The 91,436-nt window shown below is 57.4% G+C and carries 85 protein-coding genes and 7 pseudogenes (1 of these 92 only partly in view); 66 read left to right on the top strand and 26 right to left on the bottom strand.

Annotated elements, in window-relative coordinates:
* On the top strand, positions 1-596 hold the end of the coding sequence (locus K6N12_RS27335) for a HAMP domain-containing methyl-accepting chemotaxis protein (RefSeq protein ID WP_004673275.1). Its footprint begins 1,414 nt before the window's first position; only the last 596 of its 2,010 coding nucleotides appear in the window; its start codon lies off the left edge, out of view; its stop codon occupies positions 594-596.
* Between the two features lie 521 nt (positions 597-1,117).
* Positions 1,118-1,303 carry a hypothetical protein gene (locus tag K6N12_RS27340; protein WP_004673279.1) on the top strand — a complete coding sequence of 62 codons (186 nt, stop codon included), beginning with the start codon at positions 1,118-1,120 and terminating at the stop codon, positions 1,301-1,303.
* A gap of 70 nt (positions 1,304-1,373) precedes the next feature.
* Here K6N12_RS27340 and K6N12_RS27345 read toward each other — a convergent pair whose 3' ends face one another.
* Positions 1,374-2,369, bottom strand: a complete 996-nt coding sequence (locus K6N12_RS27345) for an AraC family transcriptional regulator (protein ID WP_004673281.1) — start codon at positions 2,367-2,369, stop codon at positions 1,374-1,376.
* Between the two features lie 1,195 nt (positions 2,370-3,564).
* Between K6N12_RS27345 and K6N12_RS27350 the strand changes: the two genes are divergently transcribed.
* From K6N12_RS27350 to K6N12_RS27395, 10 genes and pseudogenes are all read left to right on the top strand, one after another.
* The gene (locus K6N12_RS27350; RefSeq protein ID WP_011053351.1) at positions 3,565-4,314 is read left to right on the top strand and encodes an SDR family oxidoreductase; all 750 of its coding nucleotides are present in this window, start codon (positions 3,565-3,567) and stop codon (positions 4,312-4,314) included.
* A gap of 211 nt (positions 4,315-4,525) precedes the next feature.
* The gene (locus tag K6N12_RS27355; RefSeq protein WP_008534365.1) at positions 4,526-7,039 is read left to right on the top strand and encodes a methyl-accepting chemotaxis protein; all 2,514 of its coding nucleotides are present in this window, start codon (positions 4,526-4,528) and stop codon (positions 7,037-7,039) included.
* A 184-nt stretch (positions 7,040-7,223) separates the two neighbouring features.
* Positions 7,224-8,423, top strand: a complete 1,200-nt coding sequence (locus tag K6N12_RS27360) for an ABC transporter substrate-binding protein (RefSeq protein WP_018247148.1) — start codon at positions 7,224-7,226, stop codon at positions 8,421-8,423.
* 431 nt (positions 8,424-8,854) lie between these two features.
* Positions 8,855-11,413, top strand: a complete 2,559-nt coding sequence (locus tag K6N12_RS27365; protein ID WP_004673285.1) for a sensor domain-containing protein — start codon at positions 8,855-8,857, stop codon at positions 11,411-11,413.
* Positions 11,414-11,765: 352 nt separating this feature from the next.
* Positions 11,766-12,650: an MBL fold metallo-hydrolase gene (locus tag K6N12_RS27370; RefSeq protein WP_011053353.1), complete on the top strand. Its 885-nt coding sequence runs from the start codon at positions 11,766-11,768 to the stop codon at positions 12,648-12,650.
* Positions 12,651-12,662: 12 nt separating this feature from the next.
* The gene (locus K6N12_RS27375) at positions 12,663-13,790 is read left to right on the top strand and encodes a zinc-dependent alcohol dehydrogenase family protein (protein ID WP_004673287.1); all 1,128 of its coding nucleotides are present in this window, start codon (positions 12,663-12,665) and stop codon (positions 13,788-13,790) included.
* A complete protein-coding gene (locus tag K6N12_RS27380; protein WP_018247149.1) occupies positions 13,790-14,584 on the top strand; it encodes an N-acyl homoserine lactonase family protein in 795 nt (264 codons plus the stop codon). The genes K6N12_RS27375 and K6N12_RS27380 overlap by 1 nt, the downstream gene beginning before the upstream one ends.
* A gap of 120 nt (positions 14,585-14,704) precedes the next feature.
* Positions 14,705-15,394, top strand: coding sequence for a GntR family transcriptional regulator (locus K6N12_RS27385; RefSeq protein WP_004673291.1), 690 nt, complete (start codon positions 14,705-14,707; stop codon positions 15,392-15,394).
* A 129-nt stretch (positions 15,395-15,523) separates the two neighbouring features.
* A complete protein-coding gene (locus tag K6N12_RS27390) occupies positions 15,524-16,753 on the top strand; it encodes an alpha/beta fold hydrolase (RefSeq protein WP_004673293.1) in 1,230 nt (409 codons plus the stop codon).
* A gap of 189 nt (positions 16,754-16,942) precedes the next feature.
* Positions 16,943-17,980, top strand: a pseudogene (locus tag K6N12_RS27395) (IS256 family transposase); the annotation flags it as partial.
* 489 nt (positions 17,981-18,469) lie between these two features.
* Here the strand turns inward: K6N12_RS27395 and K6N12_RS27400 are convergent.
* Positions 18,470-19,237 (bottom strand): SDR family oxidoreductase, encoded by a 768-nt coding sequence (locus tag K6N12_RS27400; RefSeq protein WP_004671535.1) that lies wholly within the window; start codon positions 19,235-19,237, stop codon positions 18,470-18,472.
* 134 nt (positions 19,238-19,371) lie between these two features.
* Between K6N12_RS27400 and K6N12_RS27405 the strand changes: the two genes are divergently transcribed.
* The 8 genes from K6N12_RS27405 to K6N12_RS27440 all read left to right on the top strand — a co-directional run bounded on the left by K6N12_RS27405 (position 19,372) and on the right by K6N12_RS27440 (position 26,717).
* Positions 19,372-19,881, top strand: a complete 510-nt coding sequence (locus K6N12_RS27405; RefSeq protein WP_004671533.1) for a flavin reductase family protein — start codon at positions 19,372-19,374, stop codon at positions 19,879-19,881.
* 72 nt (positions 19,882-19,953) lie between these two features.
* A complete protein-coding gene (locus K6N12_RS27410; RefSeq protein WP_004671531.1) occupies positions 19,954-20,361 on the top strand; it encodes a carboxymuconolactone decarboxylase family protein in 408 nt (135 codons plus the stop codon).
* A 60-nt stretch (positions 20,362-20,421) separates the two neighbouring features.
* Positions 20,422-21,543, top strand: coding sequence for an LLM class flavin-dependent oxidoreductase (locus K6N12_RS27415; protein WP_011053356.1), 1,122 nt, complete (start codon positions 20,422-20,424; stop codon positions 21,541-21,543).
* 123 nt (positions 21,544-21,666) lie between these two features.
* Positions 21,667-22,836: an ABC transporter substrate-binding protein gene (locus K6N12_RS27420; protein ID WP_004671529.1), complete on the top strand. Its 1,170-nt coding sequence runs from the start codon at positions 21,667-21,669 to the stop codon at positions 22,834-22,836.
* Complete coding sequence (locus K6N12_RS27425; protein WP_011053357.1) at positions 22,836-24,131, top strand: LL-diaminopimelate aminotransferase; 1,296 nt, start codon at positions 22,836-22,838, stop codon at positions 24,129-24,131. Before K6N12_RS27420 ends, K6N12_RS27425 begins: the two co-directional genes overlap by 1 nt.
* 11 nt (positions 24,132-24,142) lie before the next feature.
* Positions 24,143-24,541 carry a GFA family protein gene (locus K6N12_RS27430; RefSeq protein WP_010029274.1) on the top strand — a complete coding sequence of 133 codons (399 nt, stop codon included), beginning with the start codon at positions 24,143-24,145 and terminating at the stop codon, positions 24,539-24,541.
* Positions 24,542-24,901: 360 nt separating this feature from the next.
* Positions 24,902-25,420 carry an NAD(P)H-dependent oxidoreductase gene (locus K6N12_RS27435; protein ID WP_004671524.1) on the top strand — a complete coding sequence of 173 codons (519 nt, stop codon included), beginning with the start codon at positions 24,902-24,904 and terminating at the stop codon, positions 25,418-25,420.
* 16 nt (positions 25,421-25,436) lie between these two features.
* Positions 25,437-26,717: a bifunctional 3,4-dihydroxy-2-butanone-4-phosphate synthase/GTP cyclohydrolase II gene (locus tag K6N12_RS27440; RefSeq protein WP_004671523.1), complete on the top strand. Its 1,281-nt coding sequence runs from the start codon at positions 25,437-25,439 to the stop codon at positions 26,715-26,717.
* Positions 26,718-26,953: 236 nt separating this feature from the next.
* On the opposite strand, the gene K6N12_RS27445 is transcribed toward K6N12_RS27440, so the two are convergent.
* Together K6N12_RS27445 and K6N12_RS27450 are read right to left on the bottom strand one after the other, a co-directional pair.
* Positions 26,954-28,060, bottom strand: a complete 1,107-nt coding sequence (locus K6N12_RS27445; protein WP_004671520.1) for an NAD(P)-dependent alcohol dehydrogenase — start codon at positions 28,058-28,060, stop codon at positions 26,954-26,956.
* A gap of 364 nt (positions 28,061-28,424) precedes the next feature.
* A complete protein-coding gene (locus K6N12_RS27450) occupies positions 28,425-29,054 on the bottom strand; it encodes a 2,3-bisphosphoglycerate-dependent phosphoglycerate mutase (protein WP_004671516.1) in 630 nt (209 codons plus the stop codon).
* Between the two features lie 255 nt (positions 29,055-29,309).
* Between K6N12_RS27450 and K6N12_RS27455 the strand changes: the two genes are divergently transcribed.
* The 13 genes from K6N12_RS27455 to tnpC all read left to right on the top strand — a co-directional run bounded on the left by K6N12_RS27455 (position 29,310) and on the right by tnpC (position 46,784).
* The gene (locus tag K6N12_RS27455) at positions 29,310-30,398 is read left to right on the top strand and encodes a substrate-binding domain-containing protein (protein ID WP_004671515.1); all 1,089 of its coding nucleotides are present in this window, start codon (positions 29,310-29,312) and stop codon (positions 30,396-30,398) included.
* Between the two features lie 55 nt (positions 30,399-30,453).
* On the top strand, positions 30,454-31,983 hold the full coding sequence (locus K6N12_RS27460; RefSeq protein WP_004671513.1) for a sugar ABC transporter ATP-binding protein: 1,530 nt from the start codon (positions 30,454-30,456) through the stop codon (positions 31,981-31,983).
* Positions 31,984-31,995: 12 nt separating this feature from the next.
* Positions 31,996-32,937 carry an ABC transporter permease gene (locus tag K6N12_RS27465; RefSeq protein WP_004671512.1) on the top strand — a complete coding sequence of 314 codons (942 nt, stop codon included), beginning with the start codon at positions 31,996-31,998 and terminating at the stop codon, positions 32,935-32,937.
* A 5-nt stretch (positions 32,938-32,942) separates the two neighbouring features.
* Complete coding sequence (locus tag K6N12_RS27470; protein WP_026188838.1) at positions 32,943-33,941, top strand: ABC transporter permease; 999 nt, start codon at positions 32,943-32,945, stop codon at positions 33,939-33,941.
* A gap of 58 nt (positions 33,942-33,999) precedes the next feature.
* A complete protein-coding gene (locus K6N12_RS27475; RefSeq protein WP_004671507.1) occupies positions 34,000-35,103 on the top strand; it encodes an NAD(P)-dependent alcohol dehydrogenase in 1,104 nt (367 codons plus the stop codon).
* 12 nt (positions 35,104-35,115) lie between these two features.
* A complete protein-coding gene (locus K6N12_RS27480; protein ID WP_004671505.1) occupies positions 35,116-35,427 on the top strand; it encodes a putative quinol monooxygenase in 312 nt (103 codons plus the stop codon).
* A gap of 63 nt (positions 35,428-35,490) precedes the next feature.
* Positions 35,491-36,756: an NAD(P)/FAD-dependent oxidoreductase gene (locus tag K6N12_RS27485; RefSeq protein WP_004671504.1), complete on the top strand. Its 1,266-nt coding sequence runs from the start codon at positions 35,491-35,493 to the stop codon at positions 36,754-36,756.
* Between the two features lie 296 nt (positions 36,757-37,052).
* Positions 37,053-38,018, top strand: a complete 966-nt coding sequence (locus tag K6N12_RS27490) for a helix-turn-helix transcriptional regulator (RefSeq protein WP_008534397.1) — start codon at positions 37,053-37,055, stop codon at positions 38,016-38,018.
* A 292-nt stretch (positions 38,019-38,310) separates the two neighbouring features.
* A complete protein-coding gene (locus K6N12_RS27495) occupies positions 38,311-40,572 on the top strand; it encodes a methyl-accepting chemotaxis protein (protein WP_008534399.1) in 2,262 nt (753 codons plus the stop codon).
* Between the two features lie 175 nt (positions 40,573-40,747).
* A complete protein-coding gene (locus K6N12_RS27500; RefSeq protein WP_004671498.1) occupies positions 40,748-43,546 on the top strand; it encodes a sensor domain-containing protein in 2,799 nt (932 codons plus the stop codon).
* A gap of 785 nt (positions 43,547-44,331) precedes the next feature.
* Positions 44,332-44,739, top strand: a complete 408-nt coding sequence (gene tnpA, locus K6N12_RS27505; protein ID WP_004675073.1) for an IS66-like element accessory protein TnpA — start codon at positions 44,332-44,334, stop codon at positions 44,737-44,739.
* On the top strand, positions 44,736-45,083 hold the full coding sequence (gene tnpB, locus K6N12_RS27510; protein WP_008536653.1) for an IS66 family insertion sequence element accessory protein TnpB: 348 nt from the start codon (positions 44,736-44,738) through the stop codon (positions 45,081-45,083). The genes tnpA and tnpB overlap by 4 nt, the downstream gene beginning before the upstream one ends.
* A gap of 45 nt (positions 45,084-45,128) precedes the next feature.
* Positions 45,129-46,784, top strand: a complete 1,656-nt coding sequence (gene tnpC / locus K6N12_RS27515; RefSeq protein ID WP_018247155.1) for an IS66 family transposase — start codon at positions 45,129-45,131, stop codon at positions 46,782-46,784.
* 73 nt (positions 46,785-46,857) lie between these two features.
* Here the strand turns inward: tnpC and groEL are convergent.
* Positions 46,858-47,080 (bottom strand): annotated as a pseudogene (gene groEL, locus K6N12_RS34340) (chaperonin GroEL); the annotation flags it as partial.
* Between the two features lie 294 nt (positions 47,081-47,374).
* Here groEL and K6N12_RS27525 point away from each other — a divergent pair.
* Complete coding sequence (locus K6N12_RS27525; RefSeq protein WP_004673402.1) at positions 47,375-48,295, top strand: ArdC family protein; 921 nt, start codon at positions 47,375-47,377, stop codon at positions 48,293-48,295.
* Positions 48,296-48,405: 110 nt separating this feature from the next.
* Here the strand turns inward: K6N12_RS27525 and K6N12_RS27530 are convergent, their stop codons facing one another.
* Both K6N12_RS27530 and K6N12_RS27535 read right to left on the bottom strand, forming a co-directional pair.
* A complete protein-coding gene (locus K6N12_RS27530) occupies positions 48,406-48,588 on the bottom strand; it encodes a hypothetical protein (protein ID WP_016737443.1) in 183 nt (60 codons plus the stop codon).
* Positions 48,589-49,356: 768 nt separating this feature from the next.
* Positions 49,357-49,728 carry a hypothetical protein gene (locus K6N12_RS27535; RefSeq protein WP_004673403.1) on the bottom strand — a complete coding sequence of 124 codons (372 nt, stop codon included), beginning with the start codon at positions 49,726-49,728 and terminating at the stop codon, positions 49,357-49,359.
* Between the two features lie 98 nt (positions 49,729-49,826).
* On the opposite strand from K6N12_RS27535, the gene K6N12_RS27540 reads away from it, so the two are divergent.
* From K6N12_RS27540 to virB11, 13 genes are read left to right on the top strand one after another with little or no spacing between them, the layout of a single operon-like run.
* Positions 49,827-50,363 carry a hypothetical protein gene (locus K6N12_RS27540; protein WP_018446357.1) on the top strand — a complete coding sequence of 179 codons (537 nt, stop codon included), beginning with the start codon at positions 49,827-49,829 and terminating at the stop codon, positions 50,361-50,363.
* Between the two features lie 3 nt (positions 50,364-50,366).
* Positions 50,367-51,008, top strand: coding sequence for a lysozyme family protein (locus tag K6N12_RS27545; RefSeq protein WP_004673406.1), 642 nt, complete (start codon positions 50,367-50,369; stop codon positions 51,006-51,008).
* A 14-nt stretch (positions 51,009-51,022) separates the two neighbouring features.
* Entirely contained in the window at positions 51,023-51,322 is a 300-nt protein-coding gene (locus K6N12_RS27550) for a TrbC/VirB2 family protein (protein WP_004673407.1), read from the top strand.
* Between the two features lie 5 nt (positions 51,323-51,327).
* On the top strand, positions 51,328-51,666 hold the full coding sequence (locus K6N12_RS27555) for a VirB3 family type IV secretion system protein (RefSeq protein ID WP_018247156.1): 339 nt from the start codon (positions 51,328-51,330) through the stop codon (positions 51,664-51,666).
* Entirely contained in the window at positions 51,659-54,025 is a 2,367-nt protein-coding gene (locus K6N12_RS27560) for a VirB4 family type IV secretion/conjugal transfer ATPase (protein ID WP_004673411.1), read from the top strand. The genes K6N12_RS27555 and K6N12_RS27560 overlap by 8 nt, the downstream gene beginning before the upstream one ends.
* Positions 54,022-54,723 (top strand): P-type DNA transfer protein VirB5, encoded by a 702-nt coding sequence (gene virB5 / locus K6N12_RS27565; protein ID WP_004673414.1) that lies wholly within the window; start codon positions 54,022-54,024, stop codon positions 54,721-54,723. The genes K6N12_RS27560 and virB5 overlap by 4 nt, the downstream gene beginning before the upstream one ends.
* Positions 54,720-54,953, top strand: coding sequence for an EexN family lipoprotein (locus K6N12_RS27570; RefSeq protein WP_004673415.1), 234 nt, complete (start codon positions 54,720-54,722; stop codon positions 54,951-54,953). Before virB5 ends, K6N12_RS27570 begins: the two co-directional genes overlap by 4 nt.
* 2 nt (positions 54,954-54,955) lie before the next feature.
* Entirely contained in the window at positions 54,956-55,888 is a 933-nt protein-coding gene (locus K6N12_RS27575; RefSeq protein WP_004673418.1) for a TrbL/VirB6 family protein, read from the top strand.
* A gap of 39 nt (positions 55,889-55,927) precedes the next feature.
* A complete protein-coding gene (locus K6N12_RS27580) occupies positions 55,928-56,209 on the top strand; it encodes a hypothetical protein (RefSeq protein WP_004673420.1) in 282 nt (93 codons plus the stop codon).
* A 1-nt stretch (position 56,210) separates the two neighbouring features.
* The gene (locus K6N12_RS27585; protein WP_004673422.1) at positions 56,211-56,882 is read left to right on the top strand and encodes a VirB8 family type IV secretion system protein; all 672 of its coding nucleotides are present in this window, start codon (positions 56,211-56,213) and stop codon (positions 56,880-56,882) included.
* Positions 56,879-57,736 carry a P-type conjugative transfer protein VirB9 gene (gene virB9, locus K6N12_RS27590; RefSeq protein ID WP_004673424.1) on the top strand — a complete coding sequence of 286 codons (858 nt, stop codon included), beginning with the start codon at positions 56,879-56,881 and terminating at the stop codon, positions 57,734-57,736. Before K6N12_RS27585 ends, virB9 begins: the two co-directional genes overlap by 4 nt.
* An 8-nt stretch (positions 57,737-57,744) precedes the next feature.
* Complete coding sequence (gene virB10 / locus K6N12_RS27595; RefSeq protein ID WP_004673426.1) at positions 57,745-58,917, top strand: type IV secretion system protein VirB10; 1,173 nt, start codon at positions 57,745-57,747, stop codon at positions 58,915-58,917.
* 8 nt (positions 58,918-58,925) lie between these two features.
* Positions 58,926-59,954 carry a P-type DNA transfer ATPase VirB11 gene (gene virB11, locus K6N12_RS27600; RefSeq protein ID WP_004673428.1) on the top strand — a complete coding sequence of 343 codons (1,029 nt, stop codon included), beginning with the start codon at positions 58,926-58,928 and terminating at the stop codon, positions 59,952-59,954.
* A 326-nt stretch (positions 59,955-60,280) separates the two neighbouring features.
* Here the strand turns inward: virB11 and K6N12_RS34345 are convergent, their stop codons facing one another.
* The 4 genes from K6N12_RS34345 to K6N12_RS27620 all read right to left on the bottom strand — a co-directional run bounded on the left by K6N12_RS34345 (position 60,281) and on the right by K6N12_RS27620 (position 63,120).
* Positions 60,281-60,574: a hypothetical protein gene (locus K6N12_RS34345; RefSeq protein ID WP_004673430.1), complete on the bottom strand. Its 294-nt coding sequence runs from the start codon at positions 60,572-60,574 to the stop codon at positions 60,281-60,283.
* Entirely contained in the window at positions 60,564-61,085 is a 522-nt protein-coding gene (locus tag K6N12_RS27610) for a MerR family transcriptional regulator (protein WP_018247157.1), read from the bottom strand. The genes K6N12_RS34345 and K6N12_RS27610 overlap by 11 nt, the downstream gene beginning before the upstream one ends.
* Before the next feature lie 437 nt (positions 61,086-61,522).
* Complete coding sequence (locus K6N12_RS27615; RefSeq protein WP_026188839.1) at positions 61,523-62,713, bottom strand: DUF1173 domain-containing protein; 1,191 nt, start codon at positions 62,711-62,713, stop codon at positions 61,523-61,525.
* Positions 62,714-62,982: 269 nt separating this feature from the next.
* The gene (locus K6N12_RS27620) at positions 62,983-63,120 is read right to left on the bottom strand and encodes a hypothetical protein (RefSeq protein WP_018247159.1); all 138 of its coding nucleotides are present in this window, start codon (positions 63,118-63,120) and stop codon (positions 62,983-62,985) included.
* A 488-nt stretch (positions 63,121-63,608) separates the two neighbouring features.
* Between K6N12_RS27620 and K6N12_RS27625 the strand changes: the two are divergent.
* The 3 genes and pseudogenes from K6N12_RS27625 to K6N12_RS27635 all read left to right on the top strand — a co-directional run bounded on the left by K6N12_RS27625 (position 63,609) and on the right by K6N12_RS27635 (position 65,295).
* Positions 63,609-64,549, top strand: a pseudogene (locus K6N12_RS27625) (DUF2493 domain-containing protein).
* A gap of 84 nt (positions 64,550-64,633) precedes the next feature.
* Positions 64,634-64,900, top strand: coding sequence for a type II toxin-antitoxin system Phd/YefM family antitoxin (locus K6N12_RS27630; protein ID WP_004676093.1), 267 nt, complete (start codon positions 64,634-64,636; stop codon positions 64,898-64,900).
* Positions 64,897-65,295, top strand: a complete 399-nt coding sequence (locus tag K6N12_RS27635) for a type II toxin-antitoxin system VapC family toxin (protein WP_008536014.1) — start codon at positions 64,897-64,899, stop codon at positions 65,293-65,295. The genes K6N12_RS27630 and K6N12_RS27635 overlap by 4 nt, the downstream gene beginning before the upstream one ends.
* Positions 65,296-65,422: 127 nt before the next feature.
* On the opposite strand, the gene K6N12_RS27640 is transcribed toward K6N12_RS27635, so the two are convergent.
* On the bottom strand, positions 65,423-65,863 hold the full coding sequence (locus K6N12_RS27640) for a hypothetical protein (RefSeq protein ID WP_004676094.1): 441 nt from the start codon (positions 65,861-65,863) through the stop codon (positions 65,423-65,425).
* Positions 65,864-65,900: 37 nt separating this feature from the next.
* Between K6N12_RS27640 and K6N12_RS27645 the strand changes: the two genes are divergently transcribed.
* Positions 65,901-66,224, top strand: a complete 324-nt coding sequence (locus tag K6N12_RS27645) for a DUF736 domain-containing protein (RefSeq protein WP_004676095.1) — start codon at positions 65,901-65,903, stop codon at positions 66,222-66,224.
* A 345-nt stretch (positions 66,225-66,569) separates the two neighbouring features.
* Positions 66,570-66,737 carry a hypothetical protein gene (locus tag K6N12_RS27650; RefSeq protein ID WP_004676096.1) on the top strand — a complete coding sequence of 56 codons (168 nt, stop codon included), beginning with the start codon at positions 66,570-66,572 and terminating at the stop codon, positions 66,735-66,737.
* An 80-nt stretch (positions 66,738-66,817) separates the two neighbouring features.
* On the opposite strand, the gene K6N12_RS27655 is transcribed toward K6N12_RS27650, so the two are convergent.
* Positions 66,818-67,123, bottom strand: a complete 306-nt coding sequence (locus K6N12_RS27655; protein WP_004676097.1) for a WGR domain-containing protein — start codon at positions 67,121-67,123, stop codon at positions 66,818-66,820.
* Positions 67,124-67,625: 502 nt separating this feature from the next.
* Between K6N12_RS27655 and K6N12_RS27660 the strand changes: the two genes are divergently transcribed.
* Both K6N12_RS27660 and K6N12_RS27665 read left to right on the top strand, forming a co-directional pair.
* Positions 67,626-68,108 (top strand): hypothetical protein, encoded by a 483-nt coding sequence (locus K6N12_RS27660; RefSeq protein ID WP_004676098.1) that lies wholly within the window; start codon positions 67,626-67,628, stop codon positions 68,106-68,108.
* Between the two features lie 154 nt (positions 68,109-68,262).
* Positions 68,263-68,529 carry a type II toxin-antitoxin system prevent-host-death family antitoxin gene (locus K6N12_RS27665; RefSeq protein ID WP_004676099.1) on the top strand — a complete coding sequence of 89 codons (267 nt, stop codon included), beginning with the start codon at positions 68,263-68,265 and terminating at the stop codon, positions 68,527-68,529.
* Between the two features lie 11 nt (positions 68,530-68,540).
* Here K6N12_RS27665 and traG read toward each other — a convergent pair whose 3' ends face one another.
* Genes traG through K6N12_RS27680 form a run of 3 tightly spaced genes read right to left on the bottom strand, consistent with a single transcriptional unit; the run spans position 68,541 to position 70,967 of the window.
* On the bottom strand, positions 68,541-70,460 hold the full coding sequence (traG, locus tag K6N12_RS27670; RefSeq protein ID WP_004676100.1) for a Ti-type conjugative transfer system protein TraG: 1,920 nt from the start codon (positions 70,458-70,460) through the stop codon (positions 68,541-68,543).
* The gene (locus tag K6N12_RS27675; RefSeq protein ID WP_004676101.1) at positions 70,451-70,690 is read right to left on the bottom strand and encodes a conjugal transfer protein TraD; all 240 of its coding nucleotides are present in this window, start codon (positions 70,688-70,690) and stop codon (positions 70,451-70,453) included. The genes traG and K6N12_RS27675 overlap by 10 nt, the downstream gene beginning before the upstream one ends.
* A complete protein-coding gene (locus K6N12_RS27680; RefSeq protein ID WP_004676102.1) occupies positions 70,680-70,967 on the bottom strand; it encodes a TraC family protein in 288 nt (95 codons plus the stop codon). Before K6N12_RS27680 ends, K6N12_RS27675 begins: the two co-directional genes overlap by 11 nt.
* 173 nt (positions 70,968-71,140) lie before the next feature.
* On the opposite strand from K6N12_RS27680, the gene traA reads away from it, so the two are divergent.
* Complete coding sequence (gene traA / locus K6N12_RS27685) at positions 71,141-75,799, top strand: Ti-type conjugative transfer relaxase TraA (protein WP_018247162.1); 4,659 nt, start codon at positions 71,141-71,143, stop codon at positions 75,797-75,799.
* Positions 75,800-75,903: 104 nt separating this feature from the next.
* On the opposite strand, the gene rctB is transcribed toward traA, so the two are convergent.
* On the bottom strand, positions 75,904-76,374 hold the full coding sequence (rctB, locus tag K6N12_RS27690) for an SMa0974 family conjugal transfer regulator (protein ID WP_004676103.1): 471 nt from the start codon (positions 76,372-76,374) through the stop codon (positions 75,904-75,906).
* 163 nt (positions 76,375-76,537) lie between these two features.
* Entirely contained in the window at positions 76,538-77,551 is a 1,014-nt protein-coding gene (locus K6N12_RS27695) for a class I SAM-dependent methyltransferase (RefSeq protein ID WP_004676105.1), read from the bottom strand.
* Between K6N12_RS27695 and K6N12_RS27700 the strand changes: the two genes are divergently transcribed.
* The 5 genes from K6N12_RS27700 (at position 77,550) to K6N12_RS27720 (ending at position 82,289) form a co-directional block, all read left to right on the top strand.
* On the top strand, positions 77,550-77,843 hold the full coding sequence (locus K6N12_RS27700) for a hypothetical protein (RefSeq protein WP_018247163.1): 294 nt from the start codon (positions 77,550-77,552) through the stop codon (positions 77,841-77,843). The genes K6N12_RS27695 and K6N12_RS27700 overlap by 2 nt on opposite strands.
* Positions 77,840-78,691 (top strand): helix-turn-helix domain-containing protein, encoded by an 852-nt coding sequence (locus K6N12_RS27705; protein WP_157214064.1) that lies wholly within the window; start codon positions 77,840-77,842, stop codon positions 78,689-78,691. The genes K6N12_RS27700 and K6N12_RS27705 overlap by 4 nt, the downstream gene beginning before the upstream one ends.
* 70 nt (positions 78,692-78,761) lie before the next feature.
* Positions 78,762-80,018, top strand: coding sequence for an MFS transporter (locus K6N12_RS27710; RefSeq protein WP_004676106.1), 1,257 nt, complete (start codon positions 78,762-78,764; stop codon positions 80,016-80,018).
* Positions 80,019-80,020: 2 nt separating this feature from the next.
* The gene (locus K6N12_RS27715) at positions 80,021-81,427 is read left to right on the top strand and encodes a hypothetical protein (RefSeq protein WP_018247164.1); all 1,407 of its coding nucleotides are present in this window, start codon (positions 80,021-80,023) and stop codon (positions 81,425-81,427) included.
* Between the two features lie 376 nt (positions 81,428-81,803).
* Positions 81,804-82,289: a helix-turn-helix domain-containing protein gene (locus K6N12_RS27720; protein WP_222149020.1), complete on the top strand. Its 486-nt coding sequence runs from the start codon at positions 81,804-81,806 to the stop codon at positions 82,287-82,289.
* A 71-nt stretch (positions 82,290-82,360) separates the two neighbouring features.
* On the opposite strand, the gene K6N12_RS27725 is transcribed toward K6N12_RS27720, so the two are convergent.
* The 4 genes from K6N12_RS27725 to K6N12_RS27740 form a co-directional block, all read right to left on the bottom strand.
* Positions 82,361-83,596, bottom strand: a complete 1,236-nt coding sequence (locus K6N12_RS27725) for a CapA family protein (RefSeq protein ID WP_004668595.1) — start codon at positions 83,594-83,596, stop codon at positions 82,361-82,363.
* An 81-nt stretch (positions 83,597-83,677) separates the two neighbouring features.
* Positions 83,678-84,520, bottom strand: coding sequence for a transporter substrate-binding domain-containing protein (locus tag K6N12_RS27730; protein WP_011053397.1), 843 nt, complete (start codon positions 84,518-84,520; stop codon positions 83,678-83,680).
* A 57-nt stretch (positions 84,521-84,577) separates the two neighbouring features.
* Entirely contained in the window at positions 84,578-85,327 is a 750-nt protein-coding gene (locus K6N12_RS27735; protein ID WP_016737468.1) for an ABC transporter permease, read from the bottom strand.
* A gap of 4 nt (positions 85,328-85,331) precedes the next feature.
* On the bottom strand, positions 85,332-85,997 hold the full coding sequence (locus tag K6N12_RS27740; RefSeq protein WP_018247166.1) for an ABC transporter permease subunit: 666 nt from the start codon (positions 85,995-85,997) through the stop codon (positions 85,332-85,334).
* Between the two features lie 241 nt (positions 85,998-86,238).
* On the opposite strand from K6N12_RS27740, the gene K6N12_RS27745 reads away from it, so the two are divergent.
* Both K6N12_RS27745 and K6N12_RS34350 read left to right on the top strand, forming a co-directional pair.
* A complete protein-coding gene (locus K6N12_RS27745; protein WP_004668587.1) occupies positions 86,239-87,150 on the top strand; it encodes a LysR family transcriptional regulator in 912 nt (303 codons plus the stop codon).
* Positions 87,151-87,323: 173 nt separating this feature from the next.
* A pseudogene (locus K6N12_RS34350) lies at positions 87,324-87,501 on the top strand (IS630 family transposase); the annotation flags it as partial.
* Positions 87,502-87,710: 209 nt separating this feature from the next.
* On the opposite strand, the pseudogene K6N12_RS27750 reads toward K6N12_RS34350, so the two are convergent.
* Together K6N12_RS27750 and K6N12_RS27755 are read right to left on the bottom strand one after the other, a co-directional pair.
* A pseudogene (locus K6N12_RS27750) lies at positions 87,711-87,821 on the bottom strand (IS630 family transposase); the annotation flags it as partial.
* Positions 87,822-87,879: 58 nt separating this feature from the next.
* Positions 87,880-88,074 (bottom strand): hypothetical protein, encoded by a 195-nt coding sequence (locus tag K6N12_RS27755; RefSeq protein WP_004668585.1) that lies wholly within the window; start codon positions 88,072-88,074, stop codon positions 87,880-87,882.
* Between the two features lie 474 nt (positions 88,075-88,548).
* Here K6N12_RS27755 and K6N12_RS27760 point away from each other — a divergent pair, with 474 nt between their 5' ends.
* A complete protein-coding gene (locus K6N12_RS27760) occupies positions 88,549-88,725 on the top strand; it encodes a DUF3606 domain-containing protein (RefSeq protein WP_004668584.1) in 177 nt (58 codons plus the stop codon).
* A gap of 789 nt (positions 88,726-89,514) precedes the next feature.
* Here the strand turns inward: K6N12_RS27760 and K6N12_RS34355 are convergent.
* Positions 89,515-89,781, bottom strand: a complete 267-nt coding sequence (locus K6N12_RS34355) for a hypothetical protein (RefSeq protein WP_237358605.1) — start codon at positions 89,779-89,781, stop codon at positions 89,515-89,517.
* Here K6N12_RS34355 and K6N12_RS34360 point away from each other — a divergent pair.
* The 3 genes and pseudogenes from K6N12_RS34360 to K6N12_RS27775 all read left to right on the top strand — a co-directional run.
* Positions 89,746-89,820: pseudogene (locus K6N12_RS34360) on the top strand (DUF5372 family protein); the annotation flags it as partial. The gene K6N12_RS34355 and the pseudogene K6N12_RS34360 sit on opposite strands and share 36 nt — an antisense overlap.
* 136 nt (positions 89,821-89,956) lie before the next feature.
* Positions 89,957-90,415, top strand: a complete 459-nt coding sequence (locus tag K6N12_RS27770; RefSeq protein ID WP_011053402.1) for a hypothetical protein — start codon at positions 89,957-89,959, stop codon at positions 90,413-90,415.
* A gap of 98 nt (positions 90,416-90,513) precedes the next feature.
* A complete protein-coding gene (locus tag K6N12_RS27775) occupies positions 90,514-91,014 on the top strand; it encodes a helix-turn-helix domain-containing protein (RefSeq protein ID WP_010011748.1) in 501 nt (166 codons plus the stop codon).
* Positions 91,015-91,042: 28 nt separating this feature from the next.
* Here K6N12_RS27775 and K6N12_RS35040 read toward each other — a convergent pair.
* Positions 91,043-91,214: pseudogene (locus K6N12_RS35040) on the bottom strand (IS66 family transposase); the annotation flags it as partial.
* Positions 91,215-91,436 lie beyond the last annotated feature (222 nt).

A 91,436-nucleotide genomic window follows, 5' to 3' on the forward strand; every position in this document is an offset into this window, starting at 1 on the left:
TTGACGAGATCGCCTTCCAGACCAATCTTTTGGCCCTTAACGCCGGCGTCGAGGCGGCGCGTGCGGGTGACGCTGGAAAGGGTTTCGCCGTTGTGGCTCAGGAGGTGCGTGAACTGGCACAGCGCTCCGCCACTGCCGCCAAGGATATCAAGGCGCTGATCAACCGGTCCGGCGACGAGGTCAAAACTGGGGTCAGGCTGGTAACGGCCACAGGCGATGCCCTTGGTCTAATCCGAGGCCACGTGATCAAGGTGAACGAGCACGTTCATACGATCTCGACGGCGGCACGAGAGCAATCGACCGGGCTGGCGGAAGTCAGCACTGCGGTCAACCAGATGGATCAGACGACCCAGCAGAATGCGGCGATGGTGGAAGAATCGACGGCGGCCACCAACCGGTTGGCGGATGAGGCTTCCAATCTGGCGCGGCTTATTGCGCGCTTCAGGCTCGACGGTTCGACTTTTGTACGGCGTGTTGCCCACCAGAACGGTAAGCCGGCCGCCTCGCCAGCGCGTGCCCTCTCCCAGAAGCTTGCCGGCGCCTTCGGCGGACGTACTACAGCCGCTGTCGCGACTAAGGAATGGGAAGAGTTTTAATGAATCATGTCATAATTCACCGCAGGATATTATCGGTTTCCATCTGGCAGCCAGCAGTTCTGCATGAAGACGACGTTGATCCCGGAAATCCGGGGGTTAGCAGAGGCGACGCCGCTGCCCCTAACGCATGTTCTCGGTTCAGGGATCTGCCGGTTCTGTCATTCCGGTGATAGAGCTTGCTGCCGAGATAACCAATCCCATCGGTCTAGCCACAGCGCCATTGTCGTCGTTGAGGTAGCAGATGGTATCATCGGCCCGGTCGTCGATCAGGTCTCTGGCATTCTATCGATCAACGGCGATCGGATCCAACCGGTTCGGACTTAGGCGCGACTTCGACCCAACCTTCAGCTACGGAATCACTCCGCTTGAACAAGGGATGGAATGCTCCCTTAGTTTTGAGCAAAGGTTTGGCACCAATCAGGACGCATCGCAGCTGCCTAGCAGACTTTTGCTTTTTCACCTTCCGCGACTGTCTTCCTTCAAGACGCGGAGTATTAACGAAATTCAACGAGAGTTCGAAGATGTCCAAAGTTATCGCAATCAATTTCGGGCAACAGGCTAAGACAGATACCCACTTAGAAAGCCACGAAGATGCACAGTCGCAGCGCCTGGAGCAAGAGCGGCTGCAAATGATCCAAATCACCAATCACCTTGAAGCACTGTACGCTCGGCTGCTGACCGTCTGTGGCGACAGACCGAAAAATTAAGGGCGCAGCGATGGTATAGCCCGGTGGAGCGCTGCGAACCACAGCGCCATCGCGAAGGGCTATTTCCGGGTCAGCTTTCGGGCGGAGAGGCCATCATATGCACTGTTTTAGATGGCAGTTCGCCGTAACGTCTCTTGTACTCTGCAGCAAAACGGCCGAGGTGTGTGAAGCCCCACTTAAGCGCTATTTCCGAAACGCTGATTTTAGCGCCGTTTTGCAGCAGTTCCTGTCGAGCTGCGCACATACGCAAGTCTCGGAGGTGCATTGTGGGGCTGGTATTACGAAATTGTCGGAAGCCGTGCTGCAAAGTCCGCACGCTGACCTTGGCCGCAGCGGCGATATCGTTAAGGGAAATGGGTTGAGCCATATGCTCTTCCATAAACTCCATTGCCCGTTTCACGTGACGAGGCGTGGGAGACGGAGACGGACGACGAAGTTCATCGGTATAGCGATGCATACAGCTTTCGATCAAAAGGTACTCTATCGCGTCGAGGAGCGAGCTATAGGCCGACGGGCATTGTCGCAGAGCCCCCCCGGCACTGAGGCCGCGATGGGCAGACAGGGCTAGTTCTCGCATGAGCGTTCCCGCGCTCGATGCAAGATCAAGGGTCGGCTGAATTTGCAGATTTCCGCTGATCGTCCGATCGAGCATGCGAGAAAGCTTGTCACGCAAGGATTGCGTATCGATCGTCAATGACAGTTGAGATCTTATGCCATCTTGTCGGGCATTCAGCGGAGCATTTGCAACATGCGGCGACTCTACCTGTTGCCCAGACCAATGAAAGACTGCATTCCCGGACGCCGGCAGGAAGACCGTTACGACGTCAACTGGGGAATCTATCATGACCGAGAACGCCCCTTCATGATGGGCATCCGCAACGCCAAAACCATCAAGGGAAATTCGACTGCAGCGAGAGTTAAGCGATCTACTGTCGTGTTGAGCAAGGTCAGAGGACGCCAGGGGCGATGATATCAAAGGCAAAAGACGTTCGGGATCGGAGCCCTCGATAAAGTTGTCTTTCACTAAGGTCCCTTCATCGGGCTTGCTGAACAAACTTTCGGTCATCCAATATAAACCTATCTATGAACACCAACTCGCACATGCCGGGACTAGTTTTCCAAACCTTCAAAGCTCGAGACCGGATGGCGTGCGAGCGATTTTGATCGCGTACATGACCGATTCGGACCTTTGTGGAGGCCGGTTGAATCTCTCATTCCCTAGGCTTTCGTCATGGCGGATCATCACCAGCACCGACATCCACGTTCTCCCGCTCGAGATGGCCTCCTAGTTTTTCAGCGCTGCAGTTGGGAAGCCTCTAATGATGCGATGACTGGCTTCCACAAGCCTCGAACAGATTGACAGATTGTCTGATATACGTTAATGCTATTCCTGATCAAAGGCAAGGCAGCATCAGGGAAATCTGCCACGGTTCTAGTGGAGTTCCCGCACGGCAAATCAATCTAAAGATGCCTCCCAAGGCGAGGGGTGACGGGCTGCTTTCGATCGCAGCCCGTCACGGGAAGGGTGGGAGTGCTATGAGTGGGAGAGAACCTACGCCAACCGACCTTGGAGGCCGTTGAGTCGACACGGAGAAAAATGATTGTGCTGTAGGATGGCCCCACGATTTCGCCACACGCTGGTCCTCTTATCCTGCGCATCAGCATACTTCGGTTATGACGTATAAGAGAGGCACGCTCCAGGCTCAACACTCGGAGACGCAAAGACGTCGACGAGTTCTTTTGGCCTACTAAGCGAGGCGGTCGCGGCAAATATCAATGCGTAAGCCGCGCCTCGTCGCATTGAGTTGACTTTGCGCTCTTCTTAGCGGGTACGGACTCCGGGCGTCTGATTGGGCAAAAGAAGAGCTTAAGGACGAAACCTGATGATGGTCAAACAGCTTGTGCTGCCATAGGCGTGCTGTTGTCTGTGCCGCGCGAACGCGAAAAGCGCGATCAAATCGGAACGTGGCGGCGAGAGAAGACTAACAGGAAAGACCACATCAAACTCAACCGGGTGTCGGAATACCGATGCTTACGGCATTGCGTGCATGAGGCCTCAAAATGACGCCGGTCTCGACCTGTGTCCGCCGAAAATCGCAAAAAGGAATTGACAGATTGTCGGACAAAAATTTTACTATATCGCCCGCGCATTGCTTGTTCGCGGGAGACGCAGCGACGGACCGGGAGTTATAAGTGCTAAACTTGGCCAAAAATGCACAAATTGTCGACCTTCTTAATCTGCCGGAAGCGGCGACCGGCGCGTGATACAAGCGTCTCTGACTCACAAGGCGTGTCATACTCCATCGACCGAGGTACTGGTTGAACGTGACAGTGACGCCAACATTTCTCCTGGGGAAAAAGTCTGTGTCTTGATAGGCGCGTCAAATCCTGTTGGTCTTTGTTTGGCGCGCTCATTTATAGAAAAAGGCTATCGGGTCGCCGTAGGCGACGCCAATCCCGCCGACTTCGCCTCCCTGGCTGAAGGCCAGGGAAACAATTTTTTACCGGTCAAAGTCAACCCGAACAGAGACGTTTACGTCAACTCAATGGCTGACCAGGTGTATTTGCGCTGGAGACGGGTCGACGTTCTGGTGAACATAGTTTTCCGCAGAAATGAAACAACCCAAACTGTAACGGGATCGCTATCCAGCGCGAATCTGGGGCTTGATGCCGTATCCAATCTAATCAGAGTTACAGGTGCCTTTAGCTCTCGACTTCAGGGCGCGGAGCTTGCCGTAGTGGACGTCGCATGGTTCGAAGAGACGACCTCGCTGGAAGCAGAAGCCGTCCTTCAAGCGGCGTTGCGCACTACTACCTCCGCAATTGCTAGGCAATATTTCGGTTCCGGGCTGAGGATAAATGCTGTACACGCCAGCGATGTGAACTCTACGTCTTCAAGCGAAAATGACGTGCTTCGAACAGTGATCCACGCCGTGCAATTCCTGGCGAATTCGGAACTGTCCGGAAAGCTGACAGGGAACGTGCTGGAGATCGATCCTCGGTGCAGATAGATCCACTCCCACGTTCTGATCCGGCAAATCTGCAGGTATTAACCTTCCGTTAAGTTTCTCGAAAGACGCAATGGGCAAGAGGTCAAATCCTAACAACACGTAAAAAAGTTTCGATTGTTTTAGTGAAACTCTTATCCATGTTCGTTCAGGCTCAAACATTACTATTCCAAAAGCGAGGCCCCAGCACCGTTTGAGCCCTTTGGAGGTAAGTATGTTCGTCGATCGCCTGTTGTCCACCTTTACCATAAGAGCAAAGGTGTTATTGGTACTTGTACCCTTGATCCTGATATTGGCGGCAGTTGGTGGGGTCGGCTTAAAAGCAACTGGCTTGCTTCAGTCTCGTCTTCGGCTTTCAAATGAGGTTCTTCAGACCTTGAGCGGGTTTCGAAGTGTCGCGGAAAGTATGAACCGCTTTTTGGCGCAAAGCTCAACGGAGTACCGAGATGAGGCGCTGACAAGTTTAAACGGGCAGAGCGCAACCATGCAGTCGCTCCAGGAAGCGGCGGCAGGTAGCGGGAGCGAAACTGGTGCGCTCGAAAACAGTGTATCGGCAATGTCCGTTATCTCGGGCAGCATCGGCCGCATGTGGTCTTTGCATAATGACGAGGAATCCGTTCGCAGCGACATTGTTTCCAACTTGTCGAAGATCAAGGAGGTCGGAGGCGCCCTTAAATTGGCTGCGGTTGATGTGCGCTCACAAGTACGCAATCAGGAGAACTCCGGGAAAACCATGCTCCGGGAGGCTACCCGCTCACTCGATACGGCATCAGTTATGCAACACATGGCGGAAGACTTGGTGAGCTTGCCGGACGGAGCGAAGCAGCCTCCGACTGTCGCCCAGCAAGGGCTTGTGATCAAAAAGTCGCTAAAAACAGTTAAGCGGGTAGTCTCGACTGCTGACGAGCAGGCCGTTACTAAAATTGAGAGGACTATCGCCAAGCTAATCGCCAACCCCGAATTTGTCGACCCTTCCACACGGCTTGCCGGCTCTGACCTACAGAGCTTTGCGACGAACCTGCGAGTGGATGCGATCCAGCACATGATTGAAGGAACAAATGCGATCCGGGCGTTGGATAAAGCGTTGACGGATTCCGAAATGCTTGTTGCGACGGCGACAACGATCGGCCAGGACGCCGATTCGATCGAAATCGAAATCAATAACCTGTTCCGTACAGCCAACGCAGAGAATCAGCAGCGCCTCGTTGAGCAACTTACAAAATTGGCGCGTGACACCGTGGCAGTTGGAGGCGTTGCCAGCTCGATATCTGGCTTCGATAAAATGCAGGAAGATCTATTCGCCCAGGTGGATTCTATCCAAGAGAACACAGAGAAGCTGGTCAAGATAGCGGAAGCCCGCCAAGCGCAATATTCTGAGGCGGACAAAACCGGCCAGGAGATCTGGAAAAACCTCGTAACCTTTGCAGCAACTCAGGAAAACGATGCTCGCAATGAAAGCAATCTTGCCCGCTTGCTGTCAACTATCGCCACAGTGTCCGGCGTCTTGGTAGCCTTGGCGGCTGGCGCCGGCCTGATGGCGACACTTCGCGCCCCGATCGAACGGATCGCGAAGCGCATGCAAGAGCTGGCAAAGGGCGATCTTCGATCGCAGATTGTCGGACGTGACCGGAGAGACGAAATAGGTGAAATGGCTCGCGCACTCGAGGTTTTCCGTGAAAATGCTGTCTCGAAGATGGACATCGAGACACGAACGGAAGCCGATAGGAAAACCGTTGAACAGGAGCGGATGGATCGTGAACGCGAACGCGCTCAGATGGAGGAGGAGGTCGCAACTGCCGTCACCATTCTAGGAGAGGCGTTATCTCGATTGGCGCGTGGCGACATCTCTCAAGAAATTGACCGCCAATTCCATCCCAATCTTGAGCCGCTGAGGCGCGATTTCAATCACTCGCTTTCGATCCTGAGAGAGACAGTGTCTCATATCGACGAGAATACCAATCAAATTCAATGGGGAACCAGCGAGCTTTTCAAAGCCTCAGATGATCTGTCGCGGCGAACTGAATTGCAAGCCGCCTCACTGGAGGAGGCTGCGGCCGCCGTCGAACAGGTGACGGTCACGGTCAGAAAATCATCCGAGAATGCCTATGAAACCCAGGCTTTCGTGTCCGTTGTTAAAGAACACGCCGAGGGTGCGGCAACCATTGTGACCGATGCGATCAACGCAATGGGCAGAATAGAAGACGCGTCCCACAAGATCGGCCAAATCATTGGTTTGATCGATACGATTGCGTTCCAGACAAATCTTTTGGCACTAAATGCTGGTGTCGAGGCGGCTCGTGCTGGAGATGCCGGAAAGGGTTTTGCAGTCGTAGCCCAGGAAGTGCGCGAACTTGCCCAGAAATCATCAGCTGCAGCCCGCGAGATTCGCCACCTGATTTCGGAATCCTCTTCGGAGGTGGCGATCGGCTCAGATTACGTGGGGAAAGCAGGTGAGGCGTTACACAACATAACGGCGTCGATCTTGAAGATTTCCGATCGGATTGATCAAATCGTCAATTCGAGCCGCGAGCAAGCGGCGTCCCTCGCCGAGATCAACAATAACGTCAATGTACTTGACCAGGGAACACAACAAAACGCTGCCATGGCCGAGCAGACAAATGCCGCGGCAAAGACTCTCTCGGATCAGACTAACGAACTCAGCGAGCGGCTCGCTTCATTCAAATTGACCGAAGATAAGTCGACGCGTCGGGTTAGGTTAGTGGCGTAAGCTACGCATCGAACGAGACTGCCACGCGTCGGATGGCCACTGTGATAGCGGCGTTCTACTGAAGGGAAATCCGCTTACGGAAGCGAAATCCGGCCTTAGGCTCTTGGTCTCCCTTTCGCCGCCCGTCTGACTGTAAAAAACCCACCTAGAGCCGATCAACCTTCAAGAGATCAACTGCTTTGCAATGCTCAGAGACACGAGAGGTATCAAATCCGTGCGCATACGTGAAATTACAAGAGCCATTATTCTAATCACCGGCTTGGTGATCCCTTCTGTAGCGGCCGCCGGTGGCCTTACGGAATTGCCGCGGGAGGAACGAAAAACCTACGAGTTGCTCGATCCAAAGTTGCCTACAGGTGAATCTGTCTTCCGCACGTTTAAGGCACAGCGAGCACCGCCGTGGAAAATTGGGTACGCATCGACATATGCTGACAATTCTTGGCGTGCGAGTATTCTTGATGAGTTCACAAACAAGATTGTTCCAGCTTTCAAGAAAGCGGGGCTGGTCTCCGAGTTCATCGTCACCCAGTCAAATCTTGAAGACGCTGTCCAGATCAGGCAGATGCGGCAGATGGTAGACGACGGCGTTGATGCAATTATTATCTGCTGTTCGAACCTCACGGCGCTTAATCCTACGATAGAGTATGCGTATTCAAAAGGAGTGCCTGTGTTCTCGTACTCTGGTTACGTAACATCGCCGTTCGCCGTCAACGCAACTGAGAACAACATGCAAGGCGGGTTTGAGGCGGCGAAGTGGCTCGCTGAAGAAATCGAAGGAAGTGGCAATGTGCTTCTCGTTTCGGGGATCTCCGGCTTTGCCTCCTCGGACAGCTTTGACGTCGGCGCAAAGAAGGCTCTGGAGTATTATCCCGAGATAAAGATCGTAGGTCATGTCGACGGGAAGTGGACAGACAAGGTCGCGCAGGCCGAGGTGCAAAAATTCCTTGCAGCGAATCCCGGTCGAATTGATGGTATTATCGTTCAGTCGGGAGCTGAGAATGGTGTTATCAACGCGGTGCGCCAGTCCGGGCGCGACATGATCCCAATCGTTCTAGGGGGCGAAGCTTCGGCAGCCTGTTACTGGCGACGGAACCCCGACTTCGTAAGCAAGAGTTTTCATTTCTGGCCGCCGCGCTCTGAGGCGGGTTTCGTATGGGACGTAATGATGCGAACTCTTGAGGGACAGGGCCCCAAAATTCAGACAATCCTGCGGCCAGCAATTCCCAGTACCATAGAGGATGTAATGGCGGTTTTGCCAGCTGATTGCGATCCTAACTCTGAGGATTGGATCGAGCCGAAGAATACAGCTTGGTGGTCTGCCAGCGCTGCTGCTAAATATTTCGATAACCCAGCGGATCCGCTCTCCTGGAAGCCGGCCGATTGAAGATCGCATGCGGGGTCTGTGTGGAATGCGGTGCCTTCATGATCGGCTCTCGTGCAAGGTAGGCTGCGCTAAGGAATGACAGTTCAAATTGGGAAATGCCCGGGTCGCCTCAGGAGACATGAGACAAGCGATCCGGTTCCAACGAACATATTTGCTCCGCGGTAGCATTCTTCCTCCGGCCCTCCTCTCGCCAAACGGGACAACATACTCATTGCGCCTTTCGATCTACGTGCTGCCGCGAAGGTTGTTGCTTCGAATGTGAAAGCAAAGTTCATTTCCGACCGCACTATCCGGCTCAGGCCGACGCGCGGTTCGACGCCTTACTGACATATCTGCATCAATTTGTTGCTCGAATGATTTGGGTGGCGTTCCCGGAATTCCTGATCGGATGGATGATGCATCTGTCTTGGCCCTCGGTAAGGAGCTTCACGATGAATTCGACTTTACAACCGCTTTGGCAACGCTCCTTTTTTCAGAAAAGGCGCAATCGCCGGAGAGACGAAGCGCTGCATCATGATACCTCAGCCGACCGAGGAGCGCTGCTTGAAGCATTGATCGGCGTGTTGCCCCTCCCAATTTTCTTCAAAGATCTGCACGGTCGCTATGTCGGTTGCAACAAGGTTTTCGAAGATCTCCTCGGTCGCTCGCGCGACGAGATCATCGGGAATACAGATTTTGATCTCAGTTCAACGCAACTGGCGGAAATTTATTCTATTGAAGAGAAAGGCCTTCTTGAAAGGGGTGGAGCCCAAGTCTCCGAGCGTAAGATCGCTCTCGCAAACGGCGCCATCCTGGATGTTGTCTGCAACAAGGCAGTTTTCAGAGGTCACGACGACGAGCCCGCGGGTCTGATTGGCGTTATCATCGACATAACCGAACACAAGTTGGCGGAGCAGGAACTCAAAAACGCTCTCGAACTAGCCCAAGGGATCGTCACCGCTATTCCAGACGTTCTGTTTGAGGTCGACGAGGATGGGCGATATCTTCAGGTCTGGACCAGAAATCCCGAACTACTAGCCCAGCAGCGGGAAATGCTACTGGGTAGGACGGTCGACCAAGTTCTTGCGCCTGATCAAGCGGCTATTGCAATGGAGGCGCTTCGAACTGCAAGCAGTGAAGGAGTTGCCTACGGTCGATGCATTAGCGTATCCTTGCCAAACGGCGAGACCCGATGGTTCGAGTTGTCGGTGGCTAGACGACCAAGCGCCGATCCTGACGCCGCCACCACGCTCCTGGCATTTTCGCGTGATGTCACGGAACGAAGGCAGGCGGAAGACGCCATCAACTCCGTGCGGACGCAATTGCTAAGTGTGCTGCAAACCATTCCTGACATGGTTTGGGTAAAGAATGTCGATGGCGTACACCTGTTGTGCAATCATGCATTTGAGCGGCTGACCGGGAAATCGGAGGCGGAGGTCGTTGGAAAAACGGACCTTGAATTGTTCGGGGCTGAGAGAGCTCACATTTCCGGAAAATCTGATGAGGCCACGATCGAAGCCGGTGGCATACTTATCGACGAGAATTGGGTGGTTTCCCCGGAGAACGGTCAGTCCATTCTTCTCGAAACACGTAAACTTGCGGTCCTCGGCGCCGGGGGAGAGGTTACAGGAGTCCTCGGGGTCTCTCGCGATGTCACGGAACTGAACGCCTCGCGGGAAAAAATCAGGCAAATGGCCTTTTACGATCCGGTGACTTCTTTGCCGAACCGCTTGCTGTTTAACGAGCGATTGCAAAAGGTCGTCAGTGACGCGTCGTCTCAACGTCGGCGGACAGGGGTAATGCTGATTGACATCGACCATTTCAAAGTCGTGAACGATACGATGGGTCACCCTGTGGGTGATCAACTACTCTGCCAGGTCGCTACCCGGCTTAAGAAATCTGTCCGCGATCTCGACACGGTTGCGCGTCTCGGCGGCGACGAGTTCGCGATTCTGTTGCCGGAAATCCAGACAACCGACGATCTCGATTGGGTTGCGTGCTCGATCCTCGAGAGATTCAAGGAATCTTTCCTATTGGATGGCAAGGAAGTCTACGTGTCATGCAGTGTAGGCATCGCGATCTCGCCCGACGACAGCACAGATGTCAACGATCTGGTGAAATACGCCGACTCTGCGATGTATCTTGCCAAACGCTCGGGGAGAAACAGTTTTCGCTTTTATTCGAAGGATTTGACTGTGGGCGTGGAGGAGCGGATGCAGTTGGAATCTGAATTGCGCCGCGCTATCGAGCGCGAAGAATTGGAGCTGCACTACCAGCCCAAGGTGCTTCTGGACAGCGGCGTAATGATAGGATCGGAAGCGTTGTTGAGATGGCCTCATCCCGAGATGGGCATGATTCCGCCGGTTCGATTCATTCCGGTCGCTGAGGATACCGGGCTGATCGTTGAACTCGGGCGATGGGTGCTGCGTGAAGCGTGCAAGACGGCGAAGGAGCTGAACGCCGATTGCCACCACCTGCACAAGATTGCAGTCAACCTTTCGGGTAAGCAATTCCAATGCTCACGGTTGGTAAACGAGATCGCTGCAATCCTCGGTGAAACCGGTTGCCGCGCGGAATGGATCGAAATCGAAATCACGGAGAGTCTGCTTCTCGATCGGAAGGGCGAGACCCTGCAGACGCTTCTTAAGCTGCGTCAAATGGGATTTTCGATTGCTATCGATGATTTTGGCACCGGTTACTCGGCGCTCAACTATCTAGCCCGCTTCCCGATCGACACGCTGAAGATCGATCGGTCATTCATAAATAGCTCGGACAAAAGGAACGAAGAATTGGTCAAAGCGATTCTGTCCATTGCACAATGTCTTGGGCAGGACGTGGTGGCGGAAGGTGTTGAGACCGCCGAGCAGGCAGCATTTCTCGCAGCGAACGGATGCGGTTCGGCGCAAGGCTTCTTTTACAGCAAGGCCCTGCCGAAGATGGAATTGATCGCTCTTTGGGTGCGCGCGTCCGCCACCGGCTTCGTTTCAGATCGTTACGCCGCTTCGCGATGATGAGCGCGAATAAGGGAAAATGTCACCTGTCTGATGGACGGTGATGCGGTGCGCGCTGTGAGACAACTCAACTTGAGCCTCGTCAATCTCTGAATGTCTGCGGTTTTTCGCGGAACAGGGGGCAACGCTGGGTCAACGACCATGCGTTGTGCGGCCCCGCGAGCCGCATTCTCGAATGCTCTGCTCCTACTGCGCGGCATTCGGTAGGCCGGGGAAAACGCGGTACACCGGCTCCTAAAGCAAGGCAGTCGCTCTCGATATGGCTTTCTTCAAAAATATTTGACAGATTATCATACAATCTGCCAAAAATGTCGCCAAGCACCTGATGGGAGGAAAATCAGTGTCTCTTAGTATGCATCACCTGGCCAAGCTTCCGTATTTTTATCCGTTCGAATTTGGCGATGGAAAAATCACGGTACTGTCCGACGGGCCGTTAGAGCTAGGAGATCCTCGCCTGAACTTCTTGGGGGTAGAGCCACGCACGGTCAGCCTGATGCTAGAGGACAATTTCCTGCCAACGAACAAAGTTGTACTCGAGCAAAACGTGCCGCTTGTTGAGATAAATGGAAGAACAATTCTATTTGATACCGGGATGGGGTCTTCCAAAGCTTTCGGGCCCACCACAGGTCGACTCCTAGCCAGCCTGAGAGAGGCAGGTCGAGATCCGACGGAGATCGATGCGGTGGTTCTGTCGCACGCCCATATCGATCATATCGGCGGTCTGTGCGATGCCAATGGAAGGTTAAATTTCCCGAACGCCGACATCTTCATCAGTGAGCGAGACTTCACGGACTGGACGGACGGGTCGTCGATCGATTCTTCATTTCAATTTCAAATCGATAACGCTCGGCGAAACCTGCTTCCCCACAAGGATCGGACCTTCTTTTTCAAAGACGGCGAGGAGTTCTTGCCGGGCGTTCACGCGATTTCGGCCCCCGGCCACACGCTCGGTCATCATTGTTTTATGCTGCAGTCGGGAAACGATCGCCTCTGTTTTCTCGGCGACCTTACGCACCATCATATCCTGTTGATGGAGAGGCCGATGATGGAATTCCGATACGACACGGACCCGAAGCTGTCAGCTAGATCCCGCACGCGCGTGCTTGATATGCTGGCGACAGATCGCATTGCGGTAATGTCCTATCACTTCGCATGGCCAGGTGCCGGGCATGTGGTGCGAAACGGAGACGGATTCCGCTATATCCCCTCTCCAATGCAGTTGCTTGCACATCGATAAGGAATTTCAAAGATGCAGATGCGTTCGGTAATCCTCAGGGAGTCGGGTCTGCCGAAGCCCTATTCAAATTCGAAACCTCTTAAGATTGAGCTTGTGGAACTGACGCCGCCTGGCCCCATGGAGGTGTTGGTCAAGATCAAGGCTGCCGGTGTCTGCCACTCTGACCTGTCCGCAATCAATGGGGACAGACCGCGTCCGCTTCCAGTCGCTCTAGGCCATGAGGCATCTGGCGTCGTCGCAGCAATCGGACCGAGTGTCGAGAAGGTTGAGGTTGGTGACCATGTAGTCATGTCATTTCTGCCGGTTTGTGGCCATTGCTCATATTGCGCTGAAGGCCGCGCCAGCCTCTGCGAACCGGGCTACCAGGCCAATGCTGCAGGAACGCTTCTATCCGGCGGCAAGCACATCCGTTTGAGAGGATACGAAATTAACCACCATAGCGGCGTTTCTGCGTTTTCCGAATATGCTGTCGTGTCGGCGAGCTCGGTAGTCAAAGTGACCAAAGATATCGATTTGGCGACAGCTGCTCTCTTCGGCTGTGCCGTTATGACCGGCGTTGGAGCTGTGATGAACACGTGTGGGGTCCGCCCAGGCCGTAGTGTGGCGGTAATCGGGCTCGGCGGCGTAGGCCTTTCGGCGATACTTGGCGCTGTTGCGAGCGGTGCAAGCGATATCGTGGCGATCGACCTAATCCAAGCGAAGCTGGATCTTGCCAAGGAGCTGGGAGCGACGAAGACTTTTTTGGCCACCTCGCCGAATATTGTTGCCCAAGTAAAAGGCGCGACAAGCGGCGGGGTAGACTACGCGATAGAGATGGCTGGATCCAAAAAGGCATTCGAGCTTGCATATGAGATTACCCGGCGCGGAGGGATGACCGCTACGGCCGGACTGGCCAGCGCAAATTCCCGTTTCGAGGTTTCGCCCTTGCCGTTGGTCGGAGAGGAGAGAACGATCAAGGGCAGCTATATGGGTTCCTGCGTGCCATCGCGCGACATACCCCGCTATATCGACCTTTACCTCAAAGGTAAGCTGCCAGTGGACAAATTGCTGTCGAGCACTGGCCCCCTTGATGAGATCAATGAGGTTTTCGACCGTCTTGACAGGGCCGAGATCAATCGACACCTAGTCTTGATGGACTGATGGCGGGGAGAATTCTCTTGAACGAGTGGACAGTGCTCGCCATCCATTACGGCACCGCGCAAAGACCAGTAAGTGACCTGATACTAGAGACGAATGACATTCATGATCGTCCATCACAAATCGACTACTTCGTGTGGCTGATCCGTCTCGAGGACCGATTAATTCTTGTTGACACTGGTTTCGAAGCCGGAGAGGGCGCGGCCAGAGGGCGGACCCTCTTGATCCATCCGGTGGCAGCACTGAGCAGCCTTGGCATCAAATCCAGCGAAATTACTGATGTCGTTGTGACACACCTGCACTACGATCACGCCGGAAACCTCCCGGCCTTTCCTAACGCCACTTTTCACATTCAGGATCGGGAGATGGCGTATGGAACGGGGCGGTGTATGTGCCATGAGCGAATGCGTCGGCCTTTTGCTACAGAAGGTGTCGTCGACGCGGTCCGGCTCGTTTTTCAGTCACGGGTACGGTTCCATGATGGGGATGGGGAAATTGTTCCTGGATGCAGGGTGCATCTGGTTGGCGGTCACTCGAAAGGTTTGCAAGTTGTTACGGTGGCAACAGGCGGCGCTTTGCTGGTTATCGCTTCCGACGCGCTTCATTTCCAGCACTATCTTGAAAATGACGGCGCGTTTCCCCTGTTTGCAGATTACCTAGAGGTCATCGAGGGTTACAACAAGCTCCGCGTCCTTGCCGGAGCAAACGGACTCATCATTCCGGGTCATGACCCTGAGGTGCTACAGAAATTTTCTCCCCTTGCGCCAGACCTCCAGTTCGCTAGAGTTCTCCTGTGACCCACAATAAACCGATTGAAATTTTTTGCTGTTTGCAGACAATCGGGTTGTCCTACGAAACGCTCCGGCAGTATATTGATTCTGTGCGTCACTAGAAATTTCATCGAAGGTTTGTTGTGAATGGGAACGATCGACCTCCAGATTAGACGTCAAAACGCCTCTCTTCGAATCCTTGTTGAGGATAAGCTCCGGCAGGCTATTTCAAGTGGCCGTTTCAAGCCCGGGCAGCGGCTGGTGGAGCGCGAGTTGTGCGAACTTATCGGGGTTGGCCGAACTTCAGTTCGCGAGGCGCTACGCCAGTTAGAAGCTGAAGGGCTTATTACTAGCTATCCGCATCGGGGGCCGGTTGTCAGCACTATCAGCTACGAGGAGGCTAGGCAGCTTTATAGTGTACGCGCGCTGCTTGAAAGCTTTGCCGGCCAGGAGTTCGCCGAGAACGGTTCGAATGAAGAGATCGTTGCTCTCCTCGAGACCGTGGAAGCGTTCGAAGCCGCAGCCAAGAGCGGTTCCGGAACGCGGATCATCGAAGCCAAGACCGCTTTTTACGATTGTTTGATGACCGGCAGCAAGAACGTGTTTGTGAAGCAAATGCTCACGTCGTTGCACAACCGGGTCACATTGTTGCGGATGACATCGATGACCCAGCCAGGGCGGCTGCAGAACAGCGTTTTCGAAATAAGAGAGATTGCGGCCGCTATTGCGTTGCGTGATGGCGACAGGGCAGCCGCGCTTTGCAAGCGCCATATCGAAATCGCGGCTAAGGTGGCGTTGGACTACTTGAGCAAGAACCCCGTCGAAACCTCCGAGTAGTTCCACAAAACGAAGTTCAGGCGACGGCTAAGGTTGACAGATTGTCTGAAAATCTGCTTACCTCTCTTATGGGAGGTGAGACACAGGAAGTGCGGCTTCCCAACAACATCATTTTGTTAGGGAGGACGTATGGGCGCCCATGCCGAGCTGATTAAACGCGTAACCCTGGCGATCGAAGATCCGGAGCTACCGCGACTGACCCCAGGTCTTACAACACGGATCTCGTTGCAAGTTGGACCAGAAAAGTCATCACTTGCTGTGGGAGGCGGGATAGTCGCACTGGACGGCGCGGACGAAAATGCTGACGTCATACTGAGTGCCCCAGAAGGAGCTTGGGAAAAGGTTATGCAGGTGCCGCCGCCGGCAACCTACCATTCGTTCACCGCCTTTCAACTCGCTAACCCTGAGTTCACGTTATCTGGTTCGCCCGTAGCAATCGCTCAAGCGCGTCCCGCTCTGGAGCGACTGTTCGAAATCGTCGTAGCGTCTCCGCCCCTAGTTGCGCCGAAGATCGATCGAAATATTGAACAGGTCACCGGACGCTATAAGCGGGTAGAGGTCGGCGGCGTAGAACACGATATCTTTTACGAGGAAGCCGGTGCAGGAACTCCTATCCTTTTCCTCCATACGGCTGGCGCAGACGGCCGTCAGTTTCTACCGCAACTCTCCGACACTGGGTTTGCGCGTACGAACCGATTGATCTCAGTTGATCTGCCGTTTCACGGACGTTCGATGCCTCCTTTAACTTGGGACGGCTCGCCCTATCAACTCACAACGGATCTCTACCTGACCTGGTGCACGGCGATACTCGACCAGCTCGTCGGAGACAGAGCTATCGTCGTTGGAGGATCTATGGGCGCGGCGATGTGCATGGTGCTGGCGGCGGAGCGACCGGAACGTCTAATGGGTGTAATTGCGGTCGAGCCGCCGTTGAAGTCAAAGGGCCGTCGCAACCCCTTTCAACACAACGTCAACGTTCATGGGTCGCTTCATAACTCAGCCTATGTCCGCGGAATCATGAGCCCGCTCAGCCCGCAAGAAGAGCGACGCCGCGCCAGTTGGATCTACTCGCAGGGTGCTCCTGGAGTTTATCCCGGCGATCTTTCGTTCTACAGCGACGAGTTCGACGGTGCCGTCGTCGGTCCGAAGATTGATGCCAAGCGAACACCGACCGTTCTTCTCTCCGGGACCTATGACTACTCTGCGACGCCTGCAGACGGAGCAGCGCTAGCGGCCCTCATTCCTGGCAGCCGTCATGTCGTTATGGAGGGGCTTGGGCACTTTCCGATGTGCGAAAATCCTGACTATTTCCGGAGCTTCTTGCAAGACGCTATTCGGTTCGTCGAAGATAACGGCTGATCACAAAGCAACCGCGTTGGCCATTTACCGATCGTGTCCCAGTACGTGGCGTAGGTGACGGTAGGGAGTAAAGCCGAGCGCCCGCGCGCTTCTCGTTGCGCTGTAGCGGGTGATCGGCTTTGCGGGCGGCCATCAGTGTTTTCCGCTAGGGTCGGGTTGTTCAAGACCAACCTGACGGAAAGATCACCGATGACCAATGACATGATGAACGTGCGTTCGCTTGTTGAGAAGAGTGCCGATGCAGATTTGTTGCGTGAGATGATTGGCTTTGCCGCCGAGCGGCTGATGGAGTTGGAGGTCGGCTCGGCTACGGGTGCTGACTTCGGTGTGAAGAACCCCATGCGGCTCACTCAACGCAATGGCTACCGTGACCGCGATTGGGAGACGCGGGCTGGCACCGTCGAGCTTCGCATTCCGAAGCTGCGCAAAGGCAGCTACTTTCCGAGCTTCCTTGAACCGCGCCGCATGGCAGAGAAAGCTCTGACGGCCGTTATCCAGGAAGCGTATATCCAGGGAATCTCGACTCGTTCTGTCGACGACCTGTGGTGGATGCGACCTATCTCAAGGTCCGGCGTGGCGGCCGCATCGTCTCAGTCGCCGTCATTATCGCGGTCGGCGTCAATAACGACGGTCGGCGCGAGGTCCTGGGTATGGAAGTTGGCACCTCGGAGGCCGAACCGATCTGGACGGAATTCCTGCGCAGGCTAACGCGCCGCGGTCTACGCGGGGTGAAGTTGGTTGTCTCTGATGCGCACGAAGGTCTCAAGGCTGCCGTTTCCAAGGTTCTCAATGCCACTTGGCAAAGGTGCCGGGTTCACTTCATGAGGAACGTGCTCGCGCATGCTGGAAAGAGCGGCAGGCGGGTCGTATCCGCCTTCATCGCGACGGCCTTTGCCCAGGAGACCCCGGAGGCAGCAAGCCGCACAATGGCGCAGTGTCGCCGATCAAATCAGGCCGAAAGTGCCGAAGCTTGCCACCATCATGGACGACGCTGAAGAGGACGTGCTCGCCTACATGACCTTCCCGAAAGAGCACCGGGCAAAGCTGCACTCGACGAATCCAATTGAGCGTCTCAACGGCGAAATCAAGCGACGCACCGAGGTCGTCGGCATCTTTCCGAACGACGAAGCCATCGTCCGTCTCGTCGGCGCACTGCTGCTCGAACAGAATGACGAATGGGCCGTTCAACGCGCCAAGTATATGACGCTTGAGACCATGGCCCAAATGAGATGAGCCCCAAATCAGCCTGCCCCGCTGTGGCACGCTGATATCCCCTTCCGACCCATGTCGGGAAAGCACGGCCATCAGCCGCGACCTACACCACCTCCCGGGACACGATCGTATCACCTTGTATTCCGGACTAAACTTATGCCGACAGCGTTGCGATAGAGGGCATTCGGAACCAGCATGCGGCTATTCCGGAAGGTCGGCACTCGCATGACGTCATCTGACCGACATCGTGGGGTTATTCGACAAAAATTGCGAAATGTCCTTGATCCAGTTTCCGCTGTTAGATCTAGTTGTCGCCGGCAGTCCTTCTCCTTCTCTATCATATTTGCTGGAGCGTGCCGCAAGTCCGACAAGAGCTGCGCCTAGGCCAACAGCTCTGTGCTGTCATTGACGGGTTAGGAACACGTCAATGATCAACGAGGCTGGAGCCTTATACCCGGTGTTCCTGCCTCAAATGTAAGGGCATGACGAGTGCCGCCCTTTCCTTCACTTGACCAGGTGGTTTCCGATCGAGGAGCCGCCATCGACCGTCAGAATGCTACCGGTCGCGAACCTCGAACGATCGGACGCAAGAAAAAGCATTGCTTCAGCAATCTCTTCAGCTGTCCCCATCCGATCCATGACGGCACGGGCGTTGAAATCGCTGCGAAGCTTCGCGGGGTCCTTCGCTTCGGCGAAGATTTTCGTGAAGTAAGGAGAGTCGATTGTCCCTGGAGCGACCGCGTTGACACGAATTCCCTCTTTCGCATGATCCATGGCCATCGCGCGCGTCAGCGAAGATATTGCTCCTTTCGATGCTACGTAGGCAGTCCTGTCCGCGATTGCTGAGGTTGCGGTGTAGGAAGTCGTATTGATGATCGAACCTCCGCCGTTCCGTCGCATAACAGGAATGACGTACTTTGAGCAAAGGAAGATCCCTTTGACGTTTACGGACATAATCCGGTCCCAAGTTTCTTCAGGAATGGTCACCACATTCCCCGTCGTTCCGAACCCGGCATTATTGACGAGCACGTCGACCCGGCCCCACTTTGCGGTCGTCTTCTCAACCATGCTTTCCGCGTCCTTGGCGGACGAGACGTCGACGCGAACACCGAAAGCCTTCGAGCCGATCTCGTTCGCCACACGAACCGCGGCGTCTTCATTGACATCAGCAACAACCACATAGGCGCCGTTCTTTGCGAAAAGCTCGGCTGTCGCACGACCAATGCCGCTGCCGCCCCCTGTGACGATACAAACTCTTTGATTCAAATCCATCGACCATCTCCTCATTTTTGGGTGCCTTAGAAGACATTTTAGCAGACAATCTGTCAATTGTGAAAATCCAGTTGACAGATTGTCTGCTGATCTGTTTATCTAGGCTCGATCGAATTTGGCCGTGGGAGGACAATATGGCCGATACCAGCACTGAGGCGCAGTTGACTTTTAAGGCAGCTATGCGTCGGTTCACATCAACCATCTGCTTGATCACGACCGAACTCAACGGGGTCCGTCATGGCATGGCCGCCACCGCGGTCCAGTCGGTTACCGCGGACCCACCAACTGTTCTTGTCTGCATCAACCAATCGGCTTCGGTGAATCAGCCTTTGAAGATCTCCGGGAAGTTCGCCGTGAACATGCTGCATCTTTCACATGCCGATCTTGTGCCGCTGTTCAGTGGGCAATTGAAGGGTGAAGAGCGCTTTCATTACGGCGAGTGGCTGTCTCTCGACGGCATGCCGGTCCTGTCCGATGCGCAGGCGGCGTTTGTCTGCAAGCTAAAAGATGTCGTTCACGTTGGAACGCATGATGTTGTGCTCGGAGAAGTGCTCGAAGCACGGTTCATCGAGTCAATCGCGCCGCTTCTCTACGAAAACGGTCAACTCGTCAGGTCGTCGTCCATCAGTGGATCGGCCGCATAGTAGGTGGCTTTAACCACCAATCACATCACTCATCGAAAGCCCAAGGGCGGCAAGGAGAAAAGCGTGAGCAATATGGCACCCGCAAGAGAAATTCATGGACGTGAAGTCACAGAGCGCTTTGAGCGCGGACTAAAGACCCGGCGCGAAGTCTTGGGGGGGGGCTATGTTGATGCGTCGGTCAGCAAAGCCACCGACTTCAATTGGCCGATGCAAACCCTCGTCACAGAATACTGCTGGGACGCGATTTGGAATCGGCCGGGCCTGGAGCGCAAGCAGCGCAGCATCCTCAATCTCGGGATGATTTCGGCCCTCAATCGTCCGCATGAGCTGAAACTGCATGTTCGCGGAGCAATCAACAACGGTCTTACCAAAGAGGAAATTCGGGAGGTTTTCCTCCAGGTTTCGATTTACTGCGGTGTTCCTGCGGCCATCGACAGCTTCCGCGTGGCAGCGGAAGTTTTCGACGAGATGGGCATCTAGTTATTCAACGCATTTGAGTGGGCTGAGCATCATCCGTTGCCAGCCCGAGGAGGGACTACAGTGACCGCACAAGACGATTTCCGCGCTGCCGGAAACCCAATGTTCAATGATAACAAGCTCAAGCTCGGCGTATTTGGCACGAATTGCTCGAATGCATGCGCGATTACGCTCGCTGAGACAACGTTCGAACCTACCTTCGACCACAACGTCGAGATTGCAAAGAAGCTTGAGGCAGCCGGTTGGGAATGCATGGTGCCGATTGCACGCTGGCGTGGTTTTGGCGGTCCTTCAAACTTCAATGGCGTGAACATGGATACGTTCACCTGGGCGGCCGCTCTCGCGGCGGTCACCACGAAGCTCCAGTTCTTCTCAACGACTCACATTCCGACGCTAAACCCGATTGTTGCAACCAAGATGGCGACAACAATCGATCACATCTCGAAGGGTCGATACGGCCTCAATCTCGTTACCGGCTGGTTCACTCCCGAAATGGAAATGTTCGGAGTTCCTATGATGGAGCACGACACCCGCTATGAATACGCCACTGAATGGATGGATATCGTCGAGACGCTCTGGAAACGCAATGGCGTTACCTTCGAAGGCGAGTTCCTCAAAGTCAAAGACGCCTTCAGTGAACCCAAACCCTACAACAAGGCGGGTCGCCCGCTCCTGATCTGCGCCGGCGCCTCGGGCAAGGGACTGCATTTCACCGCCAAGTTCTGCGACTTCAACTTCGGCTTCATGCAAGACATGGAATCCGGCGCTGCCTGGGTCAAAAAGGTGAAGGACCTGGCGCGTACTGAATATAACCGTGATCTTGGCACATTCACAGCTTGCCCCGTTATCGTTCGCGAAACGGAGAAGGAAGCAAAGGAATACTACGACTACTACGTCAACCAGAAGGGTGACTGGGAGGCATGCGAGAACATCTGTGAAGTTCTGCAGGTGCAATCTCAAAACCATTCTGCCGAAATGTATCAAAAATTCAAGGAACGCTTCGTCGCTGGCTGGGGTGGATACCCGATCGTCGGCAATCCAGAACAAGTCGCCGACAAGCTCGTGGATCTCAGCAATACAGGCGTCAACGGCGCCTTGCTGACAATGGTCGATTACAACGAGGAACTTCCCTTCTTTAACGACCGTGTCATGCCGCTGCTCAAGCAAGCCGGTCTGCGCAACTGAACCAGTCCTCGGGACGGCGATTGCCGTCCCGACACGAACTCTGCCAGATTCTGGCAGGATTTTCGCGGCTGGCGGCCAAAGGGGCCGGCGGTTGAGCGGAACCACAAGGGGAGGAGGCCCTGAATGCTGAAGAAAATCGTTGCAGCGCTTTTTACGCTGTCGAGCCTTTATCACATGAACGGCGTGGCGAAGGCTGACGGCCTCGATTCGTTGCCGCCGGACCAAAAGGCGCTTTACGAGAATATCGATCCCGCCATTCCGCTCGGGGGGACGGTGTACAAAGATTTTGTTCCAAAACGTCCACCGCCGTGGAAAATTGGTTATGCATCCACATATGCCGGTAATACCTGGCGCGCGAACATCCTGGACGAATTCACCAACGTATTGCTTCCGAGATATAAGGAAGCAGGCCTAGTCTCCGATCTAATCGTCACGCAGTCTGACCTCAAAGACGCTGTCCAAATCCAGCAGATGCGGCAGATGGTTGACGACGGTGTTGATGCGATCGTCATTTGCTGCTCGAACATTACCGCACTTAACAAGACCATAGAGTATGCTCATTCGAAAGGCGTGCCAGTCTTCTCAGTCTCGGGCTATGTCACATCACCCTACGCAATCAATGCCACAGAGAATAACACCGACGGTGGCTACAAGGCTGCTGAATGGCTTGCCAAGGAAATCGGTGAAAAAGGCAACGTCCTGATGGTATCGGGCATCCCCGGTTTCGCATCATCGGACAGCTTCGACATCGGCGCGAAGAACGCGTTCGATAAATTCCCCGGTATCAAAATTGTAGGCACGATAGCTGGCAAATGGACCGACCAGGTCGCCCAGGTTGAGGTTCAGAAGTTTCTTGCCACCAATCTTGCTGAGGTTAATGGCATTCTCGTTCAGTCCGCTTCAGAAAACGGTGTCGTGAACGCAGTACAGCAATCCGGCCGCGACATGATGCCTATCGTGCTCGGGGGTGAGGCTTCGGCAGCCTGCTACTGGCGTAAGAACCCTGATTTCATAAGCAAGAGCTTCCATTTCTGGCCGCCGCGGTCTGATGCCCGCCTTGTGTGGGACGTCATGATGCGAACGCTCGAAGGCCAGGGACCAAAGATCCAGTCGATTCTTCGTCCTGCGCTTCCTTACACCATTGATGACGTGAAGGAAGTGCTGAAGGAAGATTGCGATCCCAATTCCACGGATTGGATCGAGCCGAAGAACAACGGCTGGTGGCCTGCAGACGTCGCTGCAAACTACTTCGAACGTCCTGAAGATCCGTTAGCTTGGCGGCCGAAGAAGTAATGAATGTTCTCCGGAAGGAGACCTCCCAGCCTCCCGCGTCGGTTTCTATAATCGGCGCGGGAGGTATCTGCGATTTGATTGGAAATAGTGTGCTGGACTTTCACAGAATTCAACGTTTGCCGCCTTATGTTTTCGAACAGGTCAACCGTTTGAAAGCAAGCGCGCGAGCGGGCGGCGCCGATATCATTGATCTCGGCATGGGAAACCCCGACCTTCCCACTCCTCAGTCGATCGTCGACAAGCTGTGCGAGGTCGTGCAGGATCCGCGCACCCACCGCTATTCCTCCTCCAAGGGCATTCCGGGGCTGCGCCGTGCCCAGGCCGCCTATTATGCCCGCCGTTTCGGTGTCAAGCTCAACCCGGATACCCAGGTGGTCGCCACCTTGGGCTCCAAGGAAGGCTTCGCCAACATGGCGCAGGCGATCACCGCGCCCGGCGACGTGATCCTCTGCCCGAACCCGACCTATCCGATCCACGCCTTCGGTTTCCTGATGGCGGGCGGCGTGATCCGCTCGATGTCGGTTGAGCCGGATGAGAGCTTTTTCCCGCCGCTGGAGCGGGCGGTCCGGCATTCGATCCCGAAGCCGTTGGCGCTGATCCTCAACTATCCGTCGAACCCGACGGCCCTCGTCGCGACGCTCGATTTCTATAAGGACGTCGTCGCCTTCGCCAAGAAGCATGACATCATCGTGCTTTCCGACCTTGCCTATTCCGAGATCTACTTCGACGGCGCTCCGCCGCCATCGGTTCTCGAAGTGCCGGGTGCAATGGATGTGACCGTCGAATTCACCTCGATGTCGAAGACCTTTTCCATGCCCGGCTGGCGCATGGGCTTTGCCGTCGGCAACGAGCGGCTGATCGCGGCGCTCACCCGCGTCAAGTCCTATCTCGACTACGGCGCCTTCACGCCGATCCAGGTGGCCGCGACCCATGCGCTGAACGGCGACGGTTCCGACATTGCGGAGGTTCGCAACGTCTACAAGCGTCGCCGCGACGTCATGGTCGAAAGCTTCGGGAAGGCCGGCTTCGACGTGCCGCCGCCGGCTGCCACCATGTTCGCCTGGGCAAAGATCCCGGAAAAGTTCCGTCATCTCGGTTCGCTGGAGTTTTCCAAGCTGCTGGTCGAGAAGGCCGACGTCGCCGTTGCACCGGGTATCGGCTTCGGCGAAATGGGCGACGACTACGTCCGTCTGGCGCTCGTCGAGAACGAACACCGCATCCGCCAGGCTGCGCGCAACATCAAACGCTGGCTTAGCGGCGACGAGAAATTTGAAATCAACGTAATGAATCAGTGAAAGGATACCCGATGCCAATCTTCGGATCATGCCAATGCAAAGCGGTAACGTACCAGGTTCAGGAAATTGATGGACCCATGTGGAATTGCTTCTGTCAAACATGCCGGAAGTCACACGCCGCTGATCACAATACCGCTGCGAAGGTGAAAAGCGAGCACTTCAAGATCCTTACAGGCCAAGATACGCTTCATAGCTTCGAATCGACGCCTGGAAAGCTGCGGTGGTTTTGTTCGGTATGTGGCTCGCACGTTTATGCGGAGCGGCCGGCCAGCCCGGAGCTCAAAGTCGTTAGAGCCGGCACGTTCGATACCGATCCTGGAAGTGTGCCGATGTCAAACGTATGGGTATCGCATGCGGAACCTTGGCTCGCCCATGATCCATCGAAGGCAAGCTCACCAGAGTTCCCGTAAGTGACCGGGATACTACCTGTCGTAACTGAGGTGGAGCCACGGCGACCGTATATCAAGCGGCAACGCCTCATTCCGTGTCCAGGAGGTTCTAACGCAAACGTGCTGGGTCGGTAAAAGCGGCAGGGATTGCAGACAGTAGGTGCGCTTGCACGGCGAGCCCACCCATTGAGAGAATAAAGTCGTACGAGACAGAAGACTTCTGCGAAGCAATCCAGCCTTCGAGGTTGGGAAATTACGGGTTGTGAGGGCTCAGGACACCGCAGGACTATTTTTGCCCCCACGGGTCCTCAACGACCTCCATTGCGGTGTGAGTGAAAATTGTAAGATTGTCTTATGCGAGAATGTTGGGAGTCCTGTGACATGAAAGTTGTTGTAATAACGGGGAATTTATCGCGCCCCTCGAAAACCCGGGCCGTAGCAGACTTCATGGTGGATCGGGTGCGCGCGTCCGGCAACGAAGCAAGCTGCTGGGACCTTGTCGACCTTCATCCGCACCTTGGGGCAACAGTGTTGCCCTCCAGCGCCGCTGAGATTGTTAAAGCGGCACTCAACGATATTTTGGCTAGTGACGTGCTAGTTGTTGGTAGTCCGGTCTACAAAGCATCTTACACTGGGTTGCTGAAGCATTTATTCGACCTTGTCGACATGAAAGCGCTTAAGGGCCGCTATGTGATCCCTTTTGCAACCGGTAAAGCATCGAGTCACAAGCCGCTCGTCGAAGCCTCGATGGAAGCCTTATTCGACTTTTTCGAAGCGCAAATACATAGCCGTTTCATTTTCGCTCTCGATGAAGATTTTCAGAACGATGCTCTTTCTGAGAACCTGCGCGCGCTTGTCGACAGAGAGCTCGATGCCGCGCGTCGCGCCGTCAGCCCATAATAAGGAGGAGGATTCCATGTCTTTTTCGAGCATAGATGAGGCGATCGAGGCGATCGAAGCGGGCGAGATGGTTATCGTGGTCGACGACGAAAACCGGGAGAATGAAGGCGACCTAGTCGTTGCTGCCGAAAAAATAACAGCTGAGCACATCGCTTTCATGATGAAATATGCGAGAGGCCTTATCTGCGTGCCACTTCCAGCCGAACGTCTCGACAAACTCGAGATCCCCCTGATGGTCACACGTAATTCGGACTCACTGCAGACGGCATTTACCGTTTCCGTCGATTGCAAACACGGCACAACGACAGGGATTTCAGCCGAAGATCGAGCAGCAACCGTCAAGTCGCTCATCGATCCGCAGACGCGGCCGGAAGACCTATCGCGACCGGGTCACATTTTTCCTTTGCGTGCAAATCGTCTCGGTGTCCTGGGCCGTCCTGGCCACACCGAAGCTGCCGTGGATCTTGCACGACTTGCCGGCCTGGCGCCGGCTGGCGTAATCTGCGAGATCGCCAATGACGACGGAACCATGTCTCGACTGCCAGATCTCGAGAAGTTCGCAATCGAACATGGCCTGCACATAGTAACGATCGACGCTTTGATTGAGTACTGCAGGAGTCGTGATACGAGGGTAAAGCGTTACGCGCAGTCCTTTATGCCAACGCGGTTTGGGGATTTCAAGGCAATTGCTTATCGCGATAGTTTGACGGGAACGGAACACTTAGCTTTGACACTTGGCGAGTTGTGCGAGAAGGAAGACGTTCTGGTACGGGTGCATTCTGAATGTCTGACAGGTGAGGCGTTCCGGTCCATGCGATGCGACTGCGGTCAACAGCTCGAAATGGCTCTTCGGGCGGTCCAGTTAGCGGGCGCTGGTTGCGTGATCTACATGCGTGGGCAAGAGGGGCGTGGCATTGGCTTAGGAAACAAAATTGCGGCTTACAGCCTGCAGGATCATGGTCGTGATACTCTTGAGGCAAATCGGGAACTCGGCTTCGCATCTGATTCCCGCGAATATAACGCAGCGGCGGATATCATCCGCGACCTCGGTATCGGCAGCGTTCGGCTTCTGACCAACAATCCTACAAAAATAGAGGCGCTGCGAACGTCAGGCGTCATCGTGTCGTCTCGCCAGAGTCTGATCGCCGCATCTAGCGCGTCCAACATCACTTATTTTAAGACAAAGCGCGATCGGTTTGGCCACCTGTTGGACCAGGACACGTCAGCTGAACACGTCGGCCGGAGCAACGTCTTTTCAGTGTTTGGCGCGCAGGTGTTCTCTGGACCCCTGGGTTAACGGAGCCGCCCTCGCCACTTACCTGCCGGTGATTGTAGGGGGCCGCCTTTGACCGGCAGAGTCCTAGAGCTTTTGCGTGGGCCCTGCCAGCACATCATTCGTGCAGGCCTATCGGAGTGATGTGGCCCGCGATTGCATCGAAAGCAGCGTTCGACCATATCTCGTCTTGAGCACGGCTGTTCCGACGGATCGCATTTAATCGCGGTCCGTCTTGTCTTTCGAAAAGTCTCGCAAAACTAATGCTTCATGCGAAGGATCGGCTTAATGACTTTGCCGCTCTCGGAATCAGCCATCGCCTCGTTGATCTGGTCGAGGTCATAGAACTGAACCAGTTTGTCGAACGGGAAAAGTCCCTGCTGCCAATACTCGATCAACTGCGGGACGAACTCGGACGGAACGCTTTGTCCTTCGACAACGCCGATCAATGTGCGGCCGAAAAGGAAGTTCCCGATATCGATCGTGCCTTCAGTGCCGAGAGCGGACGAGCCAACGAGACCGCATGTTCCCGGCGTACCAAGGCAGTCGACTGCCTGACGGAAAACTCGCGGCGAACTCGTGCATTCCAAGCTGAAATCAACGCCTGCGGGGACGATCTTCCTGATCGCGGCAACGCTGTCCAATTTGCGGGCATTTATCGTGTGCGTCGCCCCGAGTTCGCGCGAAAGTTCCAGCCGTTCATCGTTCAAGTCGATCACGATGATGGTCGCGCATCCGGCGATTTTCGCGGCCATCGTAGCCGCCATGCCAACCGCACCAGCACCGAACACTGCTATTGACGAGCCGGGCTTCGGCTTGAGGCAATTCAGTACCGCGCCAGCACCGGTCTGAAGCCCGCACCCGAGCGGTCCGATCAACTCGAGTGGAACATCCTTTGCAACCTTCACGGCGTTTCGTTCGCTGGCGATGGCGTAGGTTGCAAATGACGACTGCTCGAAGAAGCAGCCACTAATCTGTTTCCCGTGAGAATCATGGATCGGGCAGGTGCCATCCGGACGAGTGCCGCGGAAATTGCGACCGAAGAAGTCCTCGCAGTAGAAAGGTGTACCGGAAAGGCACTTTTCGCACTTGCCGCAATAGGCGTAGCTCAAAGCAACGTGATCACCGGGCACAAGATCTTTAACTGCGCTCCCGACGGCCTCGACGACGCCAGAGCCTTCGTGTCCCAACACAACAGGTTGAGGTACGTCATATCCCTGGTCCCTGACCACCAGGTCGGTATGACATACCCCCGATGCGACGATGCGGACCAAAATCTCGTCTGCACGAGGTTCCTCAATCCCTATGCACTCCAAGATCAAGGGCTTCGCCTTTTCGCGCGAGACCGCCGCATATGCCTGCTTCATGTAACTGTTCCTCCAAGGCTCACAACGCAATTCGCGCGAACGTACTCATCGTCAGACAATCAGTCAATAATTACTCTATTAAATTAGATCAGTTCAACCGGAGCAGGGCTGCATTTTTGCAAAGTCACGAGTGAACGCTGATTTGAAGTGATCAAAGGGTTCCGATGCATGTTCGAAAGGGAGCATGCGTCTTGTCCCGCTTTGGGCTGAAAGATCGGCAGACGAAAATTTAGTAGCAACGTGTGAGGCGAGCCGGATGGCGTCGCTTGCCGACGTCGAGCCGGTTCTGAAGGCTATCGACAGCTTCGAGACACCGGTATTGCCAAGTTCAACCGACTACAAACGATGCTACTGCCAGCCAGGCTTAACAGACAGTACCAACCAGGACGTTAGTCTTCTCGATGATCGAGAGGTCCGACGCAATCCGGTATACAGTTGGCGCGGCGGTCGGTGACTCAATAGCGAGCGTATCCTGGATCGTGAGGCGTTCGATGCCCTGCTTTAGTGACCTGATCGTATTCCCGTGGGCCACCACAAGAACCGATTTCCCTCTCAACAAGGGGGGGAACGCTTCGCTTATCAAAAAGGGCAGAACCCTCGCGCTTATGTCCCGTATGCTTTCTCCCCCAGGTGGTGGAGTGCTGTACGAGCGGCGCCAAACCTGGACAACATCCTGGCCCCACCGCTCACGTGCCACGTTCTTGTTGATGCCGGTGAGCTGTCCGTAGTCGCGTTCGTTCAACTCGGTTCTCCTGATTGGCTCCAGCAGATCGCCGTTGGTTTCGTTCAAAATCGCTCTGCAAGTGTCGACTGTGCGCAAGAGGGCAGAGCTAAACGCAATATCGAACGAGATGCCGAGGTTCGCGAGCAGTGAGCCGGCTCGCCTGCTCTCAGACCAGCCCTCCTGTGTGAGCGGCACGTCGCTCGTACCCGTGAACTCCCCGCGCGCGTTCCCTTCGCTTTGGCCATGCCGGACAATCACCAGAGTGGACATTCATAACCCTCCCATCGATTTAGCGAACACGAATATTGTCGCACTATCGGACAATCCGTCAAGTGCGACTATGTGCAAGTGAAAACAAAACGATGTCGAAAAAACAAACGTCGAAGTTTATATTTATTGACAGATTGTCTGATAGCTCATACCAATGCACTCCGCCGTATTGAGGAGAGTCCGGCACGGCTTGGGAAGGCAAGGCTCTCGCCTTAACAGACAATGCCGCCCAGAGCGGCCGGAGGAGGAATTTTCATGAAGAGACGTACATTTCTACAAGCGAGCGGGGCAATTGCTGTAGCCGGCACGTTCGGAATGCCGGGGATTCTTCGCGCCGACGACGCGATCAGTCTCCTACCTGACACTTGGCCCTCCGAAGGCGCCAACCCAATTGTCGACGCGGGTAAGTTCAAGAAGTCAGGCCCGTGGAAGATCGGACACAGCCACTACGGCCTCGCTGGTTCAACGCATACCTACCAGACGGCGTTTGAAGCCGAATATGAAATAAAAAAGAACAAGGATCGGATCGCTGATTACCAGTTCCGGAGCGCTGATCTCAATGCCTCCAAACAAGTTGCCGATATCGAGGATCTGATCGCCCAGAAGGTCGATGCGATCATCATCGCACCGCTAACCACCGGTTCCGCCGTCGAGGGCATCAAGAAGGCAAAGGCTGCTGGCATTCCAACCGTAGTCTATCTCGGACGCGTCGACACCGAGGAGTTTACGGTTCAGGTCCAGGGCGACGACTTCTATTTCGGGCGCGTGATGGCTCAGTTCCTCGTCGACAAGCTTGGCAACAAGGGCAAGGTATGGGTTCTGCGTGGCGTCGCCGGGCATCCCATCGATGCAGATCGTTATGCAGGCGCCATGGAAGTCTTCAGCAAGTCTGGACTTCAGATCACGTCGACCCAGCACGGAAGCTGGTCTTATGAGGACTCAAAGAAGATCGCCGAAAGCTTGTATCTCTCCGACCCAGATGTCGCGGGCATCTGGACCGATGGAGCCAACATGTCTCTTGGCGTTTTGGATGCCTTGCAGGAGGCTGGCGCCTCAACGATCCCGCCAATCACGGGCGAAGCACTTAACGGCTGGATGCGTCGTTGGAATGACGAAAAACTTTCCTCGATCGGTCCGATTTGCCCACCCGCTCTGTCTACTGCCGCGCTACGGGCCGCCTTCGCCTTGCTGGATGGGAAGCCGATTCAGCGTAACTGGACGAACCGCCCCAAGCCGATCACCGACGAGACGCTCTCCCAGTTCTATCGCGCAGATCTCACTGATGCGTACTGGGCGCCGACCGAAATGCCGAACGAAAAGCTCCTTGATTATTTCAAGGCTTGATGAACTACGGGCACGATCACTCGTGCCCGTATCCCTGTCGAAGATGGAAATTCCCATGAGCACGCTTGTCGAGATGGTCGGCATCAACAAATCGTTTGGTTTCACGAAAGTCCTTTCGGACGTTCGCTTTTCCCTGGAACGTGGCTCCGTGCACGCTCTGATGGGGGAAAACGGCGCGGGGAAGTCCACCCTGATGCGTATTCTGGCGGGGGTATATCAGCCGGGCGCAGGAAGTGTTCGGCTCCGCGGGGAGGAAGTCAATTTCCGTTCCCCTAAGGAGGCACGGTTGGCGGGAGTGTCGACGGTGTTTCAGGAGTTTACCCTGATCCCCAATCTCACCGTTGCTGAGAACATGTTCCTGGGCCACGAACCTCGTCGCATTGACGGTTCGATCGATAGCGTCGAGGTAGTGAAACGCGCTCGCGCTTTGCTGGCTGACGTATTTCCACAGCTCGACGCAACCGCGATCGTCGAGACACTGACTGTCGCGCAGCAGCAGGCAGTAGAGATCGCGAAGGGACTTACGTCGAACGCGGACGTATTCATCTTCGACGAGCCAACGGCGGCGTTGAACTCGACCGATGTCGCGCATCTTTTCAAGGTTATCCGCGACCTTAAGGCTCAACATAAGGCTGTCGTCTACATCTCTCATCGCATGAATGAAGTCTTCGAACTATGCGACACCATCACCGTCATGAAAGATGGCGCTTGGGTAAGGACTGCAAGAGCGCAGGACTTCAACTTGCAAACGCTGGTAGCGACAATGGTTGGTCGCGAACTTCAGAACTTCTTTCCGCCGCGCTCGCAGGCCACCGGAGCGGCAATGCTGGAGGTTTCGGACTTGCGCCTCGACGACAGCAGCTCGACAGTCACTTTCGTTGTCAGAAAAGGTGAAATCATCGGGCTGGCAGGGCTCGAAGGACAGGGCCAGCGAGAGATAATGCGTGCCATTGTGGGCGTTGAATCGCCAAAGGCCATCGCCGTGTGGCGTGCCGGCCCCGACAACAGCATGCACGTGGTGAATGTAGGGTCAGGGTTCGCTCGCGCGGTCGCATCAGGAATCGGTTTTATCCCTGAGGACAGGAAGCAGGAAGGGCTGTTCCTGCGCCTGCCTATCTACGACAACATCGCGCTGGGAAAACAGCTCAATCGGAATATGGCAAGCGTTGCGTGGCGATCGGTGTCGAGGGTCCGCGAGGTGATCAAGTCGTTACGAGTTGCGGCCGCCGATCCCAATGCGCCCGTAGGTAAACTCTCGGGCGGGAATCAGCAGAAGGTGCTGCTGGGCCGCTGGTTGCTCTCCGGAGTGGACATCCTCGTTATTGAGGAGCCCACGCGCGGCGTCGACGTCGGTGCAAAGGCAGAGATTTACAGATTGCTGCGGGACTTCAGTGATCGTGGCGGTGCGGTCGTGGTTTCGTCGCGCGAGCACGCTGAGCTTATAGGGCTCTGCGACAGCATTTTGGTCGTTCATGACAGGAAGATCGTCGGGCAGATGTCCGCAGAGGGGGCGACCGAGGAAAGAATCCTCGAGACTGCGCTGGGGGCGAGTGCGTCACCGGATCCCCGTGCTGCGGTGCATTGAGGAGGATAACTTATGAATTCATTTGCCAGTCGCCTGAAGCTCCCTTATCGCGCGGGAGCGATCGGGCTTTCCATTGGAACGCTCCTGGTGATGGTTGTCGCCTCGGTAATATTATTGCCGGACTTCATGGATCCGGAGAATTTGTCTAATCTCCTGGCGCAATCGACGGTGCTCGTCATCTCGGCTCTCGGTCAGACGTTCGTCATTCTCACTGGCGGCCTCGACGTGTCGGTTGGGTCCGTCATCAGTCTAACGACGACGATCATGACGCTTGATCTTCCTGAGATAACCCGCGTGCTTATCTGCATCGCGGTGGCGATGGGGTTCGGAGTAGCGAACGGTTACGGTGTCGCGCGCCTCAATGTACATCCAATCATCATGACGCTGACAACAATGGGCATCGGCCAAGGTATCGCGTTGATCATTTTGCCAATCCCAGGCGGGCGCGTGCCGGAGTGGCTTTCCGGCTCGGTAGCCGGATCCATCGGCCCCGTACCTAACTCATTGTTTTGGTTGATCACGGCATCGCTCTTCGCATCCTGGATTCTCTATCGTCGTCCCTTCGGCCTCTACCTCTTCGCTTCCGGCGGCAATGACTTCAACGCACGGATGAACGGTGTTCCCGTCGAGCGCACCATCATCAAAGCGTATGTTCTTTCTGCTCTATTCGCATGCGCTGCGGGGATGTTTCTTGCAGGTCGCCTTGCATCGGGTGATCCTAAGGGCGGCGCTTCATTCGGGATTGAGTCTGTAACGGCTGCAGCATTGGGTGGGGTCCACCTCGCCGGGGGCATCGGAAGCATTGTGGGAACCGTCGTTGGCGCGGCGATCCTCGGGACAGTGAATAATGTGATGAATCTGGCCAACGTCTCTGCATTTCTTCAGTCGGTCGTCAAGGGTGTGTTGCTTCTCGTACTCGTCGTTTCGCAGCGACGCAAAACAATCGGACTTTGAAAGAAATGGACTTCTCGATGACCACATCAGACTCGAAAACTGAAGCACCATCTCGCTCATTGAGGGGTAAGAGCGCCATTTCGTGGATACTCGGGCTACCGCCCGCATACTATGTGCTCGCAATCCTGGTTGCGGTTGCTCCAGCAGTGAGCGCCACGCTCATAAATCCCAACTACTGGTTTGTAATCCTCAAGCAGTCAGCGCCGCTCGGGATCGCGGTGCTCGCCCAGTCGCTTGTCATGCGGGTGCGATCCATCGATCTCTCTGTCAGCGGTATTTTCGCGTTCGCGATTTATCTGGCCAGCTCGGGCCAGCTCAACAACTATCCACCGCTAATGACCGTCCTCATGCCTGTTGTGATTGGGCTAGCTGTGGGGGGTGTAAACGGAATACTCGTAGCATACGTGCGCGCTTCTGCCGTTATCTCCACACTAAGTGTTTCGGCCATTCTGATTGGGATCGTCCAATACATGAGCGCCGGCCGCGCGCCCGGTTCAACGCCAAGCTGGCTTCGAATACTTACGAGCGGCAATATCCACGGCCTTTCCTATTCCGTGGTCCTGTGGATCGTCATCGCCGCCCTGATTTCTATCGCATTTCGCTTTCTCATCGTCGGGCGTTACTTCAGGGCCGTCGGCGACAATCCGAGGGCGGCGGAAACTACAGGAATTCCGTTGGCACGTACGATTTTTGTCTCGCACACGCTCGCGGGCGCCCTGACAGGCATCGCGGCCCTGGTCCAGGTATCCGCGTTGGCGGTCGGCACCATCAAGCCAGGCTTCGACACCTTCATGAATGCTCTCGCCGCCACGATCCTCGGCGGTGTGACGTTCGGCGTCGACCGGGGCGGCGTCGCCGGGCCGTTCGTTGCCGTCGTTGCCTTCAGCTTCCTGTTCGCGATGCTGACCGTCTTCGGCATCCAGGAGCCGGGCAAGCTTATCGTCCAGGGCGTGATCATTGCATTTGCCGCAATCATCTACGGTGCGCGCGCGGGTCGCGTCTAGTCCGTCGGGCCGATCAAGTCATTCCCGTAGCAATTGCGGGAGAACGCAGGAGAATATAATGGTGAAAATCACTGCGGCTGTCGCCGTGAAGCCAAAGAGCCCGCTGGAATTCCGTGAACTCGAACTGGCTGACCCCGAAGGCAACGAGATCCTGGTTCGCACGGTTGCGAGCGGGATCTGCCACACGGACTTGCTGCTTCGCGACGGTATTTTTGGCCCGCCGGCACCGGTGATCCCGGGGCACGAAGGCGTCGGCGTCGTCGAGGCGGTCGGACCAGAAGTTCAGAGCCTCAAAGTGGGTGATCACGTCGCACTGAGCCAGAGCTCATGCGGATTCTGCGCCGACTGCCGCCGTTCTCACCCAATGAACTGCCAAAACTATACCCAGTACAATCTTACGGGGCTTCGTCCGAATGGTAAGAAGGCATTGCTCTGCGATGAAGTTGGCATTGGCAGCAATTTCGTGGGCCAGTCGTCCTTTGCGACGCATATCCTTGCGACTGAAAACAATGCAGCGCTTTTGCCGAAAACAGACCTCGACCTTACCGACGCTGCGCCACTCGGGTGCGGCATGGCAACGGGTGCAGGAACAGTGATAAACGCGATGAAGCCGGAAATAGGGTCGACGATAGCCGTTTTCGGCGCAGGTGCTGTCGGCATGGCCGCCGTGATGGCCGCCAAAGTTCGTCGGTGCAGCAAGATTATCATCATAGATCTGAATCAGCAGAGGCTAGACATGGCCATGGGGCTTGGTGCCACACATGCGATCAACGGCAAAGATCCCGACGTAGTCAACCAGATCCATGCGCTGACGGGCGGCGGTGCCGACTTCGCGATCGACGCAGTTGGCATCATTCCGGTTATTCTGAACTCGATCAAGTGCACCCGTGCCGGCGGGCACGTTGTCTTGCTCGGCCTCGACGCGCTCGGGAACGACATTCCCATCCCCCTCGATCTAATGGTGTTCAATCGCAAGATCCAGGGTGCGATCCTTGGTGATCAGATTCCACAGCTGTTCATTCCGCAGATGATGGATCTTAATCAGGCTGGGCTTTTCCCCTTCCAAAAATTGATCACCAAGTATCCCTTCGAGAAGATCAACGAAGCGATCGCGGACGCCGAAGCCGGGCGAGTGATCAAGCCGGTCGTCGTTTTCAATTAGGAGCCAGCGCAAATGACATCGAAGAAGTCAGAGGAACAGCACCTTGTCGTTGAATTCAAAACCACGTCCCAAAATCGAAATCGCGTAAAAGAACTCCTTCAGGAATTCATTGGACCCGCCCGCGAAGAGTCTGGTTGTCTCTACTACGACCTCTACCAGCGGTCGGACGATCCGAACACTTTCATCATCTTAGACGGCTGGCAGAATGAGGCGGCTGTCGTTGGCCATGGCGAACATCCTAATGTCAAGCGGGTGCTGGAGCCTCTTCTTCCACTGTTGGTGAGTCCACCGTCGATTAATGTAAATACCCGTATCAGCGACTGATCGGGCGCAATGGCCATTTCTACGAGGCGCGCGCCCCGAGCGCGCAGGTTTGAGGGAGACGAAATGGATACGCATCGAGTTGTCGTAGTCGGCGGTGGCTTTGCCGGACTCCAGTTAGCGAAGGACCTCAAGTGTCCCGACACTTCCATAACGATCGTCGACAGGCGCAACCATCACCTCTTTCAACCGCTCCTCTACCAAGTTGCCACGACTGTATTGGCAACCTCGGAGATAGCCTGGCCCATCAGAGCATTGTTCAGAGGACGAAAGGATGTATCGACGCTGCTGGGCGAGGTTGTTGGCGTTGATACCGAGGCACGCGTAGTATCGCTCAAGGATGGGAATGCTATTCCCTATGACACGCTCGTTCTCGCGACAGGTGCAAGGCACGCCTATTTTGGCCGGGACGAGTGGGAGCCGTTTGCGCCCGGGCTAAAGGCACTCGAAGACGCGACGACCATCCGGCGGCGGCTTCTTCTCGCGTTTGAGAAGGCCGAATTGGAGGCTGATCCCGAACGGCGGAAGGCAATGCTCACGTTCAGCATAATCGGAGCAGGCCCGACAGGCGTGGAGATGGCTGGGATTATAGCGCAACTGGCCCAACGAACCCTTGTTGAGGAGTTCCGTAGCATCGACACCAGATCGGCGCGCATCCTTCTCATCGAGGCAGGTCCACGTGTCCTACCCGTGTTCCCGGAAGCACTTTCGAGATATGCCGAGCAGTCGCTAATCAAGATGGGCGTCGAAGTGAGAACAGGCATTCCCGTGACGGCATGCAACGAGAACGGCATCGCGATCGGAGATGAGTTCGTTTCAAGCCGGACCGTCATCTGGGCTGCGGGGGTGCAAGCGTCGAACGCCGCCGCCTGGGTCGGTGCTGAAAAGGACAGGGCGGGTAGGGCGGTCGTGCAGCCAGATCTGACTGTTGGCGGTAAGCCCGAGATTTTTATTATTGGAGATACTGCCTCCGTGAAGGCCGCTGATGGAACACCCGTCCCCGGAGTGGCTCCCGCCGCCAAACAGCAAGGCAAATATGTCGCTTCGGTAATTGAAGCACGACGTCTGGGTACACCCACTCCAAGTGCGTTCAGATATAGGCATCTGGGAAACCTGGCTACCATCGGGCCGAATTCGGCTGTTATCGACTTTGGGAAGATCCGGCTCAAGGGCGGAATTGCATGGTGGATTTGGGGGCTTGCCCATATCTACTTCCTGATAGGTACGAGGAGCAGATTGGCAGTGGGACTAAGCTGGCTATGGATCTTTGTTTCCGGCCATCACTCCGCACGTTTGATCACGCAAAAAGAAACCTTAAAGGATGAGGTTTAGTCGCTAGCGCGAGCACGCCCGAGTCTGCTGGGCCGTGAATGGAGACCATCAAAGGCCAGACATTTGGGAATCGGTTGCGAAGCGATGGTTGGCAGCAGGTAACAATTCTGTCGGAGTTCCATATATAACAATGATTGATCTTCGCACTATCAACTTAGGCGACTTCGACTGCGTCGAATTCACGGCGAGGACTGGCCGCGACAAGTCAATTGCCCTGTCCGCCTGTCGTTAGCGATAGGCGGGCCTCATGCTTGAATACCGTTTCGGGAAGGAAGTGATGATGTGGAGAGTTGAGAGTGTCCCCCTCTAAGATTGACCATTTCTCGCTCAAAGGTACCTGCAGCGAGGAACTCGCGGCAGCGCTTTCGAGGCTTTCCCCGCAATCTGAAGCGCATGTACATGGCGATAAGACGATCGCCTACGATGTACATGCGATTACCAATGGTCCGATTGCAGTTATTGCCGCGCACTACGAGGGCGACCTAACCGTCCAGCACCGGGGACCGGCGGAGGCAAACATCATCATGCTTCCACTACATGGGCGATCGGTCGTTACCGTTGACGGCAGACAAATCCCGTCAGAGGGAACGCGGGGCGTTTTCGTGAACAGTATGTCGGCGAGTACGACCCAATTCATTGGGCCCAGGAAACATTTGGGGCTTAGGATCGCCCATGATGAGCTGACGCGCCGTTTGGGATGTCGGCTCAATACGCCAATAAGAGGCAGCCTCGATTTTTCGCCAGAAATCGACCTATCGGTCGGGTTCGGCTCCCTTTTGGTTCAACTGGTACCAGTGCTGTATGCTGGATTACGAGACGGAACCCTCCTTCAATCACCGATAGCACTTCATCACCTCACTGAAACGACGATGGAGCTTTTGATCGAAGCTGCGCAGCATCGCTACTCATCTGAGTTATGCCGCGTTGCTGAATCACCCTTACCCAAGGCCGTTAAGCGGGCGGTCGACTATATGCGTGCCAATATTACTCGGCCGCTATCTCTTGAGGAAATCGCAACGGCTTGTGGCGTAAGCCGACGCACTCTTCAAAGCGGTTTTCGCAACTTTCGGAATACGACCCCTCTGGCATTCCTGCAGCACCTACGGTTGGAATTAGTGCATCAGGAACTGATGACAGGCGAACCTGGCCTCTCGGTCACGCAGGTCGCTCTGAAATGGGGCTTCGTGCATAGAGGCAGATTTTCTGCGGACTATCGCAAGCGCTATGGGGTACTTCCCTCGGAAACATTGCGTATATCATAAGCAGATTGCGCCGACCGAGCTACGATCAGCCGGCACGCTCGACCGTCCTCAAGGCTTGCAGCAACAGCACTCTCCAGAAAAGCCGACTGCCTCGGCCCAAGATCTGTCTTGCAGATGATCCCCTGAACGCGACGATGTTCCGATCTGCGCAACGCAGTTCAAGACCACTACAGGGGTTAATCTTATAGTAATTATGCCGAGGTCATCTCACACATAGCGGTCAATGTCGCAATGTTCTGGACCGCGTCGCTAATGGAAGCCGGTGTAATTTATAGTCGTCTATGAGGAACATATGTCGAGACTGCCGCTATCTCTACTTTTAATGATTTTGGCAATTATCCCGTTGACGGCGTTCGTAATCATCGGAGTATCAACATCACTGGGATATTACCGAGAATACTCTACCTTCCGCAGCGCACAAACAACGCAGCGACTTGGGCGGGAAGGCGGATTCCTCGCCCAAGCTATAGCGGCGGAAGCGTTTGCAGGCGCCGACGTGCGTCGGGCAAAGCAAGCTGCATCGGACAGGGCTTTTACAGCGGTCTTTTCCGCTTACGACTCTTGGAAAAAGGCATTCGACGATCCGGCCATAGAACGGGCGGTACAGATCATTCGTGAAAGGCGGGACAATATCGATAGCTTCCGCCGGCGCGTCGATGACGGAACGGCTAGCGAGGCGGAGGGAGCTGTTGCTTTGCGCCCAGCTGCCCTTGCGGGCTTGGAGCTCGTCCGTCGCACTGGGGCGACTGTCAATGATTTGGATTTAGCACGCCAAATTACCGGTTTTCACGCGCTCATGCAGATCACGGAAGCTAGTTTGCTGGAGATCAGGCCCGGCCGAGCCTACGTCAAAAATTCAGCCATGTCCGTCGATCTATTTTCGTCCCTCTTACAGTCAAAAAATCTAAAGCAGCTTTATGTGCCTGCGATGCAGGAATTTCTCCCCGCCGATCTCGTCAAATCTTATGACGACTTCGAGGCCAGCGCCGCAGGCAAGTTCATCGCGGGCGTTCGCGATCAGATGTATGCAAACCAGCCGGGCGTTTCCTTCCCCCCCGAGACGTTGGATCGATGGAATGAAATCACCCAACAGCGGGCTGCTTTGTTGACCGCACTCATTATGCGCACCGGCGACGAGTTGGACGAGATGGCATTTCAGCGTTACGCCGATCTTCGCAATGCCTTTATCGGCTACTCCGGCGCCACGCTTCTGATCATGTCTACGGTACTCATTTTGTGCATTTCGGTCGTTCGGAGAATTTCAAGCTCCATTCGGACTCTGACAAGCCGAATGAAGGCACTCGCAGAAGGCGATACGTCGGCGCCGGTGCCCTTGACGATCCGACGCGACGAGATCGGGGACATGGCGCGTTGCCTTGAGTTTTTCCGCGGCGCGGCCATACAGAAAAGTAACCTGGAGACATCCGCGGAAGCTGAGCGCATTCGTTCTGACCAAGAGAAGCTGGATATTCAGGTAAGGGCGGAAAAAGAAGCAGAAGAGCGCCTCATCCGAGCGACGACGGCATTGGCAACCGGGTTGAAGCGGATGGCGGATGGAGACTTGATTTATGAAATTGAGGAGCCGTTAGCGCCACAGTTTGAAAGTTTGCGCAGGGATTTCAACGCTTCCATTCGTCAGCTCCGGGACGTGCTTGTTACCGTCGGCCATTCAGTCGAAACGGTCACGAATGGCAGCTCGGGCGTCTCGGCCGCATCTGAAAATCTTTCAAGACGCACGGAGCAGCAGGCGGCTTCGCTCGAGGAAACTGCAGCGGCGTTGGAGGAGATAACCGTCAACGTTGCATCGACCACGAAGAGGACGGCTGAGGCGCGCGGAGCCGTCCAACAGATGCGAGATCATGCGGAAATGTCCGGTCGGGTTGTACGCGATGCTATCGGCGCCATGAATCGCATTGAAAACTCCTCCAAGCAGATTTCCCAGATCATCAGCGTCATCGACGCGATCGCCTTCCAAACGAACCTCCTGGCGCTGAACGCCGGCGTCGAAGCAGCGCGTGCTGGCGACGCGGGAAAAGGCTTTGCGGTTGTTGCCCAGGAGGTCAGGGAGCTTGCACAGCGCTCAGCGACAGCGGCAAAAGAAATCAAGGATCTCATCGGCAATTCAGCTCTTGCCGTCGACGAAGGCGTAAGGCTCGTGAGTGAAACCGGATCGGGCCTGAGAACGATTGAAGAGCTTGTGCAGGATGTAAATCTTCATATGGACGCAATCGCAACGGCCTCCCAGGAACAATCGTCGGGCCTGCGCGAGATCAACGGCGCGGTTAACCATATGGACCATGCCACTCAAGAAAATGCGAGCATGGTCGCGGAGATGAATACTGCAGGATCGCACCTCGCTCAAGAGAGCCAAAGCCTAGCCGCACTGTTGAAACATTTCCACTTCAAAGACGAGAGCGGGAAGCCACAGAAGGTCACGGGCGAACTTGGGAAGAGCTTCCCGCCCGGTCAGACAATGGTTGACCGCGGAGACTATCCGATGCGCCGTGGTAACCTGGTGCTCGCGCCTTCGAATGATGATTGGCAAGCGTTCTAAATGATATGGGCGGCGTCGCCGACCACATGCAAATACACGTCTTTGATGATTCTGAATGAGAGCGATATCCCGGTGGGGTAGCGGCATGGTACTCCGCCAAATGACTTGTGCGGTCCTAACAAAATGCTGGCTTGACGCATGATTGCTCAGCCACGTGACAAAGCAGGACAGGCACATGAAACACGTACGTCAATCGGAACGCACATCCCGCCCCGAACAGCCTGTGGAAGTGCAGATGCCGACTGATGCTCAAATCGACCAGGGGCGTGGAGCCTTCCGCAACGCGGTCAATGCCAGCCCTCCGCTTGCCACGGGCACGGCCCCGCCATTTTCGGAAGCCTCCGTTGTCCGGCCATCGCACGGTCACGACGCAGATGTCGCAAGTCTGAAGCAACCGTTTGAGAAGGCTTTCCGGGCGAATCCGCGGCATCCTGCGACAAACATCGACTTGCCATTCAACGCCGAAGAGATGTCCAGTGCCGTCGTACTCGACGCGATCCCGTTACCCGTCTTCTTCAAAAACAGAGATGGGATACACCTTGGTTGCAACAGGGCCTTCGAAAGCTTCTCCGGCCGCTCAAAGGGAGATATTATCGGAAAAACCGTTTTCGATTTGGTGCCCGCACCCATAGCCGAGACGTATGCCGCGTTGGACGAGGCGCTTTTTGCAAATGGCGGTGTTCAGCAATATGAAGCAAAGGCCACCACCGAGAATGGTGGTGTCGTTGATCTTTTACTCAGCAAGACCGCAATCACTGATATCGCTGGTAACAGGATCGGCTTGGTTGGCGCGATGTTGGACATCACAGAGCGAAAACGTGCGGAGCATGATCTCAAAGAGGCTCTTGAATTCGCAGAGGGAATTATTGCCGCCATTCCTGACGTTCTGTTCGAGGTAAATGCCGACGGTCGCTACCTGCAGGTCTGGGCAAGGAATCAGGAGATCCTGGCGCAGCGAAAAGAAGTGCTGCTCGGCAAGCTTGTCCGCGATGTGCTCCCTCCAGATCAGGCCGACATCGCTATGCTGGCTCTTGAAGAAGCCGATGAAACCGGCGCCTCCTACGGTCGTTGTGTCCGTATAGCCCTACCAAACGGCGAATCCCGTTGGTTTGAACTGTCGGTCGCAAGGCGACCAAGCAGCAATCACTCAACCGTCACTTTTCTGGTGTTATCTCGCGATATTACCGAACGAAAGCACGCCGAGGGCACGACTATTGAAGCTCGGGCTCGCCTCCTAAGTGTCCTGCAGACCATTCCGGATATGGTATGGCTGAAAGACGTAACAGGCAAATATCTGTTGTGCAATCATGCCTTCGAAGAATTGGTCGGCAAGGCAGAAGCGGAAATCGTCGGGAAAACGGATTATGACCTGTTTACTCCCGAACTCGCCCAGTTTTTTCGTGACAAGGATGAGGAGGCCATGCAAGCCGGCCGTATTCTCATCAATGAGGAACGGTTTACCGCTCACGAGGACGGTCGATCAACGCTTTTGGAGACTCGTAAGGTTCCGGTATTCACGGGGGGAAAGCTGATGGGGATCCTCGGCGTCGCCCGCGATATCACCGAACTGGACACGTCCCGTAAGAAAATCCATCAGATGGCATTCTACGATTCTCTGACCGGCCTGCCTAACCGGACACTTTTCAATGAACGGCTACGCGAGATGATCGGGGACGCGGCTTCGGCGGGCCAGCGAGCCGGGGTGATGCTGATCGATATGGACCATTTCAAAGCGATCAATGACACTATGGGACATCCCGTCGGTGACGAGTTGCTGCGGCAGGTGGCGACACGCATGAAAAAAGGCGTCCGTGCCAGCGACACCGTGGCGAGACTCGGTGGAGATGAATTTGCAGTCTTGCTGCCCAATGTTCAGGACAATGACGATTTGGCTCAAATTGCCAGCAGAATGCTTGCCGCATTCGGCGAACGCTTCATGCTTTCCGACAGGGAGATCTTTGTATCCTGCAGCATCGGGATATCGGTATTTCCAAATGACGGCGACGCTCCCGACGATTTGGTGAAATATGCGGATTCTGCGATGTATTTGGCGAAGCGCTCGGGGCGTAGCAACTTCCGCTTCTACTCAAAGGATCTCACGATTGGGGCTGAAAAGCGCCTAGCGCTAGAATCAGACCTACGCCTAGCTTTGAAACATGAGCAACTTGAACTCCATTATCAGCCAAAGGTCCTATTGGACAACGGAAAGGTGATCGGTTCAGAAGCACTGCTACGATGGCATCATCCGAAGATGGGAATGATCCCTCCGGGAGAATTCATAGGTGTCGCCGAGGAAACGGGATTGATCATCGATCTTGGACGATGGGTGCTGCATGAGGCGTGTTGCACGGCTGCCGTCATGAATGCAGATGGACTGCCCCCGCACAAGATTGCGATAAATTTGTCTCCTAAGCAGTTTCAATGCCCGCGTTTGTCGCAAACGGTGGCGGACGTATTGCAGGAAACCGGTTGTCGTGCGGAGTGGATCGAGGTTGAAATAACTGAGAGTCTCCTGCTCCATAACTGCGAGGGCGTTTCGACGACACTCTCTCAATTGCATGCGAGCGGAATTTCCATAGCGATCGATGATTTCGGCACCGGCTACTCATCTCTGAGCTATTTGGCTAACTTTCCCATTGATACCCTCAAAATTGACCGGTCATTCATCAATCGATCCGACAAGCGAAGTAGAGAACTGGTCAAGGCAATTCTCTCAATTGCGCGCTGCCTAGGGCAAAATGTAGTCGCTGAGGGCGTGGAGACGGTCGATCAAGAAAAATTCTTGGCTGAAAGCGGCTGCGCTGTGGCACAGGGGTTCTACTATAGCAAGCCCATCCCGAAGTCCGAACTTCTCGCTGCAAACGCAGTGCTCGAGTTCTCTCGCGGTGATTCCCATCTTACGCCGATGCCCGCAGAGGAAGGGGTGGCACTCATGCGCTTGCCTCCCGCATCTGTTGGGACCCGAACCGCGTGAAGCCTACGGCTAACAGCGCGCAGGATCCACGCCACCTGCGGCGCTGTTTATACCGCACTCATCCAACGGAAGCCCAAACTACTCTGGGCGATTGGATAAAACGCGGACCAATAGGAACTACTTAAAACTTCAGGTGCTTTGATGTTCCGAAATATGCAGGCCCTGTACCGAATTGCGCGACGAAACATACGTTGACGTGTTTTCGCTTTCGATTGCCATTGCAAAGACTTGCCCAGTACAATCTACTATTCTGCGTCAATATCGTCAAAAGCATAACCGTGCAAAAGCTCATCCCATTTCCCCATCCGAATAGAAGTTCTGCGGATTTGAAAAGTTCAACTGCGAATTCGAATGGCTCCGGACATTTCGACATCATCCAATCGCTGAAATCGGAACTTCACGATTTGGCTAGTGCCGTAAATCAGTTGGAGGCGCTATGTGAGTCATACCGATCCCAAGCTGATACGTGCTCGCAACCTGACTGAACGACTGAGCGTCCGCGCTTGTCATCGTATTCCCTATGACCCTCTCTGGGCGTGGCGGCCAGTGGTTCGTTGAATCTTGCCAAACGTTCCCGGATCCCACCACTTCCCGAACACGGGAGCTTCAATTCGATCAACTCGAAACTTTCGGCCATTTGAACGGGTGGCGGAAAAAAACGCCAGCGATTGCGCCGTGATTTCGTAATGGTTCTGCCTATTTGCTGAGTAAGCCCACGGTGAAGGCCGTCTTGCGATAGAGGGCTTCTGACTGCCAGTCCTAGTGGTAACACTAGGAGTAGTCATATGACGAAGCATCCAATTGAGGTGATCACGTCTGTAGAGCGCCGTCGGCGCTGGTCACGCGAAGATAAAGAGCGCCTTGTCGCTGCATGCTTTGAGCCAGACGCGGTCATCTCCGAGATTGCCCGCGCGGCCGGCATCCATGTCAGCCAGTTGTTCCGTTGGCGCAAAGAGCTTTGCCGGATCGAGGAGCCAAGGTCTGATACGGCGACTTTGGTGCCGGTGATCGTATCCGAGGCCGCTTCGACAGTCTCTCCCGTTCAACCGGAATCGCCCACCACATCCCACCCTCGTCGGAAGCGTAGCGATGTGACAATCGAGCTTGGACGGGGTCGGCGCGTGCGCGTGGATAGCGACATCGATACGGATGCCCTTGGCCGGATTCTCGATTGCGTGCTGGGGCTGCGATGATTCCGGTTCCGAGTGGCGTGAAGGTCTGGCTGGCGACAGGCCACACCGATATGCGAAAGGGCTTCCCCGGTTTGTCGTTGATGGTGCAGGAGGCGCTGAAGCGCGACCCGATGTGTGGACACCTGTTCGTATTCCGCGGCCGCGGTGGCGGTCTGATCAAGGTGATCTGGCATGACGGCCAGGGCGCTTGCCTGTTCACGAAGAAGCTGGAGCGCGGCCGCTTCATCTGGCCATCAGCGGCCGATGGCACGGTGGTGATCACGCCTGCGCAGCTCGGTTATCTGCTGGAAGGTATCGACTGGCGGATGCCGCAAAAGACCTGGCGGCCGACGTCGGCCGGATAAGCAAAAACACTGGAATGACAGGGTCGAATATGATTCCATCCTGTCATGAGCAATGCGACCGAAGAGCTTCCGGACGACCTTGCCAGTGCGCTTGCACTGCTGGCCCAGGAACGCGCTCGACGTGTCGCAGCCGAAGCAGAAGCAGCGACCTCCAAGGCAGAAGCCGCCAGCGCAAAGGCACTCGTATCGCATTCCGAGGCGCTGATCGCGCGGCTGAAGCTGGAGATCGACAAGGTTCGCCGTGCACTCTACGGCAGCCGGTCCGAGCGCAAGGCGCGGCTCCTGGAGCAGATGGAACTGCAGCTCGAGGAGTTGGAAGCGGACGCCGGTGAAGATGAACTGGCGGCGGAGATCGCAGCCAAAGCTTCAGCCGTCAAAGCCTTCGAGCGCAAGCGTCCGTCACGCAAGCCCTTTCCCGAACACCTGCCGCGTGAGCGCGTCGTAATCGCCGCTCCCACGAATTGCGCCTGTTGTGGATCGGTTAAACTGTCGAAGCTTGGCGAAGACATTACCGAGACCTTGGAAGTCATCCCGCGTCAGTGGAAGGTCATCCAGACGGTGCGGGAGAAGTTCACCTGCCGCGAGTGTGAGAAGATCACGCAGTCACCCGCACCCTTCCATGTGACACCCCGCGGTTTTGCCGGGCCGAACCTGCTGGCGATGATCCTGTTTGAGAAGTTCGCCCAGCACCAGCCGCTCAATCGCCAGAGCGAGCGCTACGCCCGCGAGGGCGTCGACCTCAGCTTGTCGACGCTGGCCGATCAGGTTGGAGCATGTGCCGCGGCGTTGAAGCCCATTCACTCCCTGATCGAGGCGCATGTCCTTGCTGCCGAACGTCTGCACGGCGACGACACGACCGTGCCTATCCTGGCCAAGGGAAAGACCGATACGGGCCGCATCTGGACCTATGTCCGGGACGATCGGCCGTTCGGAGGGCTCTCTCCGCCGGCGGCCCTTTACTATGCCTCGCGGGACCGACGGCAGGAGCATCCGGAGCGCCACCTGAAGACCTTCAACGGCATTCTGCAGGCGGACGCCTATGGCGGCTACAATCCGCTGTTCAAGGTTGATCGCGATCCAAATCCTCTAAGGCAGGCGTTTTGTTGGGCACACTCGCGGCGTAAGTTCTTCGTGCTCGCCGACATCGCCGCAAATGCCAAGCGTGGAAAGAATGCCGCGCCGATCTCGCCTATGGCGCTCGAAGCCGTCAAACGGATCGACGGCCTGTTCGATATTGAGCGCGAGATCAACGGGCTTACGGCCGATCAACGCCTGGAGCGTCGCCGGAGAGACTGTCTGCCACTCGTCGATGATCTGCAGGTCTGGCTTCAAACCGAGCGGGCAAAGCTCTCACGCAGTTCTCCGGTGGCGGAGGCGATCGACTACATGCTCAAGCGCTGGGATGGCTTCACATCATTTCTGCAGGACGGCCGGATTTGCCTGACGAATAATGCGGCAGAGCGAGCGCTCAGAGGCTTTGCGCTCGGCAGAAAATCCTGGCTCTTCGCCGGATCAGACCGCGGTGCAGATCGTGCGGCCTTCATGGCCACATTGATTATGACGGCAAAACTCAACGACATCGATCCGCAGGTGTGGCTGGCCGACGTTCTTGCCAGCATCGCTGATACGTCGATTACCAGGCTGGAGCAGTTGCTTCCGTGGAATTGGACGCCGCCGACCGTCAACGCTCAAGCGGCCTGACCTGCGGCCTTCACCGGAGGCTTACTTTGCTGAAGGCGGTCGGCCGATTGGAATGCTCCATCAGACCTCAACTTACCGGCAGCAAGGACTGCAGGTTCGATAGCTTCTTTTCGTGGATGAGGATATACGGATCCTCGAACTCTACCCGCATCTTGTCCTGGTTGGCGACGAAGTAGGGGCTGAGGTACGGGTCGAATGCATGCGCGCGAAGACTACGAGTTTGGTCTCGGCGGTCTTGGCTTCCTCGACGAAATGGCACTCTCGTTGCTAACCTTCTCCATTGCGTCGACGAGGAACGGCCGCGCAAGGTCGATGCCACGCTTCGGGTCCATCGATTCATCCCGGACGCTCCCGCCTTGCGTAATAGACTGGATTTTTCATTTCTGCCTGGGTTTCAAACCTGTCTCGCCGTGGTGTTGCTGCATCCCGTCCTGCCCCGGCTTTTGGTCCTGCCAGGCTCGCGCTGCCCGCAACGGCTTTGCCGTCCTTCACTTCGTTGCGGCCCTGCGGGTGCTGGCCGCACTTGCAGCCTGGCTTTTGGACCGCCGTAGCAGGTCGCGATGGCCGCGACCTCGAACGGAGGTTCAGAGATGAACAGGCAGCAATCCAATCAACGATCCGATATCTACAGCCGCATCACCACCAAGATCATCGCCGATCTCAAACAGGGCGTCCGTCCATGGACCAAGCCATGGACGACGGGAGGCTGGACAGCCGAGGTCAGCCGGCCACTGCGCCACAATGGCCAACCCTACACCGGCATCAATGCTCTGCTCCTCTGGTCTGAAGCCATCGCCCGCGGCTTTGCATCACCAAGGTGGATGACGTTTCGCCAGGCAATCGAGCTCGGCGGCGCCGTCCGCAGGGGCGAAACCGGCACGACCGTCGTCTTCGCCAGCTCTTTCATCCGCGCCGAGACGACGGAGACAGGCGCCGAAATCGAACGCGACATCCCCTTCCTGAAAACCTACACCGTGTTCAACACCGACCAGATCACCGGCCTTGATGGCCTTGCCCATTCCATCGCGCCTGACCAGGATTGGATGAGCCGCATCGGTGCTGCCGGCCGCTTCTTTGCCAATACCGGCGCCCTGATCCGCCATGGAGGATCGGCGGCCTATTATGCTGCTGCCCGTGACTACATCCAGATGCCGTGCTTCGACGCCTTCCGGGACGATGCATCCTATGTCGCCGTTCTCAGTCACGAGATGACGCACTGGACCGCTGCACCGCGAAGGCTCGATCGGGATCTCAGCCGCTATGCGAAAGACAGGAGCGAACGCGCCCGCGAAGAGCTCATTGCCGAACTCGGCAGCTGCTTTCTCTGCGCCGATCTTGGTATCGTCCCCGAGCTCGAACCACGCCCCGACCATGCAAGCTATCTCGATGACTGGCTCAAGGTTCTCGGCAGCGACAAGCGTGCCATCTTTTCAGCGGCAGCTCATGCCCAGCGCGCGGTCGACTATCTGCATGACTTGCAGCCGGACCTCAACGAGGAGGAGGCGGCGTGAGCCGTCTCCTTCTTAGCCACCCGGACGCCGCCCACTGCCGCGACCCGACGGCCGCAAGCTCCTATCCCGCGAACCGGCGTCTAAAATCGTCAGGCATTGACCTCGCGCAGCTAGTGGGGCGTGTTCACCGGCATATTGAAGTGACGCGCGAAGTATTCCGACGGCGTCGTCATGCGGCCCGTGGTGAGAACCAGCGCATCCCCTCGACCGTCGATGCTGAAAATCACGCGACTGTGCAGGCTTGCAACCTCCTCCGGCAGATCCTCCCTTAGCATCGCGATGGCGGAAGCCATCGTCCGCCGAGGGCGAACGAGAACGATGTCCCGCGCGAACGAGTCGTCGTGCGTAGCATCGAGAGAAGCGTTGATGACAGCGGGTCGTCGGATGATCTATTTGGAACTAGCAAAAAATATTGCTTTGATAAATTTGCGCTGACAGCTTTGGCCGCGGCCTCAACACGAGCGGGTGCCTGCAGCCGCTGGCGCGCATTGGAAAGATGGAGGCGGACGGTTTGAATGGATAAGTTTCAGTCTCCTATGGATAGCACCGTCACTATCGCCGTCGGATAAAAGCTGCAAACAACGTCTTTCCTGTTTCGTCAGATCCTGCCTGGGATTAGCGATCTCTCCGTCCAAACGCGTTGGACCCGTTCATGAAATCTGTTTTCGCTTGGCGCGTAATGCCGGATAGACACTGGAGAGCCAACCATCGGCGCCCTCACCGGTAGGTCATGTTCCAGCCGAGTTCGCCGGTGCGCAACGCGCTCCATATGCTGAGCGGCGACGGAGATAGGGAACGCACGGGCGGGGGCAGTCGGTCCCGCCTCCCTTGACGGCCGCTATGCTGAGGCTCCTGCGGCTGCCCTTGTTCCGCCCTTAGCGTGGCGAGAATTCCCGAAATCCGCCTCACGGCGCCGCTATGCTGATTTCTCCGATACTCTTCATTGTTTGATTGCAACCCGCCTGCGGACGGGTTGCCTGATCGTCCCTGATGACTACCGGCAGCCATGCGATCGGGCTGGCGGATGATTCGCATCTCACTCCATTAAAGCCGAAGATCAGTCAGTTTAACCCCGCCTCCTGGCTGGCGCGGAAAGAGCTCAGCTTGCTCAGGAGGTCCTGAGAGATCTCGAATTGCCGCGCCGTCCCCCGGCCCATGGCGTTCTTCCCCATCGTCTCCACCAGCATTCCCCGCTTTACCAAAAGGTCGACCGTCTCCTTCACACCGCTGCGTGTTAGCTCGGTAATCTCAATTATATTAGAGAGGGTTAGCTTCTGATGGGCCTGAGTCATCGTATAGAGGATCGTCATCATGCCGATCTGCTTCAGCCTCGCCTGCGGGGTCTCGTCCTCCAGCGGATGGTCGAGGATCTCATGGAGAATGAGTCCCGAGAAGGCAAGGTTGTGCCATTGCGTTTTAATCGCGCTTGTCATGTCATTTAACTATGTTATATACGACAGTATAAACGCGGGCAGGCAGATTGAGTCTCCCGAAACGCAATAGGGCGCCATCGTCTCGAAGGATCCTGTTCATGAAAAGCCTTCTCCTGAATTCACTGCTTACGGTCTGCTTCGTTGCGCCACCCTATCTTATTTTCGGCAGTAAAGCGCGGGCCGAGGATTGGGGATGCCAGGTTATTCTATGCCTTTCCAATCCCGGCGGGCCGACGCAATATGCAGAATGCCGGCCGCCGATCCAGAAGCTGTGGCGGGAGCTTGCCGAGGGGCACTCATTCCCGACCTGTAGCGGCGTCGGTTTTCAGAGTTCGCGGCCTGGCTATGAACCCTATTATTGCGATGCGGGGTACAAGCTCACGACTGATAGCGGTCGCGGCGGTCGGCAAGCAACCTGCGTATCGACATCGCCGCAGCCGGTGAGCAACAGCCTCTGCTGGGATGGGAACGACTATACTTCCCGCGACAATTCGGTCCTGTCGCCACATTGGCAGCGCGTGGACGGGCACCGCCAGTGCATCGGCTATCCGACAACGCGCCCGAATGTGCGATCGCAGCCGCACTATGTCGATGTCACCATCGACGGCGCCGGTAAACAGCGCGTTTGGTATTGACCGATGGGTGCTGCATTCGTCGAAATCGCGCAAACCTGCGCGCCGATGGTTCAGGTGGAGACGCTGGCCGGCATTGTCAGCCTTGAGAGCCGGTTTCAGCCCTTCGCCATCCGCATCAACAGCGGCCCACCACTCGCTGCTCAACCCGCATCGAAGGCGGAGGCGATCGAGGTCACGACGTCTCTGATTGCCGATCACCAGGATATTCAGATCGGGCTCGGCGGTATCGCGATAGAGGCGCTTCAAAAATTGAAGCTATCCGTCGCCGACGCCTTCGATCCCTGCATGAACCTCAAGGCCACGGCTACGCTTCTCGACGGATACTACCGCGCCGCATTACGCGCGGGGGATCCGGCTCAGGCCGAAAGGGTGATGCTCCAGTCCTATTATGGCCGCGATGATCGATCCCTCGGCGCCATGGTCAAATATGACGAGCAGGTACGCCAGGAAGTAAAGCAGTTATCGCCGACGCTTGCCTCGCTCACCATCGGCGAACGAGGTGACCAGGCCGGGTCTGGCGTGCCGACGCAAGATGAGGCGCCGCCGGCGCTTGCGAAACAATCCTCCCAAACCGCTGAGGCCGCATCCTGGGATGTTTTCAGCTCAGGGCGGCGATCCACGGTTCTCGTTTTCCAGAATGATTGATCGGAGCAAAGTGAATGATCTCCAAAGCCAGCCTTCGCCCCTTTGCCGCATCCACGCTGATGGCGGCCGCCATTGTCATCTGCCTGGTCGAGCCGGCCTTCGCCCAGGCCGCCGGCATCGAAACCGTGCTGCAGAACATCGTCGACATGCTGACCGGCAATATCGCCCGTCTGCTGGCGGTCATCGCCGTCATCATCATCTGCATTGCCTGGATGTTTGGCTACATGGATTTGAGGCGGGCCGGCTTCTGGATTATCGGGATCGGCGGCATTTTTGGCGCCACCGAGCTGGTCAACACCATCGTCGGAGGCTGACGGGCATGGCAAACGCTCCCAGCCTCGAAGAAGACATCCTGTTCCTCGCCTGCACCCGCCCGGCGACGATCGCAGGCGTGACGATGGAGGCGATGGGCGTCAACATCATGCTGACGACCATTCTCTACATCACAGCGGGGTCGATCGCCTATGCGCTGATCGGCGTCGTCTTCCACGTCGTGTTCCGGGCGCTCGTCAAGCACGACCACAACATGTTTCGGATCCTGATTGCGTGGATCGAAACCCGTGGCCGCTCCCGCAATGCCGCCTATTGGGGCGGCGCCACGCTCTCGCCTCTGACGCTCACCCGACGTTATGACGAAAGGGATCTCAGCTTTGTCTAACATTGCGACGCTCCGGTCGCGCGAGCTCGGGCCGGAAACCTTCATCCCCTATGTCAGGCATGTCGACGAGACGACCATTGCGCTCGAATCCCGAGCGTTGATGACGATGATCGCTCTCGACGGCGTTTCCTTCGAAACTTCGGACGTCAGGGACCTCAACGACCTGCACCGCAGCCTGAACACGCTCTATCGCAATATCGCTGACGAGCGGCTGGCGCTCTGGACGCATCTGGTGCGCCGCCGCGACAATGCTTATCCCGAGGGACGCTTCGCCAATCCCTTCTCCGACGGTCTGAACGCGCGATACCGCGAGCGCATGGTGAGGGAAGATCTGTTTCGCAACGATCTTTACCTCACCCTTGTCTGGCATCCCGGCCGGGATCCTGCCGAAAAGGCGGCCAAGCTTCTCTCCCGGCTGCGCAAGGCCCGCCGATCCGATACCGAGCTCGACGGGCAGGCCCTGAAGCATCTGCGTGACCGCGTGGCGGATGTCGTCGCCGGCCTGAAGCGCTTCGAGCCGCGGCTGCTCACCCTCCACGAACAGGACGGGATCCTGTTCTCCGAGCCGAGCGAAGTGCTCCACCAGATCGTCGGCGGCCGGCGGGAGCCGATCCCATTGACGGAGGGACGAATTTCCTCGGCAATCTATTCCGACCGGGTCATTTTCGGGCGCGAGACCGTCGAGATCCGTCACGAGGCCGACAGCCGCTATGCCGGCATGTTCGGCTTCAAGGAATATCCGGCGACGACGCGCAGCGGCATGCTCGACGCTATCTTGACCGCACCTTTCGAGCTTATCCTGACGCAGTCCTTCGCTTTCACCTCAAAGGCCGATGCCCGCACGATCATGGGCCGCAAGCAGAACCAGATGGTCAGCGCCGGCGACAAGGCGGCCTCACAGATCGAGGAACTCGGCGAGGCGATGGACGATCTCGAATCCAATCGCTTCGTTCTCGGGGAACATCATCTTGCGCTTGCCGTCTTCGCGCCCTCGGTCAAGGAACTGACTGATCACATGGCGAAAGCGCGGGCCTATCTCACCAGCGGCGGCGCGGTCGTCGCCCGCGAGGATCTTGGGCTCGAGGCTGCCTGGTGGGCGCAAGTGCCGGGCAATTTCCGCTACCGGGCGCGCTCGGGAGCGATCACGTCGCGCAACTTCGCAGCCCTTGCTCCCTATCATTCCTATCCGGCGGGCAAGAAGGACGGCAACGAGTGGGGACCGGCGGTCGCCATGCTCAAGACCGCGTCCGGCTCGCCCTTCTATTTCAACTTTCATCACGGCGATCTCGGCAACAGTTTCGTCTGCGGTCCGTCGGGTGCCGGCAAGACGGTGCTCTTGAATTTCATGCTGTCCCAGCTCGAAAAGCATGACCCGCATATGGTCTTCTTCGACAAGGACCGTGGCGCCGATCTCTTCGTGCGGGCGGCCGGCGGCACCTATCTGCCGCTGAAGAATGGTGTCGCCACCGGCTGCGCGCCGGTGAAAGCACTGGAATTCACTGCGGAAAACAAAGTATTCCTCACCGGTTGGATCGCCAAGCTGGTCCGATCCGGATCTGGCGAATTGTCGATCACCGAGTTGCGCGACATCACCTCGGCGGTCGACGGGGTGGCGGACCTGCCGGTGGAGCGTCGCTCCATCGGCGCCCTGCGCACCTTCCTCAACAACACCGATCCCGAGGGCATTGCCGCACGTCTCCGACGATGGGAAAAGGGCGGCCCGCTCGGCTGGGTATTCGACAACGAGGCTGACGATATCGGCATCGGCGCCAGGTTCATCGGCTACGACATGACCGATTTCCTCGACAATGAGGAGATCCGCACGCCGTTGATGGCCTACCTGTTCTATCGGATCGAGCAGCTGATCGACGGGCGTCGCATCATCATTGTCATCGACGAGTTCTGGAAGGCGCTGCAGGACGAAGGCTTTCGTGATCTCGCCCAGAACAAACTCAAGACGATCCGCAAGCAGAACGGTCTCATGCTGTTTGCGACCCAGAGCCCGCGCGATGCCATCGTCTCGCCGATCGCCCACACGATCATCGAGCAGTGCCCGACACAGATCTTTCTTCCGAACCCGCGCGGCGACCGCGCCGACTATGTCGACGGCTTCAAGCTGACGGAGCGCGAATTCGAGCTCGTCTCGCGCGAACTCTCCGTCGAGAGCCGCCGGTTCATCGTCAAGCAGGGGCACAACAGCGTTGTCGCCGAGCTGAACCTCAACGGCTTCGACGACGAACTTGCCATCCTCTCCGGCCGGACCGCCAATGTCGAGCTTGCCGATGCTATCCGTTTGGAGATCGGCGAGGGACGGGAGGACTGGCTTGCCGTGTTTCATCAGAGGAGGAAGACAGCATGATCCGAACAGGAACGATGCGGCCATTGTTTGTATCGGCCGCTCTTTTGGCGTCGGCGATGCTAGCATCGGCGCAGGGCATCCCCGTCATCGATCAGACATCGATCGCCAAGCAAATCGAGAGCATCGCGCAGCTGAAGTCCCAGCTCGACGCCTTGAACCAGCAGCTCCAACAAGCCCAGCAGCTCTACGGCTCGCTGAACAAGATCACCAACATGGCCGACGTCGCCAACCTGCTGAACGATCCGTCGATCCGCAAGGCGCTTCCGCAGGACTTCAACGCGATCGAGGGGCTGTTCAAAGGTTCCGGCAGCGGCGTCTTCGGTAGTTCCGCTTCCAAATTCGTTCAAGACAATTCCACCTACCGCACCGATGCCGACGATTTCTATGCGCAGGAACTGTCGCGCATCCAGAACCAGAACGCCGGGCAGATGAGCCTCGGCCGGCAGATCTACGATGCGGCGACCAAGCGCATCGGCGGCATCGATGAGCTTCGCCAGAAAATCTCCGGTGCTGCCGACGCCAAGGACATCGCCGATCTGCAGGCCCGCCTCCAGGCCGAGACCGCCTTCTTGCAAGCCGACGTCCTGCGCATGCAGGGCCTGCAGATGGTCCAGCAGGCTCAGGTGCAGGTCGATGACCAACGCAAGGCTGAGGACTGGCGCAAGCGAATGGACACGATGGGAGCGGCGCTGAAATGAAGTGGCTTCTTTCTAGCGCGGCCATGCTTTTACTGGCGGCCTGCTCCCCACAGGCGGATAAGATTTACACCGTCGATGAGCTCATGGCGGACGATGGTCTGCTCGCTAGGATTATCGGCGAATGCCGTAACAATCCCGGAGAACTCCGCGATACGCCCAATTGCCGCAACGCCGAGGCAGCCGACGGCAAGCTGCGGCTGGAGCGGATGGGCAAATCGTTGGGAGGCTGACGATGTATCAGGTCTTCAGCTTCGTCGACGGACAGTTCAAGACACCGCTGGAAAACTTCATTTCCTCCGGCACCTCGAATATCGCCAACTGGGTCAGCGGCCCGCTGACGGCGGCACTCACCCTCTATGTCGTGCTCTACGGCTATCTCGTCCTGCGCGGCTCCGTGCAGGAACCGATCCTCGAATTCGCCTTCCGGGCGATGAAGCTCGCCATCATCGTCATGCTGGTGAGGAACGCCGGCGACTATCAGACCTACGTCACCAATATCTTCTTCGATGCGCTGCCGCGCGAAATCTCGCAGGCGCTGAATTCGGGCACGGCGCCGAGCGCGTCGACCTTCGACAGCCTGCTCGATAAGGGCCAGAAATGCGCCAAAGAGATATGGTCGCGGGGCTCCTGGCCTATCGATATCGTCACCGGCGTGGGCGGCCTACTGGTTATCGGCGGAAGCTTTCTTGTCGCGGCGATCGGTTATATAGTTTCGCTCTATGCCCGGCTGACGCTTGCCATCGTGCTGGCAATAGGTCCGATCTTCATCGCGCTCGCCATGTTCCAGTCGACCCGCCGGTTCACCGAATCCTGGATCGGCCAGCTCGTCAATTTCGTCATCCTTCAGGTCCTGGTCGTTGCCATCGGCTCGCTGCTGATCACCTGCATCGATACGACGTTTACGGCGATCGAAGGTTATAGCGACGTGCTGATGCGGCCGATCGCGCTCTGCGCCATTTGCGTCGCCGCACTCTACGTCTTCTACCAACTGCCCGGCATTGCTTCGGCTCTTGCGGCGGGCGGGGCGTCGCTCACCTACGGCTACGGCGCCGCCCGCGATGCGCACGAAAGCACGCTCGCCTGGGCGACATCCCACACAGTCAGAGCGGTCGGCCGCGGCGCGCGTTCCGTCGGCCGCCGCCTGACGCCAGGCCGGACCGAATGACGGTCACCAACGCTTCAGACAATTGAACAGGTTTTTTCGATGCTTCGTATCGTTTTGTCGTTTTTGCTGACCGCCGGTCTCGTAGGCTGCGGTTCGATTTCCCACCCGCTACCGAAATGTGATGGTTATTCCCGCCGGCCGCTGAACCGCGCCATGTGGCAATGGCAGGACAGTGGAGGCGAGCAGCCGGCGACCCGGGCCGTTCCCGCTGAGCCGACCAGTCACGCCGCCGCCTATGTGCCGGAACCATCTTCAGCCACACCGGCCGCTTTCGCGCATTTCGATGTCGCGAGCTCCTACCGTCCATGCGAGGGCGAGTGACATGGTGACCACGGATAACCTCAAAAGTTACTTCGACAAGGCCCGCCGATTCGATCAGGACCGGGTGATCCAGGTCGAGCGCTCCGCCCGCATCGCTTGGTTCATCGCTGCTTGCGCCGGTACGCTTGCTGCCGTTTCCGTCTTTGCCGTTGCCGGCCTCACGCCTTTGAAAACCGTCGAGCCCTTCGTCGTGCGGGTCGATAATTCCACCGGCATCGTCGATGTGGTTTCGGCGCTGACATCGACCGCCGGCACCTACGACGAGGCCGTCACCAAATATTTCGCGGCCAAATATGTCCGTGCCCGCGAAGGTTACGTCTGGAGCGAGGGCGAGGAGAATTTTCGCACCGCGGCGTTGCTATCGGCGCAGCCGGAGCAGACTCGATTTGCCGCAGTCTACCGCGGCAGCAATCCAGACTCCCCGCAGAACATTTATGGCCGCAGTGCCACGTCGCGGATCAACATTGTCTCCATCTCGCTGATCAACGCCAATGTGGCATCCGTCCGCTATATGAGGACGGTGACCCGCGGTGACGAGGTGCGCACGACGCACTGGGTTGCGACCCTGACCTTTTCCTATGCCAATGCCCCGATGTCCTCGACCGACCGGCTGATCAACCCGATCGGCTTCGTCGTCAGCGAATATCGCGCCGATCCGGAGGCGATCAATTGAAACCGCGTTTCCTTCTCCCGCTCATTCTGGTTACCGGTTTCTCTTCGGCGGCGCTCGCCCTCGAGACGCCACGCGGCGCCACGCAGGACAGCCGCATCCGTTTCGTCGACTACCAGCCCTATAACATCACAAAAGTCGTCGGCACGCTCCGGTCTTCCGTGCAGATCGAATTCGCCGCCGACGAGGAAATCGCTCATGTCGCCCTCGGCAACAGCGTCGCCTGGGAGGTGGCGCCGGCCGGCAACATCCTGTTCCTGAAGCCTCGCGAAAATCAGCCGGTGACGAATATCTCGGTCGTGACGACACGACGGGACGGCTCGACCCGCAGCTATCAGATGGAACTCACCGTCCGTGACGGCAGTGTTGAAGCCGGTCAGAACACCTATTTCTATGTGAAATATCGCTATCCCGCTGATGAAGCGGAGCGGCGCCGGCTGGAAGCATCTGCGCGCGCGCAGGCGGCACAAGCCGGCGAGGCCGATCGCGTGCTTGCCCTTCACGAAGCCTATGGACCGCGCAACTGGCGTTATTCGGCGCAAGGGTCCCAGGCGCTCGAACCGCAAGCGGTCTATGACAACGGCAAGGTCACGACCTTCGCCTTTGCCGGCAACCAGGAAATGCCGGCGATCTATATGGAAAACTCCGACGGCAGCGAAAGCCTGGTTCCGAAGTCAGTCGACGGCAATCTCGTCCTCGTTCACGCGATCAGCCGCAAGTTCATACTGCGCCGTGGCGGCGACGTGCTTTGCGTCTTCAACGAAGCCTACGATCGCGTCGGCACCAATCCCGAGACTAACACGACGTCACCATCGGTCGAGCGCGTCGTCAAAGTGCCGCCCGGCGCGGCGCAATAGGAGGCGTTATGGCCGAGGAAGAGATTACCCAGATTCCGGGCGAGCGCGCCGAGACGTCGGCCGGCGGCCGGCTCGACAATAACCCGATCCTCAAACGCGGCGCTGTCGCCTTGGCGATCGTCGTCTTTGTCGCGTTCGCTCTCTGGTCGATGCGAGGGCAGGACAAGCCGTCAGACGGTGCCCAGCCGGAGCGCGTTGTCATCCGGCAGACATCGGATTTCGAACCGGCGAAGGAGCCACAGCCGGTGGCGACACCGCCGCAGGTCCAGCTCCCGACGCCTGTCGCCGCCGAGCAGGCGCCGACCGACGGCGACAAGCTGCTCGATGCTGCCCGCCGTGCGCCGGTCATCGCCTATGGCGGCGAGAAATCGCCGGCAACGCGGCGGCAGGATCAGGGCGAGGCGTCGGATCAGGCCTCGAATTACGTGCCGCTCGGCGCCAATCCCGGCGGCTTCGCCTCGCAGGGCGAAAACGATGACCAGCGCTTCGACCGCTTGCTGACACCGACGCAATTGCAGGGATCGCGTGCCGGCACGTTGGGCAATCGTGATTTCATCGTCGCAATGGGGACATCCATTCCTTGCGTTCTCGAGACCGCGCTCTCCTCCGATCAGCCAGGGTTCACGAGCTGCGTCATCAACCGGGACGTTCTTTCAGATAACGGCCGCGTTGTGCTGATGGAAAAAGGCACGCAGATTGTCGGTGAATATCGCGGCGGTATTCGGCGTGGACAAAAGCGCCTGTTCGTTCTCTGGAACCGGGCGAAGACGCCGAAAGGCGTGATCATCACTTTGGCTTCGCCCGCAACCGACGCGCTTGGCCGGGCCGGCATCGATGGTTATGTGGACACCCATTGGTGGGAGCGTTTTGGCAGCGCGATGCTCCTGTCGATCGTCGGCGACGCCAGCTCTTATGCCAGCAGCCGGCTGCAGGACAGCGATGTCGACGCGCAAAACACCACCAGCGCCGGTCAGCAGGCGGCGGCGATCGCCGTCGAGCAATCGATCAACATTCCGCCGACGCTCATGAAACATCAGGGCGAGCTGGTTTCGATCTTCGTCGCACGCGACCTCGATTTCTCCACCGTCTACCGGCTTCGTGTGACCGAGCCCCGCAACCGCATCTACGACCGTGCTGCGCTTGGGGATTTCAGCCCCTCCTCGAAGCTCGTGACGAAATAGGTTCGGCAATGACTGAAGCTGCCGACTCCGGCGTCGTGCGCGAACTGCTTTCGCCGCTATCACGCTTTCTGCGTGACAAGACCCTCTACGAGGTCATCGTCAACCGGCCGGGACAGGTCGTCACGGAGGGGAGGGAGGGATGGCAGACCTATGAGATGCCCGAACTCTCATTCGACAGGTTGATGCGTCTCGCCCGCACGGTCGCGAGCTTCTCCAATCAGTCGATCGACGAGACGCGGCCGATCCTGTCGGCGACCCTGCCGGACGATGAGCGGATCCAGATCGTCATCCCGCCGGCAACGACGAAGGGAACCGTCAGCATCACCATCCGCAAGCCGTCCTCTGTGTCGCTGACCCTCGAGGATCTCGATCATGGAGGATTGTTCGCCGATGTCGCGCCTGTCGAAAGCGACGGGAGACGATTGGACCAAAGGCTGTTGGAATACTATCGGATCGGCGCCTACAAGGCGTTTCTGCGGGAGGCGGTGTTCGCAAGGAAGAACATCATCATCTCCGGCGCCACGGGGTCGGGAAAGACGACGCTGTCGAAAGCGCTGATCCGCCACATCCCGCAAAATGAGCGGATCATTTCCATCGAGGACACACCGGAACTGGTGGTCCCGCAGCCCAACCATGTTCGGCTCTTTTACTCCAAGGGCGGGCAGGGTCTCGCCAAGGTCGGCGCGAAGGACCTGCTCGAATCCTGCCTGCGCATGCGGCCCGACCGTATCCTGCTGCAGGAGCTGCGTGACGGGACGGCATTCTACTACATCCGCAATGTCAACTCCGGCCATCCTGGCTCCATCACCACGGTCCATGCCGACTCCGCCCGCCTCGCCTTTGAGCAGCTGACTTTGCTGGTCAAGGAGTCGGAGGGTGGTGGGGACCTCGAACGGCACGACATCCGCGAGATGCTGACGATCGCGATCGACATCATCGTCCAATGCAAGCGGATCGACGGCCGGTTTCGGGTGAGCGAGATCTACTATCGAGACGCCGCGACTGACCTCGGCCGCTCTTCGTCGGATCGAGCTTAACGGGTTGCGTCCGGGCCTCTAACAATTCTGTCGGTTTCGACCGTCAGTCCAATTGTGCGGCCTTCTCACGCAGGACCACTGAAAACGCGCGGAGCCCCTGATGGTCCAGTGCATCAATGAATTCGTGAACCGCCGGCACCGTCTTGCGTAAATTCAACCGGGCGCGCCTGATGCTGTCGATCAATGCGCTCTAAAAGGTGGATGGAGGCCCACGAGGAAATTGTCCGGCGATACGCAGGTCACCCCATGAGGCCGAAGCTCCGTGACAGGGAAATCCTTGAGATTCCACGTGACAATCACGGAAGCTTTTCCGGCGATGGCTGCAGCTAAAACATGACGATCATCGGGACCGGTAGCGAGAGGTTGGGGATGAGGATTTGGTGGTTACCGACATCGGCATCGGGCAAAACTTCCTTGATCCGATCACGGGTCGCTTCCAGACGGGAGAAGGGTATCTCGGGTGAGCCGATGGCCAGATTGCGAATCCACTCGGCGTGGATGTCGTCGGTCCAGCGTGCGTCGACGAGACCGTCGAAAGCACACTGGACCAAGACATTGCGTAAATGGAAAGGGTAGAGGACGCAGGCATCGTAGACCGCGACGGGCGGCTTAGAGGCCATGATTGACGATCAGATCCTCTGTGTCCTCGGCCAGCGCGTCGAGGCTTTTCTGGCGAGCATCGAGCTTGGCCTTGAGCGCAAGAACATCCTTCAACTTGGCTCGGCGGTGCTTGCCGACATAGCGGAAGGGCAGATCGCCGCGATCCATGCGCAGCACCACGAGAGGACGTGAGATGCCGAGGATGGTGGAGGCGTCGGTCGGGCTCAATTCCTGATCTTCCGTGAGCACGGCAACACGCTTGCCGCGCAACAGATGATCGAGGAGTGCTTCGACAGGTGCGAAAGCCGAGGCTGGAAGAGAAAGGGTTTGAAGCTGTCCACCTTCGCGGCGAATCCGCAGTTCCAGGTGGTCGCCCTCCGCCAGCTTTGGGATCGGCGCGACGGCCTTGCGGTCGCGATCCGACAATTCGGTAAATTGAAGAACATGGCTGGTCATGGCGAACACCTCTGACCATGTATATAGGGCAAGTCGCTCATAACTGCAATACCTGAAATATCCTCCGCTTTCCATCTCCGATTTCCGGGTGCCATAGGAGCGCGCGGCGAACGAGCTCGACCCGCCAACTTGAAGCGTGGGTTACCGCCAACGGCAAGCGCTCCGCTTCCGATGTGATCGTGCAATGCAAAGGGGCCGCCTCACCAACTATGCAGAAAAATAGGGCCGCTGGAAAACCAGGGCCCTTTAAGGTGTGAAGGTCAATAACCTCCAGAGGGGAACAGCTGATACGATGGCACTGGGAGGAAAACCATCGACTGCATCAACTTGAGGCAATATGCTCATATTTTGACCGCTTGGTAAAACATTTTTTGTGCAGTGCAGCTATGCAGAAATGGCAGAGAGTTCTCTGGGCCGATTTGACCGGGATATAGCTTCACGCATTCGAGATCGCCCGGGCGATGGCTTCCTTTTAGGGCGCCTACGTCGCTGACCAAGGAGGCTGGTGTGGATCATGGCAGCCGCGGCATTTCGCCGTCGGCCACACGCCAGATCCACGGCGTCATCTCGGCTCTCGCGGCGATCATCTCATTCAGTGCAACGTCATAGTCTTCGTCGGCCTTCGTCGGAACGATGAACATGGCGATCGGCGCTGGCTTTGCCTCCGGTAAGGTCACGGAGGCAATCGGCTGGTCGCGCGAAAGATCGAACCGGAGTCCTTTCACGCTTCTTCGCTTCAGGCTTGAGAGCCGCTCCAGGAGACGCTGTTCATGGATGGTTTCGAACGGGATCCAGTTCTCGTTGACCACCATCAGCGCCACTTCCTCGACCGAAGCTATCCCCGCTCCCGAAATGCCGAACGTGGCGATGCCGATGAGATGAAACCCCTCGTTGGATCGCCACAGTTCCAGTTCGGTTTCATATCGGGCATTCAACCGTTTCCACGCACCCTCATCGAGCATGAAGGGGAAAGGCAGGTGGCGCACCAGCATCTTCTGGCCATCGCGCGCTGAGGAAAATTCCTTTACCTCTCCGACGGTCATCATCAGTTTCCGCGGACCGGGACCGGTTAACTGGGCTCCGGCCAACATCGCTGCGCGCCTGGCGGAGATCCCTTCCTTGTCCTCCTGATGAAACACTTCCGGCACGAACAGGATGTCGCTAAGCGGACCGCCGCGGACAATCATCTGTCGCGCTGCGTTCAGCAGGCTGCTGCGGACGCGACCCCAGCCGCGTCTCCCAGCCCACAGCGCCGTCCATTCAGTCAGTTCCCCTGTCTCCCAGAGATAATGGAGCATGGCCTTGAGCGACAGCTTTTTCGGATCGTTTCGCACCGTTTCCGACGGCTCCGAAGATGAGGCCGAAGCCGATCGGTTCCCTCGTTTCGACAGCGAGAAATCGAGTTTCAGCACAGCCGCGCCCGTCGCTGCGTCGATCTGGATGGCATTGCCGATCAATGGACCAAGACCCGACAGCTCATATGGCGGTTCATAGGATGGGCAGCCGGGATCGTGATCTCGTCCTGAAAGCGGCATCCGTTTGATCAGGAATTGGCCATCCATCCGGGCGATATACATCGGCACCGGCGGTTGCCGACACGGGCAAAGTGGCCTGAGCTTCTGTTCGTAAGCGCGTTCGAGCTGCGGCAGAAACTCTGGAGAACTGTCGTCGAACGCCTGGTTGCCGATCAAAAACTGTCGCACGTCGTTCCTCCCTTGCCTGGCCAAAGGCTGATCGAGCCGTAAAAGGAAGGCGTAGCATGAGCTTCGCGGACTTTACTAGCGCAAAATAGTTAGTATGTAAATGTTACGGCCGCTGGGGCCGATTTCAACGCCAAGGCAGGAATGATCGTTAATTTTAATTTTTGGAGGCTGGAATGCACGTATCTTCTTTTGATAATTAGAAGTCAACGGTGCGTTGATTAGAAGTCAGCCGGTCAAAATGTAGAGGCTGCGCCAGCATGAAGTGAGTTCTAATCGCGTGCTACCCAGCCCTTCGAGCCGGCCGGCACTGAACCGCCGATCACCTTGCCGCCTTCCGACTGCCCGATGGCTGCCGGCGTCTCTACATCGCAGCTGACGCCGATGCGGCCGGCCGGCACCCTGTCCACGCGGCAGACGGGCCGGAACCGCGGCGCCTGACGCCGCGGCGAAGCGCCGGGCGGCGGAAGGGAGGTTTCTTGCTGTGCCAGGAATGGCGGGCCGCACGCGGCCCAAGCCAGGGGAAGAAACCTGAGCGACCCGCTGAAGGCCCGCCCGCCGCATGGTAAGGGTCGCCTCTCGGCAGGCCCGCGGGCGGGCGCCTACCCGTGCGGCGACCGGCAGAGACCTGCCATCCTGTAGGCCCTCACGCCCTCACCTTCCCCGTCCGGCTCGATCATGCGGGCAGAAAGGCCAGAGCGTTTCAGAACGAGCTGCGCCCTGAGATTAGCGATGAGCCGTTCCGGACTGAGCCGGCGCAGATCCTCGTTGAAGTCGCCGAACTCCGGGGCAAGCACTAGCGGCAGGATCCCCAGCGCCTACGTATCGAGGGATTGAGCTACCGCGCCCAATCGCCGTCAGGCCGCGAGAGGCGCGGCCCAAATCCGACGGAGACCATCTGAACCTATGTCTTCCCATCGACGACGCCTTCGAGCCCCGCCCCGCCTCGTCCCCAACCGACCGTTTCATCTACGAGATGCAGATCTACGGCCATCGCCCCTTCCAGGATGAACCGGACCCGCGTCCGCTGCCGGAGGAGCCGGTCGTCCAGTCGGCGCTGACCGCCATGTTCGATGCTCTATTCGAAATGCTCGGCGATACCCGCCTGGAGCCCGATCTCGAAGACCTCCTGTGGTCGACGGTCAATCTCTTCCACCGCGCCGGCGAGCGCATCCAGCGGGAGCTTCAGCGTAATGAGGATAGCCAACGCAACGGTCAGCGCGAGCAGGACGGCTCGGAGGTCAAGAGTGTCGAGTTGGAGCGCCTCGTTGCCGAAGGCATCACGCTGCTTGAGCGCCGCAATGCCTTCGAGTTCATGCGCGCCTATGCGGGCGACCACTTCGAAGCCAATGCGGCTCGGCATGGCGGCCGCGGACGGGCTCCAAGGTCAGCCACGCCAACATGACCGCGGCGATGATCGACTCCAGAGACTTTCCATCCGCCCGCCGGCGCGCCGAGACCGAAGTGCTGATCCCGGCAGGCACCAAGATCGCCTTCGGCGGCGGCATCGACTACAATGATCACGAACGAATCTGGGCGAAACTCGATCAAGCCCTCGCCAAATATCCCGACATGGTGCTGCTGCACGGCGGCTCGCCGAAGGGCGCCGAACGTATCGCTGCCTGCTGGGCAGAAGCGCGCAAGGTGATACAGATCGCCTTCAAGCCGAATGGACGAAGCACGCCAAGGCCGCACCGTTCCGCCGCAATGACGACATGCTCTCGGTCATGCCGGCTGGCGTCGTCATCTTCCCCGGCTCCGGCATTACCGGCAATCTTGCCGACAAGACCCGCCGACTTGGCATCTCCGTTTTGGCAAGCGGCGGGAGATGGCGCGTAAGCGCCATCTGTCCATACGGCTGAAGGAGATGCTTGCATTTCGCAAAAATTGTGTACACATTTGCCGCTGAAACGGAGCTTCGCCATGACCCAATCTCGGCAGCAGATACCATCTCCCCGCCGTGTCGGCGTGCGGGAATTTCGCGGCAACCTGACGTCTTTCCTCAAGCAGGTCGAAGACGGCCAGCGGTTCGTCCTGACGTCGCATCACAAGGTTGTCGCCGAAATCGGCCCGCCGTCAGCCGGCGTCGTCATGCGGAAACCAGGCGCGTTGCGCGGAAAGATCAAAGTTGCCGATGACTTCGATGGTCTGCCGGCGGATGTTCTGAAGTCCATGGAAGACGGGACGTGAGGCTGCTGCTCGATACACATGCCTTGCTGTGGTGGCTGAACGACGACGAGAAGCTAGGGAACCATGCGCGTCGCCTTATTGGCGATCCCGAGAATGATGTCCTCGTCAGTGCTGTCTCCCTTTGGGAAATCACTGTGAAGCTGCGCATCGGCAAACTTGATGCCGATATCGAAGAGATTGTTGCGATTTTGCCGGATCAAGGTTTCGACCGGCTGGATATCTCGGACGCGCATCTTATCGCTCTCGCTGCTCTTCCACTTCATCACCGCGATCCTTTCGATCATCTGCTCATGGCGCAAGCCGTGGCGGAGGGAGCGTATTTGGTTTCGGACGATCAAAATGTCGCGCTTTATGGCATTCCGTTTGTGACTTGCTCCGATCCTGTTGCCTTGTGATCTCACCGAGCTTGGCTCCGCGGATGAAGCCGGCTCACATCGTTCCGGTTGCGTGTTTGCCAATGGCGATGTACCTGGCGACCCATCGGCGGCTCAGGTGCTTGGGAGCGGGCACGTTTGGGGAAGATCACTCATTCGACGCCCGCGTGAACAGCTTCACCCGGGATTGGAGCACGGTCTGCAGACGGCAATGCGGTGCCGCGGCGACCTCGCCGATCAGCAGAAATGTTATCGAGGTGCTCACAGCCTGCCGCAGCCGGGAGCGGGCGAGGGTATTATGTTGATCGACATGCGGGCGAAGCGTCCGTGGAGTGTGCGGCCAATATCCCCCAGTGCTTGGACCGGGAGGCCATGGTTTGTTGTCTCCTTCGATTGCCCCGAACCATTCCCGTTTTATATCGCTCGTATAGACGACCGCCTGCTTTGGCGGCCAACCCCTGAAGGGGTAAGACTCGCCCGAAATTTTTGCAAATTCGATTTCGGTTCGTTTATCCTGGTGGAAAATAGAATTTTGCAAAATTTTCAGGCGAGCTGACCGCAGCAGGTCGGCCGTCTCTTCGTGCGCCATCGGGAATGGTCCCGAGCAACCGAAGGAGACAACAACCATGGCCACCACGATCGCAACGCTCACGCAGAAGACCGACGGCATCCTCGAAGGCGTCTTCGCCACGATCCGGGTCAACGCCCCGATCGCCATCGTCCCAAATGCCAGCAAGGCAAGCGAAGAAGCGCCCGACTACCGCGTCATTCACCGCAAGACGGGCTTCGAGATCGGCGCCGCCTGGAACCGCATCGCGCGGCAGACCGGCGAGGAATACCTCTCAGTGAAGCTTGAGGCTCCCGAGATCGGTGTGATCTTCGGCAATCTCGCACCGGCACCCGGCGGCGATCCTAGCAAGAAGGTGATCCTCTGGAACAGCCCGAACTGAAGAACAAAGCGAGCGGCCTCGAGCAATCGGGGCCGGCTTCGCCGTATCTCAGGTTTTGCGCGCAATAGCGGGATTGAAAGCGGGCATCGAGCCCGCCTTCAATCCTCCTGTCGTGCCACACGAGACCAAGGACCCTGTCTGCTCAGATACTTGAAGTCTGCCGTGAGGCTCGTGCCGCCTCAAGGACTTCGCGGCCCCTCCAATTTTCAGCCGGCGCCCTGAAGGGCACCGTCAGAAAATCGGTTCCTCCGCTCGCCGGCTCCGCCGGTCGCTGACGCGATCCTTGACCCGGCCCGATCCTCACGACCCCGGGCGTCATCTTTCACATTTCAGGAGACGACGACGATGACGATTGCACTCGAAATTCAGGTTGAGGAACTGCGGGCCGAGCTCAGGAACGCCGATCCGGCTGAGCGCCGCCAGATCGAAGCGGAGCTGGAGATCGCTCGGGCCGAACTGAGGGTAGCGATCGCCGAGCAGGAGGGCGCCATCGACGCCGCGCCACCCTTCTGAGGCGGCGTTTGCCTCCTCGCCTGGGCCGGTACGCCGGATCGACCGGCGCGTCGACCCGAAGCTGCGCTTCACGCCGATAATTACCGGCAAGGACCAGGAAGACTTCCGCGGACAGCCCGGACCATGGGTTCCCGTCCGACATTTGTGTTCGGCCTATAGCCGCGCGCCCGTTTTGATCGGAGAAGTTCGAGGAACATACGGACTGCATCCTCCTCTCTGTCGAAGTGATGCACCATGGCTTGTCCGATCGTTCCGATGCGTCCCCATCGCCGCGTCAGGCATGGTGTGCCGAACAACGTCGGTTCGATTGCGAGCGCGTAGAAGCGCGCCATGTTTTTCGTCGCGTCCCTGCGTTCGATGTAGAGCTGATAGGGTTGAGTGAGCATGACGGAGAGTCGCCTCTTCCAGCTTTTGCGTCTAACGACACTTATGAATCGGTCGGCCCACACCGATTCATTTTTGTGATGATCGTTGAAGCCGAAGATCATGGATTTGGGCGAGCCGGCCAATCGGCGGCCGGGTGCTATTCGCTCCGCTCACGGAGCCCGAACACCGTCTCCGCCTCCGGTCACGCCCCCTCTCGCGGAATGACGTGAGCGAATTGCCCAGCCGCAGGGCGGCGGTTCTATCCTCGACACCTCCTGCCGGCTCACGCCGGAAACGGTCGCGTCCCCTTCGGGTCCGCGGGTCTCTTCTCTCTCTGACGTCCAATTTTACTCCAGCAAATCCGGCGTCAAGGACGGCGCGTCTCCCCCAATTTTTCCGCTGCTGCGTTTCACTGCGCTCTGGAAAAATCGGTTCCCCCGCTTGCGAGCCGCGTTCCGCGGTCCTTGACCCCTCTTTGCAAGAGAGTGGCCGATCTCCGTCATCAACGAAGGAGATCACATTATGACAACCGATCAGAACCTTATACTCTACACCAAGTTTGCCGGCTTCCGGCTCGTCGTCCTGGCAAACCGCTTCGGCTGCGACAGCGATTTTTCGCGAGAGCTTCACGATCGCCTGGTTGAGGGGCTCGACGCGGCAATCGATCGGATCAGCGTCATCATGGAATTGGAACGAAGTGTTCTCATCGGGGAGGATGAATTCGCCGAATATCAGCTGGAGGGCGAGATCGAGATTTTCGGGCGCTTCACTATCAATCTGCTGGACGAACTCGAAATTGATTACGACACGCATGAATTCCGCGTCAACGGCGGCGATTGGATGAGCGCTTGGGCTGCCGACGACACTGGCGTCGATATCAACTATCCTGAGCTCGTTGCGCTGATTGCGGACGAACTCGGCTCGCTGGCGCCGATCATCAAGGATATCACGTTGGCAACTCGCATCCCGGTCTATGCGGGGCGCGTCGTTTGGTCATGGTGGTAGCAGCACCATCTCACATACTGAGAGGCGACAGACGAGGTTGCCTCTCAGTTGCCGATGGCCCTCAAGTGAGCCGAGGAAGGACGGCTGCGAAGTTTCACAACAATCGCAGTAATGTTGTAAATGCTCTAAATTCCAGCGATAGCAAGGAAGCCCAATGCCGAAGCCAAGCGGGACGTATTCAACCAGTGACCTCTCACGTAAATCCGGCGACATCATCGCCGAGGCGCTGCGTCATCCGGTGACGATCACCCAGCGGAACAAACCCCGGCTGGTTCTCCTCAATATCGAAGATTATCAGCAACTGATCAGGCAGGCAGACCGACGCACCGTCGGCACTATCGAAACGATGCCCGATGAGCTTTTTGCCGAACTCGAAAACGCCGTCGACGCCTATGCCGGCGAGGACGAGGTGGGCCGCTGATAAAACCACGATCATAGCACCGGTTTGACGAAACGATTGACCTTCGCTGCCTGATCCATCTCCTTTCGCCGGAAGTAGATCGCCCGGCCGCAGCGGATCGGACTATGCCCCTGGACGATGATGATCTGCTCGTCCTTCCTCATCGACTGGGTGATCTCGTGCGGCATGATCAGCGGCCGGCGCTGGAAGTTGACGTTCTCGGATCTCCTGGATGCATTGTTCTTCGTGTCCCAGCCGATGTTGCGGGAACTGCCCTTCACCTCCACCGTCATCTCGCCACATTGCGCAGAGAGGTTGCGCGCCGTGTCGAGCGCCTTGATCGCTGCGTAAGAGGCGAAAGCGCAGCCATCGATCCATGACGTCGCGCCATCCTTCCCGAAATGCCGCTCCAACTGCCCGACCGACTGGTACATCAACATCATCGAGATGCCGTACTTGCGGCCGCGGTCGCGCGCCTCCTCGAGCACCCTCATGTAGCCGAGCAGATCGACCTCATCGAGCATGAACAGCGCCCGGCGCTGGAAGGCGCCGTCGGCCTGCACCATGGCGTTGATGAGCGAGCCGATGATCACACGAGCGATGCCCGGATAGGAGCGCAAGATCGATGCGGAGATGTTGAGGAAGACGTCCTTCTTGCCCGAAACGATATCACTCGATTTGAAGGCATTGCCGCAGACGAGCGCGGCATAGCTGTCGAGCGACAGCCACTGGGTATCCTTCGATGCTGTGGAATAGACGCCCGAAAACGTCTGCTCGGTCATGTTGGTGAAGACGCCGAGCGTTTCGCGGATGAAGGCCGAACCGGAATGCTCCTGAATGTCGCGCAGCATAGCGAGCACCGAGGGCTCCGGTTCGGAAACGATCTGGCGGAGACTGCGCAAGCTTCGCCGGCCCTCATATTCGGGCGAGAGCATCACATGGGCGAGCAGACCGGTCAGGAGGTTGTGCGCCTGGTTCTGGAAGTAGGATCCCGTCGAGCTTTCGAAGCGAAGGCTTTCCGACAGCAGCATATGGGCAATGCCGACGATGTCCTCTTCCTTTTGCTTGGATGCTTCGATCCCGTCGAGCACGTTGAAGCCCATGATCGGGTTCGTCGGATCGAGCACCATGACCTCGCGCCCGAGCGCATTGGTGCGGTGCTCGACGACCATGGGCGCGACCTCAGTGGAAGGATCGAGGCAGATCATGGGTCCGGTATATCTGAGCGCCGTCGGCACGACGTTGCTGGTCGTTTTGTATCCGCCCGATCCCGCGAAAAACAGCATATGGGTGGAATCGAAGTCCTGTCTGTAGGTGAGCAATGGCGCCTTCCCGCCCTGTCCCCATGTGCTGCGATCGTTTACATCGAAGGGAAGCGCATGGATGATTTCCTTGTCGACCCGATAACGCTCGCCGACCACGATTTCCCCATCCGGCGGGAACAGCTTTCCTGCTGCCGCCATCGGCAGCCAATCGGCATCTCCAAATATTCCACGCCGGGCACGCTTGATTTCATCTGGCACGACGACGGAGATGCGGGCGGACACCGCCACTGCCATGAAGCCGGCGACGGCAGCAATGACTGCGGCCATATCAAGATAGGACAGCGCTCGATCCCACGGAACGACCCGGGCCTGCACAGTAGGTGCAAGCCGGCCGAATTCGCGCAGCGCATAGAAGGCGGCAACGCTGAGAAAACACAAAAGACTTGCCATGGCGACCGGCCTTCGCCGATGCAGCGGCAAGACCCACACGGTCAGAAGTCCGGCAAGAGGTCCGAACAGTAGAGGCGGTACAGGTGCTGCCCGCAGGAACCAGTGTTCTATCTTCCCGGACATGCCGGCGGCGAGTCCCGGCCATCGCCAGCCAACAATGTAGATTGTGATCGTGGTGACGGCGATCGGTACCAAAACGAGTAACAGGCTCGGATGCGGTTTCCCTCTTAGGCCCATCTTACTTTCTCCTCGAGATGCGATGAACCGTTCCTCAGCGAGGGGGCCTTGAAAGCCTCTTCGCCGATATCGCGCAGCCGCCGATGCTCGATGGAGCCTGGGACGAGCCTTGCCATTTCTATGAGGCCGCCGAGCAGGAACGCCCGATCCGCCTTCGATAGCCCGGCTTTGACGACGATCCCGCCGAGCAGGATCTTTTCGCGCGTGTCGCGCTTGCGCTCAGCCGTCATTTGGAACCTGCCCCTGCGCTCCAGCGCCGCTATCTGCTGGTCGACGCGTTTGAGGAGTGGGGCCAGCGGCGCCTTTCCTTTCCCCCTTCCGAAATCGCGCGGCGATTTCCTCGATGATCCGATCGACCTCCTCGTCGGCGATCTCCATCTCCGCCAGCCCGGTTCTGGTCGCGGCGCGGGCAAACCGCTCGGCCGATTTAACTATCAACAATCGTTTGCGTTCGCGCAGCTTTTCGATCTGGGCGTCGAGATCGGAAATCGATGATTTTGTCGCCATTCCTGGTTCCTTTTCTGCTTTGATGTCGAAGGTGCGATTATACTAACTAGAATAAAACAGTAAAATGCGCTACCGTGCAACCAGAAAAGCGGCATCGGCCCTTCGGTCCGATCTGTTTGAGGGCGCAATATACGTCGCTGTCGCGACGTGCTTGGGCCAGTCTGGAGACGCCAGTGGCGATCATGTTCGTCAGAGCGCAGGTGATCAGCAGGGGATCGGGACGCAGCATCGTCTCGGCTGCCGCCTATCGCCACCGCGCCCGGATGATGGACGAGCAGGCGGGAACGTCGTTCAGCTATCGCGGTGGGGCGGGCGAACTGATGTATGAGGAACTGGCGCTGCCGGATGAGATCCCGGATTGGCTGCGGTCGGCGATATCAGGTCAGTCCGTCAGCAAGGCCAGCGAAGTGTTTTGGAATGCCGTTGACGCCTTCGAGACGCGGGCAGATGCGCAGCTCGCCCGCGAACTGATCATCGCGCTGCCGGAGGAGCTGACGCGGGCCGAGAATATCACGCTGGTGCGCGAATTCGTCCGCGACAATCTCACCTCGAAAGGAATGATCGCCGACTGGGTCTATCACGACAAGGACGGCAACCCGCACATCCACCTGATGACGACGCTCCGGCCGGCGACGGAGGAGGGGTTCGGGGCAAAGAAGGTTCCAGTGCTTGGTGAGGGTGGCAAGCCGCTGCGTGTCGTCACGCCGGACCGCCCGAACGGCAAGATCGTCTACAAAGTCTGGGCGGGCGACAAGGAAACGATGAAAGCGTGGAAGATCGCCTGGGCGGAAACGGCCAACCGGCATCTGGCGCTGGCCGGACATGACATCCGCCTCGACGGTCGCTCCTATGCCGAACAGGGCCTCGACGGGATCGCGCAAAAACATCTCGGGCCGGAGAAGGCGGCGCTGGCGAGGAAGGGCAGGGAGCTCCACTTCGCGCCGGCCGATCTCGCCCGCCGCCAGGAGATGGCCGATCGGCTGCTTTCAGAGCCGGAGCTTTTGCTGAAGCAGCTCGGCAATGAACGCTCTACCTTCGACGAGAGGGATATCGCCAGGGCGCTGCACCGTTACGTCGACGATCCCACCGATTTTGCCAACATCCGCGCCAGGCTGATGGCGTCGGACCAATTGGTCATACTGAAGCCGAAGGAGATCGAGGCAGAGACAGGAAAGGTGTCGGAGCCCGCGGTGTTTACGACGCGGGAGATGCTGCGCATCGAATACGACATGGCGCAGTCGGCGCGGGTTTTGTCGGAGCGTCGCGGCTTCGGTGTTTCCGAGCGGAATGTGACGGTGGCGATCGAACGCGTGGAGAGCATCGAGAGCGGCGATCCCAAAACTCCGTTCCGGCTCGATGCAGAGCAGGTCGATGCTGTCCGTCATGTCACCGGTGATGGTGGCATTGCCGCTATTGTAGGCCTTGCCGGCGCCGGCAAATCGACGCTGCTTGCTGCCGCACGTCTTGCCTGGGAGGGCGAGGGACACCGGGTGATCGGTGCAGCCCTTGCCGGCAAGGCCGCAGAAGGGCTGCAAGACAGTTCCGGCATCAAGTCGCGGACACTTGCCTCCTGGGAACTGGCCTGGGCCAATGGCCGCGATACGCTCCATCGCGGTGATGTGCTGGTGATCGACGAGGCCGGCATGGTGGCCTCGCAGCAGATGGCCCGTGTGCTGAAGATTGCCGAGGAGGCTGAGGTAAAGGTCGTGCTGGTCGGCGATGCGATGCAGCTGCAGCCGATCCAGGCCGGTGCTGCCTTCCGGGCAATTACCGAACGCATCGGCTTTGCAGAGCTTGCCGGCGTGCGCCGCCAGCGTGAGGCCTGGGCACGTAATGCCTCGCGGCTGTTTGCCCGCGGCGAGGTCGAGAAGGGCCTCGACGCCTATACCCAGCAGGGCCACCTGGTCGAGGCGGGCACACGCGAGGAAACGATCGACAGGATTGTGGTCGATTGGACAGAGGCACGCAAACACGCAATCGGTCGCTCGATCTCCGAGGGCAGGGATGGCCGTCTTCGCGGTGATGAACTGCTGGTGCTCGCCCACACCAACGACGATGTCCGCAAGCTCAACGAGGCGCTGCGTGAGGTGATGGCCGGCGATAATGCCCTCGGCGAAAGCCGCAGCTTCCGGACCGAGCGCGGGGCGCGAAAATTTGCCGCCGGCGACCGCATCATCTTCCTGGAGAACGCCCGCTTCCTCGAGCCGCGGGCCAAGCACTCCGGGCCGCAATATGTCAAGAACGGCATGCTCGGCACGGTCACCGCGACCGGCGACAAACGCGGCGATCCGCTGCTGTCGGTTCTGCTCGACAATGGCAATAAAGTCGTCTTCGGCGAGGACAGTTATGACAATGTCGACCACGGCTATGCCGCAACGATCCACAAATCTCAAGGGTCGACCGTCGACCGCACCTTCGTGCTCGCCACCGGCATGATGGACCGGCATCTGACCTATGTGTCGATGACCCGGCATCGCGACCGCGTCGATCTTTATGCGGCGAAAGAGGATTTTGAGCCGAGACCGGAATGGGGACGCAAACCGCGTGTCGATCATGCCGCCGGTGTCACCGGCGAGCTTGTCGAAACCGGCGAAGCCAAATTCCGGCCCGAGGACGAGGATGCCGACGACAGCCCCTATGCCGATGTCAGGACGGACGACGGAACCGCCCATCGGCTCTGGGGCGTCAGCCTGCCGAAAGCGCTCGACGATGCCGGCATCTCCGACGGCGACACCATCACGCTGCGCAAGGATGGTGTCGAGCGGGTCAAGGTCCAGATTGCCATTGTCGACGAGGAGACAGGTCAGAAGCGTTACGAGGAGAGGGAAGTCGACCGCAATGTCTGGACGGCCAGACAGATCGAAACCGCCGAAGCGCGTCAGGAGCGCATCGAACGGGAAAGTCATCGGCCGGATGTGTTCAGCCGTCTCGTCGAACGCTTGTCGCGCTCCGGTGCCAAGACGACGACGCTCGATTTTGAGAGCGAGGCGGGCTATCGCGCCCAGGCGCAAGACTTCGCCCGGCGCCGCGGGCTCGATCATCTCTCGCTTGCTGCCGCCGAGATGGAGGAAAGCCTTTCCCGGCGCTGGACGTGGATTACCGCAAAGCGAGAGCAGGTGGAAAAGCTCTGGGAGCGGGCAAGCGTGGCGCTCGGTTTTGCCATCGAGCGGGAACGGCGCTTCGCCTACAACGAGGCGCGAACTGAATCCCACACCATCGCGAGCGCAAGCGCTGGCGAACCACAGTATCTGATCCCGCCGAGCACGTCCTTCGTTAGGAGTGTCGAGGCGGATGCGCGGCTGGCGCAGCGTTCGTCACCGGCCTGGACGGAGCGGGAAACGATGCTGCGACCGCTGCTTACTAAGATCTACCGGGATCCGGATGCAGCACTTGTCGCCCTGAATGCGCTCGCCTCGGACACCGGCACCGAACCCCGCAGGCTCACTGCTGATCTTGCCGCAGCACCCGACCGGCTCGGCCGGCTGCGTGGCTCCGAGCTGATCGTCGACGGAGGCGCGGCGCTTTCCGAGCGCAAGGTCGCAAAGGCAGCCCTGGAGGAACTGCTTCCCCTGGCCCGGGCCCATGCGACCGGGTTCCGCCGGAATGCCGAACGGTTCGAAATGCGTGAGCAGACGCGGCGCTCCTACATGTCATTATCGATCCCGGCGCTTTCCGAGCGCGCGATGGCGCGCCTTATGGAGATCGAGGCGGTGCGCAACCGGGACGGGGACGACGCCTATAAGAGCGCCTTTGCGCTTGCCGCCGAGGACCGCTCGGTCGTGCAGGAGATCAAGGCGGTCAGCGAAGCGTTAACGGCACGCTTCGGCTGGAGCGCATTCACCGCGAAGGCGGATGCGGTTGCTGAACGCAATATGACCGAGCGTTTGCCGGAAGATCTGACGGCCGGCCGGCGCGAGGAGCTGGCCCGGCTGTTCGAAGCGGTCAAACGTTTTGCCGAGGCGCAGCATCTCGCCGAGCGGCAGGATCGCTCGAAGATCGTCATGGCTGCCAGTGTTGTTCGGGGCCAAGAGACAGAGAACGGACCGGGGAAGGAGAATGTCGCCGTGCCGCCGATGCTTGCTGCCGTCATCGTGTTCAAGACGTCGGTCGACGATGAGGCTCGATTGCGGGCGCTCTCCAACCCTTTCTATCGCCAGCAGCGTGGCGCATTGGCCAACGCCGCGACAATGATCTGGCGCGATCCGTCGGGCGCCGTCGGCAAGATCGAGGAGCTGCTCCGGAAAGGCTTTGCTGCTGATCGAATCGCCGCCGCGGTGACCAATGATCCGGCCGCCTATGGGGCTTTGCGCGGTTCTAATCGCCTGCTGGACCGGATGCTGGCGTCCGGCCAGGAGCGGAAAGAGGCGATGCGGGCCGTGCCGGAAGCTGCAGCGCGCCTGCGCGCGCTCGGTGCGGCCCACCTCAATGCCCTCGATGCCGAACGCCAGGCTATCACGGACGAACGGCGGCGCATGGCGGTTGCCATTCCAGCTCTTTCGAAAGCTGCGGAAGAGGCTTTGGCGCACCTGACGGTCGAGGTGAGGAAGGACAGCAGGAAGCTGAGTGTTTCCGCCGCTTCCCTCGAGCAGGGCATTGCCCGGGAGTTTGCCGCTGTCAGCCGAGCGCTCGACGAGCGCTTCGGTCGCAATGCCCTCGTCCGGGGTGACAAGGATCTTGTCAACCGCGTGCCGCCGGCGCAGCGTCGAGCTTTCGAGGCGATGCAGGAGCGGCTGAAGGTCCTGCAGCAGACTGTCCGTCTGCAGAGCAGTGAGCAGATCATAGCGGAGCGGCGCCAAAGGGCTGCTAGCCGCGCTCGCGGCATCAACCTCTGAGACTCGAAGAAAAGCGGGGGGACGAAATGGTTGGTCGATTGGAAAAGCACTACGACCCGATTGTCCCGAGATCGATCTTCCTTTGGGTGGCGGAGCGGTCGAAGCTACTGTTCGTCCGTTCCGCAGCGGTCGTTGTAGAGGCGATTGCAGGTTTCACCAGATCGGGTGCCGTCTGCGTGAAGCCACTCTATAGCCCCCTCGGACACGGACGTGGCCAGAAACAAGCCTGCTTCCAGCAGCGCGCGGATGCCACAGAAAGTGACGAGGTCTCGCGCTGAGACCGTGAAGAACAGGCTTTCACTGGTCGGCCTTATGATCGCGCCTCCACCTTCGAAAGCTAGAAACCTGTCAGGTCCCACGGAGACGAGGGATTGGTAGAAGTCCTCGATTTGCGTGCAGATCTTGTCGGCAACGTGCTGCGTGCGCGTGATTGCGACACACGCTTCGGCGACGTGCACGCACTTTGGAACATCTTCCTCACCCGCGAATGATGGCGCTCGTGGCAGGACCAGATGCGCGTTGCACGGCGGGCTCAGCTCAACGAAGTGACGGACTTCGCCAATCGATTTCTTCATGCTGTTCCTGCCTATTTGGAGAAAAAAGGCTTTTAGAGGTGGCAAAGCGCTGAGGGCTGCTCAACGTGATGGAGCGCTTTCTGCTGACGCGAACGTTGTTCCAGTTGAGGCTCGTGAAGACGTGACGCAGTTGCGCTTACGCGACGGTGAAGATGAGGAATCGCTAAAGGGTCCAAGATCGCCCCGATAGCCGCCTTGCTTCGGATTCCGGGTAAAGGCGGTAGGGAAGGTCCGCATAGACATATTCTGCCGGAATCGCGGGTGGGGACAGCTTCGATAGGAACAGGTCGAGATTCTCCCGACTGTTGCTGGAGACAAGCGTGTAGAAATTGCCGCTGTTCCAGGTGACGAATGAGTGTCCAAAGAACCGGCGTAGTGTTTCGCTCATCTCCGAAAGGGTGACTTCGTTTCGATCCATTCGCGTTAGCACCGTCTCTTCCTTGGCGCGAATATCTGACGCGCTGAAGAAGCGAGCTTTGAAGCTATGGTCCTTCTGGCGTTCCCGCCGCCGATATTCCTCGGCGTCTTCATGCCTGAACTTCTCGACGAACATGAAGAGCCCGTTGGTCTTGAGATGCTGCGAGACGAAACGGATCTGATCGAAGCGATTTGGCGAATACATCTGGAAAGTCGTGTCCTCGAGGATGATATCGAAACCGCTGCCAAACTTTCGGAGCTCCACGTCTTCTTGGACCCTTTGCGATGTCAAATAATGAAATGGTCCGTGAAAAAACATGGCATGAGGAGGAACGCCATAGGCATAGAAGCTTCTAAGGTTTTCGACGTTGGGACTGCATGACAGTGTTTCTATCCTGCCCTTGCCAAGTTCGCCGATCACACGAGCCATCGTCCCCTCGGCTGTACCTAGCGTGTAGAGTTGCAGTTGACCCTTTCTGGCCCGCGCGTATTTGAGGATCGCGCCGCCTATGCGGCACTCCTCTTCGAGGCGGTAGGGTATGCTGCTCAAGTAGTGCTTATCGAATGGACCTCGGCGCAGCGGATGAAGGGCTGAAAAGCGCCTGAACGTCATGTCCACTGGGAACAAGCGGCGATCGAGCTCAGGCGGACGGATAGGCATTCCGGCCTCACCGGATGCGGTGGTCGAAAAAAACTCAGAAAGCTCGTTAAGGCGAGGGGCACGGTCGCACTCCTCAATGAAGTCGGCAAATTCACGCATGCGAAAGCCTGCCTTTCTCTCGCACCATCGCGTTTTTGGGGTTCAGGGGGAAATCGCGCATCCCGAAAAGATTGTGCCGTCAGCGATGATGTCGGCAGAAGATGATCGCGAACGTCATCTTTTCGCATCCACGATTTTGATTGGTTTTCATGAAATTGACATGAAATTCGACCTGAGGTTAAAGCCTGGCTTGTTGACAACTTGGGGTGAGGTAGGGTCGCTACCACACCGGTTTTTCAGGGGAGCAGCTTTCGAGTGGGGATCATTCCATCAATTCACCCCGAGAGGATGAAGAAGTCACAAGGGGAGATCATCCTTCACCAGCAAGGCCTTTGGAGCCATGCCCGCGCAGATGTCGTTCGCCGGCGCAGTCTCGGGCGACAGGTTATCGACGTTGTCGCGGATGACCACCTGATCTTCCTCAACATAAGGGGTACGGCGGCATCCGGCGAAAATTTTGTGGACGGACGAAGAGTCGAGTTCAGTCCGCGTCCAGACGGCTCGCTTGTTTACATTCCGCCCGGTTGCCATTGGAGCGGTTGGGATGAAGGCGATGCTGAGGGTTGTTATCTTATGATAACCGTGACGCAGGATTTTTTTTCCAACCTCACGACCAAGCTCCCGCGCGTAGGCACCTTACGTCCGGAGCTTGGATTTAGAGATCTGCCGATCCAATGCTTGGCGCGGCAGATTGCCGGAGAACTTTCACACGACGATTCCGTGGGGAGTCTGATCGTTGAAGGGCACCTCGCGGCTATCTTCGGACTTCTGCAGCGCCGCTCCGGCACATCTGGCAGATTGTCTCGAGGAGGATTGTCGCCTACGGTTCTCAAGCGCGTAATAGGGCGAATTGAAGCTCACATTGATCGACCTCCGAGCGTGCGCGCTCTGGCTGAAGAGGCGGGATTGACCTACGAGCATTTTTCCCGCGCTTTCAAGCAGTCGCAAGGCTCGACGCCCTATGGCTTCTATAACCAACGCCGTCTTGAACGCGTGACCGACCTTCTCCGCACGACTGCGATCAGCGTGACCGAGATCGCCATCGCCTGTGGCTACTCCAGCGGGAGCCACCTCTCGACCAGATTTCGCCGAGAGACGGGATTTTCCCCTGCCGAGTACCGGGCGCTCTGGAAAGAATAGCTGGTTCTGGACGAGAGATAATATCAATTTCATGAAAGCCGCCAGCTCTTCAGAAGAATAGCATGTCCCCATGAACCTGCCAGTAGGGAGTTTGGATGAAGTGGGCGCAACAGAAAACAGCGGCATAGGGTGTTATGCCTCTCGCGGCATCTATCTCTTCTGTGTTCTGGCGTCGGCCATTGGCCGGAATGTCTACTTCGTGCTGGCGGCATGGGCTGCGACAGATGTCAGCAAGAGCGCGAGCGCTCTAGCTATCCTTTTGGCGCTCGGCAGTGCCGCCGAGTTGCTCACCAGCAATGTTGGTGGGGTTCTAGTTGATCGATTTGATCGTCGCTTCGTCTGTATCGCTTGCGATTTATCCAGGTTGATCCTCATATTTTCAACTGGTATTGGTCTCTCGTTCGGTGACCCACTTGGTGTTCTTTGCCTATCGTGGACCATCTTCGCGTTCATCGACAGAACCTATTCGACTGCGCTGCAGGCCATCATTCCAGACATCGTTCGTCCTAAGAACCTCACTTCATTCAATTCGGCGTCTTATATTGCGATGCAGGCGGGCAATCTCATCGCCGCCATCGTCACCGGGTACAGCTTAACCGCCATCGGGATGAATCTGACGTCGATCCTGCCTGGCGCCTTTTTCGGCCTATCACTGTTGGGGCTGCTGGCACTGCTCGGCCGACAGCCGCCTTCTCGTTCTCGATCGGATTTGCAGGCAAAGAGCATTCGTCGGATGGATCTGTTGCCGACGACCTTCGTCGTTCACTCACTGAAGACCACCGCCGTCATGTATGCGTTGACCTATGCGATGGGCATGCTTGTGAGTGTATTGGGCGTCGCATATGTCACCCGCGAACTCATGGGGTCGGCGCTAGAGTTCGGTTATCTCGAGGCAGGTTGGGCCCTCGGTTCGATGGCGGGCTGTTCAACCCTTCTTCTCAGAAGGGCGCGTTCGCGACGACAAAGCATCCTCTTCCAGTCGGCGCTCGCTGGCATTGTTCTGTTGGGCTTTCCGGTTTTCCAGAGCTTTTTGTCAGCGCTCGTTCAACTGGTGTTGCTCGGCTTCTGCTACAATGTCACGCGAATCCTGATCGATGTACGGGTTCAATCGACTGTTTCGATTGACATGTTGGGGCGGGCGCGAAGCCAGATCCACACGATCTGTGTTTCGATAGGGCTTCTTGCGTATGGCATCATCGGGACGATCGGAGACGCAATTCCACCTTCGGGGATTTTCGGCCTCTTCGGGGCGCTGATGGTGACCGTCGCGCTCTTCTTTTACTTTAACATGGATCGGGGAGCGCCGGCGGAAAGCCGGTTCGTCTGAGGATGGAGACGTCGCCCAATAGCGACCTGGTTTCAAAAGGTGAGGTGTTGGCCCTCATTTTTGAATTATTCCCTTGGTTGCGTCAGTTTGAGCAGGCATCGCTGAACGACTACGCAAAGGCGGCTTTCTCGGTTGGATCGGATCAATCGGGGTGCGTCGCGCGAAGCCAGGCAATGTCTTTATTGCGGTCACGCGTGGCGGCCGTCGCGCAACGTCAGGGTTATTCAGCAGAAGCCGCATCGCGCTTTCAAACCGAAATCGAAGTCGCTCCGGTGCTGCAGTGTGGCCCCCACCTCCACCTGTTGATCGAGCCTGACGCATTTTACACCCATCTGTTCTCCCTGATGGGACTTCGCGCGCATGGCAGGACATCCTATATCTCCTACGCTTGCTCGACAGTGAAGTTCGTAGAACGCGGTCGCAAGGGTCCGGCCTGGCTCCACGTCGATGGCGATGCAGTCAACGTCTTCGGGCTGTCGCGCAGCAAAATGATCCCCTACAGCATTCTTGGCAGAAACGGCTGCTACAGGTTCCATCTTCAAAACGTCGACAGGCCCGGTGATGACTCGGAGGCAATTTCGTGCTTGCGAGACCTTTTGCCTCGGGGCGAATTCCAGTCGGCGGCAGAGGCGATCAAAGCGGCAAATCTTTGCCTCTGGAAGCGGTATTCTGACAGCCAGGTCGATTTTCTTCAGCTTGACGATACCGACGTTGCCGATCTGGTCGCGGATCACCTTTCCGATGGCCGGTCCTGGCTGCGAGCCTCGCTGATCGAGGACCGAGCATTCGCGATGCGCCTCATCCACTGCATCGATCAACTCGCTGACACGGCTTGGCGAGGCTGGCTGAAAAACTCGACGCATTTTTTCTGGGGCTGCATTGAAGGGCGGCTTTTTCCACTTTGGCTGGATGGCAGGGTCCTCCGGTCGAAGGCGACAGATGATGTCTGTGTTGAATTCTCGCCGCCAAGTCTTGTGGAGGCCCTGAGAACTGGCCGGATCGTTCCGAACCTTCTGCTGATGTTCATCGTAACGTCGATCCTGCCTGGCGTGCGTGTCCTGGGTGGAAGTCGGCATACGATCTATTATCCGTTGATGCGCTGGGCATTCTGCGAGGCGTTGAGGAACAACCATCGTGACACACAGCTTCTCAACGCACTGTCAAAGGACGAACGGCCGGGGGTTTGGGGCCATCGCATCATCTCCTCGCCGTGCGAGCCATTTTCGCTGTTGAATGCTTTTAGCCGTGGGGGAATTGAAACGCTTCTCGGGCTGTTCGGCAAGATGAGCATTATCGACGCTTGCGGGCCCCTTTCCAGCTTCACCCAGGACCCCCTATGGGCGGAGCTTGCGGTAGCCTATTCCTCCGGGAGAGTGGGCAGACAATCCTGGCAATGGGCGTTCCGCTGATCGCACCTCCTTTGGTTTTCTGACCACTTTACCGCCCGAAGCGTGACCTCTCGCTTTGAGACAAGTGTCCGCGCGTAAAGCGAAGCTATTGAATTTTGTAAAGAATTCGGTTGCGCGGCGGGCGGATTTCAACTAAGCTGGCAGCGAGGCAGTACGCGCTGCCTTGGGGCTTCGTAACCCCTGTTAGCGGTTGGTGCCGGCCGATTCGGCACCACACTCCTTGACCTTCGGTCGAGGAGCCTGTGGCGTATGTCCAGGTTCCTCGGAACTAAAGGCCACAGGGCCGTCTAGCACGGTTACGAACTCCCCGATCAGTGGGTTGAGCGAGTTTTCAGCGGGGGCGCACCGCGTGAAACTCTCCATCGGGGTGACCACCATGAAGCGCTATGTAGCAGCCCAGGTTCGGACTTCGAGACCTGCGCAAGCCAAACAGTCGGATGTTGCACGCGAGTCGGTACATCCAGTCGATCGGCATGTCGGACAGCAAATCCGTATCCGCCGAATGCAGTCGAATGTCTCCCTAGGGGATCTCGGCGTCGGCATCGGGGTGAGTTTGCAGCAGGTACAAAAATATGAAAGCGGTAAGAACCGCGTCAGCGCTTCGATGCTCTACGAGCTTGCCAATTGCCTCAAGATCCCGGTTTCGAGGTTTTTCGAAGGCCTTCCAGATCCCGAAACCACTCAGGGCCAGCAATTCATAACAGAGATCGATGGGAAGATTGCCTACATATCCACGGCGGAGGGACGGCGTCTGATAGACGACGTTTTGCTCCTTTCTCCGCGTGTGCGCAGCCGGGTCGTTGCCCTCGTCAGCTCGATTGTCGATGAAGAGATGGAAGAACACAAGGACGTTTCCCCATAAAAAGACCAACAAGAGCGCGGCCGCAAAAATTGGTCAGCGGTTCGTAGAGTTATCGCCGCATACTGCAGGTTCTAAAAAGCGATCTGGCCAACGTTCTTCTCTCGGTCAAGCACAGTGCCAAAACCGGCACTGCGGTCGGCAAGATCGTCAAGGATGTCTGCCGCCATTCTGCCATCGGCGAGCACAGGGAAGGGGAGGCGATCGCGTGCAGGATTCGATAATGCCTCGGTTCCACCGATCACAATCGGACGCAAGCGTACATTTTCCAGCTGTCCGCTAGATCCAAAATTGCAGGTCGCGATGACGCTCCTCCACACTTCCGGCGGGCTCCATTCCTGTTCGTCCTTTTCCGTATGGAAGAGGAAGTTGCCAAGGCCGTAGAAAATTGGCGTATTCCGATATATCTCAACCCCTTGAAGGACCGGAGCGCCATGGCTGACAAAGAGGCCTGCGCCCGCGTTAACGCAATCGTGCGCAAATTCGCGGACCCAGACGGGGACTTGCTGCCAGTTCGGCTCCCAATGGTGATGATGCAAATACACGATGACGAGCGTGTCGCGGCCCGCTTCTTCCGCGATCGCCGAAAGGTGAGCCCTGGCGCTGTGCCGGTCCATGACGATGCGGCGAGCGGTCTCATCTGATCTGCGAAACACGGTTCCATAGAAATCAATTTCGTCTTGGCCATGAAGATCAGGCGGATCCTCTGGCTGGGCATAATTCGCGCGCTCCAAGGGCGAACTTAGAAGACGCTCCTGAATGGAGCGAAGCAAGTTGAATGTTCCCGCTTCCAGGTCGAATACCCTGGAGACTTTCAGACTATTGATGCCGGGCCTTGCTATCCTGCCCTCAGTTGCGTCCTCGGCGTACATGAAAGACGGGCCTGGCCCGGCATCCATGGCAATCAGCGCGACATTTCGGGATCCGAACGTCATTTTCTGTGCCGTGGAAGCATGATGCTTGTTGTGGCCGATGCCGGCATGCAGGAAATTGTGTGCCGCAACCTCCTCCAGCGTCGAGAGGATCCCCGGCGGTCCAAGATCGAAAGCATGGTTGTTCGCCAGAGCCAGGCTATTGAAACCGAGCTCCTTCAACGCCGCCAAGACATCCGGCGCTGCAGCGCCGAAATAGCTGCCTTTGAGCGGCCATCCACCATGACGACCATAGATAGTCGTCTCGAGATTGGTGAAGGCAACATCGCTTGCTTTGAGGATCTCGGCGATCTCAGCGAGCCGTGGATCGCCGATCGTTCGAAGATCATGACGGATGAGCGACTGGCCGGTGACAGCAATGGAAAAGGGTGCGGACATATGGTCTACCTTCGATCTTTGGGACTGCCGACTGCTCACGCGCTATGGCTTCGGGGGAAATGCGTGTCGGAAAGCCAGTGTCTAGTTCGATGTCTGCGGCGAAACATCGATCTTGAACCATTGCTCGCTCAGCCGCTTCAGGGTTCCGTCGCTCGTGGCGGCCTCGATGGCGCTATCGAATGCCGCAACCAGTTCGCCGTCATCTTGCCGGAGCCCGACGCCGACACCCGGGCCCCACAGGCCACCGGAGAGCCGCGGGCCGTAGAGCGTCGCAATCCCGCCATCCGTGCTGTCGAGGAAGGCTTTCCAGGTGAAATAGTCGGCAAGACCGCCATCGATGCGCTCAGCCACGAGATCGAGATGCATGTTGTCCTGGGAATCGTAGCTCCTGATCGTCGCGACCTTTCCGAACAGTTCATTGAGCACCGCTTCCGAATTCGATGATCGCAATACGCCCAAAGTTCTGCCGTTGAGAGCGGCTCGAAGCTCCTCGATCTTTGCCTGCTTTTCAGGGTCGATAGTTGTGAGGTCGAGCTCGGCCAACGTATCCGTGGGCGGAAGATTGAGATCTTTGCGTATGACAACTTGGTTGAAACCTCCGGCGTAGGGCTTGGAAAAAGCGATAGATTTCTTCCGCTTCTCAGTTATCGCCATCCCCGACATGATGGCATCGAACTTTCCAACGGTGAGCGCCGGTATGATTCCGTCCCAGTCCTGAGGCACGAAAGTGCACTCGAACTTCATCCTCCGGCAAAGATCGCGGCCGACGTCGATGTCAAAGCCGGCGAGCTCCCCTTGGGGGGTGATGGCATTCCAGGGCGGCGAAGCACCTTCAGAGGCGATTGTCAGTGTCTTCCTGTCCATTGCTCCCGCGTTGTTGGCGCAGACGACAAGAGACAGGGCAAGCAGAAGTGTTCGTTTCACGACGATGTTCCTTTCATTGCTGAGTTTGATTGTTGGCGTCCGGGATGTGGGCTGGCGTCAAGTTTCAGCCGAGGCGAGAGGCGGCTTTCCGTTCGCTCTTCGAGGTACAGGTTGCGCCGGCGGTGGACGGTTTGCCGTCGGCGTCCAACGCGTCTCCAGCATCTGGAAACCTTGCGTGATCAAGAGGGTAAGCAGCAGATAGAAAGCCCCCGCGGCAATGAAGACCTCGTATGGGGCGAATGTCTCCGACACCAGCTGTCGGGCGAGCCCGGTCACCTCAAGCAGCGTGATGGTGCTTGCAAGGGAGCTTGCCTTCAGCATTCCAACCACCTCATTTGCATAGGCGGGAAGAGCGATCCTGAGGGTCAAAGGGAACACGATAAGACGGGCAGTGTGGAAACGGGAAAGGCCCAAGGCTTTGGCCGCTTCAATCTGCCCACGCGGGACCGCCTGGATCCCGCCGCGCAGAACTTCTGTCGTATGGGCGGCGCTGTTCAGGGTGAAAGCAATGAAGGCGCACCAGAATGGCTCTCGCATCACGGCCCATAGAAAGCTTTGGCGGACGAGGGGAAGCTGGCCAATCCCGTAGTAAATCAGGAAAAGCTGAACCAGAAGTGGCGTGCCGCGGAACGCATAGGTATATGCCAGCACGGGCGCGGAAGCCCACGGATTTGATGATGCCCGTAGGAAGGCGAGCGGGACCGAGACGGCGAAGCCTGCGGCAAGCGATGCGAATGTCAGAACCAGAGTGAGAAGAAGGCCGCGGGGAAGGGTGAGAAACGCTTCAAGCGCGATGGTCATGCTCATTGCCTCAACCTTTCATCGCCGGGAGCGAATAGCGGCGCTCCAATAACCGGAACGAAAGAAGCGACAGGCTTGTGAGGGCGAGGTAGATTGCAGACGCTGCGAGATAGAAGGGGAGTGGAGCGCGCAGTGAGCCTGCGCCTATATAGGCGACGCGCATGACATCCGTCAGCCCGACGACGGAAATCAGCGATGTATCCTTTATCAAGGAGATGCAGAGGTTACAGAATGCCGGCAGAGCGATCGGGATCATCTGGGGAATGATGATCAGAAACCAAATCTGCGCGTTCGAAAGCCCGAGCGCCGCTGCAGCCTCTCGTTGGCCTGGTGCAACCGCGTTGATCGCACCACGGAATATTTCCGCGGCGTACCCACTGAATACGACGGTCAGTGCCGCGACACCGGCCGCAAATGCATTAATCTCGATGTAGCCACCGGTAATCGCGCTCAAAAGGGCGGTTCCGCCGAAATACGTCAGGAGGATGATCAGAAGTTCCGGAACACCCCGGATGATGCCCGTGTAGGCCCGCATGCACGATGAAACCGACTTGCGGGTCGAGTTGCGGAGAACGGCAATAAGCAAACCTAATAGGGTCCCGAAAGCGCAGCTCAAGGCAAACACTAAAAGTGTGTTCTTCAATCCAGATAAAAATTGATCTACAAATGCGTACAATGCAAGTCTCCAATATTCTTGCGAGCGCGCCGAAATAGGAAAGTTATTCTCCCGACATATACAAAGGGCTTGCCGAGATTAACCGAGGGTAGATTGGATTTATTAGCTTAACCAGCGCTCTAAGTTTGGCGTATGTCAAAAATATACTTTGACTTGCCGCCGTCAATTTATAAGATTCAGGAAGTTTTGATAAGCGCAACTTATGAGGCGCGTCGCTCGACCACGATTGAGATTCCCGGCCATGGACATCACCGACTCCGGAGTGAAGATCCGCCACCTTCAAATATTACGGGAGGTCATGCGCGCCGGCTCGGAAAGGCTCGCAGCGCAGATGTTGCGAATAACCCAGCCGGCGGTCAGCCAAAACATCAAGCAGCTAGAGGAGACTGTCGGCTTCGCACTCTTTCGCCGGGAAAACAACAGGTTGATCCCCACCGTCAAGGCATGGGAATTTCTACGCACAATCGACGCGGCGTTTGCCGGACTTGATCGGATCGGACCGTCAATCGACTTCCTGCGGAGCAACGATACGCGAATGATCGGCATCGCGGCGCCAAGCGCTTTCTCCTTCGCGACCTTGCCGAAAGTGGTCAAAAGGCTTCGGGAGAGAAGCCGCTCTTACGCCGTTCAGGTGAAAACAGGAACCTATCAGCAGATTGCAGATCATGTGTTAAACGGCCGCTCGGATCTTGGCATCTCCCGATTGCCTCTTGATGAGCGCATTCTTGATTGGATGCCGGTCGGCTCAGCCACCAACGTATGTCTTTTTCCGGTCAACCATCGATTTGCGGCACAGCAGCTTGTTACTGCCGAAGATCTTGCCGGTGAGGCGATCATCGACATCGACCCGCAATTTGCCTCTCACCAAATGAGCGTCAATGCCCTTCGGTATATGGGAACCGCTCCTGACATCGCCGTGGAATATGACGCCAATGGCAATGACATTGGCTATGTCATGACAGGGATCGGCGTCTCGATTACGAACGAGATTATTGCGAGCGAATATGCTGAATTCGACGTTGCATTCCGCGAATTTCAGCCAGGGGCAACATATCACTACGTCGTCGTTTGGCAAAAAGATCGAAAGCTGAGTGATAGCCTAAGATTTGCATTGGAAGAGATAGTCGCGGCTTTGACAGATCGGGCTGCTTGACGATCGCATCGAGGTATGACCCTCGCACCGGAAAACAGATGTTGCGAGTTCATGCTGAACCGCGAGTTGTGCGCGTAAGCTTAGAGCGGGATGATTTTAGGTAGACCCGTGAGAAGGATTCCCTATGACGCAAATCGGATTCATCCTTCTGGCCGGTCAGGAGGCTGAGCTGGATGGCGAGACCTGTTTCGAATAACCGCGAGAAGTTGTAGAAGCGGTGATACAGGAGGGGTGTGGTGCCGGGCGGCGTCCAAGCGCTTCCGCATTGGCATCAGCATCGCGATCGATTGGGTGCGGCGCGTGACGCGACGGACAGCGCAGCCCGGCAGGATGAGTAGCCACAAGCCGCGAACGGCGGTGGCTTACCTAAGCCACCGAGCAGATAGTTGCGCCATATCGTAGAAGAACATCGCGACAATCGGAACTGCGTCGGTTGGCAGAAGCGGACCGGTTGTTTGTGCGATCATTGGTGCCATGTTCTCTTTAAGTGATTCTGCAGTTATCTTAAAATGGCGGATGACACTTCAATTGGACGCAATATCGACTAGAGCAAATCCTGTTCAATCCGGGTCATATCCAGCAGCCCTGAAGTAGTTTGCGCATTCTGTCGGCGTGAAGCGGAGCATCAATGCGCCTAGGACGTCCCATAGAGCATCGATCTTTCGTTCCGCGCCCTCCGTGGTTGACTGCGGCCCCTAAACCGGGACCGCGTGCCGGTGGCGACGGAAGCTATGAGATCACATGCTCAATGCGCTCGAGGTGGTGCTGAGGCACGATCTGAAGGGGTTCCTCGGCCGCTGCGATTTCCTCGACCGTAAGTCCGGTGGCGATGGCCAGGTCCTCAAGGCTGTAGCCCTTCGCAATCCTGGCTTTGCGGCGACGAGCGGCTGCGGAGGTGTTGTCGGCGGTAGCAAATTGATCCATTCCAAACTCCAAATCACGTTGATGTAGCGGCTGAGGGGGATCTGTCCCCGATGGGTTGGCTCCTTCGTGGTGCCGACTCGGTCAGAGGTTAGCCGCAACCTGCCGAGCCGCTTGGTTTCTCTTCGCAGACGACGCTCTTGCGTGGCTTCCGCCGCGATCTTGTTCTGCGTTCGGATGCCGAGCGCTCCTGCATTAGCGCTGTTGTTCTAGTCCTGCTTTCTATGACAATCAATCCATGGGTTTGCTCATAGGCACACGACGAGCCGTACCAACTGCCTGGGAAGAATTGTCCGCTACTGATTAACTGCGGTCGCAGATATGCCTTGCGCGATCTCATCGTCGAAGTGAACCATCTCGCCCGAGGCCATGTGCAGCGCGTCCGCGACATCGCCGAAGCGCGCCTCACCATAACGGAGGCCGGAACTTATTGAATCGGCGCCCGTTCGTAAGGACCGACATTAGGAGGATCTCACCATGGCAACCACATCCAAAGCCCGCAGCCAGGATCGTGCTCGCGTCGCAGGTGGTCAGGATCACGAGGTGAAGTACGAAGCCCGGAAGGAAGGCATTTCCAAGGAAGCGGTGAAGAAGACCGTGAAGAACGTAGGCAACAGTCGCAAGAAGGTCGAAGCCGAACTCGACCGGCACTAATCCGGGTTGGAGAGTTCAACCGTGAGGGTCCGCAGCCATAAAGTCAGCGGCGGAAACAGCCGCTGAAAGTCTGGCTCCGACGGATCATAACGCAGCGGCGGAAGGCGCCTGACTGCAGGAGTTGACGACCCCGCAGGAAGCGTTTCGGAGCAAGGCTATCGAAGCTGCGGGATACAGCGCCGTCGAGCAAAGCCAAAAGTATTGGGACGCCGGAGCGTTTCTTGCAAAGGGGCGGAGCCGCATCGCATGAGGAAGGGGCTGGCGAGCGAACCCAACGAGCTCCAAAGTCGCGATACGCGACGGCGTCGGCTGACTTTACCTGCAGAACAGAATTCAGAGGCCGACAGACCGTGGGGCACCGCGTGCGGACGCCGGTCCCGACCGGTCCGTTCAATCGACTTCTAGAAGCTGCCATCCCGTTTTTGGGACCGGCCAGCATCGTCGATCTTCTCGTGCTCACTGCGCTGAATAGGAAGCGCGGTCGGTATTAAGCCATTCTCCCGTAACGCCAAAGGCGAGCGGCGGAGCGCCGATCAATCGCCCGAGTCGGGTCTCCAGTGTTTGAAACGATGCTCAGGGAAGCGGTCGACGTGAACCTCGCTTAAATCCTGCGGAGTATTCCATTGCCGACATGGCAGTCGATCAGATCCCGAAACAGGCTTAGCGAGTGCCACGTGCATCGTCGTCCCGATGTGGACTGTAGACTAGCTTCCTGCATAGGGCGATGCGATCCTGAGTTGCGTTCATGTGTCCTCTCCTTCGCGACGGAGAGACCCTAAGCTATGCCGACTAGGCGGCCGCTATGGTGCCGGAAACGTTGGCAAAGTCGGTTAATCGGCATAGTTTGCTGGTCAGCATAAACGTGCTTTTGCCGCGCGCGGCAAAATGCAGTTTGAAGCAGCGTCGCGATCGTCGCCCAAGTCCTGCCGCCGCCTTCCGAGCCGGGTTCATAATGCCGGATTTCCGACGTTTGAAGCAAGGGTCACCTATCCCTTCCATCCACTGGTTGACCAAACCGTCTTGGTAACCGGCAGCCATGAGCACGAAGGCGTTCACTATCTGCTCATTCTGGCACACGGTGGTTCATTTCAAATTCCGGCATGGATGTTTGATCCTGCGGCAAGTTCGATCGAGATCGTAGCTGCGCCGCGCCTTTCGGCAACCAAACTCGTTGAACTGCGCGCCAAGCTTTGTTGCCTGACTATTCCGTTGCGGTCGCTGCGGTCGCCGATTGCACATTCAATACTCCGGGAAAGGCGGCAATACGCAGCGATATGTTTGTCGCGGCACGTTCGGCGCCATGGCGGTCGGCAACTGTATCGGGTTCGGCGGCATGCGGGTCGATCGGGCCGTGGCGCAGGAGGTGCTCGAGCGATTGCAACCTCTGGGAATCGAGGCGGCCTTGCGGGCAATGGAGGCGCACACGCAGCGTCATAGCGACAATCAACAGCAACTCGAGAACTTAATCAAGCAAGCACAATACGAGGCTGCCAGGGCGCGCCGCCAGTATGATGCTGTCGATCCGGGCAATCGGTTGGTCGCCGGCGAACTGGAGCGGCGCTGGAATGAGAAGCTGATCCTATTGCGTGATCTCGAGGTCCAGTTCGAGATGCTCTCGACCGACCGTAACACGCCTGCTTTATCGGCCGACGACCGTACAAGATTGATGATGCTCGGTAGCGATCTATAATAAGGCATGGGACAGGTCCCGACGCGTCTATCGAGACACGCGAAAAGATCATTCGGCTGCTGATCAAAGAAATCATTGTCGATACCGTTGACGACACATTGGCGCTCGTCATTCATTGGCAGGGTGGCGATCACACCCGGATGACGGTGAAGAAAAACAAGATCGGCCAGACCCGCTGGGCAGTTAAGGCTGATGTTGTCGATCTCGTTCGCAACTTGGCGAGGCAGTTGCCCGATTTGTCGATCGCAGCAATCTTGAATCGATCCGGCAAGCGGACAGGGCATGGCGCCAGCTGGACGCGAAGCCACGTCTGCAGTCTTCGCAACATCCACGGCATCTCCGTCTATCGAGAAGGTGAACGGGCCGAACGCGGTGAGAGAACCCTCGACGAGGCCGCCGACATTCTAAAGGTGAGTCGAGCTACCGCCTACCGGATGGTCAGCAGCGGTGTCCTTCCCGCTCGCCAGTTATGCACCGGAGCGCCGTGGATCATCCAGCTTTCCGACCTTCAACACGAAACCGTGCGCCGCGAAGCCGATGCCAGGCGATCCCGGCGTCCGATATCTCAGGATCCGGTTCAAAATCCTCTTTTATTATAAGGACATCATCAGATGAGGAGTATGTCGCGCCCTCGTCACCTTCAGCAAACAGGCTATTTTTTCTTAACGCCTGGGGCTTGATTGCCCGCTCAACATGTGGAGTCCACTTCGACGCGGCCGTCTTTCAGGAAGCGCTCGAAGATATCGCGGCGCGATATGGAATAGCGGAGAGCTCCGCGAGTTTTGATTTTCCGGGTAACGCCCCTTAGCCACGAACAGGCACATGATCCTTGGCGCGATTTGAAGTCCACGTGAATTCCCTTGTCCCCAGCGCAACCGTCGACATTTCTCGCAGATGTCGGGCATCCGCCACTTTTGTCAGGTTTGTCGTGATTGGAACGTTTTGTTCGCCGGTCTCTCCGTCAAATACACATCAACCTGCCCTCAACCCGCCCATTGATAAAAGAAAATCATCTTCTTGG

Origin of the sequence: Rhizobium redzepovicii (assembly GCF_019793435.1) — a bacterium.
Lineage (GTDB): Bacteria > Pseudomonadota > Alphaproteobacteria > Rhizobiales > Rhizobiaceae > Rhizobium > Rhizobium redzepovicii.

Coding starts and splice junctions, on each gene's coding strand:
- K6N12_RS27340 (WP_004673279.1), top strand. CDS start 1,118: ATGTCCAAAGTTATCGCAATCAATTTCGGGCAACAGGCTAAGACAGAT.
- K6N12_RS27345 (WP_004673281.1), bottom strand. CDS start 2,369: ATGACCGAAAGTTTGTTCAGCAAGCCCGATGAAGGGACCTTAGTGAAA.
- K6N12_RS27355 (WP_008534365.1), top strand. CDS start 4,526: ATGTTCGTCGATCGCCTGTTGTCCACCTTTACCATAAGAGCAAAGGTG.
- K6N12_RS27360 (WP_018247148.1), top strand. CDS start 7,224: ATGCTCAGAGACACGAGAGGTATCAAATCCGTGCGCATACGTGAAATT.
- K6N12_RS27365 (WP_004673285.1), top strand. CDS start 8,855: ATGAATTCGACTTTACAACCGCTTTGGCAACGCTCCTTTTTTCAGAAA.
- K6N12_RS27370 (WP_011053353.1), top strand. CDS start 11,766: ATGCATCACCTGGCCAAGCTTCCGTATTTTTATCCGTTCGAATTTGGC.
- K6N12_RS27375 (WP_004673287.1), top strand. CDS start 12,663: ATGCAGATGCGTTCGGTAATCCTCAGGGAGTCGGGTCTGCCGAAGCCC.
- K6N12_RS27380 (WP_018247149.1), top strand. CDS start 13,790: ATGGCGGGGAGAATTCTCTTGAACGAGTGGACAGTGCTCGCCATCCAT.
- K6N12_RS27385 (WP_004673291.1), top strand. CDS start 14,705: ATGGGAACGATCGACCTCCAGATTAGACGTCAAAACGCCTCTCTTCGA.
- K6N12_RS27390 (WP_004673293.1), top strand. CDS start 15,524: ATGGGCGCCCATGCCGAGCTGATTAAACGCGTAACCCTGGCGATCGAA.
- K6N12_RS27400 (WP_004671535.1), bottom strand. CDS start 19,237: ATGGATTTGAATCAAAGAGTTTGTATCGTCACAGGGGGCGGCAGCGGC.
- K6N12_RS27405 (WP_004671533.1), top strand. CDS start 19,372: ATGGCCGATACCAGCACTGAGGCGCAGTTGACTTTTAAGGCAGCTATG.
- K6N12_RS27410 (WP_004671531.1), top strand. CDS start 19,954: ATGGCACCCGCAAGAGAAATTCATGGACGTGAAGTCACAGAGCGCTTT.
- K6N12_RS27420 (WP_004671529.1), top strand. CDS start 21,667: ATGCTGAAGAAAATCGTTGCAGCGCTTTTTACGCTGTCGAGCCTTTAT.
- K6N12_RS27425 (WP_011053357.1), top strand. CDS start 22,836: ATGAATGTTCTCCGGAAGGAGACCTCCCAGCCTCCCGCGTCGGTTTCT.
- K6N12_RS27430 (WP_010029274.1), top strand. CDS start 24,143: ATGCCAATCTTCGGATCATGCCAATGCAAAGCGGTAACGTACCAGGTT.
- K6N12_RS27435 (WP_004671524.1), top strand. CDS start 24,902: ATGAAAGTTGTTGTAATAACGGGGAATTTATCGCGCCCCTCGAAAACC.
- K6N12_RS27440 (WP_004671523.1), top strand. CDS start 25,437: ATGTCTTTTTCGAGCATAGATGAGGCGATCGAGGCGATCGAAGCGGGC.
- K6N12_RS27445 (WP_004671520.1), bottom strand. CDS start 28,060: ATGAAGCAGGCATATGCGGCGGTCTCGCGCGAAAAGGCGAAGCCCTTG.
- K6N12_RS27450 (WP_004671516.1), bottom strand. CDS start 29,054: ATGTCCACTCTGGTGATTGTCCGGCATGGCCAAAGCGAAGGGAACGCG.
- K6N12_RS27455 (WP_004671515.1), top strand. CDS start 29,310: ATGAAGAGACGTACATTTCTACAAGCGAGCGGGGCAATTGCTGTAGCC.
- K6N12_RS27460 (WP_004671513.1), top strand. CDS start 30,454: ATGAGCACGCTTGTCGAGATGGTCGGCATCAACAAATCGTTTGGTTTC.
- K6N12_RS27465 (WP_004671512.1), top strand. CDS start 31,996: ATGAATTCATTTGCCAGTCGCCTGAAGCTCCCTTATCGCGCGGGAGCG.
- K6N12_RS27470 (WP_026188838.1), top strand. CDS start 32,943: ATGGACTTCTCGATGACCACATCAGACTCGAAAACTGAAGCACCATCT.
- K6N12_RS27475 (WP_004671507.1), top strand. CDS start 34,000: ATGGTGAAAATCACTGCGGCTGTCGCCGTGAAGCCAAAGAGCCCGCTG.
- K6N12_RS27480 (WP_004671505.1), top strand. CDS start 35,116: ATGACATCGAAGAAGTCAGAGGAACAGCACCTTGTCGTTGAATTCAAA.
- K6N12_RS27485 (WP_004671504.1), top strand. CDS start 35,491: ATGGATACGCATCGAGTTGTCGTAGTCGGCGGTGGCTTTGCCGGACTC.
- K6N12_RS27495 (WP_008534399.1), top strand. CDS start 38,311: ATGTCGAGACTGCCGCTATCTCTACTTTTAATGATTTTGGCAATTATC.
- K6N12_RS27500 (WP_004671498.1), top strand. CDS start 40,748: ATGAAACACGTACGTCAATCGGAACGCACATCCCGCCCCGAACAGCCT.
- tnpA (WP_004675073.1), top strand. CDS start 44,332: ATGACGAAGCATCCAATTGAGGTGATCACGTCTGTAGAGCGCCGTCGG.
- tnpB (WP_008536653.1), top strand. CDS start 44,736: ATGATTCCGGTTCCGAGTGGCGTGAAGGTCTGGCTGGCGACAGGCCAC.
- tnpC (WP_018247155.1), top strand. CDS start 45,129: ATGAGCAATGCGACCGAAGAGCTTCCGGACGACCTTGCCAGTGCGCTT.
- K6N12_RS27525 (WP_004673402.1), top strand. CDS start 47,375: ATGAACAGGCAGCAATCCAATCAACGATCCGATATCTACAGCCGCATC.
- K6N12_RS27530 (WP_016737443.1), bottom strand. CDS start 48,588: ATGGCTTCCGCCATCGCGATGCTAAGGGAGGATCTGCCGGAGGAGGTT.
- K6N12_RS27535 (WP_004673403.1), bottom strand. CDS start 49,728: ATGACAAGCGCGATTAAAACGCAATGGCACAACCTTGCCTTCTCGGGA.
- K6N12_RS27540 (WP_018446357.1), top strand. CDS start 49,827: ATGAAAAGCCTTCTCCTGAATTCACTGCTTACGGTCTGCTTCGTTGCG.
- K6N12_RS27545 (WP_004673406.1), top strand. CDS start 50,367: ATGGGTGCTGCATTCGTCGAAATCGCGCAAACCTGCGCGCCGATGGTT.
- K6N12_RS27550 (WP_004673407.1), top strand. CDS start 51,023: ATGATCTCCAAAGCCAGCCTTCGCCCCTTTGCCGCATCCACGCTGATG.
- K6N12_RS27555 (WP_018247156.1), top strand. CDS start 51,328: ATGGCAAACGCTCCCAGCCTCGAAGAAGACATCCTGTTCCTCGCCTGC.
- virB5 (WP_004673414.1), top strand. CDS start 54,022: ATGATCCGAACAGGAACGATGCGGCCATTGTTTGTATCGGCCGCTCTT.
- K6N12_RS27570 (WP_004673415.1), top strand. CDS start 54,720: ATGAAGTGGCTTCTTTCTAGCGCGGCCATGCTTTTACTGGCGGCCTGC.
- K6N12_RS27575 (WP_004673418.1), top strand. CDS start 54,956: ATGTATCAGGTCTTCAGCTTCGTCGACGGACAGTTCAAGACACCGCTG.
- K6N12_RS27580 (WP_004673420.1), top strand. CDS start 55,928: ATGCTTCGTATCGTTTTGTCGTTTTTGCTGACCGCCGGTCTCGTAGGC.
- K6N12_RS27585 (WP_004673422.1), top strand. CDS start 56,211: ATGGTGACCACGGATAACCTCAAAAGTTACTTCGACAAGGCCCGCCGA.
- virB10 (WP_004673426.1), top strand. CDS start 57,745: ATGGCCGAGGAAGAGATTACCCAGATTCCGGGCGAGCGCGCCGAGACG.
- virB11 (WP_004673428.1), top strand. CDS start 58,926: ATGACTGAAGCTGCCGACTCCGGCGTCGTGCGCGAACTGCTTTCGCCG.
- K6N12_RS34345 (WP_004673430.1), bottom strand. CDS start 60,574: ATGGCCTCTAAGCCGCCCGTCGCGGTCTACGATGCCTGCGTCCTCTAC.
- K6N12_RS27610 (WP_018247157.1), bottom strand. CDS start 61,085: ATGGAAAGCGGAGGATATTTCAGGTATTGCAGTTATGAGCGACTTGCC.
- K6N12_RS27630 (WP_004676093.1), top strand. CDS start 64,634: ATGACCCAATCTCGGCAGCAGATACCATCTCCCCGCCGTGTCGGCGTG.
- K6N12_RS27640 (WP_004676094.1), bottom strand. CDS start 65,863: ATGGCGCACGAAGAGACGGCCGACCTGCTGCGGTCAGCTCGCCTGAAA.
- K6N12_RS27645 (WP_004676095.1), top strand. CDS start 65,901: ATGGCCACCACGATCGCAACGCTCACGCAGAAGACCGACGGCATCCTC.
- K6N12_RS27650 (WP_004676096.1), top strand. CDS start 66,570: ATGACGATTGCACTCGAAATTCAGGTTGAGGAACTGCGGGCCGAGCTC.
- K6N12_RS27655 (WP_004676097.1), bottom strand. CDS start 67,123: ATGCTCACTCAACCCTATCAGCTCTACATCGAACGCAGGGACGCGACG.
- K6N12_RS27660 (WP_004676098.1), top strand. CDS start 67,626: ATGACAACCGATCAGAACCTTATACTCTACACCAAGTTTGCCGGCTTC.
- K6N12_RS27665 (WP_004676099.1), top strand. CDS start 68,263: ATGCCGAAGCCAAGCGGGACGTATTCAACCAGTGACCTCTCACGTAAA.
- traG (WP_004676100.1), bottom strand. CDS start 70,460: ATGGGCCTAAGAGGGAAACCGCATCCGAGCCTGTTACTCGTTTTGGTA.
- K6N12_RS27675 (WP_004676101.1), bottom strand. CDS start 70,690: ATGACGGCTGAGCGCAAGCGCGACACGCGCGAAAAGATCCTGCTCGGC.
- K6N12_RS27680 (WP_004676102.1), bottom strand. CDS start 70,967: ATGGCGACAAAATCATCGATTTCCGATCTCGACGCCCAGATCGAAAAG.
- rctB (WP_004676103.1), bottom strand. CDS start 76,374: ATGAAGAAATCGATTGGCGAAGTCCGTCACTTCGTTGAGCTGAGCCCG.
- K6N12_RS27700 (WP_018247163.1), top strand. CDS start 77,550: ATGCGAAAGCCTGCCTTTCTCTCGCACCATCGCGTTTTTGGGGTTCAG.
- K6N12_RS27695 (WP_004676105.1), bottom strand. CDS start 77,551: ATGCGTGAATTTGCCGACTTCATTGAGGAGTGCGACCGTGCCCCTCGC.
- K6N12_RS27705 (WP_157214064.1), top strand. CDS start 77,840: ATGAAGAAGTCACAAGGGGAGATCATCCTTCACCAGCAAGGCCTTTGG.
- K6N12_RS27710 (WP_004676106.1), top strand. CDS start 78,762: ATGAACCTGCCAGTAGGGAGTTTGGATGAAGTGGGCGCAACAGAAAAC.
- K6N12_RS27715 (WP_018247164.1), top strand. CDS start 80,021: ATGGAGACGTCGCCCAATAGCGACCTGGTTTCAAAAGGTGAGGTGTTG.
- K6N12_RS27720 (WP_222149020.1), top strand. CDS start 81,804: ATGAAGCGCTATGTAGCAGCCCAGGTTCGGACTTCGAGACCTGCGCAA.
- K6N12_RS27725 (WP_004668595.1), bottom strand. CDS start 83,596: ATGTCCGCACCCTTTTCCATTGCTGTCACCGGCCAGTCGCTCATCCGT.
- K6N12_RS27735 (WP_016737468.1), bottom strand. CDS start 85,327: ATGAGCATGACCATCGCGCTTGAAGCGTTTCTCACCCTTCCCCGCGGC.
- K6N12_RS27745 (WP_004668587.1), top strand. CDS start 86,239: ATGGACATCACCGACTCCGGAGTGAAGATCCGCCACCTTCAAATATTA.
- K6N12_RS27755 (WP_004668585.1), bottom strand. CDS start 88,074: ATGGATCAATTTGCTACCGCCGACAACACCTCCGCAGCCGCTCGTCGC.
- K6N12_RS27760 (WP_004668584.1), top strand. CDS start 88,549: ATGGCAACCACATCCAAAGCCCGCAGCCAGGATCGTGCTCGCGTCGCA.